Origin of the sequence: Glutamicibacter sp. BW77 (genome assembly GCF_002332285.1) — a bacterium.
Classification (GTDB): Bacteria; Actinomycetota; Actinomycetes; order Actinomycetales; family Micrococcaceae; genus Glutamicibacter; species Glutamicibacter bergerei.
This window is the reverse complement of sequence record NZ_NRGT01000051.1, coordinates 1-104,109: the sequence shown is the minus strand read 5'-3', so window position 1 is coordinate 104,109 and position 104,109 is coordinate 1. Positions and strand designations below refer to the sequence as shown.

The following is a 104,109-nucleotide window of genomic DNA, read 5'->3' as shown; positions in this document are numbered from 1 at the left end:
CCCTGAATCCTGAAGAGCCGGTTTTCCGAGTCATTTTCAAACCACCCATTGGTAGGGTGACAGCATGATCAACACCGCCCGATTGCACTCAGATCTCTCCCGACTCAACCGTGAAACCTCGATGATGATGGCCACGATTGAAACCCTGTCCGCCGATGAACTGGCCGCCGATTCCCTCTGCGAGGGATGGAGCCGTGCGCATGTCATCGCCCACCTAGCATCCAACGGCCGCACCCTGGTCAAGCTCATCGATTGGGCCATTACCGGCGAACCGCAGCAGCTTTATGCGTCCACCGAGGCGCGCAACGCAGAAATCGCCGAGCTTGCCGCCTTGCCCCGCGAAGAACTGCTCGCCGGTTTCCGCGACGCGGCGGCGTTCTTCGCCGAGCAGTCCGAGCGCCTCACCGGCGAGCTGGCGGTCGAAGAGGTGGATCTGCACGGCAAGATCATCCCGGCGACCTCCATCGTGGCGCTTCGGATCGCGGAGATCGTCATCCACCACCACGACCTGGACACCGCCTGGACCATCGAGGAGGCGGACCCGGATTCCCAGGAAAATGCCGTGGAGGCCGCGGTACGCACCATGCGCGTGAAGAATGCCCCGGGCATGACGCTGGTGACCGAAGAAGGCGACGAATGGGTTATCGGCGACGGGGCGCTGAAGGTCCGCTCGGACCGCGAAGGCCTCATCGAATGGCTCGCCCGCGGCCAGGCGCGGCACATCGAGGCAGATGGACCGATCCCGGCCCTGCCTGCTTGGTAGCAAGCCCCACCCTGGCTGCGGAACTCAACGAGTTCCGCAGCCAGCGCCCTTTAATGGCCTACAACGCGACCTGGCGGTTCTGATCCTTGTACAGCAGGTAGCGGAAGTTGCTCGGCCCGCCGGCGTAGCAGGCCTGCGGGCAGAAGGCGCGCAGTGACATGTAGTCTCCGGCCTCGACCTCGACCCAGCCGCCGTTCAAGCGGTAGACCCCCTTGCCTTCCAGGACATAGAGGCCATGTTCCATAACGTGGGTTTCGGCGAAGGGAATCGAGGCCCCGGGTTCGAAGGTCACGATATTCACCCCGAAGTCGAAGGCGATGTCATTCGGGTCGAGCATCCTGGTGGTGCGCCATTTGCCGTCGGTGCCCGGCATCTCGCCCGGTTCCACGTCGCGTTCGTTGCCCACTACCGGCCCCGGCGCCGCCACGCCGGCCGCCGGCTCGTAGCGCTTGCGGATCCAGTGGAAATTCGCCACCTCGGCGCCGTCGTTGCGCGCGGACCAGTTGGCTCCGGCCGGCAGGTAGGCGTAGCCGCAATCGGTGAGCACATGCTCTTGGCCCTCGATCACCAGGGTCAATTCACCGCCCAGCACGAAGATGAATCCCGATACCTCGGCCTGCGGTTCCGGCTTGGCCGCTCCTCCGCCGGGAGAGACTTCGAGGATGGACTGGGCGAAGGTGGTGGCGCCCCCGGCCACCGGACGGTTGAGCACCCAGGCGCGGGTGCTGGACCATTCGGGGAACACGCTGGTGACGATATCGCGCAGCACCCCCTTGGGGATGACGGTGTAGGCCTCGGTGACGATCGCGCGATCGGTCAACAGGTCTGTTTGCGGCGGGTGGCCGCCGAAGTTGGTGTAGTACGCGGCTTTTTGCGCGGCTGCTGCGGTCATGATGTTCCTCCTAGGCATGTGAACGGTTCAGCGCGATCGCTTCGAGTTCGGCGGTTGAGATTTGGGCTAGTTCCTGGACTTCTTCTGCGCTCACCGCACCGCAGCTCACGCCGCGGTGGATATAGCGGGCCAGGGCTCGCGCGGTGGCCGGTTCGTCCATGATGGCCGAGTCGATCCGGTGGACGTAGTTGCGCAGCCGCGTCGCCGCGGCCTGCAAACCTTCGCGGAAGAAGGCGAAGGTTGCCAGGTAGCGGGTGGGCAGCTGATTCGCGTGCATATCCCAGCCCTGGTAGATCCCGCGTTCCAGGTGGCGGCGCACCAGTCGGGCATGCAGAGCCCAGGCCGCCGCAATATTCTCCGGGTCTCCGGCCGGAATGATGTTGGTGGAGCCGTCCGATAGCTCCACCCCGGTGCCCGCGACCGCCACCTGCATGACGTCCTTGGCGAAGTCGGCGACCGGGTGCTCCATCGATTGGTAGGCGGCTGCGACGCCAAGGGAGGCCGAGTAGTCGTAGGTGCCGTAGTGCAGGGAGGAAATTCTGCCTTGGCCGGCGTGGATCAGCTGCGCCACCGGGTGGCTTCCGTCGGCCGCGATGATCACCTGCGGCGTCTCTACCTGCACCTCGAAGCGGATCTCTCCGGCTTCGAGCCCATGATTCTGCTCCAGCTTCTCGGCGAGGAATACCATCGCCTCGACCTGAGCTACGGTGCTGACCTTGGGCAGGGTCAGCCGCAGCCCGTCGGGCAGCGGACCGTTTTCAAGCAGCCGGGAGATGAAAAGATCCAGGGTGCGGATGCCGCGGGCCCGGGTCGGGGCCTCGAAGCATTTGAAGCGGATGCCCAGGCAGGCCGGAGCCTGCCCGGCGGCTACGGCGGCGGATACCGAGTCGGCGGCGGCTAGTGCGTGCGCGTCCTCCTCGGCATCCGGCCGGTTGCCGTAGCCATCCTCGAAATCGAGGCGCAGATCTTCGATGGGTTCAACCTCTAGCTTGGCCGCCGCCAAGGCACCGAGCCGCTCGGGCTCGGCGAGTCCCAGCGTGGCCGCCAGCTCGCCGAGTCCCGCGGCACCGCCGGCGACCGCGAGGGCTGCGGCGCCCCACTGCGCGGCAAGTTCGCCGGTGAACCGGTCCCCGGGAACGTACACGGTGTGCACCGGCTGGCGCGCTCCGCTCTCCCCCGGGTAGCCGTGAGCGAGGAGCTTGTCGGTGTCGGCCAGCCGTGCTTCCACGGCCGCTAGGGTTGACTCATCGAAGAGATTGCTCATGCTTTGGTCACGAATTCCTTATCCAATAGTTCGTACGCTGGGGTGGTCAAGAAGTCGGCGAAGTCCTCATCCTTGCCGCTGGTCAGCGTGGCGATCAGCTCGGCTGCCGGCTGGTAGTAGGCGGCGAACTGTTCCGCGTTGCCGACTTCGGAGCGCAGCCGCTCAACCTCTTCGGCCAGGATCGTGGAGACCAGCTGCGTGGTGATGGTGCTGCCGGTGTCGGCGGCCACGACCTCGTTGCGGATCTGCTGCCAGATCTGCGAGCGGGAGATCTCCGCGGTCGCGGCATCTTCCATCAGGTTGTGGATGGCTACCGCGCCGTTGCCCGAAAGCCAGACGGCCACGTAGTTCACCGCGACGTACAGGTTGGCGCGCACCCCGGCCTCGGTGACCTCGCCCGGGGCGCTGGCCACGTCGAGCAGCTGCGCGGCGGTGACCTCGACCTCTGGACGCTGGCGGTCGATCTGGTTTGGCTTATCTCCCAAGGCGGCGTCGAAGATTTCCCGGCAGATTTCCACGAGGTCCGGGTGGGCAACCCAGGAGCCGTCGAAGCCGTCGGTGGCTTCGCGGCTCTTGTCTTCGCGGACCTTGGCGAAGGCCGCGGCGGTGACCTCTGGTTCTCGGCGGTTCGGGATGAAGGCGGCCATGCCTCCCATCGCGAAGGCGCCGCGCTTGTGGCAGGTCTTGACCAGCAGCTCGGTGTAGGCGCGCATCATCGGTGCGGTCATGGCCACGGCCGAGCGGTCCGGCATGATGAACGCGTCGCCCGCCTCGCGGAAGGTCTTGATGATGGAGAACAGGTAATCCCAGCGTCCGGCATTCAGACCCGAGACGTGGTCGCGCAGTTCGTAGAGGAACTCTTCCATCTGGAAGGCCGCCGGAATCGTTTCGATGAGCATCGTGGCGCGCACGGTGCCGTACTCGATGCCCAGCTCCGCCTGCGCGAAGGTGAACACCTCGTTCCACAGGCGCACCTCCAGGTAGTGCTCCATCTTCGGCAGGTAGTAGAACGGCCCCTGGCCCGATTCGGCGAGCACCTTGGCATTGTGGAAGAAGTGCAGGCCGAAGTCGACCAGCGCGCCGATGGCGGGCTTGCCGTTGATCAGCACGTTGTTCTCCGGCAGGTGCCAGCCGCGGGGGCGGACCACAACAACCGCGCGTGGCGCGTCGGTGCGCAGCGCGTAGGTCTTGCCTTCCGGCGAGGTGAAGGACAGATCCCCGCGGGCCGCCGCGTTCAGGTTGGCGATCGCGTCGATGACATTGGACCAGCTCGGGGTCGAGGCATCCTCCAGGTCCGCAAGCCAGACCTTGGCGCCTGAGTTCAGCGCGTTGATGGCCATTTTGGCCGGGCTTGCCGGGCCGGTGATCTCCACGCGGCGGTCGCGCAGCGCTGCGGGGGCCTCGGCGACCTTCCAGTCACCGGTGCGCACCGCCTCGGTCTGCGGGTCGAAGTCGATGGCGCGCGCCTCGGAGAACTGCTGGCGGCGCGCACCGCGTGCTTCCAGCAGCTCGTCGCGCGTGCCGGCGAACTTTTCGTGCAGCTTTTCAATGAAAGCCAGCGCCTCAGCGCTGAGAATCGCTTGTGCGCCGCTTACCTCTGGGATTCGTGTAATTGAGATGGTCATGGTGCTCCTTAACCTGTCAGTGTCGTGTTCCAGCGACAATATTTACGTGCGGGTCTACTGCTTTCCGGCCGCTTGGACCACCGCGGCGGCCACGTTCCCGGCGACCAGCGGGTCAAAGACCGAAGGGACAATAAACCCGGGGTTCAGCTCTTCCGGTGCAACCCGGGCGGCGATCGCATCTGCCGCGGCTAAGAGCATGGCGTCGGTGATCTCGGCAACGCCGGCGTCCAGCAGTCCGCGGAAGAATCCGGGGAAGGCCAGCACGTTGTTGATCTGGTTCGGGAAGTCGCTGCGCCCGGTGGCGACCACCATTGCGTGGCGGCCTGCGACCGCGGGGTCCACTTCCGGATCCGGGTTGGCCATGGCGAAGACGATCGCGCGTTCGTTCATCGCGGCGATGTCGTTTTCGTCCAGAACGTTTGGCGCCGAAACGCCGATGAAGACATCGGCGTTGACCACGGCTTCCTTCAGCGTTCCGGTGAAGTTCTCGGGGTTGGTGTTTTCGGCCAGCCAGGTCCGGTGCGCATCGGTGTAGCGTTCGCTGCGGTTGATCGCTCCGTTGCGTCCGCAGGCGACGATATTGCGTGCGCCACGGGCCTTGAGCAGCGCGATGATGGCATTGCCGGCGGCGCCGACGCCGGAAACCACAATGCGCAGGTTCGCGAGCTCCTTGTCCACTACCTTCAGCGCATTGACCAGGGCGGCCAGCGTCACGATGGCGGTTCCGTGCTGATCGTCGTGGAAGACCGGAATGTCCAGCTCCTCGCGTAGGCGGGCTTCGATCTCGAAGCAGCGCGGGGCGGCAATGTCTTCGAGGTTGACCCCGCCGTAGACCGGGGCCAAGGCCTTGACGATGCTGACGATCTCGTCGGTGTCCTGGGTGTCGAGGCAGACCGGCCAGGCATCCACGTCGGCGAACTGCTTGAACAGCGCTGCCTTGCCTTCCATCACCGGCAGCGCGGCGGCCGGACCGATATTGCCCAGCCCGAGCACGGCCGACCCGTCGGTGACCACGGCGATGGTATTGCGCTTGATCGTGAGGTTGCGGGCATCTGCCGGATTCTCCGCGATTGCCATGCAGACGCGGGCAACACCAGGGGTATAGGCCCGGGAGAGGTCATCGCGGTTGCGCAGCGCCACCTTGGGCGTCACCGAAAGCTTTCCGCCGAGGTGCATCAAGAAGGTGCGGTCCGAAACGTTGCGGACATTCACCCCGTCGAGATTGTTCAGGGCATCGCGTACCGTATCGCCGTGGGCGACGTCGGCGGTGTTGCAGGAAACGTCGACCACCATGTGGGTATGGTGCGATTCGGTGACATCCAAGGCCGTGATGTGGGCACCAGCTGAACCTACCGCCGCGGCCAGTTCGCTGGTCGCGGTTATCGATGCTGGGGTCTCTACGCGAAGCGTCAACGAATATCCCGGGCTTGGTGCTGCCATCAGATCCTCCTGTAAATGTTTTCCGTATAGTGGATACTATTATCCTCAAAATGAAAATGCAAGAGGGTTTTGTGTGCTGAAGCACGATTTTTTTGCCATTAATTTTCGGATCGTGGAAGAAAATGGAGTTTTCGGGGTATTCTGGGGGCTAGGATTTCGCATCGTAGAACTAAAACGTAAGCTACTTCCAAAATCAGTACCCTAGAAGGAGCAGCAGATGACGCAGACCGCCAGCAAGTCCACTACCGGTGGAGTTCAGTCCGTTGAACGAGCCTTTGAACTTCTGGAAGTCATCGCCCGGGCCGGAGGCGAAGCGGCGCTCAGCGAGCTGGCCGCAGACACTCCCCTGCCGCTGCCCACCATTCATCGCCTGCTGCGCACCCTGGTTGGCGTTGGCTACGTCCGCCAGCTGCCCAACCGCCGCTACTCGCTGGGCCCACGATTGATCCGCCTGGGCGAGGTGGCCAATCGCCAGCTTGGCGCCTTGGCCTCCCCGGTGCTCAAGGAACTGGTAGGCAAGCTGGGCGAATCAGCCAACATCGCGGTACTGGACGGCGACATGGTCACCTATATTGCCCAGGCGCAGTCCCCGCACTCAATGCGGATGATCACCGAGGTGGGCCGGCGCGCCATGCTCCACAATTCGGGAGTCGGCAAGGCGGTGCTTTCGGTACTAGACGACGAACGCGTGCAGCGCCTGGTCGCCCAGGCAGGCATGCCGCCGAAGACCGCCAACACTATCACCACCCTGGGCAAGCTGTTCACCGATGTTGAAGCCACCCGTGAGCGCGGGTACGCCATCGATGAAGAAGAGCAAGAGCTCGGCGTGCGCTGCATCGCCGTTCCGGTTCCCGGGGCGCCGACCCCGATGGCCATCTCGGTCTCCGGGCCGGTCACCCGCGTGGACGAAGTATTTATCAGATCGGCCGTGCCGGAGTTGCAGGAAGCCGCCCGAGAGCTGGGCCGGCAGTTGGTCGCCGTGGCGGAATAATCCGCACTCACCGTCGCCCGCGCAAAATCCCCTTCCGGGCTGGGGCAGCATTGCCCGCATGGTGGCTAGCGAGGCAAGCCCCGCCTGCCTTCAACATGGGTCTGCACCTTGAATGCTCTTTTGACATCGTCAGCGCACAAAGCGAGCCCCTCGGTGCAGATACTGGCGATTCGCTTCCGCAGATTTTGAGCAATATTGCCCGGCGTCAACGAGCCATAGGTTTAATGGGCATCGGACCGGCTAGCGGATTGTGCTGCGAGGTACTTTCCAGCCCAGAAATGAACTTGAGCAATGATGCTTCGATGCTCAGCCGGGCTGCTTCATAAATCACCCGCGGCCGTTGGTCCCAGGAGCTGCCCTGCCCGAGCCCCTCAACCTCTACCGGCGTTCATGCCAGCGATCTAGAATCGGGCATGTCGACCAAAGAATCGAGAGGAGCCGCCGCGTGGCCAATTCCCGATCACCCAGGAATCCCTTAGCTCGATCATGCGTCACCGGCGCCTCAACCGGCGTGGAACCGTCGATGCTTGGCGTAGCCCTTTCATTCCTCAACGATCAATTCGCCGAGCTCCGTGCCCAAGAGCCACGGGCACGTTCTGGAGATCCCGAGGCAATCCACGGCATGCGGACCGCAACGCGGCGTCTGCGCTCGGTCCTAGAAATCTACGGAAACTTTCTCGAAACGGACTCCTGCCAATTCCTGAGTCGGGAATTGAAATGGCTTTCCGGGGTCCTGGGCCACGCCCGGGATGCTGAAGTCATCCTCGATCGGCTTCGCACCCGCATCAACGATCTGCCAGCCGAATGGCAAACCACGAAAATTTCCGAAGCACTCGAACATGGGTTCCACACGGAATACACCACCGGATACGAGCGGACACGCAGGCGGCTGGGTTCCAAACGCTACCGCCGGCTCCTGAAGAATCTCGAACAATTTCGAGATGATCCCCCGGCTTCCGGCCCGGTTGACCGGCCAACCCGGGCCAAGATCGCCACCTTGGTCAACATTCAAGCCCGGCTTGCGGATCGCTCATTCCGGGCCACGCTGCGAAGCAAACCCGGACGCGGGCGCGAGGAAGCGTTGCACCGGCTGCGCAAGGACACTAAACGACTGCTGCACGCCACTGAAGCGACAGCGGCGATCCACCCCAAACATGCGCTCGCGTTGGGCCGCAGGGTCCGCAAGCTGCAACGCATCCTCGGCAACCATCAGGACAGCGTGATGACCCGCGCATATCTTGAGAAAGCCATTAAGGATCCCGCTCTTCCAGCGGAAACCCGGCAGGCCTGCGAACGCATAATCAGCGTGGAACGACGCATCGCGGAAGCAGCGGTGAAGCAATACCTCCAGGTCCGGAGAAATTCCCCGGACCTGCGCTTACGTCGCTGAATTTCTGGCTTCAGGGCCCATCTGAAATTTCGCCCAAACGTCATTGAAATTCCAGAAAAGCGCACCCGGACCATCTTCCTCAGGCCTTAAATGGCGCTCCACCCGGTGTCCGAGGCAAGCACCACACCGTTGATGTTGGTGCTGTCGTCGCTGAGCAGGAAGGTAATCGAGGCTGCCAGCTGAGCCGCGGTTGCCATCCCGGGAATGATGCTCATCAGCGGCGCAATCATCTGCTGGGCATACGCTGAATCCATTGGCGCTTCGATGTTGGTCTGCACCGCACCGGGGGCGACTGCGTTGAAGCGGATTCCCTTCTTCCCGTACATGACGGCCGAGTTTTTGGTCATGCCAACCACCGCATGCTTCGAGGCGGTGTAGGCAACGCCGGCTGCCGCGCCGCGCAGCCCAGCTTCAGAGGCGACGTTCACCACCGTGCCGTTTTCGGCCGCTAGCATTGGCGGCATTACGGACCGGGTCAGCTTCAGGATCGAGTTCACATTCACGTTGAACACGCGCTCCCAGGTGGCGTCTTCGATTTCATGGATGGGCTCAAACTTGTCCATAATTCCAGCGACGTTAGCCAGGGCATCGATTTTGCCTTCGCCAGCGGCAACGATCTGGTCAATGACGTGCTGGTCGGTGATGTCGCCGGCTACTACAACGATGCTCAGCTGCGGATTTTCCGCGACCAATTCGCCCAGACGCTCGCCACTGATATCGGCAGCGATCACCTTGCCGCCTTCCTTTGCCACGCGCAGGGCGGTCGCCTTGCCGATGCCCGAGCCTGCACCGGTGACAATGACGGTTTTGCCGTCAAAACGTGCCGGGGTGATTTTTTCCTGCCAAAGGTTTTCGGTGCTCATACCTGCTCCTCTTGAGTGTTTTTGAATAATAACTTCATGTTATGACACAGGGTGTCATAACTCAATGCGTCATACTTGAGATATGCCGGACACTCAGGATCTCTCCCCCATACGCCTCTCCGGACGCCCGCAGAGCATCAATCCGGATTTGGTTGCCCGCACCGCCTTAGAGCTCTTTGCCAAACACGGTTACGGCGAGGTCTCCATGGCGCAAATTGCCGAAGTGGCCGGAATCGGACGCAAAAGCCTCTACCGCTACTTCGCATCCAAGGCGGATCTGGTGTGGGGAGGACTGCTCGAAGCCGCTGAAATTTCAGAACAGGCATTGGATGCCGCACAAGGCTCTGACATGCGGCTGCTGGACGCCATGCATGAGGCAATCCAAGCCGCCCTGCGATCTCTACCGGATCTGGAAGTCACCCGCGGCCGACTGCGTCTGATCGCAGAACAACCCGAACTGTTGGCCCAGGCGCCCCTGCGGATGGCCCCGCAAAACGGGCAAATGCTGCAGCATCTAGTGGACGGCGGACTCAGCGTAGATGAGGCCCACTACCTTTCGGTGGCCTTTGGCAGCGTCACCTTCTCTGCGTGGATCCGCTGGGCGCAATCCAACGAACTCAGCCCCGCTCAGTTCCTCACGAACGCCATGAAAGTTCTTCGCCTGCCGTAGCCCCACTGCGGAAGCTATTTCGCGCCGGCCCACTGATCATCGATCATGGCGGCAAAGTCGAATGCTTCATCTAGGATTTCGCGCAAGCTTTCTTCGGGCGCGCTAACCCAGCGAACTAACGCGTGGTCATAGAGCGCCATGGCCAGCAGCGCAGAGGTTTCCGCCCGACGAACGTTGGCGCAAAATGACGATAATGCCTGCGCCAGGGAAGCCTGCTGCTCACGTCTAAATTCTTGCCAGCTGGCGCGCAACGCGGGACTCCCCCACACCAGCTGAATTCGTCCCCGTAGGGCTTCTGGGTCTTGTTCTGCGGCCACGACCGTCGATTCAAAGCTTCGGCGCAAAAGTTCCAGCAGGCTTTCTCCAGGATGAGAGGCCATGGACGCCAACGCTTCAGAAAAATGCACATTCAGCGAACCTAGGGCGGTGATCACCGCATCTTCCTTCGAGGAGAAATACCTGAAGAAGGTAGCCCGGGAAATGCCCACTGATTGAGCGGCTTGCTGTGCAGTAACGTTCTCCAGTCCTTGCTCGGCGAACAGGGTATAGATCTGTTCTGCCAACTCGACCTTCATCTTCTCGCGCACTCGTTCACGCACCGCAGGGACCATGGCAAAAACTTTACTCTGAGATGATCGACCTCTTTTGAGACTCAGTCTCTTTGCCCATATCAGGGACAATTTATTCTCGGCGTGTCGCATAGAGGCAAGTTAACGAATCTCAACAATCAACCCGTTTTGACGTCATACTTAGGACCTCTTAGTTAGGCTCGATAATAGATAACAATGCAGACATGAGGGATTCGCATGGCACAGGACATCAAGGTAGGCACCATCGAGCTCGGGCAAGGGCTGCAGATAACCGGTCAAGGGTTCGGGAGCATGTCACTTAGCGGACCCTATGGCTCGGCCGAGGATGACGAATCTCTGCGCACCCTAAATCACGTCATCGATAGCGGAGTTACTTTCCTCGACACCGCCAACATTTACGGCGAAGGACATAATGAGTCCCTGCTGTCCCGGGTGCTCAAGACGCGCAGCGATGAAGTTACGCTGGCCACCAAGGCTGGCATTGTTCGCCCAAAAAACCCGGGCGATCCACGAGCCAATGGCGATCCGGCCTTCATCAAGGAATGTCTCGATGCGAGCCTGCAACGACTCGGTGTCGACGAAGTGGACCTGTACTACTACCACAGGGTTGATAGCCGCGTGCCGATCGAGGAGACCGTCGGAGCCTACGCTGAACTGGTTCAAGCCGGCAAGATCAAACACATCGGATTATCCGAGGTAACCTCCAACGAGCTTCGTCGGGCACATCAAATCCACCCGATCACCGCAATTCAGATGGAGTACTCGATCTTCAGCCGGGATATTGAGCGCTGGCTGCTTCCGACGGCATGCGAGCTCGGGGTCGGTTTGGTTCCCTATGCCTCGCTGGGCCGCGGCTACTTCACCGGACAGGTGGACTCGCTGGAGCAGTTGGAGTCCGGCGATATCCGGCATAATTTCCCACGCTTCGAACCAACGAGCATGAAGCGGAATCTGCGGCTGCGAAAGGTCATCGAGGCCGTGGCCGAACGTGAAGGATTCTCCACGGCGCAGGTGGCGCTGAGCTGGGTCTACGAGCAGGCTGACCGCCACAGCGTGGCCGTTTCACCAATTCCGGGCACCCGCTTCCGTGCCCATTTTGATGACAACTTGGAGGCGCTGAACATTCGGCTCTCCGAACTATCAATGAACGAGTTGGATGCCTTGGCTGCTCAAGTCGACGGCGAACGTCAACGAGACATCTATTCTGTTTCCAAGGGCCGCGAAGAACAGCAGATGGCGAACTTATAGTGCTGAGCCCCGCGGGTTAAACCCGGAGCATTCATCCGCACTGGCTGTTCAACCGCTCAGCTCTGCCACCCGTTGCCGCTTATCACCGCTACTGCGTAGAGTTTCGAGCGTAGGGTATTTCCAGTATTTGGCGAGGAAGGACTAGCCCACCATGAGAATCGCATTGGCTCAGGTATTGAGCACCGCAGATCCGCAGCGAAACTTGGTGACCATCCGTGATCATGCGCGGCAAGCGAAAGCAGCCGGCGCAACATTGGTGGTCTTTCCCGAAGCCATGCAGGTGTCCTTTGGCCACCCGCTAGCCGACTTTGCCCAGCGTTTAGACGGGCCGTGGGCTACGTTAGTCCGCCAGCAGGCCCGCGACATCGGCATCACCATCGCCGTGGGCATGTTCACCCCGGGCCAAGAAGGCCGGGTGCGGAACACCTTATTGGTCGCAGGCAATGGTGTCGATACGCACTACGACAAGATCCACCTCTACGACGCCTTCGGTTTTTCCGAGTCGGATACCGTGACCGCCGGAAACACTCCGGTGCAGTTTGACCACCAAGGCACCATTGTCGGACTGGCCACCTGCTATGACCTGCGATTCCCCCAATTGTTCGTCCACCATGCCCGGGCGGGAGCCAAGGTTAATATCGTCGCCGCCTCCTGGGGCCAGGGCGAGGGCAAGGCCGAACAGTGGACCACTCTGGCTCAGGCCAGAGCCCTGGATTCCACGACTTTTGTGGTGGCCGTTGACCAGGCCGACCCTGCCAGCATTGGCCGGCAGGTTACGGGCGCCGCACCATTGGGAGTCGGGCATTCCGTGGTGGTGGACCCCTTGGGCCGGATCATTGCCCAGGCGGGCACAGAACCGCAGCTGCTGGTAGTTGACCTTGATCTGGATCAGGTCGCGCACGCTCGAAAGCAACTGCCCGTACTCGCCAACGCTGTGGACTTGTAGGCCGGCGGCCGGGCTTCCTCCTGGCATGAACCAGAAGGATCGGGCCTGCCAGACAAGACTTACTCGGCAAGATCCAGCATCGGCGCTTTTCGCTTGAATCCACCGGTTACATAGGCGAGATATCCCAGCCCCAAAACGATCCAAGCCAGACCGAACGTCAAGGACAATGCGCTGAGGCTGGTCCACAACCAAATAGTCAGCGCCACGCCAATGAGCGGCAGCACCAGATAATTAATGGTGGCTGCCAATCCGCGGTGCCGGTGGGCCAGGAAGAAATATTTGATGACCGAGAGGTTTACGGCCGAAAACGCCACCAGCGCTCCGAAGCTAATCATGGCGGACACCATTTCCAGGCTGGCAAAAAGCGCGGTGAGTGAGACGGCGGAAACGATCAGGATGACAAATGTTGGAGTCTTGAACCGCGGATGAAGATAGCCGAATACTCGGCGCGGCAGCACCCCGTCGCGGCCCATGCTGTAGAGGATCCGTGACACCGATGCCTGCGATACCAAGGCAGAACCCATTGCACCGCAAATGAAACCAGCCGTGAAGAAGATCGACAGGAATTGCCCGCCGACCGCGAAGACAACTTGGATGGAAGCGGAATCAGCGTTCGTAAATTCGTGGCTGGGGTAGACAAGATGCGAGACGTAGGCCAGCACCACGAACAGAAATCCGCAGATCAGGGTGGTGAGCACGATGGCCCTTGGCAAATCCCGCTTGGGATTGCGTGCCTCTTCCGCGAACGTCGTGATTGAATCGAACCCCAAGAACGAGAGACACAAAATTGCCGCTCCCGCGGCAAGCGGAGCAAAGCCACCCGGGTCCCCGGTCCCCCGCAGGGGCGCAAACAGATCTACCGTGGCTTGACCCCGCAGGTACGCGAGGGAGAATCCGATGAAGAGGATGATGAACAGGAACTGGAAGCCGATGATCACGATATTTGTCCGGGCCACCGAGACGATGCCGATAATGTTCAGCACGGTAACCAGCGCCATCCCGGCTAGCATGAAGGCCCACGGAGGTATCGACGGGAAAAACTCGTTGAGGTAGATCCCCAAGAGCAGGTAGTTGATCATGGGTAAAAAGAGGTAGTCAAGCAGCAATGCCCAACCGGCCATGAACCCGATATTTGAACCGAATGACCGCTGTGCATAAACATACGCGGAACCCCCGACGGGAAATGCCCGTGACATCAGCCCGTAGGAACGGGCGGTGAACAGCATAGCTATCAGGGTAATTAGATAGGCCACCGGCAACCGCCCGCCGGTAATTTCCGTGACGATTCCATAGGTACTGAAGATCGTCAGCGGCACCATGTAGACCATGCCGAAGAGCACGAGGTTTGGAAGCCCCAGTACCCGGTTCATCTGCGTGGGTGCCTCCGTCACGCCCTCCGTATATTGCTGAGCCTGTTTCATGACCGTTACCTCTCTGCAGGTGCCCCGCTGCTGCCGCCGCGTGAAGCGACGGACTTTCCAGCACGCGAAGGCGCACCATCGAAAATAATGAAGACCGTTCACTTAATGTAGTGATAGGCCTCACCATTAGCAAGGGGGTCATAGTGGCCAGCAAGGCGTTCAAAGCTCATGAGATCGACCGGGAGAACGAGTTGAGCCCTGCAATTACGGCCAACTTAGGCAGAATGACTTGGAACTTTTTGATCACTCGGAAAACTCGAAGAAGCCCATTCAGTCAACCTCGATGTTCAAAAGAAATTTATAAGATTAATTTGTTTGAAACATGGCGACAGCTCAACCCGACCGAGACTAAGGCTGGGCGACTTCCCGCTCGATGGCAGCAATCATGGCACGTAGCCCAAATTCAAAGGATTGATCGCTAACCGTGGATCGAGCCTGCCGCGCATATTTTTCCCCGCTTTCCATGACTTCCCCGTGGCTGTTGCCACCGCCTTCACCGCCCTGCTCGGGTAGCGCGGCAACATGCGCGCCGGGTGCCACGATGTCCAATGCCGCGCCGACCACCAGCGACTCAATGGCAACCATCACCATCAAGATTCTCGGCACGGCAACACCTGCACGGCGCAGGAGCCGTCCCATCTCTTCGTAGATCACTCCCGATTCGGACTCTTCGGAGATCGGTGTAGCGACAATCAGCTCAACGGCTGCGGGAACACGGAGCAAGGCTTCGCGGAATAACACCGCAAAGTGGAAGAGCGCTTCGGTCCAGGGCAGGTCGGCAAGCATGCTTCGGTCGATGGAACGCACCATGTCTCGACGCATCAGGTTCACCAGATGCTGCCGATTCTCCACGTGGTTATACAGCGCCGGTGTCCGCACATCCAAGGCGCGGGCCAGCCGCCCCATGGAAAATTCTTCCGGCCCCACGTCTTGAAGCAGGGCGAAAGCGGCATCGACAATTCCCTGCTGCGACAGGATTGGCGTGGCCGGCCGGCCGGCGACTCGTTGCGACATTCAGACCATCCCGATTCTTCGACAATTCCACCTCCATCCAACCATGGACACTCGGTGGTTCCGAGGTTAGACTCAAAAATAATTAACACTATTAATATCTTGGAGTGAAACCATGCACGGACCCCAGACGGTGCTGTACGCAGCGACCATACACACGCTGACTCAGGAGCAGGAAATAACCGCACTGGGAATCACCGACGGAGTGATCTCGCATCTCGGCAACCGTGACCAGTCGCGGGATTGGCTCACCGCCGATACGGAAATTATCGACCACGGCGATGCCGCCATCACCCCGGGGCTCGTCGATGCGCATATCCACCCGGTTTTCGGTCAGTCTGTCACCCGCGGAATTTTCCTCGGCGATGCCCGAACCGTGGAAGAAGCGACCCACCTTTTCGCTGAGTATGCACGCACGCGAGAATCCGATCAGATCCTTTTGGGACATGGGCTGAATGTGGCGATCTTCGGATCGGCCGAACCCAACGGGCAGTTTCTCGAAGCGGCAGCACCCGGCCGTTCAAGCTACGTCACCTGCTTCGATGCCCATTCGGCTCTCGCTTCGCAGGCAATGCTTCAGCTTGCGGACATCAGCGGCACGGAAAGCTTTACCGACGGTTCCAGCGTCGTGGTTGACCTGCAGGGCAATCCCACCGGCTTCCTGCGGGAGTTTGCTGCCATGGCGCTTGTCGAGAGCTCCCTGCCCGTTTTGAGCATTGACGACAAGGTGCACGCCGTCTACCGGCTGCTGCGCGAGATGGCCGCCAGCGGGCTGACCGGCGGAGAAATGCTCGATTTTGCCGACCCCGATTCCCTAGAGGTCTTCCGACGCCTCGAACAGTACGGCGATCTTCCCATCAAGCTGCGGATTGCGCCTTGGCTGATGGCGAGCGACGGCGCCGAAGCGCTGGAACGGATCATCGAGCTACAGGGACAACACGGCCGGCGTTGGCAGGTGCGCGGCGCAAAGCTCATGATTGACGGGACCGTGGACAACGGCACCGCGTGGCTCTACGAACCGGATACCGAAGGCGAATCCATGGATTCACTGTATTTGGATCCGAAGCAGTACCTCAGGAATCTCAATGCGCTAGCCGCGGCCGGAATTACCACCACCACGCATGCCATTGGGGATCGGGGCATCGGTTTTGTCATTTCGGCGATTTCCGCCCTGCCCAAGGATGGATTACGGCACCGCATTGAGCATTTGGAAGAAATCAATGATGAGGACTTCGCCCGGCTGCAGGCTTCGGGCGCAACCATCAGCATGCAGCCTACGCATTGCACCCATTTTGTGCGCGCCGACGGCTCGGACGCCTGGTCCCGGCGCCTCGGTGAGCGCCGCGCGCAGTTTGCATTCCGGCTACGCGACGTCAAGGACGCCGGACTGGTGCTGGCGCTGGGCTCCGACTGGCCTATCGCCCCCTTTGACCCGCGGTTGATCATGGCCGATGCGCAGACCCGCCGGCGTACCGAGGTGCCCGACAGCGACAGCGCACAACCACGCCACCGGCTCTCGGCACGAGAGGCGTTGGAAGGCTACACCGCCAACGTCTATGAAAGCACCGGCACGACCGGCGGGCGCCTGACTCTGGGCATGCCAGCAGACCTCTCCGTCTTCGCGGCAGATCCGCTGGCGATCTCCCCCGAGGAACTGTGTACCGTCGAGGTGCTTGGAACCTACCTGGACGGCGTTCGAGTGGATACCCATGCGGAACTCGATTCGCCCGAACCGCTCCCGGCGAGCGCGAGCTAGGTAAGCACCTGCTCAGCGCCGATGCGCCGAGGCCCGCCAGGCACTGTCCACCATCTGATCCAGGCTGTGGCGCATCTGCCAGCCCAGGTCCCGGGCGGCTAATTTGCCATCGGCGACAATCCTCGCGGGATCCCCCGGCCGGCGGGCTTCTTCCAGGGCGGTGAACTCCTCGCCGGTCACCCGGGCCACCGCATCCATGATCTGGCGTACCGAGACCCCGTCGCCGGAACCCAAGTTGTAGACCGGTTCCAGCTCTTCTCCGGCCGCCAGCTTCTTGGCCGCTTCGACATGCGCCAGAGCCAGGTCGGCCACATGCACGTAATCCCGTACGCAGGTGCCATCGGCCGTGTTGTAGTCCGTGCCGAAGATCTTCGGGACCTTGCCCGCGTTCAGCGCGGCAAAAACCAGCGGGAACAGATTGTGCGGGCTGGCATCGTAGAGTTCTTCGCTTCCCGAACCGACCACGTTGAAGTAGCGCAGCGAGGTATGCCGCAATCCGTGGGCCACCGCCTGGTCGCGGATCAGCCACTCACCGATCAGCTTGCTCTGCCCATACGGGGATTCTGGCAAGGTGCCCGTCGCCTCGGTGACGAGGTCCTCATCCGGGGTGCCGTACACGGCGGCCGAGGAGGAGAAGACCATATTCTGCACCCGGGCATTCTCCATGGCTTCGAGCAGATGCGCCGTGCCGGTGACATTCTGCTCGAAGGTCAGCAGCGGATGCTTAACCGACTCCCCGGCGTACTTGTAGCCGGCCAGGTGGATCACCCCGGAGATCTCGTGCCGTTTCATGATTTCGGTGAGTTTCTCGGTTTGCAGCACACTCACCGAATAGAAGGGCACCTCTTCTGGCACAAATCCGCGGACACCGCTGGACATCGAGTCCACGATCACCGGCTCCAGTCCCGCCCGAGTCAGCGAGCGCACCACATGCGATCCGATATATCCGGCTCCGCCGGTCACTAGCCAACTCATGCTTTGCCTGCTCCCTCGTCTGCAATCACGGTAAAAATGGCGGGCCGCGCGTACCCGGCCCGTTCAAAAGCGGTCTCTACCGCCTGGCTGACCGGAGCAATCTGCTGCACGGAAATCAGTGCGATCGCGCTGCCGCCAAAACCTCCACCGGTCATGCGCGCGCCAATGGCTCCGGCGGCCATCGCAGCTTCCACGGCAACGTCCAGTTCCTCACTGGAGATCTCATAGTCATCGCGCATGGATTCATGGGACTGGTACAGCAGTTTGCCCACGGCTTCCACGTCCCCTTCGCGCAGTGCGAAGACGGTGTCCAGCACGCGGCGGTTCTCGGTCACGATGTGCATGGCCCTCCGCTTGGCTACCGGATCCTCGATGGCTTCAAGCTCGGCCACGACGGTGACTTCGCGCAGCGACTGGACTTCCAAGGCGGCGGCGGCCTGCTCGCAGCTGGCTCGCCGGGCGGCGTACCCGCCATCAACATGCGAATGCTCCACCCGGGTGTCCATCACCAGCACCACCGCATCGTGCTGTGCCAGCGGCAGTGGCACCGCCTGGGTTTCCATGGAACGGCAGTCCAGGAACAGGGCGTGCTGGGCGTGGGACATCAGCGAGGCGCTCTGGTCCATGATGCCTGTCGGGGCGCCGACGAATTCATTCTCGGCGCGCTGGGTCAACTGCGCCATCTGCACCTTGGACAGGCCCAACTCGTAGAGGTCATCCAACGCCACGATGGTTGCCACTTCCAGGGCGTGCGAGGAGGACAGTCCCGAACCCACCGGAACATCGGAGTCCACCAACAGCTGGATCCCGCCAAGTTCCACCCCGTCGAGCTGGTTCAGCGCCCAGAGCACGGCCGCCGGGTACGCTGCCCAGCCGGGAACCGCGCGCGGCACCAGCTCATCGAAGGTGATGGAGGTGATCGGCGGGTGTTCCCCTGACCCGTAGGTAGACGCGAAATCCAGTGTCTGGTGATCCGCGTCGAGCTGCGTCTTGCGGCGCACAGCCACCAGCGCATTCTTGTCGATGGCGAAGGGCAGCACAAAACCCATGTTGTAGTCGGTGTGCTCGCCGATCAGGTTAACCCGTCCCGGGGCGCGCCAGATGCCTTCTGGCTGGTGCCCGTAGATCTTGGCGAACTTCTGGTGCAAAGCGGCCATGCGCTGCGTGGTTTCCTTGGAGTCGCTGATGCTCATGGCATGACCTCGCGCAGTCGTGCCGCGGTCTGCTCGGCTGGAACGTCGTTGATGAATGCACCCATGGCCGCTTCGGAGCCGGCCAGGAACTTGAGCTTGTCGGCGGCCCGGCGCGGGCTGGTCAGCTGCAGGTGCAGGCGGGAAGCTTCACGTTCCTTGCCTGCCACCGGCGCCTGGTGCCAGGCGGAAATGTACGGGGTGGGAGTCTCATAGAGGGCATCGAATCCGCGCAACAGATCGCGGTACACCACGGCCAGCTCGCCTTTCTCCGCCTCATTGAGCGCGGCAAAGTCCGGCACGTGGCGATGCGGCACCAGGTGCGCTTCCAACGGCCAGCGTGCAGCGAAAGGCACGAACACGGAGAAGTGCTCGCCGGCAGCAACCATGCGCGTACCTTCCTTGCGTTCGAAGTCCAGGATGTCGCCCATCAGGGTGCGTCCGGTCTTCTCCAGGTGGCCCACCGCTTGGGCGGCCATCTTGGTGGCGGTCGGGGTCAGGTAGGGGTAGGCGTAGATCTGTCCGTGCGGGTGGTGCAGGGTCACGCCGATATCCTGGCCTCGGTTCTCGAATGGGAACACCTGGGCAATGCCTTCCATCGCCGACAGGGCCGCGGTACGCTGCGCCCACGCGTCGATGACGGTGCGCGCCCGGGCATCATCCAGCGAGGCGAAGGAACCCTCGTGCTCCGGGGTGAACACCACGACTTCGCAGCGGCCATAGGCCGGGGCAGGAACCTGCACCGGAGCAGCGGCCGGGATCCGGCCCAGATCCGGTCCCAGCGAGGGGAAGCGGTTCTCGAAAACCACCACGTGGAAATCCTCGGCCGGAATTTCGCTGTGGCGGCCCTGGGTACTAGGGCACAGCGGGCATTCTTCCTTGGGCGGAAGGTAGGTGCGCGACTGCCGGTGGGCCGCGACGGCTACCCAGTCTCCGGTCAACCGGTCGTAGCGCAGCTGTCCAGGTTCCCCACGCGGATCCAGCGCCCTGGCGTCGGGTGCCGGTTCGGGGGCGATGGCATTGGCATCGGCGAAGAAGATCGCCTCGCGGCCATCGGCCAGGTGATGGACCCGGTGTGATATCAGGCCAGAAGGGATCCTGCCGGTAACGCTCATGATTCGACCACCTTTTCAATTTTCAAGTTCTCGATGTGCTGGCGGAGTTCCTCGACGGCCGTCTCGTCCAAGCCGTCGTCGCTGACGAGTGTGTCGATTTCGTGCAATGGAGCACTGGAGTACAAACCGGCCAAGCACCATTTGCTGGAATCCGCGACGACCACGCGGCTGTCACAGCGTTCCAGGAAAAGTCGATTGACTTCCACCTCGAGCATGTTCGGTGTCGTGATTCCGTCCTGGACGCTGAACCCGTGGACCCCCATGAAGCATCGGTCGACGTGCAGTGTCCGCAGGGCCGCAGTGGCCAGTGGACCGACCAACGCGTCGGATACCGTTCGCAGGCCACCGGTGAGCTGCACGGTCTGGCCTGCAGCCGGGGCATCTTGTAGGAGGTCGGCGATGCGCGGAGAGTTGGTCACAATCGTGAGGTCGGGGACTGCCCGCAGCAGACGGGCCACCTCATAGGTCGTAGTCCCCGACGTAAGGGAGATGGACATTCCTGGTTCAACCATTTGCGCCGCCGCACGGGCAATGGCCGCCTTCTGCGGCAACTGCAGAGTTGACTTGCGCTGGAATCCCGGCTCTTCAGCAGACGCAGATTCCTGGAGCAGTGCGCCTCCGTGGACCTTATGCAATTCGCTGTCCTTGACCAGGCGGTCCAGGTCACGGCGCACTGTCATGTGCGAAACGCCAAATTCCTCAGCCAACTGGGCTACCTTGACTGCACCGTTGGCACGAACTCTATCCAGAATCCGCCGTCGACGCTGGGTTGGGAAGTTCTCGCTCATCGGGACTCCTTGGCAGACAGGTTGAAATAACACGCTCCGTAAAGCGATACAACCCTAATTCAAACACACTCAAACATATTTGAACACATTTGAACATATTTTCAACCAGAACCGTCCACTTGCCGGGCAGCCCGAGAACGTAGATATCAGCCCCGAAAATACTTCGGGATCATCGCTCCGGCGTGCCGCTGCAAGTGCTTCGCCCTGCTTGCGCCAAGTCCGCGCGCAGTGGGGAGCTGGATTTTCGCGCGGCTACGGCGCCCCGGAGCCAATTTCGGCAAACACCCCTCATGATTCAGGCAAAATGACCAGGTCCAGATACGCCTTGAGGGTGCCAGCCATGTCAACATCGTCGGGAGACAAGAGCCACTGCACTTGGATCCCGTCCCACAGGGCCAGCAGCGACGCTCCCGCCACATGCGGGTCCACCCCGGGGCGCAGCCGACCAATGCTCTTCATGAATTCGAATTCAGCGCCGTACTCGCCGCGCAAGCACTCGAAGCGGGCCTTGAAATACGAGCGCGCCGGATGATCGGAAGTGGTTGATTCCCCACAAAGGGCTGCGTAGAGCTCGATCAACTCCGCGGCACCCTCGTTGAATTGCGCTTGCTCGACAATGGACTGGGCAAAGCACTCACCAGTGCCCGGCGTGCCGTCGGTGACGGCGTCGCGGCGCTTGAGAGCGGCAATGAGAAGTTCCTGCTTGTTCGGATAGTGGTGCAAAACGCTGGTTTGGCTCATGCCTGCCGCGTCGGCAACATCCTGCACAGTTCCGCCGCGATACCCCCGCGCGCCGAATACCTGGAGGGCAGCCTGGGCGATCTGTTCCCTTCGGGCTGCAGATTTGGCATATGGACCGCGCCGGCGGCGGCCGGATTCATTGCTCGTCACAGTTACTCAGTGTAGGTAGGCCCAGCAGTATTCGAAAATGATGCATCGGCCTAGCAAGCCAGCATGATCGGCAAACAAGAAATTTAACCAAAACTGAGTAATCACTCTATTTTTGTTGTAACCTATTTCACATGCCCTCGTCCCGGGCACCATAAAGAAAACTACTTTTAAGTGAGCACGGATGCCATTGACAACAAGACGCCGCCTTCTCAAGGCCGGCCTGGGCGCCGCCGCCCTGGGCGTAATGACTGCATGCGGCACCGCAGGCCCCCGGTCTGCAGATGCCATGCCAACCATTGCGCCGGCCGCCCCAGGAGAAAAAGTCAGGCTGACATATTGGAGCTGGCTCAAGGATATCCAGCGAGTCGCAGATGCTTTCAACGCCATGCATCCGAATATCCATGTTGAGGCGGTTTGGATCCCCAGTGGAAATCAAGGCGGATACCCAAAGCTCTACTCTGCTCTCGCAGCAGGCGGAGGACCCGATCTGGCCCAAATCGAATTCCGCACCCTCCCGGAGTTCATGCTCGTCAATGGCGTCGTGGATCTCGCGGCGTACGGTGCGCAGCAGTACGCTCACCGATATGATCCATCACTGTGGGGCCAGGTCAGTTTTCCCAACGGAATATTCGGCATGCCTCAGGATTCCGGGCCGATGGCAATGTTCTACCAGCCAGAAACTCTGGACAAAGTCGGCGCCGTCGCCCCGGAAACATGGGCGCAATGGGCCGAGATCGGGTCAGAACTGCGTCAAGCCAACAGCTACATCGACTGCTTCTCCCTCAGTGATGCCTCCTACTTCGTGTCCTACGCGGCACAAGCAGGAGCCCAATGGCTTCGGCCATCCGACGACGGCTGGGTCATTAATATGACCGACGACGCAACACTGGAAGTCGCCAGGTTCTTCGACCGGGCCATCGACGAAGATGTCGTAACTACCGCGATCTCGCCCTTCAGCCCGTCTTGGTATGCTGCGGCTGCATCCGGCCAGCTCGCCTCTGTCACCAGTGGGAACTGGGCTGATGCGCTTGTCAGCTCTGTCGCTGGCGGACAGGGCAAATGGAGGGTCGCATCGATGCCGAAGTGGCCCCCGGGCGGATACGGCTCCAGCTACCTGGGCGGATCGACGGTTGCGGTTCTGGCTAATAGCCGCCATCCGCATGAGGCCTTGGAGTTCGCCGCCTGGATGACGTCCACGGAAGCCGGGATCAGCAACGAAATCGCGCACAGCGGCATTGGCTGGTCACCGGTTCCGGGCATCATCGGCGAGTCGCGCGAAGGCCCCTCCGAATTCTTCGGCGGGCAATCGTACAACAAGCAAGTCATTGTCCCAGCCAGCAAATCGCAGAATCCCAATTGGAGCTGGTGGCCGGTCACCCAGCAATCCTTCAATATCCTTTCCGACGGATTCCGCCGGAAAGCCGCCGGAACCAGCTTGGTCGATTCGGTGGTATCCGCAGAGCAGGAAATCATTGCGGTATTCCGCAACAAGGGCCTGAAGATCCGCAAGGAGGCATCGTGAGCACGCCGACCATCACCCGAGGCACCCGGAGAAAACGTGGTCCCTCACCAAGCAGGTTTGAGCTCGCCCCGTGGCTGTTGCTCGCGCCTTTCCTCGCGCTCTTCACCCTGACTTTCATCTTGCCCATCATTGCAGCCATACAAGCCAGCTTCACCCGTATCACACGGCGCGGATTGTTCGGAGAAGCCGGCGTGCACAGCGAATTCGCTGGATTCGGCAATTACGCGCAAGCCCTGGGAGACGAAGCCTTCGTTGCTTCGATTGGCCGCATGATCGTGTTCGGCATCGTGCAGGTTCCCATCATGATCCTTCTTTGCACGGTCCTGGCTCTGCTGCTTGAGTCGGCGAGCGCCAAATGGCCGGCCTTTTTCCGGGCGGCGTACTTCCTGCCCTACGGCGTGCCGGGGGTCATTGCCACTATCCTCTGGTCATTCCTCTATGTTCCCGGCCTGAGCCCGATCATCGATGCCGCCTCAGCCGTCGGCTTGGAAGTCGATTTCCTCGGGCCACAGAGCATCTTGTGGTCCATCGCCAACATCGTGACATGGAGCTACACGGGCTACAACATGCTGATCGTCATCGCGCAGCTCAAGGCAATTCCCGGCGAGATCTACGAAGCCGCACGCTTGGACGGGGCGGGTCCACTGCGTGTGGCATGGCATATCCAGCTGCCGCTCATCAGCCCGGCACTGGTCTTGACCACGGTCTTCTCCATCATTGGCACCTTGCAGCTTTTCGCCGAAGCGCAAGTTCTCATGAGTGTCGCACCCGCCATCGACAGCCAATACACCCCTAACCTTTCCGCCTACACAACCGCGTTCGCCTACAACGACTACAATGTTGCGGCTGCGCAATCCGTTCTCATTGCCTTGGCCGCATTCGCGCTCTCATTCGCCTTCCTGCGCCTGATCAATAGGAAGTCCTCATGACTCTGATCCGCCGCCAGTCCTTCGAAAAGCCCTCCTCTTCAAAACCAGCGACTCTGATTGTCACGGCCTTGCTGACCATAGCCGCATTGTATTTCCTGGTCCCGGTCTACTGGGTCGTCGTTGCAGCAACGAAATCGACCCAGGACTTGTTCAGCACAAATGGTTTCCTCCTCTCCGGTGACTTCGTCCTATGGAAAAATCTGGGCCAGGTTCTGGCCTATGACGGCGGAATTTTCCTGCGCTGGTTCATGAACTCGTTGCTATACGCGGGGGCAGGGGCGCTGATTGCCGCTTACCTTGCTGCAGCTGGCGGATACGCCCTGGCCAAGTACCGTTTCCGCGGAAGCAATCTGGTCTTCGGTGTGGTCTTGGGAGGCGTTCTCGTGCCTGGAACCGCAACCGCCTTGCCCCTATTCCTGTTGTTCAGCGAAATGGGGCTGTCCAATACCTATTGGAGTGTCCTGCTGCCATCATTGGTGTCCCCGTTCGGCCTGTTCCTCTGCCGCGTTTACGCTTCCAGCACCGTGGATAGCGCGTTACTCGAAGCCGCGCGCCTGGATGGCGCAAGCGAACTGCGGATCTTCCACACGATAGGACTCAGAGTCCTGTCCCCTGCTCTGGTGACGGTATTCCTGTTCCAGCTTGTCGGAATCTGGAATAACTATTTCCTTCCCCTGGTGATGCTGTCCGATTCGGATCTCTATCCAATTACCCTGGGCCTGAACACCTGGCTGGGACAGGTTGACCGCCTGCCAGAATTCTACGAGCTGACCACCGGCGGCGTCTTGCTGTCCACTATTCCCTTGGCCATTGCCATGATCGTCCTGCAGCGCTTCTGGCGCGGGGGCCTGACCGAAGGATCCGTTAAATGACTTCCCCAACAGCCTATCTGTCCGATACCGCCCCGGGCGGAGGCCGGCGCCTGCCGGCAACGTCCTGGACCCACAGTGATGCCCCTGAACTGAGCCTCGATGGACAGTGGAAGTTCCGCTGGCTCCCTGGCGTACCGGGCACGCCCGGAGGGCGCGGACTGCTGCCGGCAGGCGAGCTTCCCGAGTCCATGGCAGATGCTGGCTATGACGACTCGAGCTGGGACAGCATCGCAGTCCCTGGGCACTGGGTATTGCAGGCCGATGGCGCCTACGGACGCCCTTCGTACACGAACGTCCAATTTCCCTTCCCTTGCGACCCGCCCTATCCACCGGATGAGAATCCTACCGGCGACTACCGGCGGACCTTCGAAGTGCCCCAGAGCTGGACTTCCGGAATGGAGCGGCTGGTGCTGCGCTTCGACGGCGTTGAATCCCGATACAAGGTATGGGTCAATGGGCAAATGATTGGCTGGGGTACCGGTAGCCGCCTTGCCCAGGAATTCGATGTGAGCTCGGCCGTAGCCGCCGGTGAAAATACAATCGTTGTCCGCGTGCACCAATTCTCCGCTTCGAGCTACGTCGAGGACCAGGACCAGTGGTGGCTCCCGGGAATTTTCCGATCGGTAACGCTCAAGGCCCGTCCGCACGGCAGCATTGACGACCTCTGGATAAAAACCGGCTATTCCTCCGGTACCGGAATCATTACACCGGAAATCATGGCCGCTGACGATGCGTTCCCGCTACGTTTCGTTGTTCCCGAACTGGAAATCGACGAAGTGTGGCAAAGCCGCGAGGATATCCGAGAGGTGGAAGTGCCCGCCGTTTCCCCATGGAGCGCTGAGCGGCCAAAACTCTATGGAGCAACCGTTTCCAGCACTGGCGAGACCATCAGCCTGCGGCTAGGTTTCCGCACGGTAAGAATTGCAGGCGACCAGTTCCTGGTCAACGATCGCAAAGTGGTCTTCAACGGGGTGAACAGGCATGAAACCCACCCGCTCCTCGGCCGGGCGTTCGATGAGCAATTCGCACGAGAAGACCTGATGCTAATGAAGCGCTTCAATGTCAACGCCATTCGCACCAGCCACTATCCGCCGCATCCGCGGCTCCTGGACTTGGCCGACGAGCTCGGTTTCTGGGTCATACTCGAAAACGATCTGGAAACCCACGGATTTGAACGTCACGGCTGGCAGGGCAATCCCAGTGACGACCCGGCCTGGCGAAGTGCCTATCTTGATCGGATGGAGCGGACTTTCGAACGGGACAAGAACCATCCCTCAATCATCATGTGGTCGCTTGGCAACGAGTCCGGCACCGGGGCCAACCTTGCCGCGATGTCCGCATGGATCCATGCGCGGGATAGCAGCCGCCCGGTGCATTATGAAGGCGACTACACCGGAGAATACACCGATGTGTATTCGCGAATGTACGCTTCGTTCCCCGAAGTGCAGACAATTGGAGAGGACCGGATGACCGCTCCGCTGCTGGGATGCACCACCGCAGAGGCCGCGCGCCAGCGGACCAGGCCCTTCCTGTTGTGCGAGTATGCGCACGCCATGGGCAATGGGCCCGGAGGATTGCAACGGTATGCGGATCTGGTGGACCGCTATCCCCGGTTGCATGGAGGCTTCGTCTGGGAATGGCGTGACCACGGGCTGCAGGCCAGCACACCGGATGGCAAGAGCTTCTATGCTTACGGCGGCGATTTCGGCGAGGAGCTCCACGATGGCACCTTCGTCATGGACGGACTGGTCCTCTCCGATTCCACTGCCTCACCGGGGCTCCATGAGTTCAAGCATGTAGTCGCCCCGATCAAGTTCTCCCTGTCCTCCGTGGACGGACACCGGGTGCGCTTGGGCATCCGGAATGACCGCCACAGTGCCGACAGCGGCGACCTCGCATTCAGCTGGCGCTTGGAAGCGGCCGGGCATCCGGTCGCTAGTGCAGAATTCTTGGTATCCGGCTCTGACGACGCGCTGGAAGCTGGCGAAACTGCCACGGTTGAACTCGCCTTGCCGTACCCCCTGCCCGCAGGCGAAAACTGGTTAACCGTGGAGGCGCGGCTGGCCGAGGATGCAGCGTGGGCGGCCGCGGGCCATGAGGTGGCCAGCGCCCAATGGCCGATAGCTGCTCCATCCACCGCAATGCCGGGGCCGCGACCCGCACGGTTGCCCTCTTCGGCTGATGCGGGCGGAGCATCGATCCCTCTGGACAATGGCCGGATGCAGCTTGGTGCCGCAGTTTTCGCCGAGGGCAAGCTCATGGAGTTGGCCGGGCAGCCGGTGCATGGGCCGCGGCTGGAGTTGTTCCGCGCACCCACCGACAATGACCGTGGCGCACACTTCGGCAGCTATAACCATTCTGATCCCTGGCAGGAAGATGAGCACGGAGTCCCGGGCAATGGAGAACCCGGTCCGTCAAATGCGGACCTCTGGACGGCGGCCGGATTGGACCGGCTGAAGGCGCGGGTGCTCAGTGTCGCTACCGGTCCGGGCCGTGTGCAGGTGGCGACCAGGTATTCAGCAGCGGACCAGGCCTGCTCCATCCGAGTCGACGAGCAATGGAGCCTGGACGAGTCCGGCCTGTGGCTTCGCATCGATATGGTTCCAAGCCGAGGCTGGACATCGGTGTGGCCCCGATTCGGCGTGCGTTTCCAACTGGGCAAGGAGGTCGATTCGGCATCCTGGTACGGCTTGGGCCCGCACGAATCCTACCCGGACAGCCGTCTGGCGGCACGAGTAGGCCGCTACAGTGCAAGCATTGACGATTTGCCGGTCGAATACGCACGTCCGCAGGAAACAGGGCACCGCAGCGATTTGCGCGAATTGGAGCTCGGCGTGGGCGGTGCGCCGTGGCTGCGCATCGAGGCCTGGCCCGACGGATTGGACCGCCGCCCCGGTTTCACGCTCAGCCGCCACACGGCACAGCAGCTTGCCGGCGCTGCCCATCCGCACGAGCTGCCGGAACCAACCAACTCCTGGCTGTACCTGGATGCGGCCCAGCATGGCGTAGGTTCCCGGGCCTGTGGTCCCGATGTCTGGCCGGAAGACGCGCTGCGCCCCGAGGCGCGCTCCTTGCTCCTGCGGATCACCGGATTGACAGGGAACGAAACCTCGCGGAGCGGGTAGCGCCGCGAACTTCCCTGCCGCTCATCGCGGCTGGACCGGGCCAATCAGCCAGCTGGCTTCATGGCTGGCGCCCGGGGCCAGCGCGATGACGTCCTGGCCGGAGTTGAAGCCGCCGGGCGGGCAGGTCATCGGCTCGATGGCCAGCCCGGTGCGGTCAAGCGCCGGATCATCGCGGTCTGCGGTGTGGATCTGGACCCACGGGCAGGCTTCGTCCCAGATGATCTGCGACCCGAGGCCCTTGGTGTCGGTGATCGATGCGCTGAATGAGCCGTCCGCGTCGGCGGCCAGGGAAGTGTAGGCATGATCGATGAAGAGGTCCCCGATCGGCTTCGGGGTGCGGAAATCCAGCTCGGTGCCAGCCACCTGAACCACCTCCCGCGGCAGCAGGCGCGCGCCGTCGGTGAGCTGCACCTTGCCGGCTGGCAGGGTGAAAGTCCATTCATCCGCCTTCTTGCCCGGTGCGACCAGGTAGGCGTGCGAACCCCAGGCGAAGGGCGCGGTGCCCTGCCCGAGGTTGGTGGCGGTGGCGATGGTGCGCAGCCCGCCGGCTTCCAGCCGGTAGTCGATCACCAGCTGCACCTCATAGGGGTAGCCGGGGTTCGGGACGATCGCGGTGCGCAACTGGGCGGAGCTGCCGCGGCGCCCGGTGATCTCGAAGCTGGTATCGGCCACCAGGCCGTGCAGCGCGTGGCCGCGCTCCGGCTCGGTGATCGGCAACTGCAGCTCCTGGCCTTCCCAGTGGTAGGCCCCGTCGATCACCCGGTTGGGCCAGGGGGCCAGGATGGCGCCGGAGAACACCGGGCGCGCGCCATGCGGATCGAAGGCGCGCACCAGCGGGCGGCCACCGTAGTCCAGGGACACCAGTGTGGCGCCCACCGTGGCCAGCTGCGCGGTGAAGCCGTGGGCTGCAAGGTTGATCAGCTGCCCATTTGCGGTGAGGTCCTTCAAATCCGCCTGCATATCTCTTCTTTCCTAGTTTTCGCTGTGCTCAAGACATAGCTGAACCCTCCCGCAGGTCCTTTGTCAGGCGTGAGCCAAGGCAAACCGGCAGGAGGGTCCAATGCGCTTAGCTGGCTTCGCCTGCGCGGCGCTTGTTGTAGATGTCAAAGGCGACGGCGAGCAAGAGCACTAGGCCCTTGACGATTTGCTGTGCCGAAGCACCCACGCCCATCAGCTGCATACCGTTGGACAGTACCGCCATCACCAAGCCACCAACGATGGCACCGGTTACACGGCCCACACCGCCGGTTGTTGAGGCGCCACCGATGAAACAGGCAGCAATGGCGTCGAGCTCAAACATGTTACCTGCACCGGGCTGCGCACCATTGGAGCGTGAAGAGAAGACCGCTCCGGCCACACCGGCGAGCATGCCCATGTTAATGAAGATCCAGAAGTTGACCTTCTTGACGTTGACGCCCGAAAGTCGTGCGGCAGACAGGTTGCCACCAATGGCGTAAATGTGGCGACCGAAGACGGTCCGTGTAGTCAACACGTGGTAGGCGATCACCAGTACGCCCAGAATCATCAGCACGATTGGCATACCGCGGCTGATGGAGATCTGCCAGAAGAACCAGAGAATCACGATCGCTGAAAGTGCGTTCTTGGCGATGAACATGGCCATCGACTCGACGTCCTGACCAAACTTCACCCGTCCACGACGAGTGCTGTACTGCGACCACACCAAACCTGCCACGGCCACTACGCCGATCAGCACGGTGAACATGTCAAAACCGTAACCGCCGAGCAAACCGTTCAGGAAGCCACCGGCCACCTGCTGGTATTCACCAGGGAATGGGGACAACGAGACATTGTTGAGCACTTCGTAGGTCAAACCACGGAACAGCAACATGCCGGCCAAGGTGACGATGAACGCCGGAATGCCCACATAGGCCACCCAGAATCCCTGCCACACACCGCACAAAGCACCCACGGCTACGGCCGCGAGAATACCAACCCACCAAGGAGCCCCGGTTTTAATCACCAATACTGCGGAGACCGCACCGGTTAAGGCGACCAGCGAACCTACCGACAGGTCAATATGTCCGGCGACAATGACCATAATCATGCCAAGCGCCAAGATCAGCACGTAAGAGTACTGCAAAATAATGTTTGTCAGGTTGATCGGGCTGAGCAGCAGCCCGTCGGTCATGATGGTAAACAGCACCACGATGAGCACGAAGGCAATATAGATGCCACTGGTGCGCAGGTTCTTGGTGAAAATGTCTTTCAGCTCGGTTTTCAGTGTCATCGGACGATTTCCTTCTCGATGGTCATAAGCTCCATGAGGCGTTCCTGGGTGGCTTCGCTTTTCGGGAGTTGGCCGGTCATCCGGCCATAAGCAAGGGTGTAGATACGGTCGCAGATACCCAACAGTTCGGGCAGTTCCGAGGAGATCACCAGCACCGCTTTGCCGGAGGCAGCAAGCTCATTGATGATCGTGTAGATCTCGTACTTTGCGCCGACGTCGATACCGCGGGTTGGTTCATCTAAGATCAAAAGTTCCGGGGCAGTGTGCAACCACTTGCCCAGTACTACCTTCTGCTGGTTACCGCCCGAGAGGTTACCGGTTTTTGCCAGCACGCTCGGCGCCTTAATGCGCATGGATTTGCGGTAGTGCTCGGCAATCTGGATTTCCTTGTTGCCGTTGACAAACCCGCGCGAAGAGATCTTTCCGAGCCCGGCCGCGGTGGTGTTCACACGAATATCTTCGAGTAGGTTCAACCCGAATTTTTTGCGGTCCTCAGAAACGTAAGCGATGCCGGCCTTGATGGCCTTGCCTACGGTGGAGGTATCTACCGGGCGTCCGTCCATCAGCGCGGTACCGGAAATGCCGCGTCCGTAGCTGTGTCCAAAGATGCTCATGGCAAGTTCGGTGCGTCCTGCGCCCATCAGCCCGGCAATGCCAACAATTTCTCCGGCGCGTACGTCTAGTGAGGCTTTATTGACCACTATGCGCTCATGCTGCGTGGGATGGTGCACCGACCAGTCGCGTACTTCGAAGACCACTTGACCAATATTCGGTTCCCGGTCTGGGTAACGCGCCGAGAGGGCGCGTCCCACCATGCCCTGGATGATCCGGCTCTGTGTGGATTTAGGGTCCGCCATGTCGAGGGACTCCACGGTCTGACCGTCACGGATAATCGTGGTGTTATTGGCGATATCTTCAATTTCGCCCAACTTATGCGAAATGATGATGCAGGTAATTCCCTGCTCACGTAGTTCGCGCAGCAGGTGAAGCAGATGTTCGGAATCGTCATCGTTCAAGGCTGCGGTTGGCTCATCAAGGATCAGTAGCTTCACGTCCTTGTTCAGCGCCTTGGCGATTTCCACCAGCTGCTGTTTGCCAACGCCGAGCTGTCCAACCGGGGTGACCGGAGACTCTGCCAAACCCACGCGGGCCAGTAACTTGGCGGCACGCTGGTTTGCTTCTTGCCAGTCGATCAGTCCGCGGCGCTTGGTCTCGTTGCCAAGGAACAGGTTCTCGGCCACCGACAGGTAGGGCACCAGAGCCAATTCTTGGTGAATGATCACGATGCCTTCGGCTTCGGAATCCTTGATGCTCGAAGCCTTAAGTTCTTGACCGTTGAACAGGATTTTTCCGTCGTAACTACCGTGTGGATAGACGCCGGAGAGCACCTTCATAAGGGTTGATTTGCCGGCCCCGTTTTCGCCGCAGATGGCGTGGATTTCACCTTCCCTGACGGAAAGGTTTACTCCGTCTAAGGCTTTGACCCCGGGGAATGTCTTGGTGATGTCCTGCATCTGCAGGATGGTGCTGTCCATACTGGCGCCGTCCTTGTCGTGATCTGTGTACTGCATGCTGCGTGGTGACTGCGTTGGCGGGTACTAGGTTCAGCACCCGCCAACGCGTCGTACACCGGGTGCTACTTGGTCTGTCCTGCCTTGACCTCAGCGGCGGTGTAGTAACCGGAGTCAACCAGCAACGAGCTGATGTTATCGGCGGTCACGATGTCCGAATCAAGCAGGAAGGAAGGAACAACCTTCTTGCCGTTGTCATAGGATTCGGTGTCGTTAGCTTCGGGCTCATTACCCTCCGCGTAGGACTTCACAGCAGTGACTGCCTGGGAAGCCAGCTTGCGGGTGTCCTTGAAGATGGTTGAGTACTGCACACCGTCCTGGATCAGCTTCACCGAAGCGATTTCGGCATCCTGACCGGTGATGATTGGCAGACCGTCCTTGATGGACTTGCCGTAGCCAGCGTTGGTCAGTGCGGTCTGGATGCCACGGGAAATCCCGTCGAATGGCGAGAGCACACCGTCAATCTTGGTCTTGCCACCGGCGTAGTGCGCGGTGATCAAGTCCTCCATGCGGCTCTGGGCTTCTTCCTGGCTCCAGCGCAGGGTTGCAGCCTGTTCAATCTTGGTCTGTTTGGACTTGACTACCAAGGTGCCGTCATCCATGAATGGCTTCAGGGTATCCATGGCGCCCTTCCAGAAGAAGTGCGCGTTGTTGTCATCGATGGAGCCGGCGAAGAGCTCGATGTTCAGCGGGCCCTTCTTTCCGGTCTTCTCGCCCTTATCATCAACAAGGCCTAGGCCGGTCAGCAGCGAGGTAGCCTGCTGCACGCCAACCTTGTAGTTGTCGAAGGTGACATAGAAGTCGACGTTTTCGGTGCCGTTGATCAGGCGGTCATAGGAAATGATCGGAATGTCTTGATCAGCTGCAGCCTGCAACTGGCTGGATAGTGCGGTGCCGTCGATGGAGGCGACCACCAGGATGTCTGCACCCTTGGTGATCATCTGGTCGATCTGCTGCTGCTGAGTTGGGATGTCATCGTTGGCGAACTGCATGAAGACCTCGTAGCCGGCTTCTTCAAGCTGGGACTTCACGGCTTCACCGTCGGCAATCCAACGCTCGGAGGTTTCGGTTGGCATGGCGACACCGACCTGGATATCTTCAGGCGCCTTGCTGTCGCCACCGGCTGCGTCGCCACTTCCTGCTCCGCCACCGCCACATGCGGCTAGTGAGCCGATCAGTGCTAGGGATCCGAACGTGACTACCGCTCGGCGAGCCCAGTTATTCCGTGCCATCTTTTCCTCCTGCGTGTTCCGATTCGCTCCGGCGGTGCGACCGGGCTCACACTATGTTAGCGCTAACAACGTGCTTTGAGCCACTTTTTTGGAGAAGAATTTTTTAACAGGTAAATCATCTGGTGTCGAACCCGCGGGAAAGCGCGGCCTTAAGCGACTCATCCAACGGGTCTCACGCCACGAATGGATGTGCACGAGTAGTAACTACGGTGTTTACTTAAGGTCGAAAAGCGAATCAAGCCCGAGAAATCTCAGCCTCACAAAAAGCTCTAATTGCTCTTCGCGTAGCGCGAGGCTGGTGCATTCATTGCTGCTAGCGGCGATTAACGGGTCTTCTCAATAGTGCAGGTAATACGAAGGTTGACACCCACAACCCAGCGACAATCAGGCTGAACCAAAGCCCTTCAACACTCCCTGGCTTGCTTTTGTCGACGGAGAAGTACCAGACGCAAAACGTCGTGACGGCAAGGGCGAAAAGAATGACTCTGATCGTATTCAAGATCGTTTGAACTGGATGCAATGCAAGTCGAACAATAAAGCCCACTACTAGCACGCCAGCAACAATAAGAACTATCGGCACGTCTACACCTTTTCTATCGACCGTTTAGACAATATCACGGTTAGAATCGACAACTCTATGCGGATTACCGCTGCGACCTGTGGATCATATACTTCCCGCCACGAAAAAACTGACACGGACCCTAGATCCAGAAGCGTTCGATTAACGAGCACAAGGGCCGGCAACTTTTGTTGCCGGCCCTTGTGCTCTTCATTTTTTCTTACAGGCCCTGCGCCAGACGGTAGTACGCCTGGTTCAGTCGCACCTGTTCGGCGAATCCGCGACGCGTAGTGTTCTCATCGATGACTAGCAATTCGGTTCCAGCGATTTCTGCAAAGACCTCAAAAGCCTCAATGCCGGCGGCCGTAGACATCACCGTGTGGTGCGCTCCACCGGCGGTCAACCAGGATTCGGCCGAGGTGGAGAAGTCTGGTCGTGGCTGCCATACGGCGCGTGCCACCGGCAAGTTTGGCAGGTCCTGTGGCGGAGTAACCACGTCCACTACGTTGGCCGTCAACCGGAAACGCTCACGCATATCGGCCATGGAAACAACTACCGCGCCCGTGGTCGCGTCCGCGTTAAAGACCATGCGTACCGGATCTTCACGGCCGCCAATGCCCAGCGGGTGAATCTCGATTCGTGGCTTGGTAGTGGTCAACGACGGGCACACCTCAAGCATGTGCGCGCCGAGGATCAGTTCCTTGCCCGGGGTCAGGTCATAGGTGTAATCCTCCATCAGCGAGGCACCACCGGGGAGCCCTGCTCCCATTACCTTGGCCGCGCGTACCAGCACCGCGGTCTTCCAGTCACCCTCGGCACCGAAGCCGTACCCCTTACCCATCAGACGTTGTACGGCGAGGCCAGGTAGCTGCTTCAGCCCACCGAGATCTTCAAAGTTGGTGGTGAAGGCCCACGCACCTAGTTCTCGTAGGAAGGACTCGATGGCCAGTTCCTGACGAGCCGCATAACGTAGCGACTCGTGACGCTCTGCACCGGCACGCAACTCGGCGGAGACGTCGTATTCTCGCTCATATTCTGCAACCAGTTCATCCACGGCAGGCTCGGAAACTGCTTCCACGGCTTCCACGAGGTCGTTGACCGCCCAGGTGTTCACTGAAACACCGAAGCGTAGTTCTGCTTCGGTCTTATCCCCCTCGGTCACCGCAACGTTGCGCATATTGTCACCGAATCGAACCAATTTCATCGTCTGGGTGGCGTTCCAGCCTGCGGCGCCTCGCACCCAGTTACCGATACGCCCGGCTACCGCCGGGTTGGAAACGTGACCAACCACCGTGGTGCGGGTGGCACCGATACGGGTTGCTAGGTACGCGTATTCACGGTCACCGTGTGCGGCCTGGTTCAGGTTCATGAAATCGAAGTCAATGGTGTCCCAAGGAAGTTCAACATTGGCCTGAGTATGCAGGTGCAACAATGGCTTAGCCAGTGCTTTCAGACCAGAGATCCACATTTTGGCTGGGCTGAAGGTATGCATCCAGGTAATCACACCGAGCACATTGTCATCCGAATTTGCGTCCAGCATGGCCCGACGAATCGATTCGGCATCCTTGAGTACCGGTTTCCAGATCACCTTTGCGGGAACCTGTTCGGAATCTCCCAGCGCCTGGGCCACCTCGCGTGACTGCTCGGCGACCTGACGCAGGGTTTCTTCCCCGTAGAGGTCTTGGCTTCCGGTGAAAAACCAGATTTCCTTGGATTCATATGCTTTGCTCATGATGTCCTTTCGGATTGAAGTATGCGGGCGCGAAAGAAGCGCTTATTGTCCGTAAACGTTTTGGTAGCGTGCGTAGAGCGCGTCGATATCTTCGCTGCGCATCGGCACCGAGTCACCTAATTGGCGAGAGATGTGAACTGTGCGGGCCACCTCTTCACACATCACCGCCGCCTTGACGGCGGAGCGTGCGTCCTTGCCAATGGTGAAGGGGCCATGGTTTTGCATGAGTACCGCCGGGCTACGCGACTCACGTAGTGTCTGGACGATGCCTCGGCCGATGGAGTCATCACCAATGATGGCGAATGGTCCCACCGGAATGGGTCCACCAAATTCATCCGCCATCATGGTCAGCACACAAGGAATTTCTTCCCCACGGGCAGCCCATGCGGTCGCATAGGTCGAGTGGGTGTGCACCACGCCGCCAACATGCGCCAGATGTTGGTAGGTGTAGGCGTGCGCGGCAGTATCCGAGGAGGGAGCGCGGGTTCCGTCGATGAGCTCCCCATCCAGCGTGCAGACCACCATGGATTCGGCAGTCAATTCCTCATAGGCAACGCCGGAAGGTTTGATGACAAATACATCGGCGCTGCCGTCGGCAACCTCTGGGTTTCGTACGCGTTGCGAGACGTTTCCGGCAGTCCACACCACCAGCTCATAACGTGGCAACTGCGCGTGCAGTTGCGCGACGAGTTCGCGCGCTTGCGCGATTTCTTGGCGCATTGCTTCTGAGTATTTGGCTAATCCTTGAGCATCGCTCATCTGAGAACTCCTTGGTGCCGAGGTGGACATGTTTTAGATCGCTTTAATCGCGGCGTGTTCAATGGCCAGCCCCGCCCGGTAACTGTTCAGGTAGTCTGCGTAACCGGCCACGTCCTGCGGCAGTGGTGAAACCTCGTCTAGCTGCGCGTCCGCGAATACCTGCGAATTCAGATATTCGGCGAGGCTCACCGTTGGATTAGTGCCGACATAGTGACGATATGCGGCCAGCACGGCGATCCCCCAGGGCCCACCGTGTTGTGCCGTGCTTCCAACGGAAACCGGCACGTTAAGTGCCGCGGCGAGGAGTCGTTGGGCGGCTTGTGCGGTGCGGAAAATGCCACCGTGGGCGAACATTTTCTGAATTTTGACACCCTCTGAGCCAAGAATCTCCATCCCCACGCTTAAGGTCGCAAACATCGAATACACCTGGGTTCGCATGAAGTTTGCAAGATTTAGGGTTGAGTCGGGGGTACGCACTAGCAGTGGCCGGCCCTCGGTTAATCCGGTGACCGGTTCTCCGGAGAGGTAGTTGTAGGCAACGAGTCCTCCCCCGTCTGCTGCACCGTCTAGCGCCGAGGTCAAAAGCGCCTGGTACACCTCATCGTCGGAGGCCTGTTGGCCTAATGCGGATGCGAATTGTCCGAAGACCGAGGCCCAGCTCGCCAGTTCACTGGCCCCGTTATTGCAGTGCACCATGGCTACCGGGTCCCCGGTAGGGGTGGTGACGATGTCAATTTCGGGGTGAACTTCGCGTAGCGCAGCGTCGAGGACCACCATTGAGAAGATCGACGTTCCGACCGAGACGTTTGCGGTGTGTGGGGCGACCGAGTTGGTTGCCACCATTCCGGTTCCAGCATCTCCTTCCGGAGGACAGCACTGCGCTCCGGGTTGCAGTTGCCCGCTTGGGTCAAGCAGCAGTGCACCCTGCGCAGTCAGGCTCCCGGCATCTGCGCCGGCAGGCAATACTTCAGGCAGCAGCTCGGCCAGCGTGCCAGTGGCACCTAAACTCTGGGCTAGCGAATCAAAGGTTGCTAAGAATTTGGTGTCATAACCAAGAACAGAACTATCCAGCGGGAACATGCCCGAAGCGTCTCCGGCACCTAATACTCGGCGCCCAGTGAGCTGCTGATGAACAAAACCAGCCAAGGTATTGAGGCTAGCTACCTCAGCAACATGTTCCTCGTTGTCCAATAGTGCCTGGTAATAGTGGGCTACTGACCAGCGCTGAGGTACGTTGAACTCAAAAGCCTTGCTTAGTGCTTCGGCGGCCCGTTCGGTGGAGGTATTGCGCCAGGTCCGGAATGGGACCAGCAACTGACCCGCATCATCAAAGGCTAGATAGCCGTGCATCATGGCCGAAATCCCAATGCTTGCAAAGTTGGTGGGGCGCACCGAATATTGCTGTTCGCACTCGTTGACGAGGTTGGCGAAGCACTCTTGCAGACCGGTCACGATAGCTTCACGTGAATAAGTCCAGCGGCGGTCCACAAACTGGTTTTCCCACGCATGCTGGCCACTGGCCAGCTGTTCGTGGTTGGGCCCGATGAGGCTCGCCTTGATATTCGTCGAGCCGAACTCGATGCCGAGCACCGCACGTCCCGAACCGATCACCTCGGGCGCAGACATACCTATGTGGTGACCAGTCATGGCTTCTCCGTCCTACACCCACATGCGGGTGACGCTCAATGTCTTCGCGTTCCGCCGCGCGTGAGGGCTTGAAGTCCTACGGCTAACCGGAACGCTCACACAATGTTAGCGCTAACAAAATGCGATGCGCAACACATGAAGAAGTTTGAGTTACCCACTTTGGCGCACAGATCAGCTCCGCGCAGGTGGCGCAGTGCTTGCTCGCACAATCATTGTTGGTGCGATCATCCGTGGACCAGATGACGCCGGATCATCATTGAGCAACTCGGCGAGCGCAGCACGTCCCACGTCGCCAAAGGGCTGGCGCACCGTGGTCAGCTTGGGAATATAGAACTCGGCAATCTGTAAATCATCAAAGCCCACTACCGACACGTCTTCGGGAACCGACACCCCAGCTTCCCAAAAGGCCCGCAATAACCCGATGGCCAGATAATCATTGGATGCGAAAACCGCGGTAATTTCTCCGGCCTTCACCCGCGGTGCAAGACTGACTCCCGCGTCATAACCGCTCGGAGCCAGCCAGGACTCGGCAGGAAATTCCACCGCGTCATAACCCGCGGCCGCCATAGTCTCACCCCACCCAATTTTGCGTTCGGTCGCATCGAACCATCCGGTAGGTCCAGAAACGTGCACGATTTTTTGGTGTCCTAGCGAAATTAAATGCTCTGTGGCCTGTCGTGCGCCGTCGCGTTGATCAATATATACGTAGTGCACCGGATCATTCTCAAGAACGTTCGTGCGGGCGGCCACCACGACCACCGGCACCTTCAGCTTTAGTTCATCGATGGCCTCGGTGACCTGATCATGTGGGGCAACTACCACCACGCCATCCACGCTCTGGTCGGTGAGATGGTTCAGCGCGGTGACCGCGGCACCAATGTCATAACTGTCCATGGAGGTCACCGTGACAAAATACCCTTGGGCACGAGCCGCTGCTTCTACCGCAAGCACGGTGGACTGCGGCCCAAAAAATTCGCTGCCAATGGTCAAGATGCCGATGGTGCGTGTTTGTGCCGTAGCCAAGGCACGGGCAGCGAGGTTCCTTCGGTATCCGAGCTCTTTAATTGCCTCTAAAACCCGTACCCGGGTGCCTTCGCGGACGTTCGGATGATCGTTCAAAACCCGGGACACGGTTTGGTGGGAGACTCCGGCGACTGCTGCCACGTCCGCCATCGATGGCGGCCGGCTGGAAGAGCTCTCGGCGTCAGTCTGGTAAGTATTCACATTCGTCATTATCGCAAACCCTACGAGCCCCTCCGACTATAAAATCTCATATTGCCTACATATAAAAATTTTCTCAGCCTGAGAACACGACAAAGTGCCCACAGATATTCATCAGCGGGCACTTTGTCAAAATTGGTACTTTCAATCTTTTTCATCAGGTTTGTCGCTAGGACTTTCGCCTCTAATGCTCCGGTGTTTCGGCGACTTTGGGTACAGGCAGCTGAATGGCTCCGGTCTGAATCTGTTCAAATTCTTCGGGAGTCACCACGGGAATTTCATAGCCTTCCTTATCGATGAGCTTGCCACCTTCAAAATGGTCACCCTCGATCAGTCCGCAGATCTCTTCGCGCTTCACCAAACGTGGCGGGGCGGCGGAGAAGACCGAGGAGTTTTTGGTATTTCCGAACCTAAATTCGTTGAACAGCAAGTTCAGCAATACCGCCATGATGGCCGCCGAGGAGATTCCCGAGTGGAAGATCGTTTCAAACCAATTTGGGAAATTTGCATAGAAGTCAGGCTTGACGATCGGGATACAGCCGAAGGAGATGGACGCGGCCACAATCACCAGGTTCATTCCGTCATACTTGATCTTCGACAGCGTGCGAATTCCCGAGGCAGCCACGGTTCCGAACAAGACGATTCCAGCACCACCAAGAACTGGCGTGGGAATCGCTGCGACCACCCGTCCAAGGATTGGAAGCAGTCCAAGTACCACCAGGATTCCGCCACCGGCAGCCACGACAAAGCGACTGGTGATCCCGGTGATTGCTACCAGCCCAACATTCTGCGCAAAGGCAGACTGGGTGAAGGTATTAAAGATTGGAGCCACCGCCGAAGATGCCATATCTGCGCGTAGGCCATCGGCAATACGTTTGGAATCCACGCGGGAACCAGCGATTTCACCGACCGCAAGAATGTCGGCGGTTGTCTCCGTCAAGATGACCAAGACAACGATGGTCATCGAGATGATTCCACCGAGTTCAAAAACCGGCATTCCGAAGGCCAGCGGCTGTGGGAAGGCGAAGACTGCACCGGTCCCCACTTGCGAGAAGTCGGCCATGCCAAGCAATGCGGCGCCGACGGTGCCTAAAGCGATCGCGATCAAGATAGACATGCGCGAGATGGCTGCGATACCAACCTTGGACAGCAGCAAGACAAGCAGCAAAGTACCGGCGGCTAAACCAATATTCGCCAATGATCCGTAGTCCTCAGCTTTAGCGTCCCCGCCCATAGCCCAGTTTGCTGCTACCGGGGTCAGCGATATGCCAATCATGGTGATCACCACGCCGGTGACTACCGGCGGGAAATATCTGATGACTCGGGCGAAGAATGGGGCGATGAGGAAACCAATGAGCGCCGCGACCAGCACCGCGCCGAAGACTGCCGGCAACCCTCCACCACCGTTGACGATGGCGACCATGGTTGCCACGGAGGCGAATGAGGTGCCTTGAACCAGCGGCAGTTGGGCACCGAAGAAAGGAATGCCGATAGTCTGCAGGATGGTTGCTAGCCCACCAATGAATAGGCAGCTGGCTACTAGGAGCCCTACTTCTTCACTGCTCAGTCCGGCCGCTCCACCGATGATGAGAGGTGGAGCAATAATGCCGCCATACATCGTCAATACATGCTGGAGCCCGTAGGCCAACGACTTTCCAAAAGGTAATTTAGCGTCTTCCGGGCGTGCTGCTTTGATAGATTCGTTGTGTGTAGCGCTCAAGGCTGACCTCCTACGTCAGTCGCCGCCAAAAGGGTGTACCGGTATACCAGCACTGGCACACCCTTTTCACGTCGAGTTAGATAAATGCAGGGATATTAGCCCAGACCGGATGGTTAGCCTCGGTGCCCTCACGGGTGACAGTCGCTTCGATCAGCCCATAGGGACGATCAGCAGCAAAGAACACTTCATTCGGGTTGTCCTGCCCAAAAACATCAAGGTCCACCAGGAAGTGATGCTTGTTTGGCAAGGACATCTTGATTTCAGCGATTTCTGGATGTGCCTCCAGAACCGCTTGACCCATGTTGTACATGCTCTGCTGCAGAGCATAGGAGTGAGTGAGCGCAAACTGCGTCAGCAGCAAGGATCGCACCGACGCGTACACGGCATCAAAATCGATGCCGGCGGACACAGCTTCCGGGGTGTAGCGCCAACGGGCGGTGACATCGGTGGCGAGAATTCGTTCGGTGGTGCCCTTGAGCGTGGTGTATTTATCCACCGGGAACCCATGGAATTCACTGCCGGTGGACTTCAAAACCGTCAGGTCTTCCAGTCCTGCAACGATACATTTTTCACCATTTTCGGCAATTTCTAAGACCGCGGTGCGGACCTCGGACTTGTTCTGTGAAAACGCGTGATCATGGTCGTTGATCCGGTCCCAGAAGAATTGTTGTGCGGCCCAGCGTCCTCCGGTCACCCAATCGAATTTGCTGGTGAAGTGTTCGCCGAGTCGAACCAGGAACTCTTCTGGTGAAGCCACTCCATCACGGGCCAAGCCGTATACGGTGTTTTTCTGGGTGTCGGTGGCGACCACATGGGCGTTGTCGCCATCGGTATGGGCGGCGGCGAAGTCTCCGTGCAGTTGACTGGTGACGTTTAGATCTTGGATCTGATGACGGTCGGTGTCTCGGGTGATCTTCACCAGGTGGACTTCAGCTTTACCGTACTGGTTGCTTCCTAGGACGATTTTGGTTCCGGCTGGGGCCTTGATTTGTGCGGTCATGACTCTAACTTCCTCGGTACGTGGAATATGCAAACGGGCTGATAAGAAGGGGTACGTGGTAATGCTCGGCAACGTCAGAAACGTAAAATTCGATGCTTACCGCGGGGAAGAAAGTTTCCGTTCCCTGCTTCCCGAAATAGTCACCGGTTTCAAAGGAGATCCGGTAGCGGCCTATTTCAACCTGAGTCGGTCCAAGATGCTTAATGCGTCCGTCCGCATCGGTGATCTGGGATCCGATTTCTTGCCAGCCGGATGCCGAATTGGCTTCCAGCGTGGCCTTAACACCAGAGGCAGGCCTCCCGGTCCCGGTGTCGAGAATATGGGTGGTGATGTGACTGCGTTCCGCGGTCTGTTCATCCATGGAGTACTCCTTAGTTCAAAGGGGTGGCTTTAGTGGCTGATGGCATTTTCTAGCCGTAGCAGCGCAATGGCGCTTAGTTGCTCGGCTACTTCGCGCGCTTCAATGTCATCGGCATTACCCAAACGGCGTTCGCATTCGCTCAGGATTTCGGCGCTGCTTCGGCCGGCGGCACGGATGAGGAATACCCGGTTAAATCGGGCTTCGTAGGCTCGGTTAGCCGCGGAAAGCTGAGCGGTAATGTCGTCGTTCAGCTGCAGGTCCGCTTGTTCACCACGCGAAAGGTGGGCTGCGGCCGAGTTCCCGTCGGCTCGTTCACCGATCCTTGGATGGTGTGCCAACGCGGCGGCAGTTTCTGCTTCGCTCAGGGTTTCGGCACTTCGATAACCTGTTGCAAGTAATTCATCGATACTTGAGTAGGGACGAGATGCGACGATGTCGTTGATCCAACGCTCCACATCGAGGCATGGGCGCAGAATCGCTGCGGCCTGCCCCTGAGAGAGGTTGTTAAAGTCTTCGAGGTTCATTGGGTGATCAGCTCTTTTCTTACACCACAATCCGGCGGCTGAACACCCTTACCACCGATGACTTATCGGCTTCGACTCGATGTTTTTGGATCGTGGAATCTTCGTTCCACTACTGTAAGCCAACTCACACCACTCCCGTCAAGTGGTTTTGCAAAGCTATTTTTTGAAGTGTGATTTATTGCCCGGAATTTCAGTCGGAAGAAGTTTTTAGGCGCAAACCCTTGCCAACACTCCAGCTACCCAGAGATACTGGTTCCGTACAACAAAAACAAACTTCCATATTGTGGAATGAATAGATTCAAGAAGGAGGGTCGCCATGACCGCCAACCAGCCGGCCAGCATCAACTACTCACCCAAGGAAACGCGGGTCCTCAGCGCGACCACAGCACTGCAAACGGGAATGTTCCAGCCAATTGAAAACCTGGATCCAGATATGTCCCCACGGCCTCGAATCAACCCTTCCGCGCCAACCTTTTTCGATCGATTGCTGCGCAGGTAACACCCGCCCACCTCGTGGGCCACGAACAGCGCAAAGACCATGCTCCGGAGGCGCCGAGCATGGTCTTTGCGCACTTAAAATATTCGGCACCACACATGATGCCACCGGAGAATTGATCCCGTGAGTAATCGGATACTTGATTTTCTTGCCCCGCAGCACTTGCTAATTTGCGCCAGCAACTTTCACTCGCGCACCACTTTGGGTCGCGCTATCTTCAATTCCTGCCAACACCCGTTGCACTGCAAGCCCATCAGCGAAAGAAGGGCTAGCTGGGATACCGCTGACAATGGCCGCCAAGAAATCCCGGATTTCATGGGTGAAACTTTCGGCCCACCCAAGTACGTGCCCGGTAGGCCACCAGCCATCTAAGTACGGATGTTCTGGTTCGGTGACCATAATCGATTTGAAGCCCTGCTCCCCGGCATCATGCGAAGCCTCGTACAACTTCAAAAAGTTCATTGACTCCAAATCGAATTCTAAGGATCCTTGGGATCCGTAAACCTCGATACGAAGAGAATTCTTCCTCCCTGTGGCCATCCGACTGGCTTCCACCGTGGCGATTGCGCCATTATCCAGTTCTAAGGTCGCCCAGATCGCATCGTCGACGCTGACCTGCTCTGGCCCCGAGTCTCCAGCCCGTTCGGTGACAAAGGTTCGGCTGGTCGCCGAAGCCGAGCTGATCTGCGCCCCGGTGAGAAACCTGAGCTGGTCCACCGCGTGAGAAGCCAAATCTCCCAGCGCCCCGGACCCGGCTTCATCCTTGCGCAACCGCCACGTCATAGGAGCGGAATCATCGACGAGCCAGTCCTGATAGTAGCGAATGTTCAACTGTCGCAATTGACCCAGCCGCCCCTCGGCTAGCATCCGCTGAGCCATGGTCAGGGCAGGAATTCTCCGGTAGTTGAACCCCACCATGCTGATCACTCCACGCTCGGCCGCCGCCAGCGCGGCCGCATTCATCTCCTCGGCCTCGGCCAGCGTGTTAGCCAGTGGCTTTTCAACCACCACGTGTTTGCCATGCGCTAAAGCAAAAAGTGCTATTTCAGCGTGCAGGGCTCCCGGGGTGCAGATATCGACAATGTCTATATCCTCACGGAGGATTGTCGCGCGCCAGTCGGTGCTAGATTCTTCCCACCCATATTTGGCAGCTGATTCGGCGGTGCTGGTGGGGTTAGAGCCCACCAGCACCCGCATGCTCACCAGGGTCGAATCGTAGGTGGCGTTAACGTTTCGCCACGCTTGGGAATGGGCCTTGCCCATGAACGAATGGCCAATCACCGCAACCCCAAGGGCCGATCCTGTTCTGAGCATTTGCTTCTCCTTCTAGTGGAACTAATTTCGCTACGCTCTGCGGCCTAGGACTCAAAGGCTGTAGGCAAATACTTCTCCACGTTGTCCTTGGTCACCACTGCGGCATACAGCACAACTTTGCGCGGAATTTCAATGTCCAACAGGTCTTCCAACGAGCGTTCCTGGGCAACAAGTCGCGCCATCCTCACGCCATCAGCGGCCTGATATGCCGGGTACACGGTGGTCGCCTTGACCACCGAATCTCCGGACTGAATCTCACGCATCATATTTGCCGAACCGCCATTACCTACCATGAAGAATTCACTACGGTCTGCGGCCTTGATGGCTGCCAGCACCCCGACGCCCTGATCATCATCGTGGTTCCAGATTGCATCTAGATGAGGTGCAGCTTGCAACAGGTTTGAGGCGGCACGCTCACCGGATTCCACGGTGAACTCTGCTGGAACCCGGTTCGAAACTTCAAGACCACATTTGGCCAGCGCATCTTTGAAACCTTCACTACGCTCCTGGGTGAGCGGCAAGGAATCAATTCCAGGAATTTCACCGATTTTGGCGTCTTTTTTGTCGCCCAGTTCGGCGCAGATGAAGTCGCCAGCGGAGACTCCTACGCCATAGTTATCGCCGAGCACCGTGACTCGTGACGATTGCGCGGTACTGAACTCACGGTCAACGTTGATCACGGGGATGCCCGCATCCATGGCTTTTTGCGCCACCTTGGTCAACGCTGCCCCATCGAAAGGCAAGAGCACAATCGCATCGACCTTGTCGTTGATCATCGTCTCGACCTGGCTGATCTGTACGCTGACGTCGTTGGTGCCTTCGGATACCTTCAGTTCTACGTCTGGGTAATCCTTCGCGGTTTCCACCGCGAGGTCAGTCATGGCAGCCATGAATCCGTGATCCGCGGCGGGAACCGACAAACCAATGGTGACCTTCTTGCCTTCTTCGGCGTTGGCGCCGGCCGCTGCCGGGGCATTTTGGGCGTCGGAAGATTCATTGCTGGGTGCTGGTGAATTTGAGACGCAAGAGGTGAGCATAAAAGCCGACGTTGCGAGCAGCGCGGCCGCACCCAACATCTTGCGTGGACCCTTAATCGAGGCAAACATTTCTTCTCCTTTGAATCATTGTTACTGCGAGTGGTGCACGGAAAGTCTTGGGATAAATCAGGTTCTCGACTGCCTAATCGCCAGCTGCCTCTGAATCAGCACTGCGATCACGATAATGGCGCCTTTAGCTACCAGTTGCACCGACAGCGAGAGGTTGTTCAGTGCGAAAATGTTGGTCAGTGTGGAAAAAATCAGTACACCAAGCACCGTCCCAAAAATTGAGCCGCGGCCACCGGTGAGCAAAGTTCCGCCGATAACCACCGCGGCAATCACGTCCAGCTCCAAGCCGGTACCGTGTGTGGCGCTGCCGGTGGTGGTACGGGCCATGAGCATAAAGGCACCGATTCCGGCACATAGGCCGGCGAGCGCGTACACGATCATGGTGTGACGTTCGACCTTGATCCCGGCGAGCCTTGCGGCTTCTGCGTTTCCGCCAATGGCGAAGGTTCTGCGCCCGAAGGTCGTGCGGTTGAGTAAGACCCAACCGCCTATCGCCACGAGGACAAAGATCAACACGATAGTGGGAATTCCGAACAGGTCTCCACCGATAGCCTGAAGAAATCCATCCACCGAAATCAGTTGGGTTTTCTTATCTGAGATGATCTCTGCCAAACCACGTGCGGCGGCCATCATAGCCAAAGTGGTAATAAACGAGACGACCTTGCCATAGGCGATCAAAATGCCGTTGACCAGCCCGGCCGCGGCGCCAATGGCCATCGCGGTGATGGGCAAAAAGATCCAGGAGGTACTCTCGGCGAACATCTGCCCGGATAAGGTAGTCGCCCAGACCGCTGCGAGAGCCAGGATCGCACCCACGGACAGATCGATACCGGCGATGGTGATCACAAAGGTTGCGCCAATACTGACCACACCGGTTACCGCGGCCAGGCGCAGAATGGTCATCATGTTGTTCACGTCAGCGAATCGCTCTCCAGCGGTGAGGCCACCCACCACGCACAACAAGATCAGCGCAAAAATCAGCCCCATATTTCGGCGCAGCCCAGCATCAAGCAGCCATTTGAGTACGCTGCGTCGCGGCCGATTATGCACCGTTGATCGCGCGTGGCTCGAAGTTGCGAAGCTCATAGGGTGGTCCCTTCCATCACAAGGTCAAGAATTTGATGTTCACTCAGTTCTGCTGCCATGCCCCGGTGCACGATGCGGTTCTCGGAAACCACCAGAACTTGATGGCTTAATCCGAGCACTTCTTCTAGTTCACTGGACACCACGATGATCGCGATTCCTGCCCGAGAGAGTTCGGAGATCAATTGATAGATCTCGCTTCGTGCCCCAACATCTACGCCACGCGTTGGTTCATCGAGCAAGAGCACCTTGCACCCGTGGGAGAGCCAGCGGCCCAAGACGATTTTTTGTTGGTTTCCACCAGAGAGGGTGCGTGCCTCGCGAGTGGGATCTGCGGGCCGCAATTCGAGCTTGCCGATCTGTTCCATACTGACTTGGTATTCGTTTTTACCACTGGTAAACCCGGCGGTGCCGTAGCGTCCGATACTCGCGAGCGTGAAGTTCGAGATGAGAGTGTCATCAAGCAGCAGAGCCTGGCTTTTGCGTTCTTCTGGGCAAAGACCCATGCCTGCTTTAACGGCGGCTACCGCAGAACCCGGTCTCAACTTTTTGCCTTCGACGCGCACCACTCCGGAGACCGGTTTAGTACTGCCATAAATAGCTGCCAAGATCTCCGAACGCCCGGAGCCAACAAGCCCGGCCAGCCCAAGCACCTCACCTGCCCGGACGTTAAAGGAGAGCGGTTCCTGTCCGGGAGCGATGACCAGCTCTTCAACCTGCAAAATGTCTGGTGTGCCGTCCAGAAGACTGACCACCGGCGGGAAGACGTTGCTGATGGTCCGGCCAGTCATATGCGTGATCAGTTCACCATTGGAAGTTTGCGAGACCTCTAGGTTTGAGGCGACGGCGCGGCCGTCTTTTAAAACCGTGATGCGATCGCCAATGACTCGGATTTCTTCGAGGCGATGCGAAATGTAAATGACCGCAACCCCACTGGCGGTTAATGCTCTGACGGTCTCAAATAGGTTGCGCACCTCTTCGGAATCGAGGACCGCAGAGGGTTCATCCATGATGATAAGGCGTACCTCGCGAGACAGTGCGCGGGCCATTGAGACGATTTGCTGACCAGCCGCCGAAAGCTCGCCGACTTCCATGCTTGGTGATATTTCTTGGTGGCCTAGCCTGCCAAGAAGCTTTGCTGCCTCGACTTGTTCAGCTTTATGGGAGCTGAATCCCCCGCGGGATTTTTCGTGTCCCAGGAAGATATTTTGCGCAACCGTCAGTGACTCGACCAAGTCGAGTTCCTGATACATCGTTCCTATGCCAGCCTTGATCGCATCATCGGGAGAGGAAAAACGGATCTGGCGGCCGTCAAGCAGGATTTCTCCGTCATTAGGTTGATGTACCCCGGCGAGAACCTTGATCAGTGTCGACTTTCCCGCGCCATTTTGACCCAGCAGGCAGTGGACCTCTCCAGCTTTGACCCCGAAACTGACCTGTTGCAAGGCAATGATGCCTGGAAATCGCTTTTCGATCCCCCGCATTTCGAGCAAAGTGATTTGCTCATCCGTCCCACTGTTGACTTCATCGTGGCTCATAGTGATGGACGTTACACTGACTTTTGATATCTGTCGAGCAAAAGTCGATTATCTATTGTCATTAGTTGTGATCTGGACAACATCTTTTGCTGAATATGTTTCACTAGAGTCATGGCCATGACGATCACTGCCCCCAAGTCACCCACCGCTGCACCCGGTGCAGGTGAACTGTTTCAGTTCCTGCGTGACGGCAAACCGCGCACCCGCTCGGAGCTAGCCCAGATCACCGGACTATCGCGCTCCACCATCGCAGCCCGCGTAGAGGCACTGCTTGACCTCGAACTAATCGGCACCGTCGGATCCAGTGCATCTTCCGGCGGCAGGCCACCGTCAAACTTTGCGTTCGCACCGAAATCTCGCACAGTGCTCGCCGCAGACTTAGGAGCCGCGCACGCCATTTTGGCACTGACCGATTTAGCCGGGAACATCATTGACCATTTGCGCGCAGATGTCGATATCGCCGCCGGCCCCATGGCCACCTTGGCGTGGGTGATTAAAAGTTTCACCGAACTACTTCAACGTAACGCACGGGGTCTAGACACACTTTCTGGAATCGCTATTGGCGTCCCTGGCCCGGTCGAACACTCAACGGGGCGCCCCACCAAACCTCCGATCATGCCCGGCTGGAACGACTTCGATATTCCGGGGACCATCCAACAGCACTTTGATGTCCCGGTCCTGGTCGACAACGACGTGAACATCATGGCACTGGGCGAGAAAACACTGTCTTGGCCCACTACCGAAAACCTTATTTTCGTGAAAGTCGCGACCGGAGTCGGTGTCGGCATCATCAGCGGTGGCGAGCTACAACGTGGAGCTCAAGGCTCAGCTGGCGACTTAGGCCATGTGCAAGTGCCCGGCGGAGCAGCTAAACCGTGCAGCTGCGGAAACACCGGTTGTCTAGAGGCCCTTGCCGGAGGGGCAGCGGTAGCTAAAAACCTGGCGGCTCTAGGCTATCCAGTACAGACCGCTTCAGACGTCGGAAAGCTTGCCGAAGAGAATAATACCGCCGCGATTCAAGTACTCCGACAAGCCGGACGCGATATCGGAGCAGTACTTGCCATGTGCGTGAATCTTCTCAATCCCTCGGTGATCGTTCTGGGCGGACGGCTGGCTCGCGCGGGCGAGCATGTCATCGCCGGAGTACGTGAAGTCGTCTACTATCGATCCACCCCCTTGGCCACCCAACATTTGGTCATCGGCGGCTCAACAGCGAAAGACATGGCAGGTGTCCGCGGGGCAAGCATGCTGGTCATTTCTCACATACTTTCCGCCGAGGCGGTCGACAAACTAGCCAACGCCCGAGCAGCCACACGATCCTCACACGACACCACCAAGGAGAGCCTGCGATGAACACCGACCCCGCAACCCACCCGGTGACACTCTTTACCGGGCAATGGGCAGATCTTCCCTTCGAGCAGGTAGCTAAGTTGGCCGCGGACTGGGGTTATGACGGGTTAGAGATCGCCGCCTCCGGCGACCATCTAGACCTCAAACGCGCCGACGAAGATCCCAACTATCTGAAATCACGTCTGGAGATCCTAAATCGGTATGGATTGCAGGTTCATGCGATCTCCAACCACCTCACCGGTCAAGCCGTCTGTGATGATCCCATTGATTTTCGCCACCAGGCGATGGTGCGCGGATACACCTGGGCAGATGGAGATGCTGAAGGGGTTCGCCAGCGTGCTGCAGAAGATATGAAGCGCGCGGCCAGAGTGGCCCGAAAGCTCGATGTTAACGTAGTGGTGGGATTTACCGGCTCAAAGATCTGGCCTTACGTCGCCCAATTTCCACCGGTGCCCGCCTCGGTTATCGAAGCAGGATATGAAGATTTCGCAACCCGCTGGAACCCGATCCTCGATGTTTTTGATGACCAAGGGGTGCGCTTCGCACACGAGGTTCATCCTTCGGAAATCGCGTATGACTATTGGTCTTCGGTGCGCAGCCTCGAGGCAATCGGATACCGCTCGGCATTCGGTTTTAATTGGGACCCCTCACATATGATGTGGCAGAACATTGATCCGGTTGGGTTTATCTGGGACTTCAAAGATCGGATTTACCATGTGGACTGCAAAGACACCAGACTGCGTGCCGCTAATGGACGTGCGGGTGTCCTTGGTTCACACCTACCGTGGGGTGACCCTCGCCGAGGCTGGGACTTCGTCTCTACAGGCCATGGAGACGTACCGTGGGAGGACGCGTTCCGGGCACTGAAATCCATTGGCTACACCGGCCCCATCTCGGTTGAATGGGAAGACGCCGGAATGGACCGGCTACATGGCGCCAGGCAGGCGCTAAGTTACGTCCGCTCGCTGCTGTGGAAACTGCCCGAAGCAGGTTTTGATGCGGCATTCAGCAACCAAGAATAACCACCGAGCTCGGCAACCTACTTCAGTACCAGCTGCGCAAGCACCGGGAGCACAACCACGGACAAGGCGCAGGTGATCACGATGGCTAGTGCGGTCGACTCGCCATCACCGGTGTCGTTTTGCGCCATGATGTACGCCGTGGCCGAGGTAGGCATAGCTGCCATCAGTACCGCAGTGTTGAACCACATCGCATCAAGTTCTGGCGCAAAAAGCCACAGCAATGAAACCGTGAGCATTGGCAGGGCCAGCATTTTGCCCACCACCATAATGCCCATGGTGCGTTTTGTCGCTCGCACCGGAACCGCAGTTGCCGAGGCACGCCGCTGCAGCGTGCGTTGAACCGTACGTCGCAAGGACAACCCGATCACGAACAATGCTCCTGGGGCCGCTGCGGCGGCGACTAAATCTACCGTGTCATCTATCGGCTGTGGTATCGGGATCCCCCACATGACTACCGCTCCGCCAATAACCATCGCCCACGTAACCGGGCTGTAAATTAGCGCGTTTCTTACCGTCAACGCGATTCGGCGGCCACTTGGCTTATGCCCGTTTCCCGGGCCGGTTGGCATCATTAGCTGCGCGAGAATCGGAAAACCCACCATGAAAATGACGTTGTGGATCAGCTGCCCCATCCCGGCGGCAAGTCCGGCTTGACTGCCGAGCACTCCAAGAATTACTGGAATCCCTAAATAGGAGACGTTACCGAAGCTGGTGCTTAACATCCCGGCAAGAGACCGGCCGCGATCCACGCGCAAGAGGTAGCGGAACAGCACCCAACAGATGAGCGCGAAGAGCAACGTGGATAGAACCGAGATCCAGAGAAAATCCAACGGAACGCCGTGACTAATATCGGAGCGGGCAACCACCTTGTACAACAGTGCCGGCAGCGCCACATAAAAAACGAAGACGTTCAGTGCTGGTTCCACGCTGGGCGGGAACTTCGGTGAATAGCTAACCGCATACCCAATGAGCATCACAAAAAATAGCGGTAAAACACCGAACAGCACGTCGAGGAACACACGACTCCTTCACAGGTCTTTTTGAGTCTTTCTAAGCCTAATAGTTATGGAGTCGGCCCTACGCATCGGCGTAATATCCGAGGATCGACTTCAGTCATTGGCAGACAAGTTCATATGCTCTGTAATCAGGCACCACCGTGCTGAACTTGGTGCTCTAAGGAGAGAAAATGGCTACTGCAAATACGTCTCGTTCCACCATCTTGATAACCGGTGCCGGATCCGGGATTGGAAAAGCGACCGCGCGAACGCTGCTCAGTCAAGGCTGGAATGTCGTGTTGGCTGGGCGCACCGAGGACACACTTCGCCAGGCCGCCCAAGATCACGAACATGCCCTAGTACTCACCGCCGACGTGACCAGCGCCGGTCAAGTCCGTGAGTTGTTTGCTAAAGCCACCGCTCACTTCGGCAGATTAGATGCACTGTTTAATAATGCTGGCACTTTTGGCCCTGCGGTATCAATCGATGAATTGCACGAGGACGATTGGGACAAAGCCTGTCGGGTCAACCTCACTGGTGCGATAAATTGTGCCCGCGAAGCCTTTATCTACATGAAAGATCACGGCGGTGGCCGGGTCATCAACAATGGCTCTATCTCTGCGCAGGTGCCTAGGCCGCGTTCGGTGGCCTATGCGGTCACCAAACATGCGATTACTGGACTCACAAAATCGATCGAGCTAGATGGCCGGCCGTTTAATATTTGCGCTTCTCAAATAGATATTGGCAATACCGCAAGCGACATCATGAATGAGCTAGGCACTTCCCAGGGTGCCTTGCAAGCCGATGGCTCACTCAAGGTCGAACCAACATTCGCTTTGCAGCAAGCGGCGGATGCGGTGGCTTTCCTCGCCAATAGTCCACTGACCGTGTCGGTCAATCAATTAACCATCACCGCTGCCGGCATGCCATTTATCGGTCGTGGGTAAGGCGCTGCAACTTCGGCTCAAAAGTGGTGACTATAGTGGGACAAACCATTTAAGTCCGAAGCCAGGTGAGTGAAAACATGTCAGCCGAACGTTCAAACTTACAGATCAGTTATCCGGAGAATTGCGGTAACGCCCCACGGCATCAAATCATTCAAGAAGTGATTGTGGCCTTGCACAGCAAGGACGTGAACCATCTGAAACGGTGGGTAAGCGACGATGTTGAATGGGAAATCGTAGGCTTTGGGACGTTGCGCGGGGTCGACGCGTTATGTCAGTGGGTGAGCAGTTCCGGAGAAAAAAAGTCCTTGGAGTTCAAAAGCGTACTGACTCACGGGCGCGAGGGCAGCACCGACGGAAATGTCACCAACGAACAAGATATCTCTGCTGCCTTTAGCCATGTACTGCGCTTTACCGGGGCAACCAAAACAGCGCGCATTGCCTCCGTGCGCAGTTACCTAGTCCCGAAGCCCCATTTAGAAGTATTCGGACAATAACGATTCAAGTTTCGCGAAGGCCGAATTCCACGCCTTCGTGCTGGTTTCGATGACCTCGTAAGGCAGCGGCGTCTGCGTGAGAGTCACATGGGTCTGTCCTGCAAATTCTTTGAAGTCCACCTTGGTGTGGATCACCAGATCCAAGGTCATCTCATGAGGGCCGTCGGCGCTAGCCAGACAAACATGTTCATCAAAGACTGTGACCACTGCCTTGAGCGGCACCTGTGCTTCGGGGTTATCGCCCTGCTCCATGGTCAGTTCGTGACGTCCACCGACTTTTGGTTCAAGGATGACCGAGCCATCTTGCACGTTCCACCCTTGCGGGCCCCACCATTGGGCGATAATTTCTGGCTCAACAAAAGCCGCCCACACCGCGCTACGCGGTGCGGTGAATTGCCGGGACACTACAAGTTCAGTCATTTCCTGCATAATCAGATTTTACCGTGGTCCTTCTGAGGAATCGACTGCCTACTGTTTGGGGCGACGCGATTCCATGCGGTTAGTGGTGTAAATAGTCTGTTCATCAGGCTGTGTTCCGGCGGCCTGATGTGCGCGCAACACCATCATGGCCCGATCCCATTTGATGCGTTCGCGCGGACTGGTGGCTACCGAGCGTTCAGCCGGGCCAAAGATGCTCAGGCCTAGAAACTTCAGACGCCAAAGGGCGCGGTACCGAAGGCTTAGTCCGGTGATATCTCTGATGATGGGTAGTGGTGACTCGTCCATGGTGTAAACCTCATGTTTGTCGGTGCGCCTGGGCGGGCTACGTCAGTACTTCCAGTCTACGCTATTAGTTGGTGCACCAACTATATTTTAGGTCATTCCCTCGGCGCAGAAATTCCTGCGTTCACTACCGAGCCCAGAATCTCACACAGCTCAACAACCTTTTCTTCACTGAGGTTCAGTCGCTGCATCATCTGGCTAGGAACATCCAGTGCGTGCTCACGCAATGCGTTGCCCTGCGCCGTAATTTCAATCAGGATTGCGCGTTCGTCCCGAGGATTCTTGCGACGTTCAAGCAACCCGGCTTTTTCAAGCCGTTTCACCAACGGAGTGAGGGTTCCTGGATCCAAATGCAACTTCTCGCTTAGTTCACGAGCGCCAATCGGGCCGTGCTCCCATAAGGCCAGCATGACTAAATACTGCGGGTGGGTCAGACCCATCGGGTCAAGCACGGGCTTATAGGCTGAAATCACCGCGCGTGAGGCGACCGCTAACCCGAAACATAATTGTCGTTCAAGCTTAAGCAGATCATCACGACGAAGATTGGTAGTGTCCACGATGTTTAGTTCTCCTTGAGCTCATCCCGGTACCTTCCTTAAGATCGTACGCCAGCAACCTGAGACGCGGCTTGGATACCAAGCCCCGCTCGCGCTACCCTCAAATTCGAGACCGAAGAATACGAGGAGCAACAGGTGAACCAAAAACTGGATGGCATACGGCCGCGCTTCTCACATTGGGTTACCGCTCTTGCTCCCTCAGTTTTTTCCAGCGTCATGGCCACCGGCATCATTGGTTTGGGTTTGGTTCTGTCTGGGTTTATCGCATTGGGACAGGTATTTTCGTTGCTCGCCTTCGTCATGTTCCTCGGATTGCTGGGGGTGCTGACACTACGTGCGGTGCGGCACCCAGCCGCAATGCTGTTAGATATCTTGAACCCTGCGGTTGGTTTTGGGTTCTTCACCGTCGTGGCGGCCGCCAACGTCCTAGCCTTAGTTTTGGCAGTTTTGAATATGCCAGGCGCCGCACTCACGGCCATGATTTTTGGTGCGCTTCTGTGGGTGGCGGGCACCTATGCCATTCCTGCAGGATTAGTGCTGCATGAGCGTCCCGAGCCTGCCCTGACACTTGCCAACGGCTCGTGGTTCCTCTGGGTTGTTGCTACACAGTCGGTGGCAGGCGGCCTGGCACACCACACCTACCTCGGATCCTGGACACCGATGCTGTCCTTAGGTATCTGGTTGTTGGGCTGCTCGCTTTACTTGCTGACCGCGACACTGGTGACGGTGCGCATGATTCGCTACCCGAATCGAGCCGAAACGCTCTCCCCCACTTATTGGATCTTCATGGGTGCCACGGCAATCAGCGTGCTGACCGGTTCGCAGCTTTTAGGCTTAGCAAATAGTGGTGAAATTCCGCAATGGCTACAGGCAAACATCGCGTTCACCACGTTGGCGTTGTTGTCTATCGGATTGTGGTTCATCCCGCTGCTGATAATTTTTGGGATCTGGCGCCATGTAATGCATCGACATCCGGTGAGCTACGAGACCGGATTATGGGCCATTGTGTTTCCCTTGGGCATGCTGTCGACAGCTTGCCTTTCACTGGGGTCCATTCCGGACTTCACCGCGCTCTTTGCCTTGGGACAAATACTTATTTGGATTGCGGTGGCGGCTTGGGCGGGAACCACCGCATTATGGGTGGCACGAATGAAACAACCTGCCTAGTCTTAGCCTATGAGCAACCTCGAACCGGCCCCTGCGGAAATTGACTGCAGTAATCTTGATGCGCACTTAGAGGTACAGACCCTCGAGCCTCGCCCAGTTCCCTTGGGTGGTCCGCGAGCTATGACCGTATTCCGTACGCTTCCCCAGCGTCAGCGGAGCTTGATTGGCGCGTGGTGTTTCCTCGATCATTACGGTCCGGATGATGTTTCGCTCACCGGTGGCATGAGTGTTCCGCGCCATCCACACACTGGGCTGCAGACGGTTTCGTGGTTATTCAGCGGAGAAATCGAGCACATCGATTCTGCCGGGAATCAGGCGATAGTACGTCCCGGTGAAGTGAACTTGATGACCGCCGGTCACGGCATCACGCATTCGGAGTTTTTGTGCGAAGAATCCACCATCTTGCACGGAGCACAGCTATGGACTGCGCTGCCGGACCGAGTACGCAATATGGAACCGACCTTTGAGAACTACCGTCCAGAACCGATGAACGGGACTGGTTGGATGCTCAACGTATTCCTAGGCACCCTCGCCATCGGCGATCAAACCTCTACCTCACCGGTGAAAACACATACCGAACTCAGTGGCGCCGAACTGCATCTAGAAGCCGGAGCCGAAGTCGGTATCCTCGTGCCAGCCAATCACGAACACGGGTTGCTCATTGACCAGGGCCAAGCAACGCTCAATGGGAATCAGCTGGAACACCGTGAACTCGGATTTGTCCGGGCCGGCTGCACCATTCTGCGGATTAAGGCAGGCGACGAGCCATTGCGTGCACTGCTCATTGGTGGGGAGCCGCTAGGCGAAGACATCCTCATGTGGTGGAACTTCGTGGGCCGCACGCATGAAGAGGTCCTGGCGTTCCGTGCGCAATATCAGGCTGAAATTGGTGCCGAACCGGGAGATGCTTCAGAAGACCGGTTTGGGCCTTTCCCAGCGAATACTCCGGCGGCACTACCTGCTCCGGCCTTACCCACCGTCCGACTACGTCCCCGCGTGAACCCATCGTAGAAAGTTGAATCAGCATGAGTGAGATTACCCCGGCATATCTTCCGGATCGCAATCGTTATGCCTTGGACGACAACGGAAAGTTGATCGGAGCCGCACACTACCGTGATTTTCAGGGTGTGGACGGTGTCGAGCGGATCTTCTTCCACACGGTAGTCGACGAGCAATACGGCGGCCAAGGACTAGCCAGCGTGATGGTGAAATTCGCGTTGGACAACACGATCTCCGGCGGGGCAAAAATTGTCGCGGTCTGCCCTTACGTCAAAGCCTATATTGCCAAACATCCTGAATTCCAAGAGCACCTAGCGGCAACCATGGACGAGCATTTAAAGGTTCTGCCAAGTGCTTAGCTCTTCATTTTTAGTCCGCGCTGGGCGATCGCTTCACTAAGAATCTTCAGGGCTTTGGGCCCCACCCCGTGAAGTGCTGCTAGTGCTTTGATGCCGGTATCCCCTGCCTGTTCGAGGCTGGTGATACCGGCTTTTTCTAATGCCCGGGTTGCAGGTGCCCCGATCACTGGTAATTTGGTAGCCATTTGACCAGCATAACTAGACACTTACCGCGGCGTTGGCTTTGGTGCGCGGGGCGATGATCAGCAGCACAAGGATCAGGAGCAGCGAGAACGCGAAGACCGCGACGAAGCCAAATCCGATAGCGGCCATTGCGAAGATGACACCACCCAGCGCGGTCACCGAAGCGTTGCCCAGCGAGTCCGCCAAGGTCATGGCCGAGGAGTTAAAGCCTTGTTCTGCCTTAGATGACAGGGCAAACATGTTCACGTTTTGCCGGGGAAAGATCATGCCCATGCCGAACCCGCCAACCGCCCATCCGGCGACAAGTAGCGCCACGGGCGGATGGAACAACGCCGCGCACAACGCAGTGGATATTGCGATAACACCGGCTACACCACCAATCGAAATACACGCCGCGTTACTGAGCCGGTCCCCGACTCTGCCTTGCAGCCAGGAGCCTAGTGACCACATCAAAGCAGACGCCGTGAGGACTAGCCCGGCGCGGTCTGGCGCTAAGAAGTAGTCTTCGCGGAGCATATAAGGAAGATAAATTTCCGCCCCGAAAAATGCGCCAGCTACAAGCGTTCGGGTCATTATTGTGGCCGGCAGCCCGCGACGTACGGTAAAAGTTCCACGCGGAAGCAAGGGCCTGATGGCTACCAGTGCGAGTAACAGCGCGGCCAGCAGACCGGCTAAAGACCAACCGGTACCGGAATTGCCAAGCAGGTTCATCACGATGACCAGTGCGCCGGTGAGCGCTGCCAATAGTAGGCGTTTGGTTGATACCGGTCCCAGGCTTGGATCACGTTCTGTGGACATCCGGTGCAAGGTGGGGACGATAGCGATAAAGGCCAGTGCAATAAATACTAGAACGCCAAGGAATACCGCGCGCCAGTGGATATAGGTGGCAATGAGCCCCGCGATCCACGGGCCAACCAAAGCTGGGATCACCCACGCGGTGGCGAAGAGTGCAAAGATTTTTGTATGGAGAATTGCTGGGTAAGCTCTGGCGATCAACACATAGATGGCCACAGTAATTGCGCCCCCGCCAATCCCCTGCAAGATCCTTCCAAGAATCAACACCTGCATGGTGTTCGCCGTCCCGCAGATCAACAAGCCGATAACAAAGACACTCACCGAGGCATAGAGCGGGATTTTAGGACCACGTCGATCCGATATTTCACCGGCGGCAACCATGCCAAGCATGGCACTAGCCATGGGAGCGGCAAAGGCCAGCGCAAAGTAGCGTTGCCCGTCTAATAATTCGCTAACCAGTGGCATCACGGTGGTCACAGCCATCGATTCAAAGGCCACCAGGAACACTAAAACAAACATTCCCACGGTGGTGGCTAAATATTTGGCGTCGTAGATCGACTCGATACCCGAAGTTTTTGCGGGTGGGGTGGGTGACGAAGGCATACCGTCATTCTTTCATCGAATGCCATGCTCGCTGATTCGGCATCTTTGGTTAGTGTTTATTCAGCTTTGCTTTGTAAGCTGAAGGCATGCTTAACGAAGATACACGTCGCCGCATGGTCAAAATCACCGCGGTTTCTCTTGCAGTGATGGTTGGTGCCACGGGAATTCTTTCCAGCGGGGTACTCAGCCTTTTCTAGCCGGCCCAATCCGTGCGAAGGCTAGCTACTAACTTAAAATGTTGGGCTCGAGAAANNTTTCTCGAGCCCAACATTTTTGCTTTGGTTCAAGGCAAATTCTTAGCCATCGTTTTGCATGTTGCTGAAGCGCGAGTAGTGGCCTTGGAAGGCCACGGTGATGGTCTTGGTAGGACCTGCACGGTGCTTAGCGATGATCACGTCGGCTTCACCCGGACGATTTTCCTTGTCATACACGTCATCACGGTGCAGCAAGATGACCATGTCGGCGTCCTGCTCGATCGAACCCGATTCACGAAGGTCCGAAATCATTGGCTTCTTGTCGGTACGTTGCTCGGAACCACGGTTCAGCTGCGACAGGGCAACCAGCGGAACGTCTAGCTCCTTGGCCAGCAGCTTGAGGTTACGTGAGAACTCAGAGACTTCCTGCTGACGCGATTCCACGCGCTTACCGGAACTCATCAGCTGGAGGTAGTCCAGGATGATCATGCGCAGCTCATTGCGTTGCTTGAGCCGGCGGCATTTCGCACGAATTTCCATCATGGACATATTCGGCGAATCGTCGATGAATAGTGGCGCTTCGTTCAGCCGTCCCATGGTGGTGGCAATCTTGGTCCACTGCGCGTCTTCTACCGAACCCTTACGCAGGTCCTGGAGCTGAATGGACGCTTCCGCCGAGAGCAGTCGCATCGCAATTTCATTGCGGCCCATTTCCAAGGAGAAGAAGACGGTAGCCATATTGTTCTTAATGGCCGCCGAGCGGGCGAAATCCAGAGCAAAGGTTGATTTACCCACTGCCGGACGGGCCGCGATGATAATCATCTGTCCGCCCTTCAAACCTTGGGTCAGCTCGTCGAATTCGTAGAATCCGGTAGGCACACCGGTAATTCCGTCGCCGGCATTGGCGGCGTTCTCGATTTCATCAACTGTTCCTTCGATGATGTCCGAGAGGCGTACGTAGTCTTCACTATTTCGGTTTTCGGCAACCTTGTAGACCTCAGCCTGGGCTTCATTCACGATGGCGTCAACTTCGCCATCTGGCGAGTAACCCATCTGCACGATACGTGTTCCGGCATCCACCAGACGGCGAAGCACCGCCCGCTCACGGACAATCTCAGCGTAGTAGCCGGCGTTTGCGGCCGTTGGTACCTGTTGGATGAGATTGTGCAGATAGGCAGCTCCACCGACGCGGGCGATTTCGCTGCGCTTGGTGAGCAGATCCGAGACGGTCACTGCATCGGCAGGTTCACCACGACCGTAGAGATCGATAATTGCATCGAAGATTGACTCGTGGGCTGGACGATAAAAATCTGTTCCACGCAACACCTCAACCACGTCGGCGATGGCATCTTTAGACAGCATCATGCCGCCGAGAACCGACATTTCGGCAGGAATATCCTGCGGCGGGGTACGACCCGCCTCAGAACCCTGACTTTCGTAGACCGGTTCCGCACTCATAACAGACACTTCCATCCCCTATTGAACCTCTGGGAAATACCCTTGTGCCCCGATGGCAACGCTCAAGCATGTCACTGCCGACCGACGCTATAGCGTCAGCGGTACCTGTGGATATATCAGTCCCAAAGCCAACACTAGGTCTCTTATCTATAGCCGTAAACTCGGTTATCCACAAGATCTGTGGATAAGCATGCTCTCGCTGTGGATGACCCTGTGCGTGACTTGGGGAGAAGCTTGTGGATTACCACACTTAAACTCATTGAACTATGAGTTGACTAGTATAAATATATTTTGACGCCTGTGGATAGAAAGTTTATTTCTTTGTAGAGACAATCTTCTCAACTTACGTTATCCACAGGATAAAGTCCGGAATTACGGTGTATTTCGCCTTATGATGGAACTTATCCACGCACTGTCCACATGCATGTGGACAGTTTTGTGGATAATCAACAGTCTTAGAAGTCGGTAGTCACAGCGACTATAAGCTACTGAGTCGTAACTTTGGGCGAAGTAATCCACAATTAAGCTCAAAGTCGCCCGCGTCGACTTGTGACGCACGGAGTCCCGGCATCAACTCGAGACCTACTGCTTAAACAGCATCGCGCCGCCGGCCTCTTGATCAAGAGGCCGGCGGCGCGAAAAAGCTATTTAGACGAATTCCGGGACCGGTAACGAGTGAAATCGTGAATCATGGAAGATCGATGGAAGATGCTCGGCCAGCTTATGGCCATGAACTTCTAGCAGTACCACCCAGTGATCTCCCGCTTCTACCTCACTATAAATTGAGGTGTCGAGCCATAGTGTGGAGTCCTCAATGAACAATGAACCATCGGCGCTACTGTGTGTATTAATACCGAGGAACCGATCGCCCTTCTTCGATGCGATCTGCCCGCAGACTCCTTCATTGCGCTCACTGAGCACTGAGACACCTATGCGGTTAGCACCGCGCAACTTTGGCCAGGTATTTGAGGTTTTCTGCACCGCAAACATCACTAACGCGGGTTCCAGTGAGACCCCCACGGTGAACGAGGAGGCAACAATTCCCGTCTTCTCACCGTCGATATCGGCGCAAAGCGCGGCAACTCCGGATGGGTGCTGCGCGAAAACTTTGCGTAACGTCAGCGCGTCAAGCTCTTGATTCAAAGACATGCTTTGCTTCCTTTACTTCATACACATCGGTACGGCGACGGTCGGCGACAGGACAAAAGCACCTACTGCTTACTTTGGCCCGCCGTCGAAGGTTTTACGCCTCGATGTGCGGTACTTGTATCGTGCGGTGTTGCACGACACCGAATCCTCACCTGGAGCACCCCGCTACCGTATAGAGGGTTGCCGGCCAGCTAGCCAGGGCTTTTGCTGACGCTCATGATTCTGATTAAACGATATTGGGCAACGTGCGTAACCGTCAAACAAATCGCTTCGCAAATCGAAATATTCGAGCTGAAATTCGATGAGTACCCATTTTTTGTTGGCAAATCAGAAAATTATTCATTTTTAGCGCTGCTCAGACTTATCCCAAAACTCCCTTGCGCATTAAACCAAAGTTGCTAGCCTGATCCCATGCGTCCCGGACCAGTAGCCATCGGTAAAACCACTGCTTACCTCGGTATTGCCCTGGCCTGCGCTGTTTCCATAACGGCCTGCACTGCGCAGCCATCAGCACCACCAGTCAACGTCTCCAACAGTGGTTCTGCATCACAAACAGCCGAACCCCGCATCGTTGCCGATGAGCTAAATGCTCCCTGGTCAATGGTTTTCGCGGAGAGTACGCTCTTGGTTTCAGAACGTGATTCTGGACGAATATTGGAAATAGACACGGAAGGAAATCAGCGGCAAGTTAGCAAACTCAACGACGTAGTTCATGGTGGTGAGGGTGGACTGCTCGGGCTGGCTTATCAACGGCCATACCTGTTCGCCTATTCGACCGCCGCCGAGGGGAATCGAATCCAGCGCTTTGAGGTAACTGGAGAGGCTGGAAATCTGAGCCTCACAAATCCACAAACGCTTATTTCAGGGCTACCTTCGGCAACGATCCACAATGGCGGACGGTTGGCCATCGGACCAGATTTGATGCTCTACGCAACCGTTGGTGATGCCGGAAATGAATCTTTGGCCCAAGACCTAGACAGCTTCGGCGGAAAGATCTTGCGACTAACCATCAACGGTGAAGTTCCGGAAGATAATCCTTTTCCCGATTCTCCGGTGTTTAGCTTCGGTCATCGTAATCCGCAGGGACTCGCCTGGGCTAGCGATGGAACCATGTACGCCAGCGAGTTTGGGCAAAACCGCTGGGACGAGCTGAACCTGATCAGAGCGGGTGCCAACTACGGGTGGCCGGTCACCGAAGGTATCGCCAATAATGCTGACTACGTTGACCCGCTCCAGCAATGGAGCACTGAGTCTGCGAGCCCTAGTGGCATGAGTATTCACCAGGACGTACTTTATGTGGCTAACTTGCGTGGTGAACGGTTGCGAATCATCGATTTGAGCTCACCGAGTGATTCCACCGAAGCCTTCACCGGCCGCTACGGAAGGTTTCGGGACGCAGTAGTCACTGCTGCCGGAGAGCTTTGGGTATTGACCAATAACACCGATGGCCGCGGTACCGCACAGGAATCTGATGACAAGATTCTCGGTATTTTTCCCGCAAAGTTTAGTCAGTGACATAGTCACTGACCGCTGAATTTCGCCCACTCGACGCAATGAGACTGCGTTTCTTTGTTTGACCCTGAGGTTCATGCCACGATATTAGATGGAAGTGCTTCAGCTCACATGGACAAATTGAAGTAAACCACAACGATGAATCGAAGGATGTCGCGCACATGGTCATGACTCAGGCAAACCATTCGGAACTCACCCCTCTGCGTTTCCTACAGCGCTCGGCCGAGGTTTATCCATCCAAGACCGCGATCATTCACGGCTCACGAAATTACAGCTACGCACAATTTGAGTCCCGTGTGCAACGCTTTGCGCAGGCCATCAAGACGCGTATTAACCCAGGTGACCGGGTAGCCGTGTTGGCCCCCAATACTCCAGAAATGCTGATGGCGCACTACGCGGTACCACTGGCAGGAGGCGTGCTGATCGCTTTAAATACGCGACTCACCGCCCACGAGCTGCGCTACATCATGGATCACTCCGAGGCGAAGCTACTTTTTGCCGACACCGAGCTGTTAGCTAATACTTCAACCTTGCGTGCCGAGATTCTGAGCCTCGAAGCGTTGATCGAGATCACCGATGACCAGTACACCGGCCAACGCCCCGAGGTAGCGGTGGACGGGACGCTAGAGGAGCTGCTTGATACTGCCTCGACGGCGGAACCGCTGGCCTACGAGGTGGCAGATGAGCGCGCACCCATCGCCTTGAACTACACCTCGGGCACCACGGGGAAACCCAAGGGAGTGCTCTACTCGCATCGCGGCAGCTACCTGAACTCGCTCTCCGAGGCGCACCACCAGGGATTCACCACCCAAACCCGCTACCTCTGGACACTGCCAATGTTCCACTGCAATGGGTGGTGCACACCCTGGGCGGTCACCGCAGCCGGCGGCACCCACCTTTGCCTGCGTGGTGTCCGCGAAGATGCAGTCTGGGATGGCATTGAAGAACTTGGCGCAACACACCTCTGCGGGGCTCCCACGGTCTGCTCGATCATTGCCGATGCGCCGCGCGCTCACCCGCTCCAGGCACCACTGCGCATCACCACCGCGGGCGCACCACCTTCGCCAGCAATTATCGCCAAGCTCCAAAAATTGGGTATCGAGGTAGTCCACGTGTACGGCCTGACTGAGGTCTATGGTCCCTACACGATCTGTGAATACCAAGACGAGTGGAATCAGCTGGGCGAAGATGAGCGTGCATCCCTGCTCTCCCGCCAGGGCGTGGGCATGCTGACCGCAGAAAGCGCCCGGATAGTTGACGAGAATATGGGCGATGTTCCCGCCGATGGACAGACCATGGGTGAGATTGTTTTGCGCGGAAACAACGTCATGATTGGCTACTACCGTGACGAAGCGGCCACAGAACAGGCATTTGCCGGCGGCTGGTTCCACACCGGGGATCTTGGGGTGATGCATCCCGACGGCTATATCCAGGTACGCGACCGGGCGAAGGACATTATCATTTCTGGCGGCGAGAACATCTCCACCATTGAGGTGGAACAGGCGTTGGCTTCTCACCCGGAAGTGTTGGACTTGGCAGTCGTGGGGGTGCCTGATGAGAAGTGGGGAGAGCGTCCGGTCGCCTACGTCATCCGAGCCAGCGGGTCCACCCTAGATGAGGAGACCTTGATCGGTTTTGCTCGGGAAAAACTTGCCGGATATAAGGTTCCACGAACCATCGTTTTCCCACAGGATCTGCCACGTACCTCCACCGGCAAGGTACAAAAGAATGTCCTGCGCGCTCAAGGGTTGAGCGAAACTAAATGACCGTGGACCGGCCTTCACTTCAGGGTTCCGGGCAGGCCCGGGCAGGCGTAAGGTGAGTTGCACTTAGCTCATTACACCGGGAGTTCTCATGCCTGCGACATATACCTTTGACGTGTTTTCGAGCCTCGACGGATTTGGCGGCGCCTCGGGAAATTGGGGTGGTTACTGGGGCAAACAAGGCCCCGAACTTCTAGCCCGCCGTTTAGAGCAGTATGCATCCCCCTGTCATATGGTTTTCGGCTCCAACACCTTCAAGCTGTTCTCACAGTTTTGGGCGCAGGCCGACAAATATTCGGATGTTGATGACCCGTGGGGCGAGGCGATGCATAAACAACCCGCCACCGTCATTTCTAATACGCTGACCGGTGTCTTGGACTGGCCCGATGCCTCGCTAGAGCGTGGTGACGCGCTAGCGGTGGTGCCGCGGTTAAAAGCTGAATCCACGGTCCCACTGCGTTCGCACGGGTCTTTGTCTATGAATAGGGCACTTATGGCAGCGGGGCTGGTTGATTTTATTCAGCTAACCATCTTCCCTGCACTGACTGGGCTCACGGGTCAGGATCCAATCTTCGCCGGCGTCGAGGATTTTGACCTTGAACTTGTGGATTCAAGGTTGCTTGATGGGCGTATCCAAGAATTAATTTATCGTCCTAGCCTGCATCATTAAGAACGTCAGGCAGCGGCTCACAAATCTCGAAGTTTGGCGTCATACTCAAAATGGACGCTCCCACAAGTAGTAATTCACTATAAGCTCGGAGATAAACACCAGATAATCACTTCTTGCTTAGGAAACTACCGTGCCACAGCGAAAAATAATTCCGGCTGTTCTTGGCGTCATCGCTGCCTTGGCAATGGTCTCGTGCACCGTGCCTCCAACGACCACGGAACCATCTAGTCCATCAGCCCACGAGTCGAAACTGGCCCCCTCGCCTCCCGCATCCCTTGCAGATCTAACCCCGCAAATGCTCAAATCCGCAAAGATTCCGTCGATGTGTGGCTTCCCAGCGGGAAAACTCGTCGACGGAGCGCTGCCTGCAAAACATCCGGAATACCCCAACGCGAGCGCTCCAACCCTTGCAGACTCGAAGCTCACCGTAGCCGCTGACCTCACCGGCGACGGGGTGAAAGAATTGGTCACGGCGTTCTACTGCGACAAGGGCGGCGTAGCGTGGCCAGCACACATCCAGCTTTTTCAGAGCACAGCGCAGGGCATCGCCCCGCTGGGTAAGCCGTTCCAGATGGGTGATGTTAACGGCGGGGCACGCGGGATTCCCAGCTCTTTGAAAGTCGACGGCAAGAAATTGGTCATCGCTGACCGGGAACTTTTGACCACCGAGCCGGCCGCAGCTCCCAGCGGACAGATTAAGGCGACCTTAGCTTGGAACGGTAAGCAGTTAGTCGCCGAGTCCATAGAAGATTTGGCTGCGACAGACCGAGGAATCTTGGATCTCTCACTGGTCAACGGAACGTGGTGTCCAGGTGATGATGTCACCGCCGAGCATTCCCCTGACTGCTTAGAAATTAAGTATCCTCAGGTCACCCATGCAAACGGTGACGTTGCAGTTCTCAACTTCTGGGTCAACAACGGTTTTACGACGTTGAACTACTCCGATGCACCGTTAGCCATGTTCTATGCACCGGGAACCAAAATTGCAGATCCTGCGAACCCGAACGTGCCGACCGGCCACTTGAACGAAGTGCGCATGTACAACAACCAGACTCAGGGATTTTACCTTCGCGAAGCTAAATAAGAGATAGTTAAAGCGAAGGCTGGACCTTGATTCAAAAGAGTCAGGGTCCAGCCTAAAGCGATCTTGAGCTACTTAGCTAAGCGCATATCACCGGTCTCGAAGAAGCGCTGATGCATGGCAAGCGCCTCACCCAACAGGTGTGGGGTGTGCTTGCCGTAGCTTTCTTTACGTGCGCGGTCGAAGTAGTCCTGCAACATCGGACGGTATTCGGGGTGTGCGCACTTGTCGATGATCAGCTGGGCGCGCTGCTTAGGTGAAAGTCCACGCAGATCAGCTAGGCCCTGCTCGGTAATCAGGATCATCGTGTCATGTTCGGTGTGGTCCACGTGGCTGGCCATTGGCACGATACCGGAGATCTTGCCACCCTTAGCCACTGAGGGGGACATGAACACCGACAGGTAACCGTTACGGGCAAAGTCACCCGAGCCGCCAATACCGTTCATCACATGGGATCCGAGCACGTTAGTGGAGTTGACGTTGCCGTAGATATCCGCCTCAATCATGCCGTTGAGCGCAATGCAGCCCAACCGGCGAATGATTTCCGGGTGATTGGAAATCTCCTGAGCACGAAGCAAGATCCGCTCACGGTAGTGATCCACGTGCTTGTTGAACTCGTCGATACCATCGGCAGACAGCGAGAAGCTGGTGGCGGAGGCAAACTCGATGGTGCCGTCCTTGATCAGCTCCAACATCCCGTCTTGGATGACCTCCGTGTAGGCGGTTAGGCCCTCGTATCCGCCACGAGCCAGTCCGGCTAGTACGGCGTTGGCAATATTGCCTACGCCGGACTGCAATGGCAGTAGCTTCTCGGTCAGTCTTCCCTGGCGGATCTCATAGTCCAAGAAATCAAGTAGGTGATCTGCGATCTGGGTACTGGTCTCGTCTACCGGAGCGAAAGGGCTCAGACGGTCTGGCGCATCAGTTTCTACGACCGCCACCACCTTGGTGACATCGATATCCATGTACTTCTGGCCGATGCGGTCACGTACCGTAGTCAGGTTAATTGGCTTGCGGTGTGGAGGCAGCGCGGTGCCGTAGTAGATGTCGTGCATGCCATCCATCGCGGCCGACTGCTGGGTGTTGACCTCGATGATGATCTGGTCTGCCATTTCCAGCCAAGTCTTATTGTTGCCAACCGAGCTGGAAGGGATCAGATCGCCTTCTGCGGTCACGCCGACCACCTCGACGATAGCTACATCGATCTTGCCGTAGAAGCCGAACCAGGCGTGCTGAGCGACGTGGGACAGGTGAATGTCCATGTACTCCATGTTGCCGTCGTTGATTCGCCGGCGTAGCTCAGGGTCAGACATATAAGGCAGGCGCAGGTTCATGCCCTCGGCCTTGGCGAGCACACCATCGAGCTCCGGTGCGGTCGAGGCGCCGGTCAGCACGTTGATCTTGAAGTCTTGTCCCTGAGCGTGCTGACTTTCCATCTGCGCGGCCAAGGCGCCAGGAACCGCTTTCGGGTATCCCGCACCGGTGAAGCCACTCATGGCCACCGTCATTCCGGGTTTGATAAAAGTTGCTGCCTGTTCTGCACTCATCAAACGATCGACAAAGGCCCGGTGGTGAATACGCTCGTGCAAAATAACCCCTTCTAAACTTCCTTGTGATGCAGATCAGTAACCCGCATCTCACCGGAACACTTTAGCCGGTATTTGCGGTTGATTTCACCGCGGCTAGGGCTTTTGCACGAGAGTTCAGAGTTTTAGCGACGAGCTGTCTTCAATTTGCGCTGACCGGTCTGGCCTTGACAGCTAATATGCAGTAATTTGACCCGCCTTGTTTACTTATCCAAGGTCCACGTGAATTGCTTCACCAACGGCCTTTACCTTAAGCCTGCCACCCATCGCTTCAACATATCGCCGAAGTGTTGCCACCTGCACGCGGTCCAGATCCCCGGCTTCCATACGTGCAACCCGGTCTACGCTGAGCTTCAGGGATGTTGCAAGCTCCACCTGGCTCAGCTGCGCGTCCTCGCGCATTTCGCGCAGCGAGAGCTTGCGAGACTCAATCTTCACCGAACGTCGATGTTCGGCAACAGCCTCACGCTGGGCCTCAGTTAATACATCCGGATCCGCAAAAGCAAAGCCCATGTGTTCCACCGTTCTTTCATTGTTCAAAGCTAGCTACTCTCATCTCTGAGATTAGGTGTGACCGGCGCATTTCCCAATGATTGTGACGGCCTTGGCGGGGGTCATTTGAATGAACAATGACCCAATGCGCGGTTACGCCTCTCCGCAGGGCTTTAGGAAGCAAAGGTGACTTGAGCAAAGTCTCAGATGTCATCCGAAAGTAGTATTGGAACTTGAATATGTATGAATCATACTTAAGGCATGAACGCGAATAAGACAGTTCATCAGGTAAAGCGCTCAACGCTACCGGTGATCATCTTGAATCAGCTAATGAATGAGCCAGCACATGGCTATGCATTGCTATCCAAACTCGAAGAACATGGTCTCACAGGGATCAAAAGCGGCACCCTCTACCCATTGTTGCGAGTGATGGAAGAGTCCGGAGATATCGTCTCGGAATGGGAAATCACCGACCGCGGCCCAGCACGCAAGACCTTCAGGATCACCAGTCAAGGCCAAACAACTCTGCAAGAAGTTCGAACCTGGCTACGCCAGATAACCTAGGAGAAAACGATGAAAAGCACTAAAGACTATCTCGCCGAGCTTCGTTTTAATCTCTCACTACGGAATCTGGACGTCGCCACCATTCGTGACATTGTGCGCGAAGTTGAAGCAGAGAGCAGCAACTACGACGAAGCTACAGCTAGCTTCGGAAGCCCCGACGAATATGCGGATTCCTTTCCCAAGAAAGCTACCCCCAAGGGCCACCAAACATTCATGATCATCGGAGTGGTCCTGGGAATCTTGTGGCCACTGCTGCAACTTATCCTTCGCGACCGAACTGCCGGGAGCATGAGTAATTGGGCAGTCACGTGGCTACCTGCATTCGGATTCGTAGCGCTGGGGATCATCATTGATTTCTCACGCGCTATCGCACGTTCGCGCAAGAGTCGTTAAACGTCAAAGGGTGATGCACTCCCCTTGCGGAGAATGCATCACCCTTTGAACAGAGGTGAGTCTAAAAAGACTTACTTCTTGGCTGCAGCAACAACCTGAAGCTTCAGGTTTGCAACAACGTCCTCGTGTACGCGAACGGTTGCGGTGTAGTTGCCAGTCGACTTGATGTGGTCGTTGACCTCAACGTTGCGCTTGTCGATCTTGCCTAGGCCAGCAGCTTCAACCGCAGCAGCAATGTCTGCGGTCTTCACGGTGCCGAACAGGCGGCCGTTGGTGCCAGCCTTCATGGTGATTTTCACCGGCTGGGACTTCAGCTTCGAAGCAAGTGCCTGAGCATCCTCAAGGTTTGCTACGGCGCGAGCAGCGCGAGCAGCCTTGATGGACTCAACCTGCTTCTCGCCACCCTTGGTCCATACGAGTGCGAACCCGCGTGGAAGGAGGTAGTTACGGGCGTAGCCGTTCTTTACCTCAACAATGTCGCCTGCAGCACCCAGACCGGATACTTCGTGAGTCAGAATGATCTTTGCCATTTTATATCCCCTCTTCCTTAGCCGCGGCCAGCGCCGGAGTAAGGCAGCAGGGCTACTTCACGTGCGTTCTTGATAGCCTGTGCGATCTTGCGCTGTTCCTGAACCGATACGCCGGTCACGCGACGAGCGCGGATCTTTCCGCGATCAGAAATGAACTTGCGCAGCAACGCTACGTCCTTGTAGTCGATGACAGTGATGTCAGCGGCCTTCAAGGGATTGGACTTTGGTTTGGGCTTACGGATTTCAGCCTTAGCCATCGTGGAGCTCCTTAGGTTTGGAGCCCGCAGAGAGATCTGCGGGATGGTGAATAAATAGTTTTTTAGAAAGGTGGTTCGTCGCTGCCTGGGTTGCCCCAGCCACCGCCGCCGTTGTTACCGCCGGTGCTCCACGGGTCGTTGGATGGAGCATTCCATCCGCCGCCCTGCTGTGGCTGCTGCTGTTGCTGCGGCTGTGCTTGTGGGGCATTTTGCTGCGGAGCGTTGGAGAATCCTCCACCGCCACCGTTGTTGCCAAAGCCGCCCTGGCCACCGCCGGAGCGCTGGGTACGGGTTACCTTGGCGGACGCAAAGCGGAGCGACGGGCCGATTTCATCGACCTCGAGCTCCATGACGGTGCGACGTTCGCCTTCCTTGGTGTCATACGAACGTGAGCGCAGACGACCCTGGGCGATGACTCGCATGCCCTTGGTGAAGGTCTCCGCAACGTTCTCTGCAGCCTCACGCCATACCGATGCGCGCAAGAACAGGGCTTCCCCGTCCTTCCACTCATTGGACTGGCGATCAAAGGTGCGAGGAGTCGAAGCGATCGTGAAGTTCGCTACGGCTGAACCGGACGGCGTGAAACGCAGCTCCGGATCGGCGGTCAGGTTTCCGATAACGGTAATAACAGTCTCGCCTGCCATTGACTCTCCTTAGTCAGAATGAACGTTTGTCGTACAACGAAAGTGCAAGCGTAATTAAACGCGAGCCTCTTCCGGACGGGTGACCTTGTGACGCAGGATCAGCTCGTTGATCTTGAGCAGACGCTCAAGCTCGGACGAAGTAGCTGGATCCGCGGTGTAGTTCACCACGATGTAGATGGCTTCTGCCTTCTTCTGGATCTCGTAAGACATCTTGCGACGTCCCCAGATATCGACCTTGTCGATCGTTCCACCGTTTGAGCGAACAACTTCGAGGTACTTCTCGAGAGTTGGCTCTACGGTGCGGTCATCGACCTCTGGATCGATGAGGACCATAAGTTCATAAGCACGCATGTGAACCCACCTCCTTTGGGCTAAACGGTCGCGGCATTTCCGCAACAGGAGGTTCTTGCGTTATCCATGCACCGCGGCACCCAAGTTTCGGGCGTGCAGTAGCACAGACCTTCCAATCCTACCCGAGATAAGTGCAATGACAGAACCCTAGGTGTCCTAGATCATGCACTGAATTTCATTGAGCATTCATCGCCGATTCAAGACGTTCCCCAAACACTGTGGCCAGAGTGCGCATGTAGGTATCGGAGATGTGGTGCTTATCCCGGTAGACCAGCACATTGCCTATCACCGACGGACAGCGCTCGTCGATACAAAATTGATCACTGAAATCCAAGACCTTCACCCGGGGCTCGTGTTTCGCCGCCTGCTTGGTGACGTCCCCCGATTCGAAAGCTACCGCTTTATCGAAGCTGCAAGCCTCGGGCTCTGCCGAATGTTCTTCCACGCAATCACGGGCATATTCATCCTTGGGCGGCCGCGGAGTATCAACCACCGCATACACTGGCAAACCGGCATCTTCTAGTTTGCTCCACTGCTGCGCATAACCTTGCGCAGCGTCTGCCACAAAGCTGGCTCCGGCCCAGTTCGCAGCAACCACCGCGTTTATATCGTCCCTGCTTTTAAGCCTCTCCAGAGTCTGCTTGTTGGCTTCGGCGCAGTTGATGCCCCCGTCGCGTTCTGCGGTGCGTTCCGTAGCGCTAAACGGACAAGAGTTCTTCAAGTACGTGACAACTTTCCAGCCCCGCTCTTTGGCATGTTCGGCTAACGCTTCGAACCAGTGAGCTGCGTGGGAGTCGCCGACCAGCGCCACCGTGAAGCTGGCGTTTTTGCTCCCGAATTCGCATTCTTTGATCTGCGTTGATTGCGGATCCTGGACACACTCACCCAAATCCGGTTGATCATCCTCGGCCGTGGCAGGCACCGGGATGATCTGCGTGGTCTCCGGAAGGTATGCCGGAGCTCCGGAGCCCACCGAAGCGGCACCAAAACCTGCCGGTGGATCCTGGATTAGCTGGGCGACTGCCTGCTGATCCTTTTCGATGCTTTCTCGTTGCGCGATACCAGGTATGAGTGCAGTTCCTGCCACTACTGCAACCGCTGCTGCACCGGCAACCAGCGAAAGCTTCGCCGAGCCGGCTAACGGCTTAAATTGCCGTGCCGGCGACTCAACAAACTTCAAGCTCGCCCAGGCCAAGAGCAACGACCCAGCCAACAGGGCCAGCGTTTGAATCGGGTTTGGATCATGACCCAGAAGATGGGTGACAAAGACGATCAGTGGCCAATGCCAGAGATAGAGCGAGTAGGAAGCCAAGCCGATCCATTGCACCGGTTTCCACTGAACCAGTAAGTGCAAAGAACCAAGCCCACGAGTATTGCCCGCAATAATAATTGCCACACAGCTGAGCACCGGTAGGGCTGCGGCAATTCCGGGGAACACCGTCTGCGCATCATAGGTCAGCGCAGCGCCCAGAATCGAGACCAAGGAAATGAGCACCAGAGTATTTCGCACAGCCGCCGAACTGGTCCATCGGGGAAGGGTGAAAGATCCGTTTGCGTGTGCATCCATCAGTACAGCGAGCAGTCCGCCAACGGCTAACTCCCAGATGCGGGTGGTGGTGATGAAATATCCGGCAGCATCACCGGAGTATCCCGTGTAGATCGAGTAGCCCAAAGAGATCAGCGCGATAATCATAAAGCTGAGAAATATGACCCGCCGTCGGGAAGCAAACCGGTCAGTTCGTGGGCCCGGAAAATTTTGCTTAACCAGCACACAGACGACGAGCACTATCAATGGCCAGAAAAGGTAAAACTGTTCTTCGACTCCGAGTGACCAGAAATGCTGAAGTGGACCGGCGGCTTCTTCGGCGGCCAGATAATCAACCGCATCAGCTGCGAGCACCCAGTTCTGCACGGAAAAGGCGGAGGCGAGCGCTTGAATCCCCAGAGTCCCCCACAGCGTCTTAGGCAGAATCAGTAGTCCGGCAACAACCACAACAACAATGACCAGCATCGCGGCGGGCAAGATTCTGCGTGCTCGGCCGGCAAAGAACGAGGCAAGATTCACCGTTCCGGTGCGTTGTGCTTCGCGCAGTAAATGTGAGGTGATCAGAAAACCGGAAATGACGAAGAAGATATCCACGCCGATATACCCACCTGGGAGCACACCTGGCTCTAAATGGTAAGCAACCACCAGCAGGACCGCTAAGGCGCGTAGCGCCTGAATTTCGGGCCTGAAATTTTTGATGTTTGCCGGTGCTGAACTCATGTTCTTTGATCAGACCAGTTCCCGGTGAACAGCAGGTAATCACCGGGCATCCGCAAGCAAAACTACAAGTGGGAAACTCGTGGGTATCCGACATGCGCCACGAGGAATACCTGAATAGAACTATCCCAAAAGTTTTCTATTTGCCGAGGAGAGCGGATATTTGGCATCAAATTTGGGATCTATGCGCAATCGGAAGACCGCTTCGAGCAGTAACCGGCCCACTCCCCAATAGACAGGTATGAGCAACCAGATGTACCAGCCGAATTGTCCAACCGTGGCGAGAATCAGGGTTGCGAAAGTGACCAGTATTCCCAGCCCTCGAAATATTAGGACTATTCCCTGGGTGGCAGAATCTCGACGCTCTTGATCAACTCGTGTACGAGTTTCTAATCCGTCGACGGCTTCTGAGAAGTGTGGGGTCTGCACGCTGATAAAAAGTTCACCAACCTGCACGTCCAACGCCTTAGCGATCAGCGAGATTGTTTCCAAGCTGGCATCGCTGCCGGCTTCGAGCCGCTGAACAGTTCTAACAGTGATGCCGCTTTCCGTAGCCAGACGTTCTTGCGTCCAACCTTTAGCGCGGCGAAGTTCTGCAATCCGTGATTCATTCATGCAAGTGACACTACTGGCGGCAGACACGTAAGCACCACGACATGACCCCGACACTCACCCGACAACAAGCCGACACCTTTGACTTTACGGGGTTTTCAGTCTATTTACCGGACAAGAAAGACATATGCCCTCGAAGGCATGTTCCTTGGTTCTCAGAGAGTGACTCTACGAGCTACGGTTTTGTTTCTCCCGGATTAGATCCAAAGCGAGTACCGATCCGATGACCGCCTGACGTTGCCCAACATTTAGATGGGAAGCGATCTGCAGTGCGTAGGTGGACTTACCTAATAACGCATTGCCCATCCCCGACCACTCACGGGTAACGCTGGCCATCTCTCCGGTGGAACCGGTGATCTGGAAATTAAAGTCCCATACGCTACCGAGCAAATCCAGCTCTTCGCCCTGCATGGAAATGGTGACTCGTGTCTTGAAGAAAGTAACGCGCTTGACCAGACTCGCCAACGGAACGCTCTGCCCGTCTAGAATTTCAAAACGGTCGCGACCCATAGTCATGGTGTCCTTGACCTGAACGACCGGATTGTCCGGTCCGTCAAATACTGTCAGTTGCCGCGCGCCAGCAAACATACGTCCGAGCGCACTTCCTCCGGTTTCAACATGGGCAACTTGCCCACCGGAACCATCTAAGATGGCAAAATCATTTTTCGAAATATTCTTAGTCTGCTGAAAAACGAGAACGTCCTGATTGAAGATCGACATGCAAGCGATTATGCCATCCAGAACTTCGACAAGCCGAGTAATACTTTTGTACGTGTAGTTCCGCTAGTCGTCTTAAGTTCCGAAACTTTAGGAGCCCAGGTTCAAAAGCTTCTGGGCTCCTTTCGGCTTTTCGTGACGCTTATTCTCCGAAGAACTCGCGGGATACCTTGGAGAGGTACCAAGGATCATCCACACCGCACATCTCGCGAGCCGAGTGCATCGATAACAACGCGACGCCGACATCCAACGTACGGATACCCAAACGGGTAGCGGTCAGCGGGCCGATGGTTGAACCACAAGGAACCTGGTTGTTCGAAACAAATTCTTGGTATGGAACCCCTGCGTTCTCGCACCAGTTCGCAAAAGCTGCAGCACCTACCGCGTCGGTTGCGTATCGTTGGTTCGCGTTGATCTTCAGCAACGGTCCGCCGTTGAGCTGTGGGCGGTTAGCCGGATCGTGACGTTCCGGATAGTTCGGGTGTACCGCGTGTCCAGCATCAGCCGAGAGGCATACGGAGGCGGCCATCGCACGAGCGTTGTCCTCCGTACTAGCACCGAAGGATGCCTGGATTCGTCCCAAGATCTCTTCCAAGAATGGTCCACTAGCACCGGAGCGTGAAGCCGAACCGATTTCTTCGTGGTCAAAGGCCGCGAGCATCGCGATGCGCTGCCCCGATGGGGTGCGCGAATGATTAGTCAGGGCAATTAGCCCTGCGTGCACGCTGGTGAGGTTATCCAGCCGCGAGCTGGCAAAGAAGTCCTTGCCATGGCCGAAGACCTCTCCGCGTTGGGCCGGGGCAGTCAGCACGTCGTAGCCTGCGACCTGCGTCGGATCAACACCAGCGGAGGCCGCCAAAATACCCAAAATGTCGGCATCAGCCAGATCACCGGCTCCGAAGATTGGGTTGGTGTGAGTCTGCTTGTCGAGGGTCAGGCCGTCGTTAACCTGACGATCAAGGTGAATAGCCAGTTGTGGAATACGCAGCAGCGGTTCGGTCTGAGCCAGGTGAACCGATCCGTCACGCAAGACCAGACGGCCTGCGAGCACTAGTTCTCGGTCTAACCAGGAGTTGAGCAGCGGTCCGCCGTATACCTCGACGCCTGCCTGCCACCAACCGTTAGATCCGGTTGTCGGCTTTGGCTTAAGTTTAAAGCCAGGTGAGTCGGTATGGGCTCCAAGAATGTGAAACCCACTGGTTGCTGTCGCGGCTTCGGGTTGCACCCAAGCGATGATCGCACCATCTCGCACAACATAGTAAGAGCCTGAGCTCAAATTCCATGCTGCGCTTTCATCCAAGGCGGTGAATCCCTCCGCGTCCAAGCGTTTGGCGGCGCTAGCCACCGCGTGGAAGCTGGAAGGGGAGGTCGCTACGTACTCGGCCAGGTCTGCAATGTGTGCCATTGCTGCGGCTTGTGCCATAACTGGGTGCTCACTTCTTTCATCAGGTTGCTGTGTCGGCCTGAACTGCCGAGCTTTTCCCAGCTTAGTATTTTTCGGCCTTTAAGGGGTGCAATCGTCTCCGCTTTGAACTTAAAATGTCTCATCAACGAAGCTTCTGAGTGTCGAGCTTGACGTAGTAGGACATCTACAAGCATGCTGACAGAAAGTAGCCAACTAGGAAACGAGTGAAATCATGGCATCGACTCCTCACACACCAGACGAACTCCCGGTTGGACACGAAGCAACGTCAGATCCAGACGGTGCTACCAGCGTCAAGCCAGTTACCGCACCGCTTGAGAAGCCAACTAAGTCCCAGACCCCGCCGCCCGAACCAGAGTCCAAGTTACCAGCGACCAAACTAGGTCGGATCTGGACTGCGTCCGTTCTGGGACTTATTGTTCTGGTGCTGCTGATCATTTTTATTGCGCAGAACCAGGACCAGGTGACGCTGCGCTACTTTACCTATGAAGGTCAGGTAAATCTTGGTCTGGCCCTGTTTATCGCAGCGGTTGCCGGCGGCCTGTTGATCGCGGCAGTCGGTGCCGCCCGCGTGATTCAGTTACGCGCCACTGCACGAAAAGACCGCAAGGCACAGAAGCGTCGTTAAAGTATGAACGCTGCTGCCCGGACCCGATGAAGGCCGGTCAGCAGCGTTTCTTGTTTAAAGTCTAGAAGTCCAGGCCCTGCGATGGGATGACCAGCCCGGTTTCGTAGGCATAAACCACTGCCTGCACTCGATCACGTAAGTGCAGCTTTGTCAGAATCCGGCGAACATGGGTTTTAACAGTTGCCTCGGAGAGGAAAAATCGGTGCGCAATTTCGGCATTTGATAGTCCTTCGGACAAGGCCCGCAGAACTTCCTGTTCGCGCGGAGTCAGGTCATCAAGCAGTGGATCGCGTTCCGGGGGGTCGGCAGTCTTTGCGGGATGTCCCTTGGCACCGTGGCGCACATAGGTTTCCAACAGTCGGGCTGTCACGCGCGGTGCTACCACCGCGTCACCCGAGGCTACTAGGCGCACCGCGGAGACAAGTTCTTCGGGTGCAACATCTTTGAGTAGGAAGGCACTGGCACCTGCCTGCAATCCAGAAAAGGCGTACTCGTCTAGGTCAAAGGTCGTCAGGATGATGATCTTCGTATCCGGGTACTGTTTAGCGATCCGTTCGGTCGCCTCCAGCCCATCCATTTTTGGCATGCGCACGTCCATGAGCACGACGTCTGGAGCCAAGGCCGCGGTCTGCGTGAGTGCTTCTAACCCATCGGCGGCCTCACCCACGATGTGCATATCGTTTTCGCCCTCAAGAATTAGTCGGAAGCCCATGCGTAGCAGTGGCTGGTCATCAACCAGCAACACCTTGATAATTTCTTCCATGAGCTACTCCTTGATGGCTAAATGTTCGTTGGAATGTTCTGGCATTTGCAGGGTAGCTTTCACGATCCAGCCACCTTGGGCCACTGGGCCGGCGTTCACCGTTCCGCCAAAGAGGGCAACCCGTTCACGCATGCCACGTAGTCCTTGGCCGGTGCCCACGCTCGGTACCCTGGTTGCGTCACCGTCATCGATAATTTCGATTCGCACCTGGCTGGAACAACGTTCCATACGCACCTGCACATCGCTGACATTGTGAGCGTAGCGCAATGAATTAGTCAGAGATTCTTGGATGATGCGGAAGACCGTCAACTGAAAAGTTGTATCTTCTGGAAGCGGCTCACCGGTATACGTAAAGGTCAGTGGCAAACCTGCCACACGGAATCCCTCGAGCATCTGATCCAAGCTACCGCCGGTAGGTTTCAGTTCAAGTTCTTCGGTTTCGCTTTGCCGTAGTACCCCGAGCATACGTCGCATATCAGACAGGGCCGCACGTCCGGTCCCCGATAGTTCCTTGAGTACCTGTTCGGAACGTTCTTGGTCGCGTCGTCCCACCACACGGGCACCCTCAGACAAAGCGATCATCACCGACAGTGAGTGAGCCACCACGTCATGCATTTCGCGGGCAATACGGTTTCGTTCTTGGACCTGGGCGAGCCGTGAAACTTGGGAGGCCCAGTGATTCAATTCGGCCTCATGGATGCGAGCGTTACGAATATTTGTGCCGATGGCCGCAGCAGCAGCATAAATACCGATCAGGAAGCCACCGGTAATACCGATGAGGATCCCGGAGGCCGCCGCGTCATCAATATTCTCCGCGTCCGATTCCACCGTCAGATCGGTCAGGTCCGGGTAGCCCATCAGCACCATCATTAACAGTTGGAAACAACCTGCAAGCAAGGCAATGGGAATCGCCCGCCGTCCAGAATAACTGGTGCCCACCGAATACAGGACGATGGCCATTCCCACGCCACCCATACCGCCGCTTTGGCCGGCAAGTAATATGCCAACAAACTCAAGGACGAAGATGACGCATAACACCGTCAGTGGAGCCTTGCGCCGCCACAACAGTGCCAGACCAATAGCTACGGTCAGTAACAAATACAAGGCCGGTGGCACATTAGGCAGGTAGGCCATCATGACGGTGTTGGGCAACGCCAGGAAAAAGTAAATGACTACGGTCCCCACAACGACCACACGCGGATGGGTACGCAGGTATCTACGTACCCGACCCATCCGCTTGGCCGCCAGCTCGTCGAAGGAGACTACCGGCTCCTGCAGCGATGTTTGGCTCATATCATCCAGTCTAGTTTGATCCGGTGTTTCAATTTTTTAGATGTCGCGGGCCTTAAGCAACCAGGCACCTAAGATCAACGGGATCAGCGTCCAACCGGCTACGCCAACTAGCTGTTGCCACAGTTCAAGATCGCTTGGATAGGACTGCGGCAAAGCCAGTGACATGCCCAGCTGGTCCGGGAGGAACTGGACAACATTTTGCACCCAGTCTGCCAGCATAGTCAGCAGTCCGGTGACGATTGGAAGTACGAAGAACAGGGCCACCAAAGAGGTGATGCCGCCTGCGGAGTTACGCAGGATTGCTCCCAGCGCCAAACCAATCAGGGCTGCCATGACTACCGCGAGCGCACCGTACCAAAGCACGTTTTGGAAGTGACTTGCGAAGAAGTCCAACTTCATGTTGTAGTTCTTTGCTAGCGGCAAGCAGACCAGATAGGTCAGCACACTACTAATCAGTTGGACGAGCGCACTGAGGATGGTGATGAGTAATGCTTTGGCTCCCAGCACACGCAGTCGTTGTGGGCTTGCCAGGAAGGTACTGACAGCCGAGCCGGTGGTGAATTCGCCGCTCATCAGCAGCACACCGAGAACACCGAGGATTAGCTGCGAGAAGGCTAGGCCTGAGCCCAGCAGTTCCGCAGTAAATTCGGGGCTCGTCATATCCGGCACCCCGGCCATCGGTGGGGCTTCGCTGGCGAAAGAACCAACGCCCCAGACACCCAGCACGGCAATACCCATATTGAGTACAACCGCCACTAGGATCAGGACGCGGGTGGAATTCAGCGAAAAGAATCGGATCGATTCCGAACGCAGCACGCCACCAAAGGTGACTTTGCCAGTGCTTGGGGTTGCGAGGTGAGTGCTCATTAGTGGGTGCCTCCGGCGACTGCGTCGTGCTGAACTTGGGACTTGTATTCGACCTCGTCGCGGGTCAATTCCATGTAAGCGTCTTCGAGCGTGCGCTGCAGTGGTCGGAGCTCACTGAGCACGATTCCGCTTTCCAAAGCCCGGCGTCCAATCGATTCCGAGTCCGGACCAGCCACACGCAAGGTGGTGGAATCCAGTCGGGTTAATTGCACACCATCGGCTGCGAGAACCGTCATCAACGGATCCAGATTCGACGAGCGCACAATGGTCTGACGCAATCCATCATCAATAAATTCACTGATCGGCGCATCGGCAAGGATCCGCCCACGACCAATAACAATCAGGTGATCGGCGGTCTGCGCCATCTCGCTCATCAGGTGCGAGGAGATGAAAACCGTTTTCCCCTCGGCTGCCTGCTGGCGAGCCAGGTTACGCACCCAGGCGACACCCTCGGGATCCAGTCCGTTGACCGGTTCATCAAGGATTAACACCTGTGGGTCCCCGAGCAACGCCGAGGCAATGCCCAGACGTTGACCCATACCCAGTGAGAAGCCGCCGACCTTCTTCCGGTTCAACTGGCTCAAACCGGTCAGTTCCAACGCCTCGTCCACACGAGATCTCGAGATACCCCCGGTGGCTGCCATAGCCCGCAAGTGGGTGCGGGCGGTAAGCGACTTGTGCACCGATTTCGCTTCGAGCAAGGCCCCCACCTCGGTCAATGGATGCTTTGATGAGCGAAAATTATTGCCGTTGACTGCGACCTGCCCGGCGGTTGGCTTGGCCAACCCTACGATCATGCGCATGGTGGTCGATTTGCCGGCGCCGTTAGGGCCGAGGAATCCGGTCACCATCCCCGGCTGGACCGTGAACGACACGTTGTCGACTACGGTTTTTGCACCGTATTTCTTGGTTAGCTGCTGTGCCTGAATCATATGTCCAGCATAAAAAACTTGGTCAGCAAAAACACCGACCCGAGTGCTGATCTTGACCCTCACTCCAAAGGTGGAGCCAACCGTGCTGAGGCGCCAACAAGTGCACCTATAGGCGCACAAGTCGTGGACTTTAGACCCACAGCGCAGCGTTAGTCAGAACCATTAAACCCGCGACTATCACGGCAGCAAAGGGTAAAGCGAGCAGCGCAACCAGCACTCGGTGGTCGCGCATGATGGCAACAAATTCACGCAAGAACGCGCTGGGCCGGTAATACGCGGCGGTTTTGCCGCCGAACGCTCGCGCGTCCAACCCCAGACTACGTGCTGCAAGCCCTGCGCGTAGCGCATGGTAATCACTGGTCACCACCCATAATTGTCCGGCCGGCCTATGGGTTCGCACCAGAGTGTCAGAGAACTTCAAATTCTCTATGGTGTCTTTAGCCCGGTCTTCAATCAACAGCTGTTCCTCAGCTATCCCCTGCTCGCTCAGGTAGCGGCTCATGCTGACGCCTTCGGGCTCCAGCTCGTCGGTGCCCTGCCCACCGGTGGGAACTATGAGCGGTTTAGGTTCTGTCGCCGCGCGGTATAACTGCAGGCCACGATCGAGTCGACCGCGCAATAGCGGGGTAACTTTTCCATCAATGGTGCGTGCACCGAGCACCACCACCGCGGCAGGCTGACCCATCGAAGGAAACTTTCCGTGCACCCAGGCGTAGAGCAGCAACATCGCAAAAAGGCTGGCGGTAAAAGCGGAGGACATGAACAACACAAAGGCTACGGTGTAGGACCACCAGGTATTCAGTGCCACCAGCAGTATGGCCACCACCGGCAGCACAAGAACCGCGACCCCGGAAGCAAAGGAAAGTAGGTTGGAGACGCGGGAGCCTTCCCGGCGCCACATCACCACCCCGTTATAGATCAGCGCACCGGCAAAGATCAGGTAAATCAGCGGAGCCAGGGCGAAGACCAACACAAATACCAGTCCAAGACCTGGCACTAGGTCAGTCACTAGATCAGCTAAGAAGGCGATGCTCAACAGAACTAAGGGGAAAAGTAGCACCGCATTGCCTAAACGGCGTGGATCCTTGCGATAAGAATGCACGAAGAACAACCAGAAACCCACAAGTACTAGGCCGGGAAGCCAACCGGAGTAAAGAGAATTCATCTGCCAGTCCTTAAAGCTTAGGAAGAAATCGAATATTCGCGTCGCAGCATCGCCTTGGCCCCAAGATAACCAGCCATCCCATGCACCGACGGTCCCGGAGGGGTCGCCGAGGAAACTAAATACAGGCCCTTGGATTGCAAATACCACGGCTCCGCAGACAATCTCGGACGCATCACGCTTCCGAGGAGGTCCATAGTTCCTCCCGAAAGATCTCCCCCGACCAGAGCAGCATTTTGCTGTTCTAGTCCGCTGGCAGGAACCACATGACTTTCTTTAATGAGGTCGCTGAAACCTGGAGCCGCAGCTTCGATTTGAGCGGTGATCTGCCGACTCATGTCTGCTGTTGATCCCAGCGGGACATGACAGTAAGCCCAAATAACCTGTTCTCCGGCCGGTGCGCGCGAATCATCAAAAAGCGATGGTTGGGCGACAATCAGATACGGATGCTCGCTGGTGCGGCGGTTCGCTGCGCGTTCGGCCCGGCCCACTTGTGCTGCGGTACCGCCCAGATGCACGGTGCTTGTCTGGCTCAACACCGGATCTTTCCAAGGGATCGGTTCGTTGAGCACAAAATGTACCAAACAGCTGCCCGGCGAGCGCCGGGTTTTTGCCAACTTTTTGGCCAGTTTGTCAGGAATTTTTCCGCTAGTTAGTTTAGCGCCATCCTCTGCGGATGTATCAAGCAGGATTGTTTTTGCCTGGAGTTCGGCAACATGCGACACCTTATGTCCGGTATGAATGGTGCCCCCGTGGCTGATGACTTCGGCGGCAAGTGCATCGGCAATAGCCTGTGAGCCGCCACGCGGTACGGCCCATCCTTGCCCGTGCGCTGCTGCTGCAAGAAAGAGTCCAGCCCCGGCGTTGGCCGGGCCACGCGCTCCGCCGGCCACATGGGCGGCACATCCCGCGTAAAGCGCTGCGGCACGCGGGTACCTGGCTGAAAATATGTCTTTCAACGCCATGCCACCTAGCGTGGAGGCACTAAAGAGTCCCAAGGTCAGTGGGTGGGCTGGCATCTTGAGCAGCGGGTTAAGCAAGGTATCGCTCAGCGCTTCGATACGTTGCACCAGGGGTCTAAGCAGCCGGGTGTAAGCCTGCCCGTCGCCTGCACCAAGTTCGGCTCCGGTGCGTTCTAAGTCGCGCCATGCGTAGGCGGTCCGTTCGTCTAGAACATGAGCAAAGGACAGTTCCGGGACGATAAAGTCGACCCGTTGGTGCACGTTGAGCTCGTGCATCGCGGTGGAAAGCATGGCCATGGGGTGCACGGCGCTGCCTAGATCAAACTTTGCGCTCGAGCCCTCTAACGGTTGTGTGCGCGCGGCGCCGCCGATAGTCTCGTTGGCTTCGTAGACATCGACACTTAGCCCGGCTCGAGCGGCTACCGCAGCCGCCGCGAGTCCATTAGGTCCAGCCCCTACTACCGCTACCGACGTCATACTTTTTGTCCCTCTGGTTTTTCTGCACCCTTACCAAGACCGCGCAGGGTGAATACGTCTTTGGCTCCGGCAAATGGACCTGCCAATGGATCTTCTTGTCCCACGGCACGTATCGGGTCACGCCGCGGATCAAGGATCGAACGAACCACTTGGAACATCACGTAGGCCAGCATCACCATATGTGCGAGCACTAAGAGAACATAGCCGATTTCCGGGAAGACCTTATGTGGATCTTTATCTGCGGAGAACGAGTCAAGATAGTTCCAGAGTCCGTAGAAGTGCGCCACTTCGACCATCATCCAGACCACAAATAATCGCCAACGCGGCAACGCCAACGCGAACAACGGGATCAGCCAAACAATGAACTGTGGGGAGTACACCTTATTGACCATGACAAAGGAGGCAATGATCAAAAACGCCAGTGACCCCAGACGTGGGGTGCGTTTAGCCATCAGGCCTAGAACCGCAACGCCAATGCAGCACAGGAAGAAGAGGATCAGCCCGTAGCGCGAGATTTGTTCGGCTTCGAAGGTGCCCATGGAGTCGGTTTTTGCTGCGATGGCGTTCCATGCATGCCAGAAACTTGAGAGCCCCGCACCGCGTTCGGAGGAGAAAGTGAAGAAGTGTTTAAAGGAGTCCGGGTAAGCCAGGGCGTAGGGCAGATTGACCAGCACCCACGTTGCGGCGGCGACTGCACCGGTTGTCCAGAAGACTTTGAACTTTCCGGTTCGGATGGCGATGACCAGGATCGCCCCAAGAACAAAGAATGGGTAGATCTTCATCGCCGCGCCCAACCCGATGAGCACGCCGGCGAGCACCGTATGTCCGCGTGCGAAGGCCAGCATGCCCATAGCAAGTAGGGCCACCGCCCACATATCCCAGTTGATGCTGGCAGTGAGGATGATGCCCGGCGCGATGGCCACGATGGCCGCATCCCAGGGGCGACGTCCGCCCATGCGCAACGTACACACCACGGTGATGACCCAGAGGATCGCCACGATCGCCAGGTTCATATCAAAGTAGAGCAGTGACCGGTTCTCTAGCCCCTGTGGAACCAGTGCCGCCACCGCCGAGGCCACGGCGCTCATCAGCACCGGGTATTCAAATTCTGCCCCGCTGCTAAAAGGTACCCAGGGGTTGTCGGCAAAACCTCGCGCACCGAACAACGGCACCCAGTCGGAGTAGCAAGCATAAACATAGGGGTTTGAACCGCCCCAGCCGTTGACTCGGCAGGGGTTCTTCGCCAAGAGCATGAGTAGCGCTCCGAGAGTGGTCAGCAAGATCATCACGCGTTCTACACTGAAGAATCCCGGACTGACTCGTCCCGGATCACTGTGACGACCCAAGGGGCCACCAATCAGCGCGGTGAATTGACGCAAAAATCCATCCGCCCTCGAGGGGACGGTAATGCGCAACGGACCGCGTTGGCTCGGTTTCTTCGGGGCACTCATGACCTCCAGCCTAGTTTGCCCGGGCACCGCACTGCATCATTTAGTCCGCTAGTTCGGTTATTCTCGTCCTTTCGCCACCGGGCGGTACATGGCAGGATGCAACTATGCACAGCCAACGCCGTGAAAGTTTGGAAGCAAGCGCCAGAATACTTCGGGCAATCCTCCGGGGAATCGACCATCGTGAAGAAGTCTTCGCGTGCATTAAGGATGCCCCTTCCACCGATGCGTCGGCCGTGGCAGTCCACAAGCTCCTAGGAGTCAGCGAAGACGAGGCTCGAGCCATCCTCGATATGCAGGTGCGTCGTTTCAGCGATGCCGAACGCGAAAAATTTACAGCGCACATAGCCCTGCTACATGCCGAGCTGGACTCGCTGCGGTAAACAAACCGCTAGAAGAATACGATGACATGGGCATTCAGGGTTCTCTCAGCAAGCTAAATCTCCTCTTCACCCTGCGTTAACCTGCTGTAGGGCGACTGGCTAACTCGGCTTCCTAAGCTCATGAATGTGAGTAAAACCGACAAGCCCAGCGTCCTAGCGATCATCCCAGCACGGGGTGGTTCCAAAGGCGTTAAGCTCAAGAATCTACGCACCATCGGGGGCATCTCCTTGGTGGGCAGGGCCATCCTTGCGGCGCGTTCTGCGACGACAGTCAGCGAAGTCGTGGTCAGCACCGATCATGAACAGATCAAGGCCGAGGCCCTCGCCTACGGAGCCACCGTGATCAGCCGCCCGGCAGATATCGCCGGGGATACGGCTAGCAGCGAAGCGGTGCTTCTCGATGTTTTGTCCAAGGTCTCCGACACTCCGGATATCACCTTGTTCATACAGTGCACCAGCCCGCTGATTGATCCGGCGGACCTGGATGCTGCCGTAGCCTCGGTGCGCGACGGTGAAGCCGAAGTCAGCTTCGCCGCGGTAGCCGACCACGGTTTCCACTGGACCGCAGACTCCGCAGGATTCGCGGTCTCCAGCGGACATGACGCGGCGAACCGGCCGCGCCGCCAAGATCGCGAGGCCCGCTGGTTAGAAACCGGCGCGTTCTACGCGATGAATACCGAAGGCTTTCGGGCCGCAGAACATCGTTTCTTCGGCCGGGTTCGGATCTGTGAAGTCGCCGCAGAACACGGGATGGACATCGACACCGAAGCGGATCTGGCGTTGGCGCAGCTACGCGTGCCACGCCAAGTCGAACCCATCCTGGTTGACGCGGTAGTGACCGACTTCGACGGGGTACACACCCCGGATACCGCCTACGTAGATGAGCACGGGACAGAAACCGTGCGAGTCTCACGCTCCGATGGCATGGGCGTAGCCCGGCTACGAGCGGCCGGGGTGAAGTTCCTGATTCTCTCCAAGGAACGTAACCCGGTGGTTGCCGCCCGCGCGGCAAAACTGAACGTCGAGGTCGCCCACGGCATCGACAACAAGGCCGAATATTTGGCCCGCTGGTTAGCCGACGAAGAAATCAATCCGGCCCGCGTGGCCTATGTCGGCAATGACATCAATGATCTGGCACCTATGGCGCTGGTGGGTTGGCCGATTACGGTTGCCGACGCCAGCGACGAGGTACACCGAGCCGCACGCCATCGCCTCACCCGCCCCGGCGGCAACGGCGCGGTCCGTGAGCTCGCGGAGCTGGTCCTCACGGCCCGCTGCGCACCCCAAGTTTGAAAATCAAAGTTTTCCCAATGAAAGGCAAGTCAATGACCTCCGTGAACACCGAAATCAAGCCAGTAGCTATCGGCGATTCCCTGCTCGGCACCGGCCAGCAGGTCTACGTCATCGGCGAGATCGGCATCAACCACAATGGCGACATGGAAATCGCCAAGCAGCTGATCGATGTCTCGGCCGAGGCCGGCGCCAACGCCGTGAAGTTCCAGAAGCGCACCCCGGACATTTCCACCCCGATGGACATGCGTGACAAGATCCGCTCCACCCCCTGGGGCGACATGACCTACCTGGACTACCGCTACCGCGTCGAATTTGATCAGGCACAGTACAAGGAGCTCATCTCCTACGCCGCGTCCAAGGGCCTGCACGCTTTCGCTTCGCCATGGGACATCCCATCGGTGCACTTCATGGAGGAACAGGGCGCGGTCACCCACAAGGTTGCTTCCGCATCGGTCACCGACATTGAGCTGCTCAAGGCTCTGGCCGAGACTGGCAAGCCAATCATCCTCTCCACCGGCATGTCCACCATCGAGCAGATCGACAAGGCAGTGGAGACCCTAGGTACTTCCAACCTGGTCATGATGCACGCAACGTCGACCTACCCACTGCCTCCAGAAGAGGCAAACCTGCGCATGGTCGAGACCTTGCGCGACCGTTACCAGGTTCCAGTGGGCTACTCGGGCCACGAGCGCGGCCTGCAGATCTCGCTGGCAGCCGTTGCCCTAGGCGCGGTCACCGTAGAACGCCACATCACCTTGGACCGCACCATGTGGGGTTCGGATCAGGCTTCCTCGCTGGAGCCAAAGGGCTTCGCCTCGCTGATCCGCGACATTCGCATCCTCGAGCAGGCCATGGGTGACGGCGTCAAGAAGGTCTTCCCAGGCGAGCTGGCACCGCTAAGCCGCCTGCGTCGCGTCGACGCCTAGTCACGGAGCACATCCGGCGGTTGGACTCGCCATTGGGTCCAACCGCCGTTTATTTTTTGTCTCCCCTAGCCCAGAAGGAACCATGAGTTTGATCCCCGGTCGTATATCAGTGGTGATTCCCGCCTATAACCAGGAGGAATACATCTGTGATGCCCTCACCTCACTAACCAGACAGAAGCTGGGCAAGTGGGAATTAGAGGTATTGGTGGTTGATGATGCTTCCACCGATCAGACCGCGAATCTGGTGCTCGGCTACCAGCACAAGCTCGAGCGCCTCGAACTTGTCAGCCTGCCTACAAACTCTGGGGTCTCCGCGGCCCGCAACGCCGGGCTTGAAGCGGTAACCGGTGAATTTTTCACCTTCCTTGACCCGGATGACTGGTATGCCCCGGAACATTTAGCCACGCTAGCCTCCGCCTTAGAAGAGCTACACGTGGACTTTGTGCGCACCGACCATGTGCGAGTGACCGGGACCAACCGGGTGCTGCACCGCGCCCCGCAGGCGGTGCGTGGCCTGCCGCTAAACCCGGCAGATGATATCGAACCCATCGACTCACCGTCGATGGTGGACTACGCCTTCGTCTGGGCCGGCATGTACCGCACCGACTTGATGCGCTCCGTGGACGCATACTTCTTTGATGCAGACCTCTACAGCGCCGAGGACCGGCTTTGGTTGTGGAAATTGCATCTGCGCACCAGTCGCTATGCGGTAGTTTCCTACCCCGGGGTGTTCTACCGTCGTGGTCTGCCCGGCTCGCTCACCCAAGTTTTTGACGAACGGCAACTAGGTTTCATTCCTGCCTACGCGCGGATTTTGGAAGAGGTGCGTGCCCATCAGGACGCGGATAGGCACCTTCCCAAGGCTATGCGCCAGTTCTTCGCGATCGTATGCCACCATGAAAAACGCGCCAAAAACTATCCGCCGCAGGTACGGCTGGAAATGAAACAGCAGCTACGAAAGATCTTCACCACCATCGACGTTCATATTGCCCAACAGGTCGCACTTGAAATGGATATTGCGCGCCGTCGTCATATCCTCTCCTTCCTTCAGGTGGGGGTCGCTAAATGATCGCTTTAGTCGAGGCCAGCAGCTATTTTCAAATAGCTTCCCTGGCCGCCATGGCCGATGCTGGACTACTGCCGCAGGCAGATGAATATGTGCTGGTACTCGCCAATGGCTCACAGCTACCCGAACTGACTACACCGTTAGACGAAGCTCCCGGTTTTGCAGAACTCGCCGCGAGATTTGACCGAGTCGTCGACCTGGCAGCGCTAGTGTCCCCACGCCGCCCAGCCCAGTTCAACCCGCGCGAAGACGAATTGTTAATCTTTGAACGCTTGCTACGCAACGCTTGGGGCTTAGGCGATGAACGGGTCACCTTGGTGGTTGAATCTATCCAGGTCAACCCGGCCCGTGCCCTAGCGCGAATCTTCTTCGACGCCACATTGTGGGTGCACTCCGATGGCCTGATGTCTTACGGGCCCACCCGTAACAAGCTCCAGGTCCCACTCGCGCAGCGCCTAGCCGGCACCATCCACGTGGATCTGGTTCCAGGGCTCGAGCCCCAGTTACTCGCCGAACAGCAACCCCCGCGTCAGGTCTTGCCGGGCACCGCACTAAAGGTGGTCTTCGCACAGCTTGCCGAGAGCTCCGAGTTGCAGCTTCCCCAGGGGGCCGCATTGCTTCTTGGGCAGTATTTAGGCTCGCTGGGTTTGGTCGACGCGGAGGAAGAGCTGGAACTACACGAACAGATGCTCTTGGCTGCCAAAGACCGTGGCTTGAACACTATTTTGTTCAAGGCGCACCCTTCGGCCAGTGCCACCTCGGCGGCACGGTTGCGGGCGCGGGCGCTGGATCTGCAACTGGACTTTCATCTCTTAGATACCGATCATTTAGCAGAAACTGTCATCCTCGCCGCGCAGCCGCAGCTGGTGATCTCTTGTTTCTCTACCGCGCTAGTGACCGCAAAGTATGTGCTCGACACTCCGGTGCACGCGGTGGGGACCGCCAAAATGCTGCAATTGCTGGCTCCGTATGAGAATTCGAACCGGATCCCGCTGTCGATCATCCACGGTCTCTTTGTGCAGGATCTGCCGGTGCCTGCTCGAGCTGGAAACATCGATATGCTCAGCAATCTGCTCGCTGCGGTCTCCTACTGCATGCAGTCCAAGCAGCTTCCACAGTTGCGGCAGACGGCCGAACAGTTTCTTTCCGAACACTATGGTGTGTATTCAGCACACTTCAAACGTCGGCGCATCACCAAACTTGAACTTCCACCGTCTTGGGCTCACCTACCGGTGCGCCGGTCGGTACCTGCAAAGGTCCGTGGGGCTAGCCGCCACGCATTGCGTCGCGGTTCGCGGGGCTTGGACAGAATGTCCAAGGTCCTGAGCCGGCTGGCAAAATGAACGATACGATGATGAAAATTTCCCAGCCCGAAACTCAAGAAGTGCCACGGCCACGCTTTGGCGCTGCCCATGTATGGGTTGAGTCTCCCCTGCAATTGCTGTCTGCCGTGGAAACACATGCAGCAGGGTTGCTAGGCGACGAGGTCTACGTCATTCCACGGCGAGGCATGCCCTTAGAAGCAACTACCGGGGCACTGCTAAAAAATTCGCCAGCAGGATTGCATTTCATGCCCGCAGCCAAACGTCCGCCACAACCGAACTCTTCACGTGAGCGTTATGTAACTGGCGATGCCTATTCGGGCCGGATCCAGCGCACCCTGCTCACCGGGGTCAAAGCCAAGGAAGTTGTCATCATCGATGACGGGCTGGCCACCCTGGCACTGATTCGTCAGTTGGTCAGCGAAGAGCCGACACCTTTGGTTCGCGCGCGAGCCAAGAATACTCCCGCACGCCATGCACTGGGATTAGCTATGTGGCACCGACTTCGTGGTCTGGCCAGAGAAGGGCGATTACTGATCGTCTCTGCTTTGCAGGTGGACGTGCAGCTTAAAAAGCGTATGGAAGAGTTGGGAATTAAGTTCGCCCAGCATCGCTTTGAATGGTTGGCCACCCAGCCCGTCGCCGAACGCTTCACCGAACCAACATTATTGATCGGTTCGGCCATGGCTGCCGACTCGATTATTCATGCCGAACCCTACCTCCAGTGGATTCGCTCCATTGCCGCGGAGGGTCCCGTCGCTTATTTCCCGCATCGCCGCGAAACTGAACAAATGCTGTCCGAACTTCGACAGATACCCAATGTCATCCTGAAGGAACACACCATTCCCATCGAGATGCGTTTACGGGACTTACGCCCGGGACAAGAGATCAGAGCCCTGCCCTCGACAGTTATTCCCTCCTTACGTTTATTGCTCGGCAATGAAGCTCGTAGCCTCTACGCGCAGCCGGTCCCAGATCACTGGTGGACATCCGATACCTCGCAAGACCTACGTGATCACCTGTCCAGTTCGTTGAAGGTGTGATCAGAGCCGTGAAACCAGCAGTTTTAGTTGTTGCGGATTCAGATTCTTATCTGAAGCTCGCCACCACCTTCCTGCACCGTCTTGGTCCGGGTTGGGATCGACGTGTTGTTTTAGCCCGCACCCCGGTAATGCCTACCGACGAACAAATCTTGGCTGCCTTTGAAGGAACCGACCTTGACCCTGCAGATCTAGAAGTATTGGCGTTAAACCAGTTCAACTCGCAAACTATTGGCGAAGATCTAGTCTTCGCCGCCGCCACGGGACCGGTCGTTGCGGAGTTATACGCTCGAATCCTGCGAACCGAGCCGGCCAATAACCGACGTACCGCGCTTATTTCTGCGCTTCCGGGAGTTGCATTCCCGGCGACACGCAAGGGTTGGAACTACCGTCGTCCCGGCGACGGATTTATCTGCCATTCACATGCCGAGGCTCGCGACTTTTCCTTTATGAACTTTGATGATGATGGACATCAACCCACCATCATGGTCAGCAAGCTTCCCTTTCTGCGTTCCACCGGATTCCCGACTCAGGTTCCGGGAACCATTAAACGCTTAGTTTTCGCTCCGCAGGCGAAGGTTCCTTTTGGCAAAGCAGAACGAGAACAGATTCTCATCTCGCTCGAGCGCACTGCCAGGCTTAACCCGGGGCTAGAGGTACTGGTCAAACTTCGTGCCCGAGCCGGAGAACCACAGACACACCTCGAGGCATACCCCTACGATTTACTCTTTGAGCAACTTGTACGCGCGGGCACGCTAGGTAAAGTCACACATCTACAATTTGTCACCGGCAGTATGGCCGAAGTCCTGAGCAAGGAAAGTGCCCTGGTGACGGTTTCTTCGACGGCCGCTCTGGAGTCTCTAGATCGCGGCTTACCAACTATGGTTCTTTCGGACTTTGGGGTCAACGCCCAAATGATCAACGTTGTTTTTGAGAGTTCAGGGTTGCTTGGAAGCTTGGATGATCTTGAAGCGTTAAACTTTGCTCCAGCGAATAAACCATGGCTACGCGAAAATTATTTTCACCGCGTGGACAACACTTTTAATGAATCCCTTATGATCCTTGCGCAGCGAGCGCGCGACGGTCAGCTAAAAACAGATCCCGAAATACTGGCGTTCATTAAGCATCAGCCACTTCGCCAAAGAGTGCGTACGGCGCTTCCGACACCCTTACTGAAGGTTCTATTAAAAATTCGCAGACAACTGCGGTTATCCCAGCAGTCGAGCACTAGATCATCGTCATGAGTCACCTAACTAACAGTGCTTACTAGGGATTGATAGCCAAACTACAATACTTGTAATGTCCAAAACATGAATTACAACTGTACAGAGTGGCGCGTTAGAGTGTGCCCATTGTCTGATACTGCACCCTTTAGATAACAGGTATTCTCTCGTGCTCTCCGACATCTCCGGTGATTACTAGCACTTTGGGAATGTTTCTTGACCAAAAGGTCTTAAGATCATTAAGGGCCCATTAATAGACTGTGCTTTCGCGCGGCCATTTTGCCCACAGCTTTGTATATTTCTTTAGGAGTTCATGTGTCGGCGAACCCGATTCGCGTTGCCATTGTTGGCGTGGGCAACTGCGCTACATCCCTTATCCAAGGTGTCGAGTACTACCGCAGTGCCGACGAAAATGCCTCTATCCCGGGTCTGATGCACGTCCGATTCGGCGAATACCACGTGGGTGACGTGGAGTTCGTAGCGGCATTCGATGTTGACGCTAAGAAGGTCGGCCTCGACCTATCTGAAGCAATCCTCGCGAGCGAGAACAACACCATCAAAATCGCAGACGTGCCACACACCGGTGTGACCGTGCTACGTGGCCACACCCTGGATGGTCTGGGCAAGTACTACCGCGAGACCATTGAAGAGTCCACCGCCGATCCTGTCGACGTCGTTCAGACGTTGAAGGACAACAAGGTAGACGTCATGGTTTGCTACCTGCCAGTGGGTTCCGAAGCTGCCGCGAAGTTCTACGCACAGTGCGCCATCGACGCGGGCGTTGGATTTGTTAACGCCTTGCCTGTCTTCATTGCCGGCACCCCAGAGTGGGCTCAGAAATTCACCGATGCAGGCGTTCCTATTATCGGCGACGACATTAAATCGCAGATTGGCGCCACCATCACGCACCGCGTGATGGCCAAGCTTTTTGAGGACCGCGGAGTAGTGCTTGACCGCACCTACCAGCTAAATGTCGGTGGCAACATGGACTTCAAGAACATGCTCGAGCGCGAGCGCCTTGAATCCAAGAAGATCTCCAAGACTCAGGCCGTCACCTCGAACACTTCTGCCAAGCTCACCGCTGACGATGTCCACATCGGCCCAAGTGACTACGTTGCCTGGTTGGATGACCGCAAGTGGGCGTTTGTCCGCCTCGAGGGACGCAACTTCGGCGACGCTCCAGTGAACTTGGAATACAAGTTGGAAGTATGGGACTCACCAAACTCCGCTGGCGTCATCATTGATGCTGTCCGCGCAGCTAAGATCGCGCTTGACCGCGGTATCGGTGGACCGATTCTGTCGGCGTCGAGTTACTTCATGAAGTCGCCACCAGAGCAGTACGACGACGACACTGCGCGTCAAAAGGTTGAGGCCTTCATCCGCGGCGACGTCGAGCGCTAAATTTTATGAGTTAGTTTTGCGCTAACCAAAGCAGGGTTTGGAAATTTTAGATTTCCGAACCCTGCTTTTTGTTTTCTGCATCAAGACGCGGAGAAGCCCGCCGGCTGAAAGGCCGGCGGGCCTCTGTGCAATTACTTGCGAATTCATTTTCTACCTCTTTTCCAGTGATTCCAATCAACGGTAATGGCGTCGTTTGGAACTACCGGATGCGGAAGTACATTTCTGGTGGCACATGGTTAACCAATTCCCGTTGCCGCAGTAGACGGTTGAATTCAGTGTTGTCCAATGGCTTGGAGTTTTTACCTAAACGCTTTCGCATTATTATTCCCTCCCCTCTAAATGAATCGAAGGGCTGGGAAGGTCTTGGCGCGTAGTTGAAACTGCGCGAGCCTTGAGGCTTTCAGGACCGGCGAAGATGAGTTCCGAGGTCCGAACAGCCCGTTGGGTGGTGCTGTCAAAAAGTGGAGCAGACATGAAAAAGTTCCTAAGGGAGAATGTCGATTACTGACTGACCACCTCAGGAACTTTTGATTGAATTCGTAGAAGTCTAGGAATCCATTACTCCGGAGGCAGAGGAAACGCCATGGCGTGCGGCATAGCCGAACCAGCGATGCGTAAAGGTCATATTGCCTGATCGCTTGCCGCCATCGTTCCAAATAACTGAATTCGTAATCACGTTTCCCACCTCCTAAATGTCTGTCCGAATCAATCGTGCGAAGCACGAGATCCTATGTGAATTTTCTTTTTGATCCGCAAATCTCATTGAGACTTCCCAATCACAGTACTTAGCATACATGGAGAATGCCGTGAGTGCTAGCGAAAGGCAAAAATTCTTAAATAAGTTTCATTAAATGCGTTGGGGCCGTTTCGAGCGATGCTCAAAACGACCCCAACACCAAAGCGTGTGAACTACTTATCGTGTTCTCCGGCTTGAGATTCAGGTTGCTCAGCCCACCAAGCCTGCAATCGCTCCCCCGCTATCTCTTCGCCCAGTGGCCCATCATCGAGACGCAAGTTCAACATGAAGTTGTAAGCCCGGCCCACCATTGGACCTGCCTTGATCCCCAGGAGGGACATAATCTGTTCTCCGTTGAGGTCTGGCCGAATAGCATTCAGCTCTTCCTGCTCCGTGATTTCTGCGATACGAGTCTCTAAATCGTCATATGCGAAACCTAGGCGTTCTGCCTTGCGACGGTTTCGAGTCGTGACGTCCGAGCGGGTTAACCGATGCAACCGCTCTAGTAAGTCCCCAGCATCTGTCACGTAGCGACGTACGGCCGAGTCGGTCCAGCCGGCTTCTCCATAACCATAGAAGCGCATATGCAACTCAACCAGGCGCGCTACCGCTTTTGTCGTGTCCTTATCGAAGCGAAGAGCGCGCATACGCTGCTTCACTAACTTGGAACCGACCATGTCATGGTGACGGAAAGACACCGCTCCATTGGACTCAAATTTTCGCGTCGCAGGCTTACCGACATCATGCATCAGGGCCGCAAAGCGCAAAATGAAATCTGGCCCCGGGACCGCACCATCAGTGTCGGTTTCATGTCCGATTGCCTGCTCGAGCACAGTCAATGAATGCTGATAGACATCTTTGTGTCGATGATGTTCGTCGATTTCTAAACGCAAAGCCGATACCTCTGGCAATACTTTGTCGGCCAGGCCAGAGTCGACCAATAAATCTATGCCAGCTCGAGGGTCCGCGCCATTGATCAACTTGACCAATTCATCGCGCACTCGTTCGGCGGAAATAATATCAATGCGCTCGGTCATCTCGGCCATCGCCTGGCGTACCTCCGGCGAAACTTCAATGCGAAGTTGAGATGCAAAGCGCGCGGCGCGCATCATTCTTAATGGATCATCAGAAAATGAGATATCCGGAGATCCTGGAGTGCGGATGAGTCCTTCACGTAGTGAATCAACCCCGTCAAAAGGATCCACCAATTCCAAATCAGGCAGTCGTAAGGCCATTGCATTCATGGTGAAGTCCCGGCGGAAGAGATCATCACGGAGATTGTCACCAAAAGCAACGATAGGCTTACGCGAATCCTTGTCATAGGCATCTGCGCGATAGGTCGTGACCTCTAGGGTAAACCCGTCTTTTTTGAAGGCAATGGTCCCAAACTCGCGACCCACATCCCAAATATTGTCGGCCCAGCCAGAGATCGCTTTGACCGTCTGCTCAGGTGTAGCGCTCGTGGTGAAATCTAAGTCGGGTGAGACACGTCCAAGAAACAGGTCGCGTACCGGACCACCCACCAAAGAGATCTCAAATCCGGCGCGAACAAAACGGTCGGCTAGTTCGAAAATGACCGAAGGTAGGATCTGGCGCAGGGCGTCATGAGATGGAAGTGCGTGCATAGTTCCTTAAGCGTGCCAGATTTCTGGTGATCTCGCTTGAAAAATCACCGAAGTTCCTTGCGAGATAGCTCTCTTGTCCAAGTCGCTAAGGTATAGATCACCAAAAACTCGATAGAGTGGTTGCATGAACCGTCCGATCCCGTCTGCCCCAAAGCGCACCCCATTGACTGCGTCAATGGCTTCTGCTCAGGCACCCGGCGGTCCTCAGGCGCTTCCTACGGTCGAAGAAGTCTCCTCTGGTGGCATAGTTATCGACTTCGATAACCCCGATTTTCCGGTAGCAATCATCGCCCGATACAACCGTGGTGGACGCTTGGAATGGTGCCTACCGAAGGGCCATCCTGAGGGCGAAGAAACGAACGAAGAAGCGGCTATCCGGGAGATCGAAGAAGAAACTGGAATTGCCGGTCGTATTCTTGCTCCGCTCGGTTCCGTCGATTATTGGTTCACCGTAACTAACTACCGGGTACATAAAACTGTGCACCATTTCCTTTTGGAAGCCACCGGCGGCCACCTCACGATCGAGAATGATCCCGATCATGAAGCCGTTGATGTCGCATGGATTCCGTTAAATTCACTCGGTAAACGCCTTTCCTTCCCTAATGAACGCCGGATCGCAGACCTGGCACGCGAGGTCCTAACGAAGTATGTCTCAGGTTCCTAAGTCACAACCAGGCTCCGATCAGCCACACACTGGAGCCTTTGAACAGGTAACGGAACCAGCGCCTCCCCCAGTGCCGGTCTCCGGCGGACGATCAACGACCTACGCTCTCATGGCTTCAGGCACGTTGGTGTCCCGAATTCTTGGTTTTGTTCGTACCGCAATGCTCGCCATGGCCATCGGCTCGGTCACCTCGGTGGCTGATATTTTCGAGAAGGCGAACGTCATTCCGACGATCATCTTCATGTTGTTGGCCGGCGGTATTTTCAACGTTGTGCTCATCCCACAGCTCATCAAGGCTTCCAAAGCTAAAGATCGTGGTGCCGCTTATACCTCGAAGCTGGTAACCCTCACCATAGTCGTAATGGGCGCGCTGACTCTGATACTAACCCTCTGCGCACGCCCAATTATCGTTGCGTTAACCAATAACTGGACCGAACCGATGATTGCCCTAGGGACCGCGTTCGCCTATTGGTCCTTGCCCCAAATATTTTTCTACGGACTGTATGCGGTACTTGGCCAGGTGCTCAACGCGCACGGGAAGTTCGCCGCGTTTATGTGGGCACCAGCGGTCAACAACCTCATTCAACTGCTGGTTATTGGCTCGTTCATCATCGTGTTCGGCGCCTATTCCACGGGTAATCCAATGGACACCTGGAGCACCGGAAAAACCGTCTGGCTTGCCGGTGGCGCAACTCTTGGCATTTTGATGCAATCACTGGTGTTGTTGTGGCCCCTGAAAAAGATCAACCTCAAGCTCCAATTCGATTTTTCATGGCGCGGTATGGGCTTACGCCACGTCGGCCGATTGGCCATTTGGACGCTCGCTGCAATGGTCATCGGCAATATCTCGTCGTTGCTCTATTCAAAAATTGTCTCCGGAGCGACAGCCGCCCGTACCGAGCTAAGTGCTGAGCAAGCAGCCTCGGTAGCCGGCGAATACGCACTGAACACCTCACAGCTCATCACGGTGCTCCCCCACTCGCTTTTCGCGCTCACGGTCGCCACGGTGTTGTTCAATGACTTCACGCGCGCCTTCGCCGACAAACGGCGCAAAGATATCGGTCCGCTACTCAATGAGGGCATGCGCTCCACCGCGATCCCGATAATTTTCTGCACTCTGGTCTTCATTGTTTTGGCTGGTCCTTTGGGTCGCCTCTTCGCGGGTAACTCGGAACACTCAATTGCGGCAGCCGCGGCGATCGGTCAGCTACTGGTGCTGACAGCACTGGGGCTTCCCTTCAAATCCTTGCAGTTCTTTATGCTGCGCGTATTTTTTGCCGACGAAGACACCCGTACACCGATGCTCATCCAAAGCAGCATTGCCCTCATTGGGCTGGTCGGTGCGGTGTTGGCGTATTTCTTGATCGATCCAGTTCACATCGCGGCGGCCATTGCCTTTATTTACGGAATCACTAACGTCATTTCCGCCTTGATCACGCACTATCTGATCAAACGCCGATATGGAGACTATGGCGTTGGCACGGTAATCGACACCTACATTCGTATCGGGTGGATGGCCACGTTATCAGCCATCATCGGCTGTGTGCCGTTAGCTCTTTTGGGTGGTTTCAGCTTCGGATTTGCGTACGATTCACTATTGAGTGCCGTCATCACCATCTGTATCGTGGGGCTTGTTATGGCAGTCGCCTTCGTGTTCCTATTGCACCGCACTAAAGTCCCTGAGCTCGCCGGGTTCCTCGGACCACTGCTGCGCAGAATTCCGGGTCTCACTAAGCGGTGATTCTGCTCAAATGACCAACGAATGACGTCTTTGGGCAGGTAACATGAAAGATGGTAGGTCAGCCTGCCGTTCGAAGCAATCAAACCTTGGAGATGCACGTGTCGCAGCCCATCGATGTCGGTTCCGTCCTTAGCGGCCGTTACCAGGTCACCGAATCCGTTTTGACCACCGCCGAGGGAGATCTGGTGCTTGGTGGCATCGATCAGGTGCTCAACCGATCGGTCAGCATCGTGGTCGCATCTGCGACTAACTCCTCCCAGCTCGCTACCAGCGCACGAGAAATCGCCATGGGTGAGCGTCAGGCAAACGTCCAGGTTCTGGATCTGGGAATTACTGAAACAAATCAAAGCTACTTGGTAGCGAATGTCGCACGTTCGGCGGACCTCCTAGATTTGGTTCTTGAAGCCCAGGACGCACCGTACGTAGAGCCGTTTTTCACCGACACTCTGGGAACCGAAATTTTCGGGGAATCCCGTCAGTCGGTCCCTGAAACTTACGCGGACGACGCTGAGTACTACGATCAGTTGCGTTACGAAGATGAGCCCGAAGAACAGGGCAAGGTTGGAAACGCGCTGAGTAGTGGGTTTGCCGGTCTGAAGAATCGTTTCAGTCGCAAAAACACTGCCCCAGCGGAATCCTTCGATGACGAAGATTCGTACGATGAGGAAAATACCGGCGACCAGACAGCACCTAATGCTCAAGTCGCTACACCAACTGTTGCTACCCCAGTCACTCCATCGAGCAAGAACACCGAGGCTCCAAAGCCTAAGGTGACGCGTCTGGATGACGACAAGGAACCGAACGTAACCGCTACCGCGGCCCTCGCCGCAGCTGCTCAGTCAAAGGGCAATACGCCGAAAAAGGCAGAGCCTAAAAAAGCAGAACCACAGAAGGAAGAACCTAAGAAGCCTGCTCAGAAGAAGGCCGCCGCCGCTGGTGTAGCTGCTGGAGCTGGAGTTGCTGCGGTTGCCTCGGCACCAAAGGCTTCGACCTTCCCTGCGGCCGCCAAGGGTGTCCCCGCACAGGATGTTCCTGAGCCAGTAGATAACGAAGAAGACGAGGGCACCTCAAAGGGTGTGCGTCTGCTCGTCGGAGCAGTATTAATCGCGGTATTAGTTATCGGTATCGTCTTCGCCTTCAACTTCCTCGGTGGAGCAGGCAAGGACAATACAGCTGATGCCCCCGCAACCCCTACCGAGACGGCAGCAGAACCGTCCAAGGAAACCTCAGAGGCTCCTACAGAGTCTTCGTTGCCGGCTCCTAAGGTTGATGGTGTGTCCCGCTTAGTACCAGGTAATCAGCAGCTCAACGCCGAAACTGATAACACCTTGAAGGATATGACCGACGGTAACCCTTCAAGCACCTACAAGACTTACTCGTACACCACGAGCAATTTCGGTGGCTTCGCTTCAAATATGGTCTTCATCTTAGATCTCGAAGAAGAGTCAGCGATCAAGGAAATCAACCTCGAGGGCCTAAATGCCACCGGTGGAGATTATGAGATCCTTGTTGGCAAGTCCGATGATCTTGGCGATGCGAAGTCGGTTGCGAAGGGTTCCTTCTCTGGTCCTTCGATCTCCATTCCGGTCAAGGGCGATGAAACCGACTACCTTGCCGGTTCCCACGTGTTCCTCAACGTCACCGAGCTACCACGCCGTGCTTCGGGTGCCAATGCATCCCGTCCATGGGGTCTACAGATTGGCGAGTTCTCCGCGAAGTAACAGACGCGGAATTTTTTACCATAGCAATGCGTTGAGGTGGATAGTGAGGTTAGACCTTACTATCCACCTCGCATTATTAGAACGAAAGGGTTCTATCCCCGTGACTTCAGCACAGAACGACGAAATCCGCGACGTAATCATCGTCGGTTCGGGCCCGTCGGGTTATACCGCAGCGATTTACACCGCGCGTGCGAATCTGAATCCATTGGTTATCGCCGGATCGGTCACTGCCGGTGGCGAACTAATGAACACCACGGACGTTGAAAACTTCCCGGGCTTCCCTGAAGGAATCATGGGCCCGGACTTGATGGACAACATGCAGAAGCAGGCCGAGCGCTTCGGTGCCGAGGTTCTCTTCGATGATGTTACCGAGATGCAGCTCGACGGCGAGATCAAGACCCTGTCGCTGGCCGACGGTACCGTCTACCGCGCCCGCGCAGTCATCGTTTCTACCGGCTCTGCCTACCGCGAATTGGGGCTTCCAGATGAGAAGCGCCTCTCGGGCCACGGCGTTTCATGGTGCGCAACCTGCGACGGTTTCTTCTTCCGTGATCAGACGATTGCCGTCATTGGCGGTGGCGACTCCGCCATGGAAGAAGCTTTGTTCTTGACCAAGTTCGCCGCAAAGGTGATCGTAGTTCACCGTCGTAGCGAACTGCGCGCCTCGAAGATCATGGCTGATCGAGCGCTCGCTCACGAAAAAATTGAGTTTGTGTGGGATTCCGAGGTTATCGGGATCAACGGTGAAGATAAGGTCAGCGGCCTAGTAGTCAAGAACCGTAATTCCGGAGAAGAATCCACGCTGGATGTCACCGGTATCTTCGTTGCAATCGGTAACGATCCACGCGTGGAACTTGTCAAGGATCAGCTAGAGCTGACTGCCGAGGGCACCATTGCCGTCGACGGACGTTCCTCCCGCACCTCATTACCTGGTGTCTATGCCGCCGGCGATGTCATCGATTCAACCTACCGTCAGGCGATCACCGCCGCGGCTTCGGGTTGCGCTGCGGCTCAGGATGTCGAACACTACTTGGCAAACATCAAAACTCCGGCCAAGGCCAGTAACTAATATTTCTCAGAAAGGGGTTCACTCACATGAGTAACGCTAAGGCAGTAACTGAAGCAACCTTCCAGGCAGAAGTTCTGGATGCCGAAAAACCAGTCATCGTCGACTTCTGGGCAGAGTGGTGCGGTCCTTGCCGTCAGCTTGGTCCAATCCTGGACCAGATCGCTGAAGAGCATGCTGCAAAGGTTGATGTCGTAAAGATCAACGTTGACGAGAATCAGAGCATCGCTGCTAAGTACGGAATCACTAGCATTCCTGCTGTATACGTTTTCAAGGGTGGCGAGCACGTAGCTACCTCAATCGGTGCCAAGCCAAAGGCTGTCATCGAAAAGGATTTTGCTGAATACCTGTAAATCCTAAGCACTCCCAAAATAGGCGTTGAACTTTCGAGTTCAACGCCTATTTTCGTCCCTACCCATGGTCATGGCCACTGTCATGACCTCAGGGAATCAGTATTTGTTAGTTTTGGAAAGAAAACAAGGTATTTAGATTACATTTCCTTTAATATCACTCTTATCGGAAGTCAGCGCTCTTGTCCCAGTAAAAAACGATCAAGGCGGAACCTCAAGTACCTATTTTCCTTCTTTACATTTTCAGCACCTATTCAAGATATCTGACGGCCCGCCGTATTACACATCATTGGCATGTTGTCCTCCTACAAAACCGTTCGTGGCTCAGTATTCCAAGTTAGCCCCCTAAAAATTGCATCCCTAAACAGCTTGTCAAAGCTACTGAATATTGGACACTTTGAAAGCCACCAATACTGCCGTTCAGAGCCACCCGACAAAAACAGCGTTATTGTTGTTCAGGGCCACCCTGGCAGCAAGCGGTCGATGAGCCCTTGGGCGTGCAAAAAGCTGTTGTGCAAGTATGTAAACTACCGTGCCTCGGTCCTTGATGAGTGACTGTTGGATCCGCCGGGCGGAGAATTCACGCGGTTCATCTTCGAGAGCTCACGGAGCGAAGGTATGACGCTGCGTCGACGATTTCCTGTATGCAGTACGAGCAGCCGGACTGCATGCCTTGCTGGGGCTGGTGCGTTGGCGGACGCGGTCATGGACCGCATCGTTCACAACAGGATCTGAGTTGAGACCGATGGGTTCAATATGCGCGAGGCGTATTCGCGTGGCGAGCGGTAAACGCATGATGCGTTCGCGGTGAGATTCCTTGTTCAGAGCCGCCGGTCAACCACATCGGTTGGCGGGTGGCTCTGAACGGCAATATCGGGTGGCTCCCAGTGGGAATATCGGTGGCTCTACGAGCTCCGAATAATCAGCTACCAGACAGGTAATTTTCCTCCATCGCACTCAAATACGTCTAGCAGGTAGATGCATTTTTGGACTTCCGTATCTTATGCAAACCCGTATGTCTGCTCGTGTGCTGGAATAGCCAGAATTTATTGTCCCCATACTAAGACACCTCCCGGTCCGAATTTCTGAACACCTCGCTACAGTTTCGGCAGATAGCTGGGAATAGAACCATGTCTGCTGGCTAAAGACGGGCCTACCAATCCGCAATCTGGTACCGCTGTTTCACGCTGACGCAGACCATTGTGAAGCTATACAGACTAGTCATTGATTGTTCGGGCGCAGAACTCTTGCCTCGCACATGTGTATTTCAGTTGGATTCAATCAGTTAGGAGCACCCGAAGGACAATCGGAACCAGTGTATGCCGAAATTTATGTCGTATCCTGATCTGTCTGGGTCAGCTCGTATCTATCCGTCATTGATCGGTATTGGAAAGGCATTTCTAGTCCAGAGTTGCCCTCAACGCATTGATAGCTGGACGTGGCTCTTTCGAGCGCGTGATGGCTTCCCCATAGTTAAGCTCTACAGGATAGATGCCGACAGTTTTTTAGGCGTGGCGCACTGGGTCTACAAGGACATCTTCACCCCAGCTGCATTACCCGGTTTATGGAATTGAAGTACCCGTTGCGATCAATTTACAGGTCGATGATTTGAGTGCTGCAGCGTTTAGCCTCTCGACTAGTTTCGTGCCCACCGGACTCTAAACATGTGTTCGTGAAACTGCATTGGTTAGCCGGCCCGAGCAGCTGGTAAAGGCTAGCCGCCAGAATGAAGATTCGTGTCTCGTCTCCCTGAGCCAGTCCTTGCTACAGCAAAATAATCGGGAGGATCCTGATATCTAAGAGTGGCGGAGATGTCCGGGCCGGAAGTGTCAGTTCTAACCCGGACATATGTTGCTCCTCGAAACGGTCTCTATAGACAGTACGGAAGTCAACGTGTTCGCGATCATCCTGTCATGCAGCGGGTATTAGAAAATTGGGACCATCGGTGAATCGCGTCGTATGAGTATCGGTGCTAAATGGATAAAGGGCGGCGTCACTACTCTGGGATACTGGATGGCTCTCAGGCTCCAGATGTTCACCCGGGCTGGTTTCTCGTCCATTGAATACGCACGAGATGTTTCACGTGAAACTTAGCCACAGATAGCCGTATCGAATCCAGCCTATAGCTATGCCTCGCACTCGAACGGCCATACATTTGTTTCACGTGAAACACTCCCCCGAACGACCGTTACTATCAAAAGTAAGAAGTGAGCACCTATAAATTGAGCACAGTGTCCTTCAATAATCAGGCTTCCGTAGTCCCCTGGCAGAACCGAAATGTCTTCGCACTTATTTCTATGACTGACGGCCAATAACGGCCAGACATCACGATGCTCAATAAATACTGGTCTTCAGGGTTCAGGTTCTATGAGTACCAGAAACCTAGTATTCCCTAACAACGACCATGCTCTATAGGCGGACATAAGATCGAACCTAACAACAATATCTCGATAACGCTCAAAGCTCCCCTATGGGCTTTCAGTAGACCGTACGTGCGACGAATCGGAATTACGTACGTGAAAGTCTGCGCCTTCCGTCACCGCAGCGCTCTATTTAACTTCTGAGATTGCTGTATCTTCTCAGGTGCCTTGGTTCCATTTTCCATAGTCAGCTATTCTTTGGCTGAATATTTGACTCGTTGAGAGCCACCTGCCAGAAACAGCATTATTGCCTTTCAGAGCCACCCAATATTCTCCTTCAGAGCCACCCTGTATAAACTCCGTCCACCACGCAAGAGTCTGCGTGTGAACTGCTCCCCAAACCCTGTCTGTCAGGATCA

At 57.1% G+C, this 104,109-nt stretch carries 97 protein-coding genes and 1 riboswitch; of the genes, 40 read left to right on the top strand and 57 right to left on the bottom strand.

The genetic code is table 11. The features are described 5' to 3' along the window. The first annotated feature begins 64 nt into the window (after positions 1 to 64). Positions 65 to 763: a maleylpyruvate isomerase family mycothiol-dependent enzyme gene (locus CIK74_RS07615; protein WP_096255253.1), complete on the top strand. Its 699-nt coding sequence runs from the start codon at positions 65 to 67 to the stop codon at positions 761 to 763. A 58-nt stretch (positions 764 to 821) separates the two neighbouring features. Here the strand turns inward: CIK74_RS07615 and CIK74_RS07610 are convergent, their stop codons facing one another. Genes CIK74_RS07610 through CIK74_RS07595 form a run of 4 tightly spaced genes read right to left on the bottom strand, consistent with a single transcriptional unit; the run spans position 822 to position 5,984 of the window. Beyond that, entirely contained in the window at positions 822 to 1,655 is an 834-nt protein-coding gene (locus tag CIK74_RS07610) for a bifunctional allantoicase/(S)-ureidoglycine aminohydrolase (protein ID WP_096255251.1), read from the bottom strand. 10 nt (positions 1,656 to 1,665) lie between these two features. Further along, a complete protein-coding gene (locus CIK74_RS07605) occupies positions 1,666 to 2,919 on the bottom strand; it encodes an aldolase/citrate lyase family protein (RefSeq protein WP_096255250.1) in 1,254 nt (417 codons plus the stop codon). Then, positions 2,916 to 4,544, bottom strand: coding sequence for a malate synthase A (aceB, locus tag CIK74_RS07600; RefSeq protein ID WP_096255248.1), 1,629 nt, complete (start codon positions 4,542 to 4,544; stop codon positions 2,916 to 2,918). Before aceB ends, CIK74_RS07605 begins: the two co-directional genes overlap by 4 nt. Before the next feature lie 54 nt (positions 4,545 to 4,598). Further along, the gene (locus CIK74_RS07595; RefSeq protein WP_096255246.1) at positions 4,599 to 5,984 is read right to left on the bottom strand and encodes an NAD-dependent malic enzyme; all 1,386 of its coding nucleotides are present in this window, start codon (positions 5,982 to 5,984) and stop codon (positions 4,599 to 4,601) included. A 217-nt stretch (positions 5,985 to 6,201) separates the two neighbouring features. Here CIK74_RS07595 and CIK74_RS07590 point away from each other — a divergent pair, with 217 nt between their 5' ends. The 3 genes from CIK74_RS07590 to CIK74_RS07585 all read left to right on the top strand — a co-directional run bounded on the left by CIK74_RS07590 (position 6,202) and on the right by CIK74_RS07585 (position 8,365). Next, a complete protein-coding gene (locus tag CIK74_RS07590; protein ID WP_096255245.1) occupies positions 6,202 to 6,975 on the top strand; it encodes an IclR family transcriptional regulator in 774 nt (257 codons plus the stop codon). A 95-nt stretch (positions 6,976 to 7,070) separates the two neighbouring features. Further along, complete coding sequence (locus CIK74_RS18500; protein WP_141392900.1) at positions 7,071 to 7,301, top strand: hypothetical protein; 231 nt, start codon at positions 7,071 to 7,073, stop codon at positions 7,299 to 7,301. 119 nt (positions 7,302 to 7,420) lie between these two features. Continuing rightward, positions 7,421 to 8,365: a CHAD domain-containing protein gene (locus CIK74_RS07585; protein ID WP_141392899.1), complete on the top strand. Its 945-nt coding sequence runs from the start codon at positions 7,421 to 7,423 to the stop codon at positions 8,363 to 8,365. 86 nt (positions 8,366 to 8,451) lie between these two features. Here CIK74_RS07585 and CIK74_RS07580 read toward each other — a convergent pair whose 3' ends face one another. After that, positions 8,452 to 9,228 (bottom strand): SDR family NAD(P)-dependent oxidoreductase, encoded by a 777-nt coding sequence (locus CIK74_RS07580; protein ID WP_096255242.1) that lies wholly within the window; start codon positions 9,226 to 9,228, stop codon positions 8,452 to 8,454. Positions 9,229 to 9,310: 82 nt separating this feature from the next. On the opposite strand from CIK74_RS07580, the gene CIK74_RS07575 reads away from it, so the two are divergent. Further along, entirely contained in the window at positions 9,311 to 9,898 is a 588-nt protein-coding gene (locus CIK74_RS07575; RefSeq protein WP_096255240.1) for a TetR family transcriptional regulator, read from the top strand. 14 nt (positions 9,899 to 9,912) lie between these two features. Here CIK74_RS07575 and CIK74_RS07570 read toward each other — a convergent pair whose 3' ends face one another. Then, positions 9,913 to 10,509: a TetR family transcriptional regulator gene (locus CIK74_RS07570; protein WP_170947787.1), complete on the bottom strand. Its 597-nt coding sequence runs from the start codon at positions 10,507 to 10,509 to the stop codon at positions 9,913 to 9,915. A gap of 195 nt (positions 10,510 to 10,704) precedes the next feature. On the opposite strand from CIK74_RS07570, the gene CIK74_RS07565 reads away from it, so the two are divergent. Together CIK74_RS07565 and CIK74_RS07560 are read left to right on the top strand one after the other, a co-directional pair. After that, complete coding sequence (locus CIK74_RS07565; RefSeq protein ID WP_096255237.1) at positions 10,705 to 11,736, top strand: aldo/keto reductase; 1,032 nt, start codon at positions 10,705 to 10,707, stop codon at positions 11,734 to 11,736. A 151-nt stretch (positions 11,737 to 11,887) separates the two neighbouring features. Beyond that, positions 11,888 to 12,682, top strand: coding sequence for a carbon-nitrogen hydrolase family protein (locus tag CIK74_RS07560; protein ID WP_096255235.1), 795 nt, complete (start codon positions 11,888 to 11,890; stop codon positions 12,680 to 12,682). A gap of 59 nt (positions 12,683 to 12,741) precedes the next feature. On the opposite strand, the gene CIK74_RS07555 is transcribed toward CIK74_RS07560, so the two are convergent. Further along, a complete protein-coding gene (locus CIK74_RS07555) occupies positions 12,742 to 14,103 on the bottom strand; it encodes an APC family permease (RefSeq protein ID WP_096255233.1) in 1,362 nt (453 codons plus the stop codon). Between the two features lie 348 nt (positions 14,104 to 14,451). Beyond that, on the bottom strand, positions 14,452 to 15,117 hold the full coding sequence (locus CIK74_RS07550) for a TetR/AcrR family transcriptional regulator C-terminal domain-containing protein (RefSeq protein ID WP_096255231.1): 666 nt from the start codon (positions 15,115 to 15,117) through the stop codon (positions 14,452 to 14,454). 112 nt (positions 15,118 to 15,229) lie between these two features. Between CIK74_RS07550 and CIK74_RS07545 the strand changes: the two genes are divergently transcribed. Then, a complete protein-coding gene (locus CIK74_RS07545; protein ID WP_096255229.1) occupies positions 15,230 to 16,870 on the top strand; it encodes an amidohydrolase family protein in 1,641 nt (546 codons plus the stop codon). A gap of 12 nt (positions 16,871 to 16,882) precedes the next feature. Here the strand turns inward: CIK74_RS07545 and galE are convergent, their stop codons facing one another. The 5 genes from galE to CIK74_RS07520 form a co-directional block, all read right to left on the bottom strand. After that, positions 16,883 to 17,845, bottom strand: coding sequence for a UDP-glucose 4-epimerase GalE (gene galE / locus CIK74_RS07540; RefSeq protein WP_096255227.1), 963 nt, complete (start codon positions 17,843 to 17,845; stop codon positions 16,883 to 16,885). Continuing rightward, on the bottom strand, positions 17,842 to 19,038 hold the full coding sequence (gene galK / locus CIK74_RS07535; protein ID WP_096255226.1) for a galactokinase: 1,197 nt from the start codon (positions 19,036 to 19,038) through the stop codon (positions 17,842 to 17,844). The genes galE and galK overlap by 4 nt, the downstream gene beginning before the upstream one ends. Next, the gene (gene galT, locus CIK74_RS07530) at positions 19,035 to 20,150 is read right to left on the bottom strand and encodes a galactose-1-phosphate uridylyltransferase (RefSeq protein WP_096255225.1); all 1,116 of its coding nucleotides are present in this window, start codon (positions 20,148 to 20,150) and stop codon (positions 19,035 to 19,037) included. Before galT ends, galK begins: the two co-directional genes overlap by 4 nt. Further along, the gene (locus tag CIK74_RS07525; RefSeq protein ID WP_096255223.1) at positions 20,147 to 20,938 is read right to left on the bottom strand and encodes a DeoR/GlpR family DNA-binding transcription regulator; all 792 of its coding nucleotides are present in this window, start codon (positions 20,936 to 20,938) and stop codon (positions 20,147 to 20,149) included. The genes galT and CIK74_RS07525 overlap by 4 nt, the downstream gene beginning before the upstream one ends. 288 nt (positions 20,939 to 21,226) lie before the next feature. Further along, on the bottom strand, positions 21,227 to 21,829 hold the full coding sequence (locus tag CIK74_RS07520) for a TetR/AcrR family transcriptional regulator (RefSeq protein ID WP_096255221.1): 603 nt from the start codon (positions 21,827 to 21,829) through the stop codon (positions 21,227 to 21,229). A gap of 181 nt (positions 21,830 to 22,010) precedes the next feature. On the opposite strand from CIK74_RS07520, the gene CIK74_RS07515 reads away from it, so the two are divergent. From CIK74_RS07515 to CIK74_RS07500, 4 genes are read left to right on the top strand one after another with little or no spacing between them, the layout of a single operon-like run. Then, a complete protein-coding gene (locus tag CIK74_RS07515; RefSeq protein ID WP_096255219.1) occupies positions 22,011 to 23,351 on the top strand; it encodes an extracellular solute-binding protein in 1,341 nt (446 codons plus the stop codon). A gap of 11 nt (positions 23,352 to 23,362) precedes the next feature. Further along, on the top strand, positions 23,363 to 24,280 hold the full coding sequence (locus CIK74_RS07510; RefSeq protein ID WP_240520488.1) for a sugar ABC transporter permease: 918 nt from the start codon (positions 23,363 to 23,365) through the stop codon (positions 24,278 to 24,280). Beyond that, positions 24,277 to 25,152 carry a carbohydrate ABC transporter permease gene (locus tag CIK74_RS07505; protein WP_096255215.1) on the top strand — a complete coding sequence of 292 codons (876 nt, stop codon included), beginning with the start codon at positions 24,277 to 24,279 and terminating at the stop codon, positions 25,150 to 25,152. The genes CIK74_RS07510 and CIK74_RS07505 overlap by 4 nt, the downstream gene beginning before the upstream one ends. Then, positions 25,149 to 28,277 carry a glycoside hydrolase family 2 TIM barrel-domain containing protein gene (locus CIK74_RS07500; RefSeq protein WP_170947786.1) on the top strand — a complete coding sequence of 1,043 codons (3,129 nt, stop codon included), beginning with the start codon at positions 25,149 to 25,151 and terminating at the stop codon, positions 28,275 to 28,277. Before CIK74_RS07505 ends, CIK74_RS07500 begins: the two co-directional genes overlap by 4 nt. Positions 28,278 to 28,298: 21 nt before the next feature. On the opposite strand, the gene CIK74_RS07495 is transcribed toward CIK74_RS07500, so the two are convergent. The 12 genes from CIK74_RS07495 to uraD form a co-directional block, all read right to left on the bottom strand. Next, positions 28,299 to 29,237 (bottom strand): aldose 1-epimerase family protein, encoded by a 939-nt coding sequence (locus CIK74_RS07495; protein WP_096255213.1) that lies wholly within the window; start codon positions 29,235 to 29,237, stop codon positions 28,299 to 28,301. Positions 29,238 to 29,343: 106 nt separating this feature from the next. Continuing rightward, positions 29,344 to 30,525, bottom strand: coding sequence for a multiple monosaccharide ABC transporter permease (gene mmsB / locus CIK74_RS07490; protein ID WP_096255211.1), 1,182 nt, complete (start codon positions 30,523 to 30,525; stop codon positions 29,344 to 29,346). Beyond that, positions 30,522 to 32,060, bottom strand: a complete 1,539-nt coding sequence (gene mmsA / locus CIK74_RS07485) for a multiple monosaccharide ABC transporter ATP-binding protein (protein ID WP_096255209.1) — start codon at positions 32,058 to 32,060, stop codon at positions 30,522 to 30,524. The genes mmsB and mmsA overlap by 4 nt, the downstream gene beginning before the upstream one ends. A gap of 101 nt (positions 32,061 to 32,161) precedes the next feature. After that, positions 32,162 to 33,328: a multiple monosaccharide ABC transporter substrate-binding protein gene (gene chvE, locus CIK74_RS07480; RefSeq protein WP_096255208.1), complete on the bottom strand. Its 1,167-nt coding sequence runs from the start codon at positions 33,326 to 33,328 to the stop codon at positions 32,162 to 32,164. A 779-nt stretch (positions 33,329 to 34,107) separates the two neighbouring features. After that, entirely contained in the window at positions 34,108 to 35,619 is a 1,512-nt protein-coding gene (gene araA / locus CIK74_RS07475) for an L-arabinose isomerase (RefSeq protein WP_096255207.1), read from the bottom strand. A gap of 42 nt (positions 35,620 to 35,661) precedes the next feature. After that, positions 35,662 to 36,378, bottom strand: a complete 717-nt coding sequence (locus CIK74_RS07470) for an L-ribulose-5-phosphate 4-epimerase (protein WP_096255206.1) — start codon at positions 36,376 to 36,378, stop codon at positions 35,662 to 35,664. 33 nt (positions 36,379 to 36,411) lie between these two features. Next, a complete protein-coding gene (locus tag CIK74_RS07465; protein WP_240520487.1) occupies positions 36,412 to 38,025 on the bottom strand; it encodes an FGGY-family carbohydrate kinase in 1,614 nt (537 codons plus the stop codon). A 171-nt stretch (positions 38,026 to 38,196) separates the two neighbouring features. Beyond that, positions 38,197 to 39,258: a LacI family DNA-binding transcriptional regulator gene (locus CIK74_RS07460; protein WP_240520486.1), complete on the bottom strand. Its 1,062-nt coding sequence runs from the start codon at positions 39,256 to 39,258 to the stop codon at positions 38,197 to 38,199. 172 nt (positions 39,259 to 39,430) lie between these two features. After that, the gene (locus CIK74_RS07455) at positions 39,431 to 40,966 is read right to left on the bottom strand and encodes a nucleobase:cation symporter-2 family protein (protein WP_096255204.1); all 1,536 of its coding nucleotides are present in this window, start codon (positions 40,964 to 40,966) and stop codon (positions 39,431 to 39,433) included. A 76-nt stretch (positions 40,967 to 41,042) separates the two neighbouring features. Continuing rightward, the gene (gene pucL / locus CIK74_RS07450) at positions 41,043 to 41,966 is read right to left on the bottom strand and encodes a factor-independent urate hydroxylase (RefSeq protein WP_096255202.1); all 924 of its coding nucleotides are present in this window, start codon (positions 41,964 to 41,966) and stop codon (positions 41,043 to 41,045) included. A 4-nt stretch (positions 41,967 to 41,970) separates the two neighbouring features. Beyond that, positions 41,971 to 42,327, bottom strand: a complete 357-nt coding sequence (uraH, locus tag CIK74_RS07445; protein WP_096255200.1) for a hydroxyisourate hydrolase — start codon at positions 42,325 to 42,327, stop codon at positions 41,971 to 41,973. 29 nt (positions 42,328 to 42,356) lie between these two features. Continuing rightward, positions 42,357 to 42,851 carry a 2-oxo-4-hydroxy-4-carboxy-5-ureidoimidazoline decarboxylase gene (gene uraD / locus CIK74_RS07440; RefSeq protein WP_096255198.1) on the bottom strand — a complete coding sequence of 165 codons (495 nt, stop codon included), beginning with the start codon at positions 42,849 to 42,851 and terminating at the stop codon, positions 42,357 to 42,359. 316 nt (positions 42,852 to 43,167) lie between these two features. On the opposite strand from uraD, the gene CIK74_RS07435 reads away from it, so the two are divergent. Beyond that, a complete protein-coding gene (locus tag CIK74_RS07435; protein ID WP_096255195.1) occupies positions 43,168 to 43,350 on the top strand; it encodes a hypothetical protein in 183 nt (60 codons plus the stop codon). Between the two features lie 162 nt (positions 43,351 to 43,512). Here CIK74_RS07435 and CIK74_RS07430 read toward each other — a convergent pair whose 3' ends face one another. Genes CIK74_RS07430 through CIK74_RS07415 form a run of 4 tightly spaced genes read right to left on the bottom strand, consistent with a single transcriptional unit; the run spans position 43,513 to position 48,388 of the window. Next, positions 43,513 to 44,661, bottom strand: a complete 1,149-nt coding sequence (locus tag CIK74_RS07430; protein ID WP_096255194.1) for a Gfo/Idh/MocA family oxidoreductase — start codon at positions 44,659 to 44,661, stop codon at positions 43,513 to 43,515. A 44-nt stretch (positions 44,662 to 44,705) separates the two neighbouring features. After that, the gene (locus CIK74_RS07425) at positions 44,706 to 45,767 is read right to left on the bottom strand and encodes a substrate-binding domain-containing protein (RefSeq protein ID WP_096255192.1); all 1,062 of its coding nucleotides are present in this window, start codon (positions 45,765 to 45,767) and stop codon (positions 44,706 to 44,708) included. A 57-nt stretch (positions 45,768 to 45,824) separates the two neighbouring features. Continuing rightward, positions 45,825 to 46,853 carry an ABC transporter permease gene (locus CIK74_RS07420; RefSeq protein ID WP_096255190.1) on the bottom strand — a complete coding sequence of 343 codons (1,029 nt, stop codon included), beginning with the start codon at positions 46,851 to 46,853 and terminating at the stop codon, positions 45,825 to 45,827. After that, positions 46,850 to 48,388, bottom strand: coding sequence for a sugar ABC transporter ATP-binding protein (locus CIK74_RS07415; RefSeq protein WP_240520485.1), 1,539 nt, complete (start codon positions 48,386 to 48,388; stop codon positions 46,850 to 46,852). Before CIK74_RS07415 ends, CIK74_RS07420 begins: the two co-directional genes overlap by 4 nt. A gap of 111 nt (positions 48,389 to 48,499) precedes the next feature. Here CIK74_RS07415 and CIK74_RS07410 point away from each other — a divergent pair, with 111 nt between their 5' ends. Beyond that, positions 48,500 to 49,741, top strand: a complete 1,242-nt coding sequence (locus CIK74_RS07410; RefSeq protein WP_096255189.1) for an ROK family transcriptional regulator — start codon at positions 48,500 to 48,502, stop codon at positions 49,739 to 49,741. Continuing rightward, positions 49,738 to 50,760, top strand: a complete 1,023-nt coding sequence (locus CIK74_RS07405; protein WP_170947785.1) for a sugar phosphate isomerase/epimerase — start codon at positions 49,738 to 49,740, stop codon at positions 50,758 to 50,760. The genes CIK74_RS07410 and CIK74_RS07405 overlap by 4 nt, the downstream gene beginning before the upstream one ends. A 17-nt stretch (positions 50,761 to 50,777) precedes the next feature. On the opposite strand, the gene CIK74_RS07400 is transcribed toward CIK74_RS07405, so the two are convergent. Continuing rightward, complete coding sequence (locus CIK74_RS07400; protein WP_096255187.1) at positions 50,778 to 51,779, bottom strand: AEC family transporter; 1,002 nt, start codon at positions 51,777 to 51,779, stop codon at positions 50,778 to 50,780. 167 nt (positions 51,780 to 51,946) lie between these two features. Here CIK74_RS07400 and CIK74_RS07395 point away from each other — a divergent pair, with 167 nt between their 5' ends. Further along, the gene (locus tag CIK74_RS07395; protein ID WP_096255185.1) at positions 51,947 to 52,702 is read left to right on the top strand and encodes an SDR family oxidoreductase; all 756 of its coding nucleotides are present in this window, start codon (positions 51,947 to 51,949) and stop codon (positions 52,700 to 52,702) included. A 77-nt stretch (positions 52,703 to 52,779) separates the two neighbouring features. Beyond that, positions 52,780 to 53,196 (top strand): nuclear transport factor 2 family protein, encoded by a 417-nt coding sequence (locus CIK74_RS07390; protein ID WP_096255183.1) that lies wholly within the window; start codon positions 52,780 to 52,782, stop codon positions 53,194 to 53,196. Here the strand turns inward: CIK74_RS07390 and CIK74_RS07385 are convergent. From CIK74_RS07385 to CIK74_RS07375, 3 genes are all read right to left on the bottom strand, one after another. Then, the gene (locus CIK74_RS07385; protein WP_205738262.1) at positions 53,176 to 53,616 is read right to left on the bottom strand and encodes an SRPBCC domain-containing protein; all 441 of its coding nucleotides are present in this window, start codon (positions 53,614 to 53,616) and stop codon (positions 53,176 to 53,178) included. The two genes, CIK74_RS07390 and CIK74_RS07385, sit on opposite strands and share 21 nt — an antisense overlap. 48 nt (positions 53,617 to 53,664) lie before the next feature. Further along, positions 53,665 to 53,922, bottom strand: coding sequence for a hypothetical protein (locus CIK74_RS07380; protein WP_096255179.1), 258 nt, complete (start codon positions 53,920 to 53,922; stop codon positions 53,665 to 53,667). Positions 53,923 to 54,014: 92 nt separating this feature from the next. After that, on the bottom strand, positions 54,015 to 54,476 hold the full coding sequence (locus CIK74_RS07375) for a MarR family transcriptional regulator (protein ID WP_096255177.1): 462 nt from the start codon (positions 54,474 to 54,476) through the stop codon (positions 54,015 to 54,017). Positions 54,477 to 54,611: 135 nt separating this feature from the next. Between CIK74_RS07375 and CIK74_RS07370 the strand changes: the two genes are divergently transcribed. From CIK74_RS07370 to CIK74_RS07360, 3 genes are read left to right on the top strand one after another with little or no spacing between them, the layout of a single operon-like run. After that, positions 54,612 to 55,643 (top strand): tellurite resistance/C4-dicarboxylate transporter family protein, encoded by a 1,032-nt coding sequence (locus CIK74_RS07370; protein WP_096255175.1) that lies wholly within the window; start codon positions 54,612 to 54,614, stop codon positions 55,641 to 55,643. Positions 55,644 to 55,652: 9 nt separating this feature from the next. After that, entirely contained in the window at positions 55,653 to 56,654 is a 1,002-nt protein-coding gene (locus CIK74_RS07365) for a pirin family protein (RefSeq protein WP_096255173.1), read from the top strand. A gap of 14 nt (positions 56,655 to 56,668) precedes the next feature. Next, entirely contained in the window at positions 56,669 to 57,001 is a 333-nt protein-coding gene (locus CIK74_RS07360) for a GNAT family N-acetyltransferase (protein WP_096255171.1), read from the top strand. Here the strand turns inward: CIK74_RS07360 and CIK74_RS07355 are convergent. From CIK74_RS07355 to CIK74_RS07340, 4 genes are all read right to left on the bottom strand, one after another. Beyond that, on the bottom strand, positions 56,998 to 57,186 hold the full coding sequence (locus CIK74_RS07355) for a DNA-binding protein (RefSeq protein ID WP_096255169.1): 189 nt from the start codon (positions 57,184 to 57,186) through the stop codon (positions 56,998 to 57,000). The genes CIK74_RS07360 and CIK74_RS07355 overlap by 4 nt on opposite strands. A 13-nt stretch (positions 57,187 to 57,199) precedes the next feature. Then, a complete protein-coding gene (locus CIK74_RS07350; RefSeq protein ID WP_096255167.1) occupies positions 57,200 to 58,582 on the bottom strand; it encodes an MFS transporter in 1,383 nt (460 codons plus the stop codon). A 296-nt stretch (positions 58,583 to 58,878) separates the two neighbouring features. After that, positions 58,879 to 60,234, bottom strand: a complete 1,356-nt coding sequence (gene dnaB / locus CIK74_RS07345; protein WP_096255165.1) for a replicative DNA helicase — start codon at positions 60,232 to 60,234, stop codon at positions 58,879 to 58,881. 648 nt (positions 60,235 to 60,882) lie between these two features. After that, positions 60,883 to 61,383, bottom strand: coding sequence for a flavin reductase family protein (locus tag CIK74_RS07340; protein ID WP_096255163.1), 501 nt, complete (start codon positions 61,381 to 61,383; stop codon positions 60,883 to 60,885). Positions 61,384 to 61,489: 106 nt separating this feature from the next. Continuing rightward, positions 61,490 to 61,605, bottom strand: a riboswitch (SAM riboswitch). A gap of 189 nt (positions 61,606 to 61,794) precedes the next feature. Between CIK74_RS07340 and CIK74_RS07335 the strand changes: the two genes are divergently transcribed. The 4 genes from CIK74_RS07335 (at position 61,795) to CIK74_RS07320 (ending at position 66,412) form a co-directional block, all read left to right on the top strand. Continuing rightward, positions 61,795 to 62,898, top strand: coding sequence for a PQQ-dependent sugar dehydrogenase (locus tag CIK74_RS07335; protein WP_096255162.1), 1,104 nt, complete (start codon positions 61,795 to 61,797; stop codon positions 62,896 to 62,898). Positions 62,899 to 63,056: 158 nt separating this feature from the next. Beyond that, positions 63,057 to 64,661 carry an acyl--CoA ligase family protein gene (locus tag CIK74_RS07330; RefSeq protein ID WP_096255161.1) on the top strand — a complete coding sequence of 535 codons (1,605 nt, stop codon included), beginning with the start codon at positions 63,057 to 63,059 and terminating at the stop codon, positions 64,659 to 64,661. 88 nt (positions 64,662 to 64,749) lie between these two features. Further along, positions 64,750 to 65,328 (top strand): dihydrofolate reductase family protein, encoded by a 579-nt coding sequence (locus CIK74_RS07325; protein WP_096255160.1) that lies wholly within the window; start codon positions 64,750 to 64,752, stop codon positions 65,326 to 65,328. Between the two features lie 130 nt (positions 65,329 to 65,458). Next, complete coding sequence (locus tag CIK74_RS07320; protein ID WP_141392898.1) at positions 65,459 to 66,412, top strand: hypothetical protein; 954 nt, start codon at positions 65,459 to 65,461, stop codon at positions 66,410 to 66,412. A gap of 68 nt (positions 66,413 to 66,480) precedes the next feature. Here CIK74_RS07320 and CIK74_RS07315 read toward each other — a convergent pair whose 3' ends face one another. After that, on the bottom strand, positions 66,481 to 67,956 hold the full coding sequence (locus tag CIK74_RS07315; protein ID WP_096255256.1) for an acetyl-CoA hydrolase/transferase family protein: 1,476 nt from the start codon (positions 67,954 to 67,956) through the stop codon (positions 66,481 to 66,483). 246 nt (positions 67,957 to 68,202) lie between these two features. Continuing rightward, on the bottom strand, positions 68,203 to 68,535 hold the full coding sequence (locus CIK74_RS07310; protein ID WP_141392897.1) for a helix-turn-helix domain-containing protein: 333 nt from the start codon (positions 68,533 to 68,535) through the stop codon (positions 68,203 to 68,205). 213 nt (positions 68,536 to 68,748) lie between these two features. Here CIK74_RS07310 and CIK74_RS07305 point away from each other — a divergent pair, with 213 nt between their 5' ends. Together CIK74_RS07305 and CIK74_RS07300 are read left to right on the top strand one after the other, a co-directional pair. After that, complete coding sequence (locus CIK74_RS07305; RefSeq protein WP_096255155.1) at positions 68,749 to 69,051, top strand: PadR family transcriptional regulator; 303 nt, start codon at positions 68,749 to 68,751, stop codon at positions 69,049 to 69,051. 9 nt (positions 69,052 to 69,060) lie between these two features. Next, complete coding sequence (locus CIK74_RS07300) at positions 69,061 to 69,444, top strand: hypothetical protein (RefSeq protein ID WP_096255153.1); 384 nt, start codon at positions 69,061 to 69,063, stop codon at positions 69,442 to 69,444. A 71-nt stretch (positions 69,445 to 69,515) separates the two neighbouring features. On the opposite strand, the gene rplI is transcribed toward CIK74_RS07300, so the two are convergent. The 8 genes from rplI to CIK74_RS07260 form a co-directional block, all read right to left on the bottom strand. After that, positions 69,516 to 69,974, bottom strand: a complete 459-nt coding sequence (gene rplI / locus CIK74_RS07295) for a 50S ribosomal protein L9 (RefSeq protein ID WP_096255151.1) — start codon at positions 69,972 to 69,974, stop codon at positions 69,516 to 69,518. Positions 69,975 to 69,991: 17 nt separating this feature from the next. Continuing rightward, entirely contained in the window at positions 69,992 to 70,231 is a 240-nt protein-coding gene (rpsR, locus tag CIK74_RS07290; protein WP_026820365.1) for a 30S ribosomal protein S18, read from the bottom strand. Between the two features lie 62 nt (positions 70,232 to 70,293). Continuing rightward, positions 70,294 to 70,875 (bottom strand): single-stranded DNA-binding protein, encoded by a 582-nt coding sequence (locus CIK74_RS07285; RefSeq protein ID WP_096255149.1) that lies wholly within the window; start codon positions 70,873 to 70,875, stop codon positions 70,294 to 70,296. A 54-nt stretch (positions 70,876 to 70,929) separates the two neighbouring features. Continuing rightward, complete coding sequence (gene rpsF / locus CIK74_RS07280; protein WP_096255147.1) at positions 70,930 to 71,226, bottom strand: 30S ribosomal protein S6; 297 nt, start codon at positions 71,224 to 71,226, stop codon at positions 70,930 to 70,932. Between the two features lie 175 nt (positions 71,227 to 71,401). Then, entirely contained in the window at positions 71,402 to 73,492 is a 2,091-nt protein-coding gene (locus tag CIK74_RS07275) for an acyltransferase family protein (RefSeq protein WP_096255145.1), read from the bottom strand. A gap of 120 nt (positions 73,493 to 73,612) precedes the next feature. Beyond that, positions 73,613 to 74,104 carry a helix-turn-helix domain-containing protein gene (locus tag CIK74_RS07270; RefSeq protein WP_096255143.1) on the bottom strand — a complete coding sequence of 164 codons (492 nt, stop codon included), beginning with the start codon at positions 74,102 to 74,104 and terminating at the stop codon, positions 73,613 to 73,615. Between the two features lie 165 nt (positions 74,105 to 74,269). After that, a complete protein-coding gene (locus CIK74_RS07265; RefSeq protein ID WP_096255141.1) occupies positions 74,270 to 74,821 on the bottom strand; it encodes an LURP-one-related family protein in 552 nt (183 codons plus the stop codon). Between the two features lie 139 nt (positions 74,822 to 74,960). Further along, positions 74,961 to 76,223: a M18 family aminopeptidase gene (locus tag CIK74_RS07260; RefSeq protein WP_240520484.1), complete on the bottom strand. Its 1,263-nt coding sequence runs from the start codon at positions 76,221 to 76,223 to the stop codon at positions 74,961 to 74,963. A gap of 232 nt (positions 76,224 to 76,455) precedes the next feature. Here CIK74_RS07260 and CIK74_RS07255 point away from each other — a divergent pair, with 232 nt between their 5' ends. Further along, positions 76,456 to 76,869 (top strand): lipopolysaccharide assembly protein LapA domain-containing protein, encoded by a 414-nt coding sequence (locus CIK74_RS07255; protein WP_096255137.1) that lies wholly within the window; start codon positions 76,456 to 76,458, stop codon positions 76,867 to 76,869. Positions 76,870 to 76,930: 61 nt separating this feature from the next. Here the strand turns inward: CIK74_RS07255 and CIK74_RS07250 are convergent, their stop codons facing one another. The 7 genes from CIK74_RS07250 to CIK74_RS07220 all read right to left on the bottom strand — a co-directional run bounded on the left by CIK74_RS07250 (position 76,931) and on the right by CIK74_RS07220 (position 84,776). Then, positions 76,931 to 77,632: a response regulator transcription factor gene (locus CIK74_RS07250; RefSeq protein ID WP_096255135.1), complete on the bottom strand. Its 702-nt coding sequence runs from the start codon at positions 77,630 to 77,632 to the stop codon at positions 76,931 to 76,933. Between the two features lie 3 nt (positions 77,633 to 77,635). After that, complete coding sequence (locus tag CIK74_RS07245) at positions 77,636 to 78,925, bottom strand: sensor histidine kinase (protein WP_096255133.1); 1,290 nt, start codon at positions 78,923 to 78,925, stop codon at positions 77,636 to 77,638. Positions 78,926 to 78,961: 36 nt separating this feature from the next. Beyond that, positions 78,962 to 79,792, bottom strand: coding sequence for an ABC transporter (locus CIK74_RS07240; protein WP_096255131.1), 831 nt, complete (start codon positions 79,790 to 79,792; stop codon positions 78,962 to 78,964). Next, the gene (locus tag CIK74_RS07235; protein WP_096255129.1) at positions 79,792 to 80,724 is read right to left on the bottom strand and encodes an ABC transporter ATP-binding protein; all 933 of its coding nucleotides are present in this window, start codon (positions 80,722 to 80,724) and stop codon (positions 79,792 to 79,794) included. The genes CIK74_RS07240 and CIK74_RS07235 overlap by 1 nt, the downstream gene beginning before the upstream one ends. 130 nt (positions 80,725 to 80,854) lie before the next feature. Further along, on the bottom strand, positions 80,855 to 81,889 hold the full coding sequence (locus CIK74_RS07230) for a YdcF family protein (protein ID WP_096255127.1): 1,035 nt from the start codon (positions 81,887 to 81,889) through the stop codon (positions 80,855 to 80,857). A 17-nt stretch (positions 81,890 to 81,906) separates the two neighbouring features. Further along, positions 81,907 to 83,325: an NAD(P)/FAD-dependent oxidoreductase gene (locus CIK74_RS07225; RefSeq protein ID WP_096255125.1), complete on the bottom strand. Its 1,419-nt coding sequence runs from the start codon at positions 83,323 to 83,325 to the stop codon at positions 81,907 to 81,909. Then, complete coding sequence (locus CIK74_RS07220; protein ID WP_096255123.1) at positions 83,322 to 84,776, bottom strand: glycosyltransferase 87 family protein; 1,455 nt, start codon at positions 84,774 to 84,776, stop codon at positions 83,322 to 83,324. Before CIK74_RS07220 ends, CIK74_RS07225 begins: the two co-directional genes overlap by 4 nt. Before the next feature lie 104 nt (positions 84,777 to 84,880). Between CIK74_RS07220 and CIK74_RS07215 the strand changes: the two genes are divergently transcribed. The 8 genes from CIK74_RS07215 (at position 84,881) to CIK74_RS07180 (ending at position 93,427) form a co-directional block, all read left to right on the top strand. Next, positions 84,881 to 85,156, top strand: a complete 276-nt coding sequence (locus CIK74_RS07215; protein WP_096255121.1) for a hypothetical protein — start codon at positions 84,881 to 84,883, stop codon at positions 85,154 to 85,156. 120 nt (positions 85,157 to 85,276) lie between these two features. Next, a complete protein-coding gene (locus tag CIK74_RS07210; protein WP_096255119.1) occupies positions 85,277 to 86,449 on the top strand; it encodes an acylneuraminate cytidylyltransferase in 1,173 nt (390 codons plus the stop codon). Positions 86,450 to 86,481: 32 nt separating this feature from the next. Continuing rightward, positions 86,482 to 87,375 (top strand): N-acetylneuraminate synthase family protein, encoded by an 894-nt coding sequence (locus CIK74_RS07205; RefSeq protein ID WP_096255117.1) that lies wholly within the window; start codon positions 86,482 to 86,484, stop codon positions 87,373 to 87,375. An 82-nt stretch (positions 87,376 to 87,457) separates the two neighbouring features. Further along, positions 87,458 to 88,444, top strand: coding sequence for a glycosyltransferase family 2 protein (locus CIK74_RS07200; RefSeq protein ID WP_096255115.1), 987 nt, complete (start codon positions 87,458 to 87,460; stop codon positions 88,442 to 88,444). Further along, positions 88,441 to 89,784 (top strand): polysialyltransferase family glycosyltransferase, encoded by a 1,344-nt coding sequence (locus CIK74_RS07195; protein ID WP_096255113.1) that lies wholly within the window; start codon positions 88,441 to 88,443, stop codon positions 89,782 to 89,784. Before CIK74_RS07200 ends, CIK74_RS07195 begins: the two co-directional genes overlap by 4 nt. An 8-nt stretch (positions 89,785 to 89,792) precedes the next feature. After that, complete coding sequence (locus CIK74_RS07190) at positions 89,793 to 90,806, top strand: hypothetical protein (RefSeq protein ID WP_229676981.1); 1,014 nt, start codon at positions 89,793 to 89,795, stop codon at positions 90,804 to 90,806. An 8-nt stretch (positions 90,807 to 90,814) separates the two neighbouring features. Beyond that, on the top strand, positions 90,815 to 92,047 hold the full coding sequence (locus CIK74_RS07185; RefSeq protein ID WP_240520483.1) for a DUF6716 putative glycosyltransferase: 1,233 nt from the start codon (positions 90,815 to 90,817) through the stop codon (positions 92,045 to 92,047). Positions 92,048 to 92,341: 294 nt separating this feature from the next. After that, positions 92,342 to 93,427 carry an inositol-3-phosphate synthase gene (locus tag CIK74_RS07180; protein ID WP_096255107.1) on the top strand — a complete coding sequence of 362 codons (1,086 nt, stop codon included), beginning with the start codon at positions 92,342 to 92,344 and terminating at the stop codon, positions 93,425 to 93,427. 547 nt (positions 93,428 to 93,974) lie between these two features. On the opposite strand, the gene CIK74_RS19150 is transcribed toward CIK74_RS07180, so the two are convergent. Both CIK74_RS19150 and CIK74_RS07175 read right to left on the bottom strand, forming a co-directional pair. Beyond that, positions 93,975 to 94,103 carry a hypothetical protein gene (locus tag CIK74_RS19150; RefSeq protein WP_256382690.1) on the bottom strand — a complete coding sequence of 43 codons (129 nt, stop codon included), beginning with the start codon at positions 94,101 to 94,103 and terminating at the stop codon, positions 93,975 to 93,977. A gap of 233 nt (positions 94,104 to 94,336) precedes the next feature. After that, complete coding sequence (locus CIK74_RS07175) at positions 94,337 to 95,788, bottom strand: CCA tRNA nucleotidyltransferase (protein ID WP_096255104.1); 1,452 nt, start codon at positions 95,786 to 95,788, stop codon at positions 94,337 to 94,339. 124 nt (positions 95,789 to 95,912) lie between these two features. Here CIK74_RS07175 and CIK74_RS07170 point away from each other — a divergent pair, with 124 nt between their 5' ends. The 5 genes from CIK74_RS07170 (at position 95,913) to trxA (ending at position 101,333) form a co-directional block, all read left to right on the top strand. Continuing rightward, positions 95,913 to 96,452 carry an NUDIX hydrolase gene (locus CIK74_RS07170; protein ID WP_096255102.1) on the top strand — a complete coding sequence of 180 codons (540 nt, stop codon included), beginning with the start codon at positions 95,913 to 95,915 and terminating at the stop codon, positions 96,450 to 96,452. Between the two features lie 109 nt (positions 96,453 to 96,561). After that, complete coding sequence (locus CIK74_RS07165) at positions 96,562 to 98,193, top strand: lipid II flippase MurJ (RefSeq protein WP_096255255.1); 1,632 nt, start codon at positions 96,562 to 96,564, stop codon at positions 98,191 to 98,193. Positions 98,194 to 98,291: 98 nt separating this feature from the next. Continuing rightward, positions 98,292 to 99,914 (top strand): hypothetical protein, encoded by a 1,623-nt coding sequence (locus tag CIK74_RS07160; RefSeq protein ID WP_141392896.1) that lies wholly within the window; start codon positions 98,292 to 98,294, stop codon positions 99,912 to 99,914. 100 nt (positions 99,915 to 100,014) lie between these two features. Further along, positions 100,015 to 100,983 carry a thioredoxin-disulfide reductase gene (trxB, locus tag CIK74_RS07155; protein ID WP_096255098.1) on the top strand — a complete coding sequence of 323 codons (969 nt, stop codon included), beginning with the start codon at positions 100,015 to 100,017 and terminating at the stop codon, positions 100,981 to 100,983. A gap of 26 nt (positions 100,984 to 101,009) precedes the next feature. Next, entirely contained in the window at positions 101,010 to 101,333 is a 324-nt protein-coding gene (trxA, locus tag CIK74_RS07150) for a thioredoxin (protein WP_096255096.1), read from the top strand. A 2,576-nt stretch (positions 101,334 to 103,909) separates the two neighbouring features. Here trxA and CIK74_RS18925 read toward each other — a convergent pair. Next, on the bottom strand, positions 103,910 to 104,109 hold a 200-nt coding region (locus tag CIK74_RS18925; protein ID WP_205738261.1), incomplete at its 5' end, for a hypothetical protein.

Excerpts from the sequence above, each read along its gene's own strand:
- CIK74_RS07615 (WP_096255253.1), top strand. The coding sequence starts at position 65 with ATGATCAACACCGCCCGATTGCACTCAGATCTCTCCCGACTCAACCGT.
- CIK74_RS07610 (WP_096255251.1), bottom strand. The coding sequence starts at position 1,655 with ATGACCGCAGCAGCCGCGCAAAAAGCCGCGTACTACACCAACTTCGGC.
- CIK74_RS07605 (WP_096255250.1), bottom strand. The coding sequence starts at position 2,919 with ATGAGCAATCTCTTCGATGAGTCAACCCTAGCGGCCGTGGAAGCACGG.
- aceB (WP_096255248.1), bottom strand. The coding sequence starts at position 4,544 with ATGACCATCTCAATTACACGAATCCCAGAGGTAAGCGGCGCACAAGCG.
- CIK74_RS07595 (WP_096255246.1), bottom strand. The coding sequence starts at position 5,984 with ATGGCAGCACCAAGCCCGGGATATTCGTTGACGCTTCGCGTAGAGACC.
- CIK74_RS07590 (WP_096255245.1), top strand. The coding sequence starts at position 6,202 with ATGACGCAGACCGCCAGCAAGTCCACTACCGGTGGAGTTCAGTCCGTT.
- CIK74_RS18500 (WP_141392900.1), top strand. The coding sequence starts at position 7,071 with ATGGGTCTGCACCTTGAATGCTCTTTTGACATCGTCAGCGCACAAAGC.
- CIK74_RS07580 (WP_096255242.1), bottom strand. The coding sequence starts at position 9,228 with ATGAGCACCGAAAACCTTTGGCAGGAAAAAATCACCCCGGCACGTTTT.
- CIK74_RS07575 (WP_096255240.1), top strand. The coding sequence starts at position 9,311 with ATGCCGGACACTCAGGATCTCTCCCCCATACGCCTCTCCGGACGCCCG.
- CIK74_RS07570 (WP_170947787.1), bottom strand. The coding sequence starts at position 10,509 with ATGGTCCCTGCGGTGCGTGAACGAGTGCGCGAGAAGATGAAGGTCGAG.
- CIK74_RS07565 (WP_096255237.1), top strand. The coding sequence starts at position 10,705 with ATGGCACAGGACATCAAGGTAGGCACCATCGAGCTCGGGCAAGGGCTG.
- CIK74_RS07560 (WP_096255235.1), top strand. The coding sequence starts at position 11,888 with ATGAGAATCGCATTGGCTCAGGTATTGAGCACCGCAGATCCGCAGCGA.
- CIK74_RS07555 (WP_096255233.1), bottom strand. The coding sequence starts at position 14,103 with ATGAAACAGGCTCAGCAATATACGGAGGGCGTGACGGAGGCACCCACG.
- CIK74_RS07550 (WP_096255231.1), bottom strand. The coding sequence starts at position 15,117 with ATGTCGCAACGAGTCGCCGGCCGGCCGGCCACGCCAATCCTGTCGCAG.
- CIK74_RS07545 (WP_096255229.1), top strand. The coding sequence starts at position 15,230 with ATGCACGGACCCCAGACGGTGCTGTACGCAGCGACCATACACACGCTG.
- galE (WP_096255227.1), bottom strand. The coding sequence starts at position 17,845 with ATGAGTTGGCTAGTGACCGGCGGAGCCGGATATATCGGATCGCATGTG.
- galK (WP_096255226.1), bottom strand. The coding sequence starts at position 19,038 with ATGAGCATCAGCGACTCCAAGGAAACCACGCAGCGCATGGCCGCTTTG.
- galT (WP_096255225.1), bottom strand. The coding sequence starts at position 20,150 with ATGAGCGTTACCGGCAGGATCCCTTCTGGCCTGATATCACACCGGGTC.
- CIK74_RS07525 (WP_096255223.1), bottom strand. The coding sequence starts at position 20,938 with ATGAGCGAGAACTTCCCAACCCAGCGTCGACGGCGGATTCTGGATAGA.
- CIK74_RS07515 (WP_096255219.1), top strand. The coding sequence starts at position 22,011 with ATGCCATTGACAACAAGACGCCGCCTTCTCAAGGCCGGCCTGGGCGCC.
- CIK74_RS07505 (WP_096255215.1), top strand. The coding sequence starts at position 24,277 with ATGACTCTGATCCGCCGCCAGTCCTTCGAAAAGCCCTCCTCTTCAAAA.
- CIK74_RS07500 (WP_170947786.1), top strand. The coding sequence starts at position 25,149 with ATGACTTCCCCAACAGCCTATCTGTCCGATACCGCCCCGGGCGGAGGC.
- CIK74_RS07495 (WP_096255213.1), bottom strand. The coding sequence starts at position 29,237 with ATGCAGGCGGATTTGAAGGACCTCACCGCAAATGGGCAGCTGATCAAC.
- mmsB (WP_096255211.1), bottom strand. The coding sequence starts at position 30,525 with ATGACACTGAAAACCGAGCTGAAAGACATTTTCACCAAGAACCTGCGC.
- mmsA (WP_096255209.1), bottom strand. The coding sequence starts at position 32,060 with ATGGACAGCACCATCCTGCAGATGCAGGACATCACCAAGACATTCCCC.
- chvE (WP_096255208.1), bottom strand. The coding sequence starts at position 33,328 with ATGGCACGGAATAACTGGGCTCGCCGAGCGGTAGTCACGTTCGGATCC.
- araA (WP_096255207.1), bottom strand. The coding sequence starts at position 35,619 with ATGAGCAAAGCATATGAATCCAAGGAAATCTGGTTTTTCACCGGAAGC.
- CIK74_RS07470 (WP_096255206.1), bottom strand. The coding sequence starts at position 36,378 with ATGAGCGATGCTCAAGGATTAGCCAAATACTCAGAAGCAATGCGCCAA.
- CIK74_RS07465 (WP_240520487.1), bottom strand. The coding sequence starts at position 38,025 with ATGACTGGTCACCACATAGGTATGTCTGCGCCCGAGGTGATCGGTTCG.
- CIK74_RS07460 (WP_240520486.1), bottom strand. The coding sequence starts at position 39,258 with ATGACGAATGTGAATACTTACCAGACTGACGCCGAGAGCTCTTCCAGC.
- pucL (WP_096255202.1), bottom strand. The coding sequence starts at position 41,966 with ATGACCGCACAAATCAAGGCCCCAGCCGGAACCAAAATCGTCCTAGGA.
- uraH (WP_096255200.1), bottom strand. The coding sequence starts at position 42,327 with ATGGATGAACAGACCGCGGAACGCAGTCACATCACCACCCATATTCTC.
- uraD (WP_096255198.1), bottom strand. The coding sequence starts at position 42,851 with ATGAACCTCGAAGACTTTAACAACCTCTCTCAGGGGCAGGCCGCAGCG.
- CIK74_RS07435 (WP_096255195.1), top strand. The coding sequence starts at position 43,168 with ATGACCGCCAACCAGCCGGCCAGCATCAACTACTCACCCAAGGAAACG.
- CIK74_RS07430 (WP_096255194.1), bottom strand. The coding sequence starts at position 44,661 with ATGCTCAGAACAGGATCGGCCCTTGGGGTTGCGGTGATTGGCCATTCG.
- CIK74_RS07425 (WP_096255192.1), bottom strand. The coding sequence starts at position 45,767 with ATGTTTGCCTCGATTAAGGGTCCACGCAAGATGTTGGGTGCGGCCGCG.
- CIK74_RS07420 (WP_096255190.1), bottom strand. The coding sequence starts at position 46,853 with ATGAGCTTCGCAACTTCGAGCCACGCGCGATCAACGGTGCATAATCGG.
- CIK74_RS07415 (WP_240520485.1), bottom strand. The coding sequence starts at position 48,388 with ATGAGCCACGATGAAGTCAACAGTGGGACGGATGAGCAAATCACTTTG.
- CIK74_RS07410 (WP_096255189.1), top strand. The coding sequence starts at position 48,500 with ATGGCCATGACGATCACTGCCCCCAAGTCACCCACCGCTGCACCCGGT.
- CIK74_RS07405 (WP_170947785.1), top strand. The coding sequence starts at position 49,738 with ATGAACACCGACCCCGCAACCCACCCGGTGACACTCTTTACCGGGCAA.
- CIK74_RS07395 (WP_096255185.1), top strand. The coding sequence starts at position 51,947 with ATGGCTACTGCAAATACGTCTCGTTCCACCATCTTGATAACCGGTGCC.
- CIK74_RS07390 (WP_096255183.1), top strand. The coding sequence starts at position 52,780 with ATGTCAGCCGAACGTTCAAACTTACAGATCAGTTATCCGGAGAATTGC.
- CIK74_RS07385 (WP_205738262.1), bottom strand. The coding sequence starts at position 53,616 with ATGACTGAACTTGTAGTGTCCCGGCAATTCACCGCACCGCGTAGCGCG.
- CIK74_RS07380 (WP_096255179.1), bottom strand. The coding sequence starts at position 53,922 with ATGGACGAGTCACCACTACCCATCATCAGAGATATCACCGGACTAAGC.
- CIK74_RS07365 (WP_096255173.1), top strand. The coding sequence starts at position 55,653 with ATGAGCAACCTCGAACCGGCCCCTGCGGAAATTGACTGCAGTAATCTT.
- CIK74_RS07360 (WP_096255171.1), top strand. The coding sequence starts at position 56,669 with ATGAGTGAGATTACCCCGGCATATCTTCCGGATCGCAATCGTTATGCC.
- CIK74_RS07355 (WP_096255169.1), bottom strand. The coding sequence starts at position 57,186 with ATGGCTACCAAATTACCAGTGATCGGGGCACCTGCAACCCGGGCATTA.
- CIK74_RS07350 (WP_096255167.1), bottom strand. The coding sequence starts at position 58,582 with ATGCCTTCGTCACCCACCCCACCCGCAAAAACTTCGGGTATCGAGTCG.
- dnaB (WP_096255165.1), bottom strand. The coding sequence starts at position 60,234 with ATGAGTGCGGAACCGGTCTACGAAAGTCAGGGTTCTGAGGCGGGTCGT.
- CIK74_RS07340 (WP_096255163.1), bottom strand. The coding sequence starts at position 61,383 with ATGTCTTTGAATCAAGAGCTTGACGCGCTGACGTTACGCAAAGTTTTC.
- CIK74_RS07335 (WP_096255162.1), top strand. The coding sequence starts at position 61,795 with ATGCGTCCCGGACCAGTAGCCATCGGTAAAACCACTGCTTACCTCGGT.
- CIK74_RS07330 (WP_096255161.1), top strand. The coding sequence starts at position 63,057 with ATGGTCATGACTCAGGCAAACCATTCGGAACTCACCCCTCTGCGTTTC.
- CIK74_RS07325 (WP_096255160.1), top strand. The coding sequence starts at position 64,750 with ATGCCTGCGACATATACCTTTGACGTGTTTTCGAGCCTCGACGGATTT.
- CIK74_RS07315 (WP_096255256.1), bottom strand. The coding sequence starts at position 67,956 with ATGAGTGCAGAACAGGCAGCAACTTTTATCAAACCCGGAATGACGGTG.
- CIK74_RS07305 (WP_096255155.1), top strand. The coding sequence starts at position 68,749 with ATGAACGCGAATAAGACAGTTCATCAGGTAAAGCGCTCAACGCTACCG.
- CIK74_RS07300 (WP_096255153.1), top strand. The coding sequence starts at position 69,061 with ATGAAAAGCACTAAAGACTATCTCGCCGAGCTTCGTTTTAATCTCTCA.
- rplI (WP_096255151.1), bottom strand. The coding sequence starts at position 69,974 with ATGGCAAAGATCATTCTGACTCACGAAGTATCCGGTCTGGGTGCTGCA.
- rpsR (WP_026820365.1), bottom strand. The coding sequence starts at position 70,231 with ATGGCTAAGGCTGAAATCCGTAAGCCCAAACCAAAGTCCAATCCCTTG.
- CIK74_RS07285 (WP_096255149.1), bottom strand. The coding sequence starts at position 70,875 with ATGGCAGGCGAGACTGTTATTACCGTTATCGGAAACCTGACCGCCGAT.
- rpsF (WP_096255147.1), bottom strand. The coding sequence starts at position 71,226 with ATGCGTGCTTATGAACTTATGGTCCTCATCGATCCAGAGGTCGATGAC.
- CIK74_RS07275 (WP_096255145.1), bottom strand. The coding sequence starts at position 73,492 with ATGAGTTCAGCACCGGCAAACATCAAAAATTTCAGGCCCGAAATTCAG.
- CIK74_RS07270 (WP_096255143.1), bottom strand. The coding sequence starts at position 74,104 with ATGAATGAATCACGGATTGCAGAACTTCGCCGCGCTAAAGGTTGGACG.
- CIK74_RS07265 (WP_096255141.1), bottom strand. The coding sequence starts at position 74,821 with ATGTCGATCTTCAATCAGGACGTTCTCGTTTTTCAGCAGACTAAGAAT.
- CIK74_RS07260 (WP_240520484.1), bottom strand. The coding sequence starts at position 76,223 with ATGGCACACATTGCAGACCTGGCCGAGTACGTAGCGACCTCCCCTTCC.
- CIK74_RS07255 (WP_096255137.1), top strand. The coding sequence starts at position 76,456 with ATGGCATCGACTCCTCACACACCAGACGAACTCCCGGTTGGACACGAA.
- CIK74_RS07250 (WP_096255135.1), bottom strand. The coding sequence starts at position 77,632 with ATGGAAGAAATTATCAAGGTGTTGCTGGTTGATGACCAGCCACTGCTA.
- CIK74_RS07245 (WP_096255133.1), bottom strand. The coding sequence starts at position 78,925 with ATGAGCCAAACATCGCTGCAGGAGCCGGTAGTCTCCTTCGACGAGCTG.
- CIK74_RS07240 (WP_096255131.1), bottom strand. The coding sequence starts at position 79,792 with ATGAGCACTCACCTCGCAACCCCAAGCACTGGCAAAGTCACCTTTGGT.
- CIK74_RS07235 (WP_096255129.1), bottom strand. The coding sequence starts at position 80,724 with ATGATTCAGGCACAGCAGCTAACCAAGAAATACGGTGCAAAAACCGTA.
- CIK74_RS07230 (WP_096255127.1), bottom strand. The coding sequence starts at position 81,889 with ATGAATTCTCTTTACTCCGGTTGGCTTCCCGGCCTAGTACTTGTGGGT.
- CIK74_RS07225 (WP_096255125.1), bottom strand. The coding sequence starts at position 83,325 with ATGACGTCGGTAGCGGTAGTAGGGGCTGGACCTAATGGACTCGCGGCG.
- CIK74_RS07220 (WP_096255123.1), bottom strand. The coding sequence starts at position 84,776 with ATGAGTGCCCCGAAGAAACCGAGCCAACGCGGTCCGTTGCGCATTACC.
- CIK74_RS07215 (WP_096255121.1), top strand. The coding sequence starts at position 84,881 with ATGCACAGCCAACGCCGTGAAAGTTTGGAAGCAAGCGCCAGAATACTT.
- CIK74_RS07210 (WP_096255119.1), top strand. The coding sequence starts at position 85,277 with ATGAATGTGAGTAAAACCGACAAGCCCAGCGTCCTAGCGATCATCCCA.
- CIK74_RS07205 (WP_096255117.1), top strand. The coding sequence starts at position 86,482 with ATGACCTCCGTGAACACCGAAATCAAGCCAGTAGCTATCGGCGATTCC.
- CIK74_RS07200 (WP_096255115.1), top strand. The coding sequence starts at position 87,458 with ATGAGTTTGATCCCCGGTCGTATATCAGTGGTGATTCCCGCCTATAAC.
- CIK74_RS07195 (WP_096255113.1), top strand. The coding sequence starts at position 88,441 with ATGATCGCTTTAGTCGAGGCCAGCAGCTATTTTCAAATAGCTTCCCTG.
- CIK74_RS07190 (WP_229676981.1), top strand. The coding sequence starts at position 89,793 with ATGATGAAAATTTCCCAGCCCGAAACTCAAGAAGTGCCACGGCCACGC.
- CIK74_RS07175 (WP_096255104.1), bottom strand. The coding sequence starts at position 95,788 with ATGCACGCACTTCCATCTCATGACGCCCTGCGCCAGATCCTACCTTCG.
- CIK74_RS07170 (WP_096255102.1), top strand. The coding sequence starts at position 95,913 with ATGAACCGTCCGATCCCGTCTGCCCCAAAGCGCACCCCATTGACTGCG.
- CIK74_RS07165 (WP_096255255.1), top strand. The coding sequence starts at position 96,562 with ATGGCTTCAGGCACGTTGGTGTCCCGAATTCTTGGTTTTGTTCGTACC.
- trxA (WP_096255096.1), top strand. The coding sequence starts at position 101,010 with ATGAGTAACGCTAAGGCAGTAACTGAAGCAACCTTCCAGGCAGAAGTT.